The organism is Dactylosporangium sp. NPDC000521 (genome assembly GCF_042898305.1).
In the GTDB taxonomy this organism is placed as follows: Bacteria; Actinomycetota; Actinomycetes; order Mycobacteriales; family Micromonosporaceae; genus Dactylosporangium.
Window position 1 is genome coordinate 399,959 of the sequence record NZ_JBIAYW010000006.1, and the last position, 115,343, is coordinate 515,301.

Annotated in this window: 70 protein-coding genes and 1 pseudogene (2 of these 71 running past the window's edge); 35 read left to right on the top strand and 36 right to left on the bottom strand. The window is 72.5% G+C overall.

Going from position 1 to position 115,343, the window contains the following annotated elements; all coding sequences use genetic code 11:
- The 3 genes in view from ACFY3L_RS22230 to ACFY3L_RS22240 are tightly spaced (at most 11 nt apart) and all read left to right on the top strand, a layout consistent with a single transcriptional unit that may run on beyond the window.
- Positions 1-1,572, top strand: the 3' portion of a protein-coding gene (locus ACFY3L_RS22230; protein WP_389326953.1) for an amino acid adenylation domain-containing protein. The gene continues 4,518 nt to the left of window position 1, outside the view; 1,572 of the gene's 6,090 nt are visible here — the last part of the coding sequence; its start codon lies off the left edge, out of view; its stop codon occupies positions 1,570-1,572.
- Positions 1,569-7,151, top strand: coding sequence for an amino acid adenylation domain-containing protein (locus ACFY3L_RS22235; protein ID WP_389326956.1), 5,583 nt, complete (start codon positions 1,569-1,571; stop codon positions 7,149-7,151). Before ACFY3L_RS22230 ends, ACFY3L_RS22235 begins: the two co-directional genes overlap by 4 nt.
- 11 nt (positions 7,152-7,162) lie before the next feature.
- Entirely contained in the window at positions 7,163-7,576 is a 414-nt protein-coding gene (locus tag ACFY3L_RS22240) for an MbtH family protein (RefSeq protein WP_389326959.1), read from the top strand.
- A gap of 26 nt (positions 7,577-7,602) precedes the next feature.
- Here ACFY3L_RS22240 and ACFY3L_RS22245 read toward each other — a convergent pair whose 3' ends face one another.
- The 8 genes and pseudogenes from ACFY3L_RS22245 to ACFY3L_RS22280 form a co-directional block, all read right to left on the bottom strand.
- Positions 7,603-9,519 (bottom strand): DUF4118 domain-containing protein, encoded by a 1,917-nt coding sequence (locus ACFY3L_RS22245; protein ID WP_389326962.1) that lies wholly within the window; start codon positions 9,517-9,519, stop codon positions 7,603-7,605.
- A gap of 193 nt (positions 9,520-9,712) precedes the next feature.
- Complete coding sequence (locus ACFY3L_RS22250; protein WP_389326965.1) at positions 9,713-11,311, bottom strand: sensor histidine kinase; 1,599 nt, start codon at positions 11,309-11,311, stop codon at positions 9,713-9,715.
- A gap of 232 nt (positions 11,312-11,543) precedes the next feature.
- Positions 11,544-13,310 carry a glycoside hydrolase family 15 protein gene (locus tag ACFY3L_RS22255; protein ID WP_389326968.1) on the bottom strand — a complete coding sequence of 589 codons (1,767 nt, stop codon included), beginning with the start codon at positions 13,308-13,310 and terminating at the stop codon, positions 11,544-11,546.
- 102 nt (positions 13,311-13,412) lie between these two features.
- Positions 13,413-15,116 carry a cytochrome c oxidase subunit I gene (ctaD, locus tag ACFY3L_RS22260; protein WP_389326971.1) on the bottom strand — a complete coding sequence of 568 codons (1,704 nt, stop codon included), beginning with the start codon at positions 15,114-15,116 and terminating at the stop codon, positions 13,413-13,415.
- 13 nt (positions 15,117-15,129) lie between these two features.
- Positions 15,130-16,608 (bottom strand): annotated as a pseudogene (locus ACFY3L_RS22265) (cytochrome bc complex cytochrome b subunit); the annotation flags it as partial.
- A complete protein-coding gene (locus ACFY3L_RS22270; protein WP_389326974.1) occupies positions 16,605-17,027 on the bottom strand; it encodes a cytochrome c oxidase subunit 4 in 423 nt (140 codons plus the stop codon). The gene ACFY3L_RS22270 and the pseudogene ACFY3L_RS22265, both read right to left, overlap by 4 nt.
- On the bottom strand, positions 17,017-17,607 hold the full coding sequence (locus ACFY3L_RS22275; RefSeq protein ID WP_389326977.1) for a vitamin K epoxide reductase family protein: 591 nt from the start codon (positions 17,605-17,607) through the stop codon (positions 17,017-17,019). The genes ACFY3L_RS22270 and ACFY3L_RS22275 overlap by 11 nt, the downstream gene beginning before the upstream one ends.
- A gap of 180 nt (positions 17,608-17,787) precedes the next feature.
- Positions 17,788-18,423 carry an NADPH-dependent F420 reductase gene (locus ACFY3L_RS22280; protein WP_389326980.1) on the bottom strand — a complete coding sequence of 212 codons (636 nt, stop codon included), beginning with the start codon at positions 18,421-18,423 and terminating at the stop codon, positions 17,788-17,790.
- 162 nt (positions 18,424-18,585) lie between these two features.
- Here ACFY3L_RS22280 and ACFY3L_RS22285 point away from each other — a divergent pair, with 162 nt between their 5' ends.
- From ACFY3L_RS22285 to ACFY3L_RS22330, 10 genes are all read left to right on the top strand, one after another.
- The gene (locus ACFY3L_RS22285) at positions 18,586-21,033 is read left to right on the top strand and encodes a UvrD-helicase domain-containing protein (protein ID WP_389326983.1); all 2,448 of its coding nucleotides are present in this window, start codon (positions 18,586-18,588) and stop codon (positions 21,031-21,033) included.
- Between the two features lie 225 nt (positions 21,034-21,258).
- Complete coding sequence (locus ACFY3L_RS22290) at positions 21,259-26,118, top strand: NAD-glutamate dehydrogenase (RefSeq protein WP_389326986.1); 4,860 nt, start codon at positions 21,259-21,261, stop codon at positions 26,116-26,118.
- A gap of 176 nt (positions 26,119-26,294) precedes the next feature.
- Positions 26,295-26,981, top strand: coding sequence for a vancomycin high temperature exclusion protein (locus ACFY3L_RS22295; protein ID WP_389326989.1), 687 nt, complete (start codon positions 26,295-26,297; stop codon positions 26,979-26,981).
- Positions 26,982-27,624: 643 nt separating this feature from the next.
- Positions 27,625-28,404, top strand: coding sequence for a WecB/TagA/CpsF family glycosyltransferase (locus ACFY3L_RS22300; RefSeq protein WP_389326992.1), 780 nt, complete (start codon positions 27,625-27,627; stop codon positions 28,402-28,404).
- A 41-nt stretch (positions 28,405-28,445) separates the two neighbouring features.
- Positions 28,446-30,332, top strand: a complete 1,887-nt coding sequence (gene asnB / locus ACFY3L_RS22305) for an asparagine synthase (glutamine-hydrolyzing) (protein ID WP_389326995.1) — start codon at positions 28,446-28,448, stop codon at positions 30,330-30,332.
- A gap of 40 nt (positions 30,333-30,372) precedes the next feature.
- Positions 30,373-31,401, top strand: coding sequence for a sugar transferase (locus ACFY3L_RS22310; protein ID WP_389326998.1), 1,029 nt, complete (start codon positions 30,373-30,375; stop codon positions 31,399-31,401).
- A complete protein-coding gene (locus tag ACFY3L_RS22315; RefSeq protein ID WP_389327001.1) occupies positions 31,376-32,755 on the top strand; it encodes a hypothetical protein in 1,380 nt (459 codons plus the stop codon). Before ACFY3L_RS22310 ends, ACFY3L_RS22315 begins: the two co-directional genes overlap by 26 nt.
- Before the next feature lie 132 nt (positions 32,756-32,887).
- Positions 32,888-33,850, top strand: coding sequence for a zinc metalloprotease (locus tag ACFY3L_RS22320; protein WP_389327004.1), 963 nt, complete (start codon positions 32,888-32,890; stop codon positions 33,848-33,850).
- Positions 33,851-34,151: 301 nt separating this feature from the next.
- On the top strand, positions 34,152-35,753 hold the full coding sequence (locus ACFY3L_RS22325) for a family 20 glycosylhydrolase (RefSeq protein WP_389327007.1): 1,602 nt from the start codon (positions 34,152-34,154) through the stop codon (positions 35,751-35,753).
- A 75-nt stretch (positions 35,754-35,828) separates the two neighbouring features.
- Positions 35,829-38,474: a hypothetical protein gene (locus tag ACFY3L_RS22330; protein WP_389327010.1), complete on the top strand. Its 2,646-nt coding sequence runs from the start codon at positions 35,829-35,831 to the stop codon at positions 38,472-38,474.
- Positions 38,475-38,527: 53 nt separating this feature from the next.
- Here the strand turns inward: ACFY3L_RS22330 and ACFY3L_RS22335 are convergent, their stop codons facing one another.
- Positions 38,528-39,727 (bottom strand): ROK family protein, encoded by a 1,200-nt coding sequence (locus tag ACFY3L_RS22335; RefSeq protein WP_389327013.1) that lies wholly within the window; start codon positions 39,725-39,727, stop codon positions 38,528-38,530.
- Positions 39,728-39,847: 120 nt separating this feature from the next.
- On the opposite strand from ACFY3L_RS22335, the gene ACFY3L_RS22340 reads away from it, so the two are divergent.
- The 9 genes from ACFY3L_RS22340 (at position 39,848) to ACFY3L_RS22380 (ending at position 51,854) form a co-directional block, all read left to right on the top strand.
- Positions 39,848-40,924 carry a sugar ABC transporter substrate-binding protein gene (locus tag ACFY3L_RS22340; protein ID WP_389327016.1) on the top strand — a complete coding sequence of 359 codons (1,077 nt, stop codon included), beginning with the start codon at positions 39,848-39,850 and terminating at the stop codon, positions 40,922-40,924.
- Positions 40,924-41,643 carry an ATP-binding cassette domain-containing protein gene (locus ACFY3L_RS22345; RefSeq protein WP_389327018.1) on the top strand — a complete coding sequence of 240 codons (720 nt, stop codon included), beginning with the start codon at positions 40,924-40,926 and terminating at the stop codon, positions 41,641-41,643. Before ACFY3L_RS22340 ends, ACFY3L_RS22345 begins: the two co-directional genes overlap by 1 nt.
- Complete coding sequence (locus ACFY3L_RS22350) at positions 41,640-42,812, top strand: sugar ABC transporter permease (RefSeq protein ID WP_389327021.1); 1,173 nt, start codon at positions 41,640-41,642, stop codon at positions 42,810-42,812. Before ACFY3L_RS22345 ends, ACFY3L_RS22350 begins: the two co-directional genes overlap by 4 nt.
- Complete coding sequence (locus tag ACFY3L_RS22355; RefSeq protein WP_389327024.1) at positions 42,809-43,690, top strand: ROK family protein; 882 nt, start codon at positions 42,809-42,811, stop codon at positions 43,688-43,690. Before ACFY3L_RS22350 ends, ACFY3L_RS22355 begins: the two co-directional genes overlap by 4 nt.
- Before the next feature lie 224 nt (positions 43,691-43,914).
- Positions 43,915-45,543: an endo-1,4-beta-xylanase gene (locus ACFY3L_RS22360; RefSeq protein WP_389327027.1), complete on the top strand. Its 1,629-nt coding sequence runs from the start codon at positions 43,915-43,917 to the stop codon at positions 45,541-45,543.
- A 180-nt stretch (positions 45,544-45,723) separates the two neighbouring features.
- Positions 45,724-47,757 (top strand): acyltransferase family protein, encoded by a 2,034-nt coding sequence (locus ACFY3L_RS22365; protein WP_389327030.1) that lies wholly within the window; start codon positions 45,724-45,726, stop codon positions 47,755-47,757.
- Between the two features lie 104 nt (positions 47,758-47,861).
- On the top strand, positions 47,862-49,466 hold the full coding sequence (locus tag ACFY3L_RS22370; protein WP_389327032.1) for a glycosyltransferase family 39 protein: 1,605 nt from the start codon (positions 47,862-47,864) through the stop codon (positions 49,464-49,466).
- 2 nt (positions 49,467-49,468) lie between these two features.
- Positions 49,469-50,788: a glycosyltransferase family 2 protein gene (locus ACFY3L_RS22375; protein WP_389327035.1), complete on the top strand. Its 1,320-nt coding sequence runs from the start codon at positions 49,469-49,471 to the stop codon at positions 50,786-50,788.
- Positions 50,781-51,854 carry a glycoside hydrolase family 26 protein gene (locus ACFY3L_RS22380; RefSeq protein ID WP_389327038.1) on the top strand — a complete coding sequence of 358 codons (1,074 nt, stop codon included), beginning with the start codon at positions 50,781-50,783 and terminating at the stop codon, positions 51,852-51,854. The genes ACFY3L_RS22375 and ACFY3L_RS22380 overlap by 8 nt, the downstream gene beginning before the upstream one ends.
- 8 nt (positions 51,855-51,862) lie before the next feature.
- On the opposite strand, the gene ACFY3L_RS22385 is transcribed toward ACFY3L_RS22380, so the two are convergent.
- A complete protein-coding gene (locus ACFY3L_RS22385; RefSeq protein ID WP_389327040.1) occupies positions 51,863-52,858 on the bottom strand; it encodes a glycosyl hydrolase in 996 nt (331 codons plus the stop codon).
- Between the two features lie 156 nt (positions 52,859-53,014).
- Between ACFY3L_RS22385 and ACFY3L_RS22390 the strand changes: the two genes are divergently transcribed.
- The 4 genes from ACFY3L_RS22390 (at position 53,015) to eccB (ending at position 58,250) form a co-directional block, all read left to right on the top strand.
- Positions 53,015-54,268: a type VII secretion protein EccE gene (locus ACFY3L_RS22390; RefSeq protein WP_389327043.1), complete on the top strand. Its 1,254-nt coding sequence runs from the start codon at positions 53,015-53,017 to the stop codon at positions 54,266-54,268.
- Positions 54,265-55,278, top strand: coding sequence for a hypothetical protein (locus ACFY3L_RS22395; RefSeq protein WP_389327046.1), 1,014 nt, complete (start codon positions 54,265-54,267; stop codon positions 55,276-55,278). Before ACFY3L_RS22390 ends, ACFY3L_RS22395 begins: the two co-directional genes overlap by 4 nt.
- Before the next feature lie 82 nt (positions 55,279-55,360).
- Positions 55,361-56,764, top strand: a complete 1,404-nt coding sequence (gene eccD / locus ACFY3L_RS22400) for a type VII secretion integral membrane protein EccD (RefSeq protein WP_389327049.1) — start codon at positions 55,361-55,363, stop codon at positions 56,762-56,764.
- Between the two features lies 1 nt (position 56,765).
- Complete coding sequence (gene eccB / locus ACFY3L_RS22405) at positions 56,766-58,250, top strand: type VII secretion protein EccB (protein ID WP_389327052.1); 1,485 nt, start codon at positions 56,766-56,768, stop codon at positions 58,248-58,250.
- 250 nt (positions 58,251-58,500) lie between these two features.
- Here the strand turns inward: eccB and ACFY3L_RS22410 are convergent, their stop codons facing one another.
- The 4 genes from ACFY3L_RS22410 to ACFY3L_RS22425 are packed head-to-tail and all read right to left on the bottom strand — an operon-like array spanning position 58,501 to position 65,668.
- A complete protein-coding gene (locus tag ACFY3L_RS22410; protein ID WP_389327055.1) occupies positions 58,501-59,742 on the bottom strand; it encodes a S8 family serine peptidase in 1,242 nt (413 codons plus the stop codon).
- Positions 59,739-63,701 carry a type VII secretion protein EccCa gene (eccCa, locus tag ACFY3L_RS22415; protein ID WP_389327058.1) on the bottom strand — a complete coding sequence of 1,321 codons (3,963 nt, stop codon included), beginning with the start codon at positions 63,699-63,701 and terminating at the stop codon, positions 59,739-59,741. The genes ACFY3L_RS22410 and eccCa overlap by 4 nt, the downstream gene beginning before the upstream one ends.
- A gap of 36 nt (positions 63,702-63,737) precedes the next feature.
- A complete protein-coding gene (locus ACFY3L_RS22420) occupies positions 63,738-64,667 on the bottom strand; it encodes an SseB family protein (RefSeq protein WP_389327060.1) in 930 nt (309 codons plus the stop codon).
- Positions 64,664-65,668, bottom strand: a complete 1,005-nt coding sequence (locus ACFY3L_RS22425; RefSeq protein ID WP_389327063.1) for an SMI1/KNR4 family protein — start codon at positions 65,666-65,668, stop codon at positions 64,664-64,666. The genes ACFY3L_RS22420 and ACFY3L_RS22425 overlap by 4 nt, the downstream gene beginning before the upstream one ends.
- Before the next feature lie 78 nt (positions 65,669-65,746).
- On the opposite strand from ACFY3L_RS22425, the gene ACFY3L_RS22430 reads away from it, so the two are divergent.
- A complete protein-coding gene (locus tag ACFY3L_RS22430; protein ID WP_389327066.1) occupies positions 65,747-66,202 on the top strand; it encodes a hypothetical protein in 456 nt (151 codons plus the stop codon).
- A gap of 4 nt (positions 66,203-66,206) precedes the next feature.
- Here the strand turns inward: ACFY3L_RS22430 and ACFY3L_RS22435 are convergent, their stop codons facing one another.
- Complete coding sequence (locus tag ACFY3L_RS22435; RefSeq protein ID WP_389327069.1) at positions 66,207-66,500, bottom strand: hypothetical protein; 294 nt, start codon at positions 66,498-66,500, stop codon at positions 66,207-66,209.
- A 14-nt stretch (positions 66,501-66,514) separates the two neighbouring features.
- Positions 66,515-67,162 (bottom strand): hypothetical protein, encoded by a 648-nt coding sequence (locus ACFY3L_RS22440; protein ID WP_389327072.1) that lies wholly within the window; start codon positions 67,160-67,162, stop codon positions 66,515-66,517.
- Positions 67,163-67,240: 78 nt separating this feature from the next.
- Between ACFY3L_RS22440 and ACFY3L_RS22445 the strand changes: the two genes are divergently transcribed.
- Positions 67,241-67,804 (top strand): hypothetical protein, encoded by a 564-nt coding sequence (locus ACFY3L_RS22445; protein WP_389327075.1) that lies wholly within the window; start codon positions 67,241-67,243, stop codon positions 67,802-67,804.
- Between the two features lie 16 nt (positions 67,805-67,820).
- Here ACFY3L_RS22445 and ACFY3L_RS22450 read toward each other — a convergent pair whose 3' ends face one another.
- The 9 genes from ACFY3L_RS22450 to ACFY3L_RS22490 form a co-directional block, all read right to left on the bottom strand.
- Positions 67,821-68,348, bottom strand: a complete 528-nt coding sequence (locus ACFY3L_RS22450) for a hypothetical protein (protein ID WP_389327077.1) — start codon at positions 68,346-68,348, stop codon at positions 67,821-67,823.
- 36 nt (positions 68,349-68,384) lie between these two features.
- A complete protein-coding gene (locus ACFY3L_RS22455; protein WP_389327080.1) occupies positions 68,385-69,035 on the bottom strand; it encodes a hypothetical protein in 651 nt (216 codons plus the stop codon).
- A complete protein-coding gene (locus tag ACFY3L_RS22460) occupies positions 69,032-70,090 on the bottom strand; it encodes a hypothetical protein (protein ID WP_389327083.1) in 1,059 nt (352 codons plus the stop codon). The genes ACFY3L_RS22455 and ACFY3L_RS22460 overlap by 4 nt, the downstream gene beginning before the upstream one ends.
- 6 nt (positions 70,091-70,096) lie before the next feature.
- Positions 70,097-70,843 (bottom strand): hypothetical protein, encoded by a 747-nt coding sequence (locus ACFY3L_RS22465; RefSeq protein ID WP_389327086.1) that lies wholly within the window; start codon positions 70,841-70,843, stop codon positions 70,097-70,099.
- A 26-nt stretch (positions 70,844-70,869) separates the two neighbouring features.
- Positions 70,870-90,921, bottom strand: a complete 20,052-nt coding sequence (locus tag ACFY3L_RS22470) for a glycosyltransferase (protein ID WP_389327089.1) — start codon at positions 90,919-90,921, stop codon at positions 70,870-70,872.
- Between the two features lie 31 nt (positions 90,922-90,952).
- Positions 90,953-91,339, bottom strand: coding sequence for a hypothetical protein (locus ACFY3L_RS22475; RefSeq protein WP_389327092.1), 387 nt, complete (start codon positions 91,337-91,339; stop codon positions 90,953-90,955).
- A complete protein-coding gene (locus tag ACFY3L_RS22480) occupies positions 91,332-91,730 on the bottom strand; it encodes a YbaB/EbfC family nucleoid-associated protein (protein ID WP_389327095.1) in 399 nt (132 codons plus the stop codon). Before ACFY3L_RS22480 ends, ACFY3L_RS22475 begins: the two co-directional genes overlap by 8 nt.
- 133 nt (positions 91,731-91,863) lie before the next feature.
- The gene (locus ACFY3L_RS22485; protein ID WP_389327098.1) at positions 91,864-92,172 is read right to left on the bottom strand and encodes a WXG100 family type VII secretion target; all 309 of its coding nucleotides are present in this window, start codon (positions 92,170-92,172) and stop codon (positions 91,864-91,866) included.
- A gap of 38 nt (positions 92,173-92,210) precedes the next feature.
- Positions 92,211-92,570: a WXG100 family type VII secretion target gene (locus tag ACFY3L_RS22490; protein ID WP_350548554.1), complete on the bottom strand. Its 360-nt coding sequence runs from the start codon at positions 92,568-92,570 to the stop codon at positions 92,211-92,213.
- 233 nt (positions 92,571-92,803) lie between these two features.
- On the opposite strand from ACFY3L_RS22490, the gene ACFY3L_RS22495 reads away from it, so the two are divergent.
- Both ACFY3L_RS22495 and ACFY3L_RS22500 read left to right on the top strand, forming a co-directional pair.
- Complete coding sequence (locus ACFY3L_RS22495; protein ID WP_389327102.1) at positions 92,804-93,874, top strand: hypothetical protein; 1,071 nt, start codon at positions 92,804-92,806, stop codon at positions 93,872-93,874.
- 6 nt (positions 93,875-93,880) lie between these two features.
- On the top strand, positions 93,881-95,782 hold the full coding sequence (locus ACFY3L_RS22500) for a hypothetical protein (RefSeq protein WP_389327105.1): 1,902 nt from the start codon (positions 93,881-93,883) through the stop codon (positions 95,780-95,782).
- A gap of 43 nt (positions 95,783-95,825) precedes the next feature.
- Here ACFY3L_RS22500 and ACFY3L_RS22505 read toward each other — a convergent pair whose 3' ends face one another.
- Positions 95,826-97,502: a right-handed parallel beta-helix repeat-containing protein gene (locus ACFY3L_RS22505; protein WP_389327108.1), complete on the bottom strand. Its 1,677-nt coding sequence runs from the start codon at positions 97,500-97,502 to the stop codon at positions 95,826-95,828.
- 326 nt (positions 97,503-97,828) lie between these two features.
- Here ACFY3L_RS22505 and ACFY3L_RS22510 point away from each other — a divergent pair, with 326 nt between their 5' ends.
- Positions 97,829-98,971, top strand: coding sequence for a DUF5925 domain-containing protein (locus ACFY3L_RS22510; RefSeq protein WP_389327111.1), 1,143 nt, complete (start codon positions 97,829-97,831; stop codon positions 98,969-98,971).
- A gap of 216 nt (positions 98,972-99,187) precedes the next feature.
- Here ACFY3L_RS22510 and ACFY3L_RS22515 read toward each other — a convergent pair whose 3' ends face one another.
- Genes ACFY3L_RS22515 through ACFY3L_RS22540 form a run of 6 tightly spaced genes read right to left on the bottom strand, consistent with a single transcriptional unit; the run spans position 99,188 to position 105,176 of the window.
- Positions 99,188-99,937 (bottom strand): sugar isomerase domain-containing protein, encoded by a 750-nt coding sequence (locus ACFY3L_RS22515; RefSeq protein ID WP_389327113.1) that lies wholly within the window; start codon positions 99,935-99,937, stop codon positions 99,188-99,190.
- Positions 99,930-101,171 carry a hypothetical protein gene (locus ACFY3L_RS22520; protein WP_389327114.1) on the bottom strand — a complete coding sequence of 414 codons (1,242 nt, stop codon included), beginning with the start codon at positions 101,169-101,171 and terminating at the stop codon, positions 99,930-99,932. The genes ACFY3L_RS22515 and ACFY3L_RS22520 overlap by 8 nt, the downstream gene beginning before the upstream one ends.
- Positions 101,168-102,103, bottom strand: coding sequence for an N-acetylglucosamine kinase (locus ACFY3L_RS22525; protein WP_389327117.1), 936 nt, complete (start codon positions 102,101-102,103; stop codon positions 101,168-101,170). Before ACFY3L_RS22525 ends, ACFY3L_RS22520 begins: the two co-directional genes overlap by 4 nt.
- Positions 102,100-102,996 (bottom strand): carbohydrate ABC transporter permease, encoded by an 897-nt coding sequence (locus ACFY3L_RS22530; RefSeq protein WP_389327120.1) that lies wholly within the window; start codon positions 102,994-102,996, stop codon positions 102,100-102,102. The genes ACFY3L_RS22525 and ACFY3L_RS22530 overlap by 4 nt, the downstream gene beginning before the upstream one ends.
- Positions 102,997-103,947, bottom strand: a complete 951-nt coding sequence (locus tag ACFY3L_RS22535) for a carbohydrate ABC transporter permease (protein WP_389327123.1) — start codon at positions 103,945-103,947, stop codon at positions 102,997-102,999.
- Positions 103,926-105,176, bottom strand: a complete 1,251-nt coding sequence (locus tag ACFY3L_RS22540) for an ABC transporter substrate-binding protein (RefSeq protein WP_389327126.1) — start codon at positions 105,174-105,176, stop codon at positions 103,926-103,928. Before ACFY3L_RS22540 ends, ACFY3L_RS22535 begins: the two co-directional genes overlap by 22 nt.
- A gap of 175 nt (positions 105,177-105,351) precedes the next feature.
- Between ACFY3L_RS22540 and ACFY3L_RS22545 the strand changes: the two genes are divergently transcribed.
- Positions 105,352-106,125, top strand: coding sequence for a GntR family transcriptional regulator (locus ACFY3L_RS22545; protein ID WP_389327129.1), 774 nt, complete (start codon positions 105,352-105,354; stop codon positions 106,123-106,125).
- Positions 106,126-106,144: 19 nt separating this feature from the next.
- On the opposite strand, the gene ACFY3L_RS22550 is transcribed toward ACFY3L_RS22545, so the two are convergent.
- Positions 106,145-109,468, bottom strand: a complete 3,324-nt coding sequence (locus tag ACFY3L_RS22550) for a beta-N-acetylglucosaminidase domain-containing protein (protein WP_389327132.1) — start codon at positions 109,466-109,468, stop codon at positions 106,145-106,147.
- 724 nt (positions 109,469-110,192) lie between these two features.
- Between ACFY3L_RS22550 and ACFY3L_RS22555 the strand changes: the two genes are divergently transcribed.
- Positions 110,193-110,567: a hypothetical protein gene (locus ACFY3L_RS22555; RefSeq protein ID WP_389327135.1), complete on the top strand. Its 375-nt coding sequence runs from the start codon at positions 110,193-110,195 to the stop codon at positions 110,565-110,567.
- Positions 110,568-110,917: 350 nt separating this feature from the next.
- Here ACFY3L_RS22555 and ACFY3L_RS22560 read toward each other — a convergent pair whose 3' ends face one another.
- Both ACFY3L_RS22560 and ACFY3L_RS22565 read right to left on the bottom strand, forming a co-directional pair.
- Positions 110,918-111,466, bottom strand: a complete 549-nt coding sequence (locus tag ACFY3L_RS22560; protein ID WP_389327138.1) for an RNA polymerase sigma factor — start codon at positions 111,464-111,466, stop codon at positions 110,918-110,920.
- Between the two features lie 62 nt (positions 111,467-111,528).
- Complete coding sequence (locus ACFY3L_RS22565) at positions 111,529-111,714, bottom strand: hypothetical protein (protein ID WP_389327141.1); 186 nt, start codon at positions 111,712-111,714, stop codon at positions 111,529-111,531.
- 148 nt (positions 111,715-111,862) lie between these two features.
- On the opposite strand from ACFY3L_RS22565, the gene ACFY3L_RS22570 reads away from it, so the two are divergent.
- Together ACFY3L_RS22570 and ACFY3L_RS22575 are read left to right on the top strand one after the other, a co-directional pair.
- Positions 111,863-112,564 carry a Crp/Fnr family transcriptional regulator gene (locus ACFY3L_RS22570; protein ID WP_389327143.1) on the top strand — a complete coding sequence of 234 codons (702 nt, stop codon included), beginning with the start codon at positions 111,863-111,865 and terminating at the stop codon, positions 112,562-112,564.
- 231 nt (positions 112,565-112,795) lie between these two features.
- Positions 112,796-113,593: a hypothetical protein gene (locus ACFY3L_RS22575; protein ID WP_389327146.1), complete on the top strand. Its 798-nt coding sequence runs from the start codon at positions 112,796-112,798 to the stop codon at positions 113,591-113,593.
- A 3-nt stretch (positions 113,594-113,596) separates the two neighbouring features.
- Here the strand turns inward: ACFY3L_RS22575 and ACFY3L_RS22580 are convergent, their stop codons facing one another.
- On the bottom strand, positions 113,597-115,343 hold the 3' portion of the coding sequence (locus ACFY3L_RS22580; protein WP_389327149.1) for a PQQ-binding-like beta-propeller repeat protein. The gene runs 503 nt beyond the window's last position; only the last 1,747 of its 2,250 coding nucleotides appear in the window; its start codon lies beyond the right edge, outside the window — the gene reads right to left on this strand; the stop codon is at positions 113,597-113,599.

Below are 115,343 nucleotides of genomic sequence, written 5' to 3' on the forward strand. Positions count from 1 at the left end.
ACGATCGTCGCGCTGCTGGCGATCTGGCGGGCCGGTGGCGCGTACCTGCCGATCGACCCGGGGCAGCCGGCCGGGCGGATCGCGGCGCTCGTCGCCGGCAGCGGAGCCCGGCTGGCCGTCGGGGACGCGCCCTGGCCCGACGGTCTCCGGGTGCTCGCGCCGCCTTCCGGGACGCTGCCGGCGGTCGACCGCGCGACCCCGGACGGTGCCGCGTACGTGCTGTACACCTCCGGCTCCACCGGCACCCCGAAGGCCGTCGTCGTCGACCATGAGGCGCTCGCCGCCAGGGTCGGCTGGATGCGCCGCGACTACCGGCTCGGCCCCGGCGACACGGTCGTCCAGTTCGCGCCGCTCGCGTTCGACGCGCACGCGGAGGAGATCTGGCCCGCGCTCGGCGCCGGGGCCACGGTGCGGCTGCTGCCGGACGGCCCGCTCAGCCTGCCCGACGTGCTCGCCGGCCCGGGCGGAGCCGACGTCACCGTGCTCGACCTGCCCACCGCGTACTGGCACGACCTGGTCGCCCAGATCGACGCGATCGCCTGGCCGCCCCGGCTGCGGCTGGTGATCCTCGGCGGCGAGGCGGTGCACGCGGCGGCCGTGGCCCGCTGGCGCACCCGGTTCGGCGACACCGTGCGGCTGGTGAACACGTACGGCCCCACCGAGGCCACGATCATCGCGACCGCGACCGACCTCGGCCCGGACGACACGACCGGCCCGCCGGCGATCGGCGTGCCGCTGCCCGGCGTGCGCGCCGCGGTCGTCGACGCCGGCCTGCGCCCGGTGCCCCCAGGCGCGTACGGCGAGCTGCTGCTCGGCGGCGCCGGCCTCGCCCACGGCTACCTCGGCCGGGACGACCTCACCCGGGAGCGGTTCGTCACATGGCCTCCATCAGGGCGCGGCGCGCGCTACTACCGGACCGGCGACCGCGTGCGGCTGCGGGCCGACGGCCGGCTCGACTTCGCCGGCCGGCTCGACGACCAGCTGAAGGTCCGCGGGTTCCGGATCGAACCGGCCGAGGTGGAGCACCACCTCCTGGAAAGCCCGGGCGTGACCGGTGCGGTGGTCGTCGCGCACGACGGCGCCCTGGTCGCGTACGTGGCCGGTGGCGCACCGGCCGGCGCACTGCGGGCCCGGCTCGCGGCCCGGCTCCCCGGCCACCTGGTGCCGGACCGCTGGGTCGCGGTCGACGCGCTCCCCCGAACCGCCACGGGGAAGATCGACCGGCGGGCCCTGCCACCACCCCCGGAGGGTGCCGACGGCCCGCCGGCACCGTCCGAGCCGCCGCGCACCGACGCCGAGCAGCTGATCGCCGACGTCTGGACCGAGGTCCTCGGCCTCGACCGCGCCGGCGTGGACGACGACTTCTTCACCCTTGGCGGGCACTCGCTGCTCGCCGTCCGCGTGGCCGCCCGGCTGCGCGCCATGACCGGCCTCGACCTGCCCATCCGCCTGCTCTTCACGCACCGCCGGCTGGCCGACCTGGCCGCCGCGGTCGAGCAGCGGCTGCTCGCCGAACTGGCCGAGCTCAGCGACGACGAGGTGGCCGGCCTGCTGGAAGCGGAGACCCGATGACCGTCGACGAAGCCCGCCAGGCGCTGCTGGCCCAACGCCTGCGCCGGCGCACCGCGAACCGGACCGTCCCCACCCGGCCGCCCGGCACGGTGCCGCCGCTGTCGTACGCGCAGGAACGGCTCTGGTTCATGGAGCAGTACGCGCCCGGCAACCCCGCCTACCTCGTGCCGGTGGCACGACGGGTCCGGCGCCCGATCGACGCCGACCGGCTGGCCGCGGCGCTGCGTCGCGTCGTCGCCCGCCACGAGGCGCTGCGGACCCGGTTCCCGGCCCGGGACGACGGGGTGCCGACGCTGGTCGTCGACCCGGACCCGGCCGTCGACCTGGCCGTCGTCGACGCCGCCGACGAGGCCGCCGCCCGGGCCGCGGTCGAGGCGGTGCACGCCCGCGGGTTCGACCTCGCCGCCGAGCAGCCGCTGCGGGCCGCGCTGATCCGGCTCGCACCGGACGACGCGATCCTGGCCATGGCCGTGCACCACATCGCGATCGACGGCTGGTCCGTGCCGCTGCTGCTGCGCGAGCTGATGACCGCGTACGACGGTGGCGACCTGCCTGATCTGCCCGTCCAGTACGGCGACTACGCGGCCTGGCAGCGCGATCGGCCGGCGCCCGACGTCGCCCGCTGGGCGCGGCGCCTGGACGGCGTCGAGCCGCTCGCGCTGCCCACCGACCGGCCGCGCCCGGCCGAGCTGACCTACGCCGGCGGCAGCGTCGAGTTCGAGCTCGACGCCGGTCTCGCGGCCGGCGTCCGGGCCCTCGCGGACCGTCACGGCGCCTCGCTGTACATGACGATGCTGGCCGCGTACGCCTGCCTGCTCGGCCGGCACGCGCACCAGACCCACCTCACGATCGGCTCCCCGGTCGCCGGCCGCAGCGCCCCGGAGCTGGAGCACCTCATCGGCTGCTTCGTCAACACGCTGGCCATGCCCGTCGACCTGAGCGGCGACCCGACGTTCAGCGAGCTGCTGCTGCGGGTGCGGGAGACCGCGCTCACCGGGTTCGCCGACGCCGAGACGCCCTTCGAGCGTGTCGTCGCCGACCTCAACCTGCCCCGCGACGTGTCCCGGTCCCCGCTGTTCCAGGCGCTGCTCGCGGTGCAGAACTACGGCGCGGGCGGCGGCGACGGCCTCGACGGGTACGAGATCAGGTCGTGGGCGACCCGGTTCGACCTCGAGCTGTACATCAGCGACACCGCCGACGGTGGCCTGTGGGGCCAGTTCATCCACAACACGGCGCTGTTCGACGCGGCGACCGTGCGGCGCCTCGTCAGCCACCTGACCGCGCTCCTGCGTGGCGCCGTCGCCGACCCGCTGACGCCGGTCGCCGCGCTCGACCTCCGCGACGACGACGAACGCGCGGCGCAGGCCGCCTGGAACGCGACCGCCGCCCCGTTCGACGCCGGCGCCACCCTGCCCGCCCTGTTCGCCGCGCGGGTCGCCGCCGCACCGGCCGCGCCGGCCGTGACGTTCGAGGGCACCACGTGGAGCTACGCCGAGCTGGACCGGTACGCCGGCCGGGTGGCCGCCGCGCTCGGGCCGGTCGCCGCCGGACCGGGCACGCGGATCGGCGTGTGCGCGCCGCGCTCGCTCCAGCTGCCCGGCGCGCTGCTCGGCGTGCTGCGCACCGGGGCCGCGTACGTGCCGCTCGACCCCGACTATCCGGCGGAGCGGCTGGCCTTCATGGCGTCCGACGCGGACCTGCGTGCCGTGCTCGTCCTCGACCCGCCGGACGGGCTCGACGCCTCGTTCGCCGGCTGCCCGGTGATCCGGCTCGACCGCCTCGGCGCGACGGCTCCCCAGCCGGTCACCGCGGATCTCCGGGTCCACTCCATGCCCGCCACCGCGGATCTCCCGGCCCACTCCGCCACCTCGGACATGTCGGCTCGCTCCGCCACCGCAGGGCTCTCGGGCGGCTCCGCCACCGCCGACCTCTCGGATCACTCCGCCACCCCGGATATGTCGGGTCGCTCCGCTCACCGACATATCCGAAATTTCAACATTTCATCGCCAGCGACCGCCGGCGACGCCGCCTACGTCATCTACACCTCCGGCTCGACCGGCCGCCCCAAGGGCGTGCCGAACGCCCATCGCGGCGTGGTCAACCGGCTCACCTGGATGCAGGAACGCTTCCACCTGACGGCCGGCGACGTGGTCCTGCAGAAGACCCCGGCCGGCTTCGACGTGTCCGTCTGGGAGTTCTTCTGGCCGCTCGTCATCGGCGCCCGCCTGGTCCTCGCCACGCCGGGCGGGCACCGCGACGCGGCATACCTGCGGGCCCTCATCGACCGCGAAGGCGTCACCGTCCTGCACTTCGTGCCGTCGATGCTCGCCGCCTTCCTCGCTGAGGAGACGATCCCCGCAGGCGCGACGCTGCGCGCCGTCGTCTGCTCCGGCGAGGAGCTGCCGGCCGACCTCGCCCGCCGCTGCCTGGCCGCCCTGCCCGGCGCCGAGCTGCACAACCTGTACGGCCCGACCGAGGCCGCCATCGACGTCAGCGCCTGGGCCGTCACCGCCGCCGCGCTCGGGGACGCCCACCGGGTGCCGATCGGGGCCCCGGTCGCCAACACCACGCTGCACGTCCTCGACGACCGGCTCCGGCCGCAGCCCGTCGGTGTGCCCGGCGAGCTGCACATCGGCGGTGTACAGGTCGCGCTCGGCTATCTGCGGCGGCCGCGGCTGACCGCCGACCGCTTCGTGCCCGACCCCTTCGGTGCGCCCGGCGCCCGGCTGTACCGCACCGGCGACCTGGCCCGCTGGCGGCCGGACGGCACCCTTGAGTTCCTCGGCCGCATCGACGGTCAGGTCAAGCTGCGCGGCCAGCGCATCGAGCTCGGCGAGATCGAGGCGGTGCTGCGCGAGCAGGCGGGCGTCCGGGACGCCGCCGTCGTCGTCCGCGAGGACCGGCCCGGCGACCAGCGGCTCGTCGCGTACGTCGTCGGTGCCGCGCCCGACCGCGCCGCGCTGAAGCGGCTGCTGCCCGACGCCATGGTCCCGGCCGCGTTCGTCGAGCTCGACGTGCTGCCGCTGTCGGCGAACGGCAAGCTCGACCGGCGCGCCCTCCCGGCCCCGGTCCGCGCGGCGAGCGGCGGGGGCGCGCTGGTCACCCCGACCGAGAAGGTCGTCGCCGACGTCTGGACGGCCGTGCTCAACGTACCGGCGGTCGGCGCCGACGACGACTTCTTCGACCTCGGCGGCCACTCGCTGCTGGCGACGCAGGTGGTGGCCCGGCTCCGCAGGACCGGGGCCGCGGTCGGTGTCATCGACCTGTTCCAGAACCCGACCGTGCGGGAGCTCGCCGCCCTGATCGACCGGCCGGACGACGGCCCGCGGGCGGTGATCCGCCGGCTCACGCCGAACCGCCCGAGGGCCGACATCTCGCTGGTGTGCGTCCCGTTCGGCGGCGGCAGCGCCGTGGTGTACCAGCCGCTCGCGGACGCGCTGCCGGAGCGGTACGCGGTGTACTCGGTCGCCATCCCCGGTCACGACGTCGGCGTCATCGAGGACCGGCTCGACTTCGGCGCGCTCATCGACCGCTGCGTCGACGAGATCGTCGCGACGGTCGCCGGACCGGTCAGCCTGTACGGCCACTGCGCCGTCGGGTCCGCCCTCGCCATCGCCCTCGCGCGGCGGCTGGAGGCGGCCGGCCGCGACGTGCGCACCGTCTACATCGGCGCGATGTTCCCGTTCGCCGAGCCGCGCGGCCGCCTGGCCCGGACGCTGTCCAAGGTCGCGCGGATGGAGTCGCTGCGCGGCGACCGGATCTACCACAACTGGCTGACCTCGATCGGCGCCGACCTCGGCGGCCTCGACCCGGCGGAGGCCCGCCACATCGTGCGCAACCTGCGCCGCGACTCCGTCGACGCCGAGCGGTACTACACCGAGATGTACGCGACCGGTGCCGAGCGGTTGCGCGCATCGTTCGTCACCGTCGTCGGCACCCGCGACCCGGCCACCGAGTTCTACGAGGAACGGTTCCGCGAGTGGCACTTCCTGTCCGACGACAGCGCCGTCGTGGTGCTGCGGGAGGCCGGCCACTTCTTCCTGAAGTACCGGGCCGCCGAGATCGCCGAGATCATCGACACGCCCATGTTCGAACCGTCGGCGCCGGCCGACGAGCCCGGTCGCACCTGGTTCCGGCACGCGGTGTCACACGACAGCGGGTCGCGCGACCGCGCCGCGCCGGACGGGCAGGCCGCCGCCGGACCGCAGCCGAGCCTCGGCCGGTTCGCGGCCGTCTCCGCCGGCCAGCTGGCGTCGATGTTCGGGTCCGCGCTCACCGAGTTCGCGATCCCGGTCTGGATCTACCTGACCACCGGGTCGGTCGCGCAGTTCGCGTTGTTCGCGGTGCTCGGCCTCGTCCCGGGTCTGATCACGTTGCCGATCGCCGGGGCGCTCGTCGACCGGCACGACCGGCGCCGCATCGTGCTCGCCGGCGACCTCGCCGCCGGCGGGGTCCAGGCCGTGCTGGCCGCGCTGCTCTGGGCCGGGCAGCTCAGCGTCGCCGCCCTCTATCCGGCCACGGTCGCGTTGTCGGTCGCGCTGTCGTTCCAGCGCATCGCGTACACCTCCGCGATCCCGCAACTGGTGCCGAAGCGGCTGCTCGGTCACGCGGCCGGCATCGGCCAGCTCGGGGCCGGCCTGGCCCAGCTGCTCGCCCCGCTGCTGGGCGCCGGCCTGCTCGCCACGATCGGACTGCGCGGCATCCTCACGCTCGACGTCGCGACCTACCTCGTCGCGGTCGTCGTCGTCCTGGCGGTGCGGTTCCCCGCCACCATGCCGTGGCGCCGCCACGAGACGCTGCGCGCGGAGATCGCCGGCGGCTTCCGGTACGTCTGGGGCAACCGGAACTTCCGTCGCATGCTGCTCTGGTTCGCCGTCCTGAACGTGCCGCTGTCCGCGCTCTTCCTGATGCTCTCGCCGCTGGTCCTGTCGTTCGGCACGCTGCGCCAGGTCGGCCAGGTGTCCTTCGTCTCCGCGCTCGGCGTGTTCCTGGGTGGCCTGGTGATGGCCGCCTGGGGCGGCCCGCAGCACCGGCGGATGTTCGGCGTTCTCGTCGCGACGCTCGGCCTGGCCGTGTGCGCGCTCGTCACCGGCCTCCGCGAGAACCTCGTCCTGATCGGCGCCGGCGCCCTCGGCCTCGCGCTGGCCCTAACGCTGCTCAACGGCGTGTACACCACGATCATCCAGGTCAAGGTCCCGCAGCGGCTGCACGGGCGGGTGTTCTCCCTGAACACGCTGATCGCGTGGTCGACGATGCCGATCGGCTTCGGGATCGTCGCACCGTTCGGCGCCGAACTGTTCGGCCCGCTGCTGCGCGCCGGCGGCCCCCTCGCGAGCAGCCTCGGCCCCGTGTTCGGCACCGGGCCGCAGCGCGGCCTCGGCCTCATGTTCGCCGTGTTCGCGATCGCCGTCGCCGCCGTCGCCGCGGTCGGGCTGCGGGTGCTGCGCCGCTTCGACGACGAGGTGCCCGACGCCCTCGCCGACGACCTGGTCGGCCTGGCCGTGCTGGACACGCCGGCCACCGACATCCAACAGGCCCTGGACGCGGCGGCGCACGCCGCCACCCACCGCCCATCGTGAGGGGAACCGTTATGGACCACCGCGTCGTGATGAACGCCGACGAGCAGTACTCGGTCTGGCCCGTGGCCGACGACCTGCCGGCCGGCTGGGTCGCCGAGGGCCACCGCGGCAGCCGGGAGGAGTGCCTCGACCACGTCGAGCGGGTCTGGACCGACCAGACCCCGGCCCGCACCCGGATCCGTGCCTGGCTGGCCGGCGCCGTCTCGCGGGCCTGCGACGACCGGCTCACCCCGCACGACGTCGCCACGGCCGGCTGCTCGCTGGTCGCCATGGGCGTGTCGTCGCTGGCGATCATCCGCCTGGTCGACGCCATCGAGACGGAGTACGGCGTGGCCGCCGACTTCAACCAGCACGCCCTGGAGGACCTGGACGCCCTGACCGACTTCATCGCAACCGTTCGCCTCCGCCACCGCGAGGCCCGCTGAGCGTCACGCCATCGGCCTGCCGGTCCTCAGCCGGCGGCGACCATCGGGAACGACTCCGCGGCGGCGGACGCCTCGGGCTCGGCGAGCGGGATCTCCGCGGTCAGGGTCGTTCCCTGCGCTGGCGCGCTGACGACGCCGAACCGGCCGCCCAGCGCCTCAACGCGGTCGCGCAGGCCGACGAGCCCCGTGCCCTGGCCCGGGTCGGCGCCGCCGACACCGTCGTCGCGGACGGACAGCCAGATGTGCCGCTCGTCCGCGTCCACCGTGACATAGGCGACCGGCGCCCGTGCGTGCTTGGCGACGTTGGTCAGCGCCTCCGAGACCACGTAGTACACGGCCACCTCCACCCGCTCCGGAAGCCGGCCCGCCACCTGCAGCCGCAGCTCGACCGGCACGACGCTGCGGCGGGCCAGCGTGCGCAGCATCGGACAGATCCCGCCCTGGGTCAGCAGGGCCGGGTGGATGCCGCGGGCGAGGTCGGTCATGGTCTCGTGGATCTCGGTGAGGCTCGTGACGGTGTCGGACAGCAGGCGCCGCGCCGTCGGCAGGTCGTCCACGGTCGCGTCCTCCGCCATGCGCAGCCGCAGGGCGAGCGCGACGATGCGCTGCTGCGGCCCGTCGTGCAGGTCGCGTTCGATGCGGCGCCGCGCGTCGTCCGCCGCACCGACCAGCCTGCCGCGGGACGCGACGAGCCGGGCGCGGTTCTCGGTGTTCGCGATGGCGGTGGCGACGAGCTCGGTGAAGGCGAGCAGGCGGTTCTCCGCGTCGGCCGGCACCGGCTCCGGCTGGAAGGACAGGACGAGCGTGACCCCCCAGAGCTCACCGTCGACCATGATCGGCACGCCGAGGCCGCGGCGCACGCCGCGGGCTCGCAGCTCCTCGGCGATCGACCCGGCGGCGGTCTCGTAGTCGATCTGTGCGGTGCGGTGGCTGCGAAGGATCGTGCCCACGATGCTGTCGCCCTCGATGGGCAGGTTCGGACGGCCGGGCATCAGCAGCCGCCCGTCCTTTTCCCGCTCCGAGACCGCCGTGACGGTACGGTCCGGCTCGTACCGGAGCAATGCGGTGTGAAACCCCTGGAACAGGCGGTGCAGTTCGGCCGTCACGGCCGCGAACACCGTGCTGGGCGGCCCGCCCGCGGCGACCATCGTGGCCACCCGCCGCAGCGCCGCCTGCTCCTCCAGCAGTGCCTCGGTAGCCTGCTGGCTGGCCCGTAGGGTGTCGATGAGCGCCTGACGCTCCAGGGCGGTGGCGACGATCCCCCTCAGTGCGGAGCCGAGCCGGTCGCGGAGGCGCTCCAGCGTCACCGGTGGGGTGTCGTCCGGCACGACGAGCCGCACAGGACGGCGAGCGGCGCCACCCAGCCCGAGCACGGTCGCGCCGGCGACCTTCTCCAGGCGCGGTGCGTCGCCGAGCTCGATCGACGCGCTGGGGAGGCCGAGCCGGGCCGCGAGGCGCTGCGAACCGGCCTGCAGCGCCGACGGCAGCTCGTCCGTGCCGAGGACGCTGCGAGCGACCTCGGCGGCGATGTCCGCCTCCTCCTCCCGCTGCTGCGCCTCCACCGCGCGCGCCCGGGCGAGATCGGCCAGGCCGCCGCTGGCCAGCGCCACGAGCCCGAAGACCACGGCCCGCTGGAGATCCTGCGCCGCGGTCAGGTGCAGGCCGCCCGGAGGCACGTGGACGAAGTTGTACACCAGCGTGCTGGCCAACGCTGTCCCGACGCCGAGCCAGATGCCCCACACGGTGGTCAGCGCCAGCACGCCGAGGATGTAGATGACGGCGGTCGGCGGCTGCTGCGGGTGGGCGAAGTGCAGCAGCCCGATCACGGCCGTCTCGGCGGCGATGACCATCGCGGCGACGAGGATGCCGGCGAGGAGCGGCGGCGGCGTCGGCGGCAGCAACCACGCCGTGAGCCGGCGCCGAACACTGGTGGTCACCGTCATGCGGTCTCCCGGTCAGCGAGGTCGTGAGTCCGGGACTGGGCCGTGTCCGCACCGGTCCGACATGCACACGTCCGACCGTTCGCCTTCCCGACAACCATCAACACCACCCGCCGGGGGTGACATCTCACCCGCCGCACGCGGGGCGACCGCTCCCGCACGCGCGCCGCATGGTTCCGCCGGAATCCGGGCCTGGTCACGGCTCACCGAGAGGGAACGCGGCCTGCAGGCGGGTGCCCCGGCCGGCCGGGCTCTCGACGGTCAGCGTGCCGCCCAACGCCTCGACCCGATCGGTCAGCCCGATGAGACCGGTGCCGAGCTTCAGGTCCGCGCCGCCGAGACCGTCGTCGTTCACCGTCACGTGCAGGTAGCCACCCTGCACGCACACGGCGACGTGGACGACCGTCGCCTGGGCGTACTTGACGGCGTTCGTCAGCGCCTCCGCCACCACGTAGTACGCCCCGACCTCGATCGGCTCCGGCTGCCGGCCGTCCACCTGCAGGTCGAGCTCCACCGGGACGGCGCAGCGGCGGGCCAGCCCGCGGAGCGCGGGTCGCAGGCCGCCCTGCACGAGGATCGCCGGGTGGACGCCGCGGGAGAGCTCCCGCACGTCGTTGACGGCGTCGTTCAGCCCGTCCACGACGGTGGACAGGTCCTGACGCAGCCCCGCCAACTCCGGTGGGACCGTCGCCTCGACCCGGCGCACCTCCAGCCCCAGCGAGATGAGCCGCTGCTGAACACCGTCGTGCAGGTCGCGCTCGAGCCGCCGGCGGGTCTGGTCGGCGGCGAGCACGAGCCGCGTCCGCGACGCGACGAGGTTGGCGCTCTCCACGAGCACCACCCCCTGCCGGACGATCAGCACCACGATGACCATGGTTTCGGCGACGATCTCGACGCTGTCCATCACGACGCCCTTGACGAGCTGCACGATCAGCAGCACGCCCGTGGCGGCGACCGGCAGGTAGGGCAGCATCAGGTGGCCCAGGCGGGCGCGCGGGCGCCCCGGCCAGTGCGGTGACTCCTGGACGGGCGTCAGCGCGGCGACCGCGATGAGCGCGTGCCCGGCGACGAACCCGGAGTTGGCCAGGGGCGACATGCTGTCCGCGCCCCTGGCCACCGCATACGCGAAGGCGCTGTCCGAGAACGACAGCGCGAACAGCCCGGCGGCGAGGATGACCAGCTGCACCCGGTTCGGCGCGGCCACCGTCTTGGTGAGGAGCAGGATGATCATGATGGTCAGCAGCAGATCGGTGACCGGGTAGGCGATCGCGACCGAGTACGCGAGCGTGGTGGCCCCGCCCGCCCGCACCACCGCCCCGAGCGTGGTGGCCCAGGTGAGCACGAACAGCGCACCCACGACGATGAGCCCGTCGAGCGTCAGCACCAGGTTTCCCCGAGGGCGGCGCGCGGCGCCCTGCGCGGGCCTGTCGGCGGCCAGGGTGCTGACCGCCAGCAGCGCGAACACCGGCAGCATGAGGTACCCGGCGTCCGCGAGCGACGGGCTCGGCAGCACGATGTCGTTGAACAGCCGGTACCAGGACCAGAGGGACTGCCCGATCATCCAGCAGCACGTCGCGGCGCCCATCCACACCCGCCACCACCGCTGACTGCCGTGGTGCCGGCGCGCGGTGATCCAGCAGGCAAGGGTCGCTGCGAGCGCGGCGGAGAACTGCCCCGCGTCGTCGACGAACCGCGTCCACCGCGGCGGCAGCAGGCCCGAACTCCCCAGACCGACGACGGCGGCCACCGACACGGCGGCGACGACGAGCGGGGTCGACCAGGGTCTGCGCAGCAAAGGTTTGATCCTGACCAGAGGCGATCAGACCGACATTCGACTCACGCTACAGCCCGGCGTGGCCGTCCGCCCCGCCCCGGCCCGGCCGGCACGTCGCGGCCCGTCCCGTGCACCCTGCCGCCACCCCGGATTTCACCCGTGCCCCTCAGGCCCGCCACCACGATGGGCCCGGGCCATGGCTCGGGGTCCACGCAGGCGAGCGGGCGGCCAAGGTGCCGGCAGCTGGCCGGATTCAGCCGGCCGGATCGGGCAGGGTCGCGGCGGTTTCGAGGAACAGGGCGTGCACGAACGCCTGAGGCAGGTTGCCGCGCAGCTGCCGCTGCTGGACGTCGTACTCCTCCGCGTAGAGGCCCGGCGGGCCGCAGGCGGCGCGGTTGCGTTCGAGCCAGCGGACGGCGGCGACCGGGTTGCCGGCCTGGTGCTCGGCCAGGGCCATGCCGTAGCCGCACAACAGGAAGGCGCCCTCCATGCTGCCGAGCGGCTGCTTGTCAGCCCGGAACCGGTACACGTAGCCGTCCTCGGTGAGGTCGGCCTTCACGGCGGCGAGTGTGGCGGCGGTACGGGGGTCGCCGGGTGGCACGGCGCCGCGGATCCCGGGGAACAACAGGGCGGCGTCGACGCGGGGGTCGTCCGGTGCGCGCTGCCACCGGCCGGTCGGGTGCAGGCAGGTGGCCTCGGTGTCAGCCAGGATGGACCCGGCCAGGTCACGCCAGCGCGCGGCCGTGGATCCGGTTTCCGCGTCGGCCGCGCGCAGGAGCCCGGCGACGCAGGTGAGCCTCGAGTGGGTCCAGAGCCGTGGACGCAGCTCCCAGATGCCGGCGTCGGGTTCGCGCCATCGCCGGGCGATGGCGTCGACGGCCAGGTGCAGGGCCCGGCGGCCGTCGGCGCCGAGCCGGTCCCGGCCGGCCGCCACGGCCAGCAGCAGCAGCGCCTCGCCGAACGCGTCGAGCTGGAACTGCCCGTTGACCCAGTTGCCGGTGCGCACCGGCGCCCCGGGATAGCCGGGCAGGAAGCCGACGGCCTGCTCGTCCGGCACCGGCCGGCCCGACCCCGCCACGTAGGCGGGAGCCATCTGCGGCCCGTCGGCCAGCAGATGCTGCGAGACGAAGCACACGGCCGCGTCGAGCAGCCCGTCGACGCCCGCGACGGCGGCGGCGTGCCCGGCGAAGGACTGGTCGCGGATCCAGGCGTACCGGTAGTCGTAGCCGCGGCCGGCTTCGGCCCGCTCCGGCAGCGAGGTCGTGGCGGCGGCGACCATGCCGCCCTCCGCGGTGGTCAACCCGTGCAGGACCGCACGGGCGTGCCGGGCGTCACGGCCGGCGAAGCCGTCCCCGGTGGCGGGCACGGCCGCCTGCCACGCCGCCGCCGTGGCGGACCACACCACGTCCGGGTCGGGCGCCGGCCCGGTGAACGGCCGGGTCGACAGCTGCAGCATGAGGTCGTGGCGGCCGCCGGGCGGCAGGCGCAGCTCGCCGTGCAGGACGCCGGAGGCGTCGGGCTGCGCCCGCGGGGCGCCGTACCAGCGCACGTACAGGTCGCCGGCGCGCCCGGTCCACCCGCGCTCGTCGCGGATGAGGTCGCGCAACGGCTGCCGGCCGAACCCGGCGCACACGTCGAGCAGCAGCCGCACCACCGCGGTGCCGTGGATCGCCTCCACGCGCCGCAGCAGGGTCAGGGTGTGCGGCTCGCTGGGCAGGGCGAGGGCTTCGCGGCTGTGGATGATCGCGTCGGTGGTGATCCAGCGGCTGGTCCAGACCAGGGTGCCCGGCTCGTAGAACCCGCCCCACACGAACCGGTCGCCGGCCGGGGTGACCGTGTAGACGCCCGCGCCGCCGAGGAGGTCGGTGAAGACGGCCTCCGACTCCCAAGCCGGAGCGCACAGCCAGGCCACGTCGCCGCGCGGGCCGATGAGCGCGCCACGGCGGCCGTCGGCCAGCAGCGCGTACTGCCGCAGCACCTGCGGTGTGAGGCCGCCGGGCGGTGGATGCGGCCGGCTCACGCGGCCCGGAACCGTTCCGCGCGGCGCGACGTCACATCCTGACCCGGCGCGCCCGCGGCCACCGAGACCGGCGCCGTGCGCTCGCTCGTCACGGCGGCCACGTCACGCCTCCTTGCCCGACGGGTCCGGGCTGCCGTGTTCCCGGCCGGCGATCTCGCCGTGCCTGGCGTCGAACACCGGCCGGACGGAGCGGATGCGCGGCAGGCTCGTGAAGTTGTGCCGCGGCGGCGGGCAGGTGGTGGCCCACTCGAGTGAGTTCGTGAAGCCCCACGGGTCGTCGCCCTCGACGGTGCGGCCGTACCGGTAGGAGGACCACACGTTGTACACCAGCGGCAGCATCGCGAGCCCCAGGATGAGCGCGCCGATGCTGGAGATGGTGTTGTAGACGGTGAAGCCGTCGGTGGCCAGGTAGTCGGCGTAGCGGCGGGGCATGCCCTGCGTGCCGAGCCAGTGCTGCACCAGGAACGTGGTGTGGAACCCGACGAACGTCAGCCAGAAGTGCAACTTGCCGAGGCGCTCGCCGAGCATCCGGCCGGTGATCTTGGGAAACCAGAAGTAGACGCCGGCGAACGCGGCGAAGACGATCGTGCCGAACAGCACGTAGTGCATGTGGGCGACGACGAAGTAGGTGTCGGAGACGTGGAAGTCCATCGGCGGCGAGGCGAGCAGCACTCCGGACAGGCCACCGAAGAGGAACGTCACCAGGAAGCCCAGCGACCACAGCATCGGCGTCTGGAACGTCAGCTGGCCGTGCCACATGGTGCCGATCCAGTTGAAGAACTTCACGCCGGTGGGCACGGCGATGAGGTACGACACGAACGAGAAGAACGGCAGCAGCACCTGCCCGGTGACGAACATGTGGTGCGCCCACACGCTCATGGACAGCACGGCGATGGCGATGGTGGCGCCGACGAGACCCTTGTAGCCGAAGACCGGCCGGCGGGCGAAGACCGGCAGGATCTCGGTGACGATGCCGAAGAACGGCAGGGCGACGATGTACACCTCGGGATGGCCGAAGAACCAGAACAGGTGCTGCCACAGCAGCGCCCCGCCGCCCGCGGGGTCGTAGACGTGCGCACCGAACTTGCGGTCCGCCTCGAGCGCGAGCAGGGCCGCGGTGAGCACGGGGAACGCCATGAGCACCATCAGCGCGGTGATGAAGATGTTCCACGTCAGGATCGGCATCCGGAACATCGTCATGCCGGGCGCTCGCAGCGTGATCACGGTCGTGATCATGTTGACCGCGCCGACGACGGTGCCGACGCCGGCCACCACCAGGCCCATCGCCCACAGGTCGCCGCCCACGCCGGGTGAGTGCGTGTGGCTGTTGAGCGGCGCGTAGGCGAACCAGCCGAAGTCCGCGGCCCCGCCCGGGGTGGCGAACCCGGCGACGGTGACGATGCCGCCGGTCAGGTACAGCCAGTACGCGAGGGCGTTGAGCCGCGGGAACGCGACGTCGGCGGCGCCGATCTGCAACGGGACCAGGTAGTTGCCGAACCCGAACAGCAGCGGGGTGGCGAACAGCAGCAGCATGATCGTGCCGTGCATGGTGAACAGCTGGTTGTACTGCTCCGGGGACAGCAGCTGCAGGCCGGGCCGGGCGAGCTCGGCCCGCATCAGCAGCGCCAGCACACCGCCGAGCACGAAGAAGCCGAACGACGTCACGAGGTACATGACCCCGATCTGCTTCGCGTCCGTGGTCGCCAGGAACCGCACGACCCGCGAGCCGGGCACGGCGCGACGCACCGGCCCGGGCAGCCTCGGGGCGTGCACCGGGTCGATCGGCAGGACCGAACGGTCACTCATCGACGCTCTTCTCCAGCGCCCGCTGGGCCGCGCCGACGCGTTGCATGCGCTTCGGCACCACCCAGCCGGCGTACGGCAGCGGCAGCTGGTCAGCGTCGGCGAGCGGCTGCTCGATCTCGCGGTACTCGCCGGCAGGGGTACGGATGACCACACCGGTCTCCAGTCCGTGGGCGAGCCGCTCGCGGTCCTGCTGCTGGAATCCCAGGCAGAGCCGGCGGGTGACCGCGAAGGCGAGCGCCGGCAGCAGCAGCGCGCCGATGCGCCCGCCCCAGACCAGCGCGTTGAGACTGATCTGGAACTTGTAGGCGATGAGGTCATTGGCGGCCGACACGGTCAGCACCAGGTAGAAGGTGCCGGCCATGGCGGCGACCGCGGTGCGGGTCGGCGCGTCACGGGGGCGCTGCGCCAGGTTCCGGTACCCCTGGCCCCGGTGCCGCCAGGCGCTGCCGAGCGGGTAGCCGATGGCGAGCATGGTCAGCACCCCGGGCAGCACGACACCGGGCCAGAAGACCGGCGACAGGGTGTAGCCGAAGGCACGGAACTCCCACGGCGGCATGAGCCGCAGCGCGCCGTCGAGGAACATGACGTACCAGTCGGGCTGGCTCGCCGAGGACACCACGGCGGCCTCGTACGGGCCGAACAGCCACACCGGGTTGATCTGCGTCAGCCCGCCGAGCGCGGCGATCATGGCGAAGACCATGAGCGCCAGCCCGGTGGAGCGCCCGGCGAACCCGGGCACCATCCGCTCGCCGACGACGTTCGCGTTGGTGTGCCCCGTCCGCGGCCACTGGGTGTGCTTCTGCTTGACGATCAGACCCAGGTGCACGCTGATGAGCGCGACGAGCGCCCCGGGGACCAGCAGGACGTGGACGATGTACAGCCGGCCGATGATCACCTCGCCGGGGAACTCGCCGCCGAACAGCGAGGTGGACACCCAGGTGCCGACGACCGGAAGCGACGCCACGATGGAGGCCGCGATGCGCAGGCCCGTGCCCGACAGGCCGTCGTCGGGCAGCGAGTAGCCGGCGAAGCCCTCGACGAAGCCGAGCCAGAACATGATGATGCCGATGATCCAGTTCGCCTCGCGCGGCTTGCGGAAGGCGCCGGTGACGAAGATCCGGGTCATGTGCACGACGATCGCCGCCATGAACAGGTTCGCCGACCAGTGGTGCATCTGCCGCAGCAGCAGCCCGCCGCGGATGTCGAAGGTGATGCGCAGCGTCGATTCGTAGGCGGCCGACATGGGCATCCCGCGCAGCGGCACGTAGGAGCCGTCATAGCTGATCACCCGCATCGACGGGTCGAAGAACAGCGCCAGCATGATGCCGGTCAGCACCAGCATCACGAACGAGTACAGCGCCAGCTCGCCGAGCATGAACGACCAGTGGTCCGGGAAGACCTTGTTCACCACCCGGCGCAGGGGCGTGGCCGCCTGGAACCGCTCGTCCACCGCCCGGGCCCCGCGCACGGCGCGGGGCGGCCGGCGCTTCACCGCGACTCCGGGGCGCCGGCATAGAACTCGAACACCAGGCCGGTCGTGGCCAGCAGCGCGCCGATCGTGGCGGCGGCGGCCAGCCACCACTGGCTCAGCGCGAGACCGACCGCCGCGGTGGCCACCGCGACAGCGATGCCGAAGGGCCAGAACCCGGACGGGGCGAAGAAGCCGACCGCGCCGGCACCGTCGGCGATCTCGGCCTCGGGCCGGTCCTCCGGGCGCGGCGGAATGCGCCGGGCGACCAGCCAGAAGTAGCTGCCGCAGATCAGGCTCAGCACGCCGGACAGGCCCAGCGCGAGGCCGCCGGCCATCTCCGGGTGGTCGGCGGAGCCGCTGCCGGTCCACCACAGGTAGACGACCGCCGCGGTCAGCAGGAACCCGGCGATCACGCTGAACACCTTCGCCTCAGTGCGCATCCATGTCTCCTCCGCGCAGCGCCGCTGCCCAGGACCGCCCGTACCGGCGGGCGCGGCGCAGCTGCCGCCACACCGCGGCCACCTCCTCGGCGACGAACAGGGGGACGACCAGCGAGATGGCCGCCGAGACCAGGCACAGCGTGCAGAACGCGCCGATCACGAAGGCCTGCAACGCCACCAGGAACAGCGCGGCCACCGCCATGCCGCCAGCGACCAGCCCGAGCAGCACCACCAGCCACGGCCGCCGCCACCACCGGGTCGTGCCGCCCGACAGCTCGAGCACGAACTCGACCAGGTACGCCGCGGCGCCGAGCGCGGCGTCATGCACCGGCAGCGCCCGGGAGAAGCCGGACTCCAGCACGCGGACGCTGCCGTCGCCGAACCACGGCTCCCACACGGCCGGCACCAGGCCGTACTGGAAGAACGCCAGGCGCAGCGAGATCAGCAGCCCGGCGCAGGCCAGCACGGCCACGGCGACGCGTCGCGGCCACGCCGACGGCCCGGCGAGCGCGCGCCGCCACCACCACGGCGGCGTCCACGCACGGCGGGAGAGCAGGCCGGCGTTCGTGCCGGAAGTCATGCGCCACTCTTCTCTCACGGCCCGGCGGCCGTCGTCCCCGGTCCGTCCCGTCACCCGGGTCCGTCACCCGGGCATCCCACGACCGTCCCGTCAGGTGCTGCCAGGCCCCCCGCTACCCATGCGGACCCCGGATAACCAGCACCCGCCGGCTCAATCGGCTTTTCGTGCCGGCCGGCGGGCTCAGGTGCCCTCGATGCCGATGCGGGCGCGCAGTACATCGGCCCCCAGGTCTTCGGCGTAGGCCTCCGTGCCGGGCTGGTACTTGCGGCCACCCTCCGCGAGCGAGCCGGCGTCGACCGGTTCGAAGCCGATCTGCTCGACGAGGTCGAGGACACGCCACTTGGCGGCCGGATCGTCGCCGGCGACCGGAATGCCGTACCGGAAGTACGCCCCGGCCGACCGGCCGTAGTCGCGCAGGTGGTCCCAGCGCATCGCGTTGAACGCCTTGACCACGTGCGCGCCGGCGAGGTGCCGCTGCATCAGCTCGCTGCTGGTGACATCGCCGCGCTCCAGCTCTTCGTCGTGCCCGTCGCGTTCAGGGTCGTAGTTGGTCGCGTCGATCACCGTCCGGCCGGCCAGAGCGTCCGCGGGCAGCTCCTGGTAATGCCCGAACGGCACCGCGACGATCACGACGTCGCCGTAGCGGGCCGCTTCCTCGGCGGTGACGGCGTGTGCGTGATGGCCGAGCTGCAACTCGAGGTCACGCAGGGTCTCCGGACTCCGGGAGTTCGCGATGGCGACGTCGTCGCCGGCCGCGGTGCACAGGTGAGCCAGCGTGGAACCGACCTTGCCGGCGCCGATCACACCGATCTTCATACCTGCCGCCTACCCACTGGCGGCCCGTTCACGCGACAGACCGTCACCGAGCGTGGCCCCTCCCGCGGGCCCGGAGGCTCATCGAGTTGACGGGCGACGATGGGCTCGGCAGCATCTCTGTGGATCGCGGTAGGAACGTGGGCCGACCCGTGAAAGGACCACATGGCCGTCAAGCCGACCGAAGAGCAACTGGCCGCACGGGACCTGTTCGCGGGTGGCAACGAGTTGGCCCTGGTCGCGGGAGCCGGGACGGGCAAGACGTCCACGCTGGTACTGATGGCCAACGCCACCCGCAGGCGTGGCCTGTACGTGGCGTTCAACCGGTCGATCGCCGACGACGCCCGGGCACGCTTCGGCGCGAATGTCGACTGCCGGACGGCGCATTCACTGGCGCACAAAGCCGTCGGGCGGGCCTACCAGACGCGGCTGAACGCCTCCGCACGCATTCCCGCGAAGGAGACCGCGCGGCTGCTGGGCATCAACCGGGACCTGTGGGTCAGTTCCCGTCCTGTTACCCGCGGCCACCAGGCGCGTCTGGTGATGGGCATGATCCGCCGGTTCTGCTACAGCACCGACCGGCAGGTGATGGCACGGCACCTCGAACCCGTCAACGGCCTGGACCTGCGGGCGCAGGACCACGTTGCCGGCGCGCTGCTGCCGTTCGCACGGAAGGCGTGGGACGACATCTGCGCACGCGACGGCGTACTGCGGTTCGAGCACGACCACTACATGAAGATGTGGGCGTTGACCGAGCCCACCCTCGACGCGGACTTCGTCCTGCTCGACGAGGCGCAGGACACCAACCCGGTGCTGGAGGAGGTGTTCCTGGCCCAGGGCGCGCAGCGGGTGTGCGTCGGTGACCCGGCGCAGCAGATCTACGGCTGGCGCAGCGCCCGGGACGTGATGACCGGTTTCCCGGCACAGCACCTGCACCTGACGCAGTCGTTCCGGTTCGGGCCGCCCATCGCCCGGGTGGCGAACCGCTGGCTCAGGCACGCCGAGTCGGACCTGCAACTGACCGGATGTGCGGAGGGCGCGTCCCACGTCGGCCCGGCGCCGGACGTCGATGCCGTGCTGTGCCGGGGCAACGCCGATGCGATGCAGGAGGTCCTCGCGTTCCTGGACCAGGGCGTCCCGGTGGCGCTGACCGGTGGTGGTGACGCCCTGCGAAAGGTCGCGCGCGCGGCGCAGGACCTGAAGTCCGGCCGGCGCACCAGTCACCCGGAGTTGTTCCTGTTCACCTCGTGGGGTGATGTGCAGGAGTACGCCGAGCACGACACCGCCGGCCAGGATCTCAAAGCGATCGTGACACTGGTCGACACGTACGGCCCGGACCTCATCATCAACGCCGTGGACCGCCTCACGGACGAGCGGTCCGCGAAGGTGACCGTGTCCACGGTGCACAAGGCCAAGGGCCGGGAATGGCCACGGGTCCGCGTCGGCGACGGCTTCATGGCGCCACCCGTCGACGACCAGGGGATGCAGCGCCCGCTCCGCCCCAGCGAGGCCCGCCTGATCTACGTCGCGGTCACCCGCGCCCGGCACCACCTCGACCCGGCGGGGCTCACCTGGATCGACGACTACGAGCAGGGCATGGCGGACACGGCCAAGGAGGGCACCGCGGCGGGAAATTCGATGATCAACCTCAATCTGACCCTTCAGCTGCGGTACCCGCAGTCGCCGGTCTCGCGGTTCATGACGGAGCACCTGCCGAACAGCGCCGGCCCGGTGCGCGACTACCTTCAGCAGATCGCCGGCTTTCCCCACCCGGTCCAGCCCATCGACGTGAAACACCCCGACTGGTCGGCGCTCGGCCACGCCATCGACCTCCGGCTCAGGCTCGCCCTCGGCAGTCCGCTCGGCGAACCGGTCCGCAGCGGCATCGACGCCCTCGGCGGCCCCATCCCACTCAAGGGAGCGCCGCCGACGCCGATCCGGGCCGCCCTCCGGTCGGCCGGTCAGGATCTGCTGTCCGCAGTCGACGCCCATCTGGCCCGAGCCACCGAGCTCGACGAAGACACCCTGTGCCGGCTGTGCTTCGTCGCCGCCTACTACGAAGACATCTACCGCACCGGCGAGATCCGGCGGTACAGCATGCTCGCCAACGCCACTGCGGTCACCACCCTCGCCACGCTCACCGCCGCCGTACCCGAGTACGCGGTCGACGACATCAGCAGTCAGATGAAGCTCGCCGAAGCGCCGTTCGCGGCGTTCCGCGCGCTGCCGGTCGAGGACCGCATCTGCGGCCCGACGTTCCACGGCAGCCAGGACATCGGCGGCGCCGACGCCGACTTCATCCTCGGCGGCATCCTGCTGGACTGCAAGGCCGCCATCCAACCCCGCCGGCTGGGCCGTGACGAGATCTACCAGCTCGCCGGCTACCTGCTGCTGGACTACGCCGACCAGTACCGCATCGACCGCATCGGCCTGTACCTGTCCCGGCAGGGCGCACTCATCGTCTGGAGCGTGCCGGACTTCCTGCGCCTGCTCGGCACCACGAAGACCGTCGCGGAGCTGCGCGGAATGTTGCGGGAACACCTCACACGGCTCGCCGCACCACTGCCCGGCCACTCCGCGGCGGCGATCGCCCGCGAGCTGCTCGGCCACTGACCACGGACATTCCTGGGCAGCGCGTTCGAGGCCGGAAACACGTGGTGATCCTGGCCGGTCCGAGCAGGCCGAGGGACACTACAAGAAGTGGCCACCTCGTCCTCCTCCGAACGCGGGTAGCCGCCCCACGAGCCACTCCACCACCGCCGAGACGGATCGCACGTCGAACGCGAAGCTCAGGTTGTCCGTGGACGACTCACAGCGCCGTGGGTGAGGGGAGAACCGATGAACCGGCCTACGGCCAGCCGGGTGAGCGCCGGCACTGCCAGACCCGCGGTCGAGGACGACGAGCTGAAGCAGTACGTGCCCGATGCGGAGCACCTGGTCGCGGAGGCCGTCGCGCTGGCGGCAGCCCAGGGCGCCGACCCCGAGCTGGTCGCGCGCTACTGGCGCCTCGTGCCCGACGAGGAGCTCGCCGGTCGCCAGGTGGCCTGGATGGTCGAGGCCACGCGGTCGCACCTGGAGTTGGCCCAGCAGCGGGTGCCCGGCGAGCTGAAACTGCGTCTGGGCACGAGTGTCGCCGACGGCACGTCGCTGGAGATCGTCACCGACGACATGCCGTTCCTCGTCGACTCGGTCACCAGCGCGCTGTCGTCCCGCAACATCGACGTGAACCTGCTGGTGCACCCGCTCGTCGTCGTGCGGCGGGCGCCGCTGGGCGCGCTGGAGCAGGTCCGGGTCGGCCTCGAGCCCGGGGACGCCGCGCCTCGCGACATCGTCGAGAGCTGGATCCGCATCGAGATCGACCGCATCCGCGACGATCACGAGCTCGAGAAGCTGCGTAACGACCTGGCCCGGGTGCTCGATGACGTGCGTGAGGCGGTCGAGGACTGGCCGAAGATGCGCAGGCAGGCGCTCGCGCTGGCCGACGAGCTCGGCGACGCGCGGCTGCCGGTGCCGGACAAGGACGTCACCGACTCCGTCGAGCTGCTGCGCTGGCTGGTGGACGACCACTTCACGTTCCTCGGCTACCGGGAGTACCGGTTGGCCAGGGGCGACGACGGTGAGGAGCTGGTGCAGGCGGTGCTCGGCTCGGGCCTGGGCATCCTGCGCGCCGACCAGACGCACCCGCGGGTGCTGAGCTCGATGACCGCCGAGGCCTACGCCAAGGCGCTGGAGAAGCGCCTGCTGATCATCACCAAGGCCAGCTCGCGTGCCACCGTGCACCGCTCGGCCTACCTGGACTACATCGGGTTCAAGCTGTTCGACGCCGACGGCGAGGTGGTCGGGGAGAAGCGGTTCCTCGGACTGTTCTCGTCGGCGGCCTATCGGGCCAGCGTGCGGGACCTGCCGGTGGTCAAGCGCAAGGTCGCCGAGGTGGTGGAGCGCTCGGGCCTCTCGCCGCGCTCCCACTCCGGCAAGGACCTGATGGAGACGCTGGAGACCTACCCGCGCGACGAGCTCTTCCAGATCACCACCGACGAGCTCTTCCGGACCGTCATGGGCGTGCTGCGCCTCGCCGGCCGCCAGCAGCTGCGGCTGTTCCTGCGCCGCGACGCCTACGGCCGCTTCATCTCCTGCCTGGTCTACCTGCCCCGCGACCGGTTCACCACCGCCAACCGGCTGCGCATCCAGCAGATCCTGCTCGCCGAGCTCAACGGCATCGGCGTCGACTACACCACCCGGGTCGGCGAGTCGAAGTTCGCCCGGATCCACTTCATCGTGCGCACCGAGCCCGGCAACCCGCCCGGCGACATCAACGTCCACCGTCTCACCGAGCGGCTCTCCGACACCACCCGGCTGTGGGACGACAGCTTCCGGCTGGCGCTGGAGCACAAGCTCCAGGACGAGCACCAGGGCAAGCTGCTCTACCAGCGATATGGCGGCGCGCTGTCGGACACGTACAAGAACGAGCACACGCCGTACGAGGCGGTGCAGGACGTCGCCAAGCTGGAGCTGCTCGACGAGCCGGGACAGCTCGTCATGCACGTCTACCGGCGCCACCAGGCCGAGAGCGACATCCGGTTCAAGGTTCTCCGCTACGGCAAGCCCATGATCCTCTCCGCCGTGCTGCCGGTGCTGCACTCGCTCGGCGTGCGGGTCACCGACGAGCGGCCCTACGAGATCGTCCGCTCCGACGGCACCATCTACATCTACGACTTCGGGCTGCGGCTGCCGCCCGACGCGCGGGCGCTCACCGAGGTGCGCCCCCACCTGGAGAACGCGTTCTCCGCCGCCTGGCGCGGTGAGGCCGAGGTCGACGGCTTCAACGCCCTGGCGCTGAAGGCCGGTCTCACCTGGCGCGAGGTCGTCGTCCTGCGGGCCTACGCGAAGTACCTGCGCCAAGCCGGCACGGTGTTCTCGCAGGACTACATGGAGACCACGCTCCTGCAGTACCCGGCGATCGCCTCGAAGCTCGTCGACCTCTTCACGGCCCGCTTCGACCTGCGGCTGCAGTTGTCCGGGACGGCGCGGTCGGAGTGGTCGAAGGAGATGGTCGCGGCGGTCAACGAAGACCTCGACACGGTGACCAGCCTCGACCAGGACCGCATCCTGCGCTCCTTCCTGCACGTCATCCAGGCCACCATGCGCACCTCGTTCTTCCAGCGCGGCGAGCAGGGGCGCCCCAAGTCGTACACGGCGTTCAAGCTCGACCCGCAGTCGATCCCCGACCTGCCGGCGCCGCGGCCGAAGTTCGAGATCTTCGTCTACTCACCGCGGTTCGAGGGTGTGCACCTGCGCTTCGGTGCGGTGGCGCGGGGCGGGCTGCGCTGGTCCGAGCGGCGTGAGGACTTCCGCACCGAGATCCTCGGCCTGGTCAAGGCGCAGGTGGTCAAGAACGCGGTCATCGTGCCGACCGGCGCCAAGGGCGGGTTCGTCCTCAAGGAGAAGCCGGGCGACCGCGACGAGGCCGTCGAGTGCTACCAGCTGTTCATCTCCGCCCTGCTCGACGTCACCGACAACCTCGACGGCGGCAAGGTCGTCGCCCCGGCCGACGTGGTCCGCCACGACCCCGACGACCCGTATCTCGTGGTCGCCGCGGACAAGGGCACCGCCACGTTCTCCGACACCGCCAACGAGATCTCGCTGCGGTACGGGTTCTGGCTCGGCGACGCGTTCGCGTCCGGCGGCTCGGCCGGCTACGACCACAAGAAGATGGGCATCACCGCCCGGGGCGCCTGGGAGTCGGTCAAGCGGCACTTCCGCGAACTCGGCGTCGACATCCAGACCACCGAGTTCACGGTGGTCGGGGTCGGTGACATGTCCGGCGACGTGTTCGGCAACGGGATGCTGCTCTCGCGGCACATCCGGCTCGTGGCCGGGTTCGACCACCGGCACATCTTCGTCGACCCGGACCCCGACGCCGCGACGTCGTTCGAGGAGCGGGCCCGGCTCTTCGCGCTGCCCCGGTCCTCCTGGGACGACTACGACAGGTCGCTGATCTCCGCCGGCGGCGGCGTCTACCCGCGGACGGCGAAGTCGATCCCGATCTCCCCGGAGGCGAAGGATGCGCTCGGCATCCCGGCGGCGGTCACCGCGCTGACGCCCAACGAGCTGATGCACGCGATCCTGTCGGCCCCGGTCGACCTGTTCTGGAACGGCGGCATCGGCACCTACGTCAAGGCCACCGCCGAGTCGCACGCCGACGTCGGCGACAAGGCCAACGACTCCATCCGGGTCAACGGCCGGGAGCTGCGCGCCAAGGTCGTCGGCGAGGGCGGCAACCTGGGCCTCACCCAGCGCGGCCGGGTCGAGTTCGCGCTCGGCGGCGGCCGCGTCGCGACCGACTTCATCGACAACTCCGCCGGTGTCGACTGCTCCGACCACGAGGTCAACATCAAGATCCTGCTCGACCGCGCGGTCGTCGACGGCGCGCTCGACCCGAAGGACCGCAACGCGCTGCTCGCCGAGATGACCGGCGAGGTCTGCGAGCTGGTCCTGAAGGACAACTACGACCAGGCCACCGCGCTGGGTGACGCCCGCGCGCAGTCCCGGCCGCTGCTGCCGGTCCACAAGCGGCTCATCGCCGACCTGGAGCGCCGTGGCCACCTCGACCGCACCCTGGAGGAGCTGCCGACCGACGAGGAGCTCGACGCGCGGGCCGAGGCCGGGCTCGGGTTGACCTCGCCGGAGTTCGCCGTCCTGCTGTCGTACGTGAAGATCGTCCTCGAGCACGAGATCCTCGACTCCAACCTCCCCGACGAGGACTGGACCACCGAGGTGCTCGTCGACTACTTCCCGACCCCGCTGCGGAAGCGCTTCGTGGAGGCGATGGCCGAGCACCCGCTCCGCCGCGAGATCGTCACCACGCAGGTGGTCAATGAGGCCGTCAACCACGGCGGCCCGGCGTTCTTCCACCGTGCCGCCGAGGAGACCGGGGCAGGCGCCGCCGACATCCTCCGGGCGTCCGTGGTGATCCGGGATGTGTACGGGCTGGGCGAGCTCCGCAGTGCCGTCGAGTCCCTCGACAACCAGGTCCCGACGGAGGCGCAGACGGCGGTCAACCTGACGACCCGCCGGCTGCTCGACCGGGCGGTCCGCTGGCTGGTCTCCAACCGGCGCCTGCCGATCGACGTCCCCGGCGAGATCGCGCGCCTACGCCCCGGCATCTCGCGCCTGCTGCCACAGCTGGAGACGCTGCTCCGCGGCCAGGAGCGCGAGGCGCTGCACACCAACGCGGCCGCACTGCGCGGGCTGGGCCTGCCGGCGGAGATCGCCGACATGACCGCCCGGATCACGTACGGCTTCGGCCTCCTCGACATCGTCGAGGTCGCCTCGCAGACCAGCCAGGACGTCAACGAGGTCGCCACGGTCTACTACGTGCTGTCGGAACGGTTCCGGGTCGACGACCTGCTGTCGAAGATCTCCAACCTGCCGAGCGAGGACCGCTGGCAGACGCTCGCCCGCGTGGCGCTGCGCTACGACCTGTACGCCGCGCTGGCCGCCCTGACGGCGGAGGTCCTCAACGCGACGGCACCCGACGACGCCGAGGCCCGCGTCGACAAGTGGGAGCAGAGCAACGCCACATTGATCGCCCGCACCCGCAACGCCATCGGCGAGTTCGGCGGGTCCCCGGGCGACCTGGCCGCCATCTCGGTGCTGCTCCGCCAGATCAGGACGCTGGTCCGCACCTCCGCCGCCTGACGCTCAGGCCGGCCGCGTGGCCCCCCGGTCAGGTCCCTGAGTCACGGTGGTCGCGCGATCCGAACTCTCGCGCCTTCCGGAATCTGCTGGCTTCGCGGCGATGTTGACGAGGGAGCAAGGGGGCCAGGCCCGCCGGAGGCACGATGTCCTGGCGCCCGGCGAATAGTGTGTCTCGCGTGACGGACGCGCAGGAGAAGACGAAACCGGTGCGCCGGTGGCGCCGGCGGGTGGTGCTCGGCGCGGCCGCCGCGCTGCTGCTCACCAGCGCGCCGTGGCTGTGGACACAGATCGCCGCGGGCGGCCACGTGCACGACGAGGCGGATGCGCCGGCTGCGGACGTCGTCATCGTGCTCGGCGGCGAGGTGGCGGCGGACCGGCGTACGCCCGCGCCGCGCCTGGCCGGCCGGCTGGAGACCGCCGCCGCGCTGGTGGACAGTGGCCGCGCCCGGGTGATCCTGGTATCCGGCGACGGCGGCGGCGAGTCCGGCGACGAGCCCGCTGTGATGACCGCGTACCTGACCGGCCTCGGCATCGATCCGCGCCGCATTGTCGCCGACCCGCACGGCCTGGACACCTACGACACGTGCGTGCGGGCGCGGGACGTCTACGGCGTCGCCCGGGCCCTGGTGGTCACCCAGGCCTACCACCTGTCCCGGGCGGTGACACTGTGCCGGCAGGTGGGCATCGACACCGACGGCGTGACCGCTCGCTGCGGCGGCTGTGCCGCCGGCCTGCTGGCTCGCAAGGCGGTGCGGGACTACTTCGCCAGCGGCAAGGCAGCCTGGGACGCGGTGCGCGGACGACCGCCGGCGGTCACCTCGCCGCCGAGCCCGCAGGTCCGAGACGCCCTGCAAGCCGGTTGATCGATCAGCCTTCGTCCAGGCGGCAGCCCGGTCGCACTGGGGACTCGACACCCGGCATGCGGCACGCGCCCTGCAAGGAGTCTGCGATCTGGCCTGGCCGGACCGAACCGCGTCCACAGTGGATGATCGAATCACGCCCTCCAACCGGAACCCGGCCAACCAGGTCGCCGAATCCCGCACGACCACGGCCATGCCGGCGTCAGCCTCCGGTTCCGCTCCGCCTCCGCCCCGACCTGTCTCTCTCTGCCTGAAAGAGACCCTCCCCGCATAGGCCTCCACCCGGCACGAACCACAAACGGTGGCGTCGATCGACGACCAGCCGTTGCCGTCGTACAGCGGCTCGGCAAGGGTCAGCGCAAGCATAAGGGCCCTCACCGGGCCGGACGGCGTGTCCGCAGGTGATAACGCAGGTGGCGGGCCGAGGGACGCAACGGCATGACGTCGTGGTCACGCGACCGCCCACCGCAAGTCACCTCCGCTCTGCCGCCGTCCGGCGTTTGCCGGCAACCGCGTGGGTACAGGCGCTCAGCATCCCGCAGTCGAGGCCGGCGTTCGTTGCCTCGACCCAGCCGGCGTGGTCGGCGCGTGCCGGCGGGGCGAGAGGAAAGGAAGAGCGTTGGTCGACGCGGGAAAACGCAGCGTCATGGGGGTGTTGGTCGACGTCATCGACTACGACGCGGCGGTCGCGAAGGTGTTCGCGGCCGCCCAGCAGCAGCGCCCGTTCATCCTGACCGCGCTGGCCGTGCACGGCGTGATGATCGGGGTGTCCGATCGGCGGCACAACGCCCGGCTGAACGCCTTCGACGTGGTCGTCCCGGACGGCCAACCGGTGCGATGGGCGCTGAACCTGCTGCACCAGGCCGAGCTGCGCGAGTGGGTGAGCGGGCCGGAACTGACCCTCCGGGTGCTGTGGCGCGCGGCCACCGAGGAGCTGCCGGTCTACCTGTACGGGTCCACGCAGCGGACCGTCGCGAAGTTGGCCGGGGCGTTGACCCGGACAGTCCCGACGCTGCGGATCGCCGGCGCCGAACCGTCGCGGTTCCGTGACGCCGAGCCGGGCGAGTACGCGCGCATCGCCGAACGTATCAACGCATCGGGAGCCCGCCTGGTCCTGGTCGGTCTCGGCTGTCCGCGGCAGGAGTCGTTCGTCCACGCGATGCGGCCGCTGCTCGCCATGCCGCTGCTGGCGGTCGGGGCCGCCTTCGACTATCACGCCGGGCTGCTGAGCTACGCACCACGCTGGATGCAACGCAACGGCCTGGCCTGGATGTGGCGGCTGGTCCTCGAGCCGCGCCGGCTGTGGCGGCGTTACCTGGTCCTCGGCCCCCGGTACCTCGTGCGGCTGTCGGCGCAGAAGGTGGGGCTGTGGGAGCCGCCCGTGCCCGTGCCCTCGCACCGGCCGGCCGAACCCGCACCGGTCTGACCGCGCTCGCCTGTTCATCGATCGACCGAGGCGGAGGACTCATGTGCGGAATCACCGGAATCGTAGTGGCCGGCGGCGGGCCTGCCGTGGACGAGGATCGGCTGCGCGCCATGTGTGGCAGCCTCGCCCACCGGGGCCCGGACGAGGATGGCTTCTTCATCACCGCCACCGCCGGCCTGGCGGTGCGGCGGCTGGCGGTCATCGACGTGCTGCACGGCCGGCAGCCGGTGCGGTCCGAGGACGGCACAGTGCACGCGGTGCTCAACGGCGCGATCTACAACCATCAAAGGCTGCGGCAGTACCTCGCCGCGCGCGGCCACACCTTCCGCTCCGGCAACGACGCCGAGGTGATCCCGCACCTGTACGAGGAGTTCGGCACCGACTTCGCGCGGCACCTGGAAGGCATGTTCGCCATCGCCCTGTACGACAGCGCCCGCCACCGGCTGGTCCTGTGCCGCGACCGGGTCGGGGTGAAGCCGCTGCACTACGCCGAGCGCCCCGACGGCCTCGTGTTCGGCTCGGAGATCAAGGCGGTGCTGTGCGCGATCCCCGATCGGACACCGGACCTGCAGGCGTTCAGCGCGTACCTGTCGCTGATGTACGTGCCCGCACCGCGGACGATGTACCGGGAGATCCGCAAGCTCGAACCGGGCACGACGCTGATCTGGCAGGACAACCGCTGCACGCCGCAGCGCTACTGGGCGCTCGCCGACGTGCCGCAGCGGTCCCACCTCACCGCCGCCCGCGCGAGTGCGATCCTGCGTGACCTCACGGTCGAGTGCGTCCGCCAGCAACTGGCGGCCGACGTGCCGGTGGGCTTCTTCCTCAGCGGCGGCATGGACTCCGGCACGGTCGTCGCGGCCGCCCGGCGCGCACTGCCTGACGCCACGCTGAAGACCTACTCGGTGGGCTTCGCCGACCGGTCGTACGACGAACGCACCGGGGCCGCCCTCGTCGCGGACAGGTTCGGCACCGACCACACCGAGCTCGTGGTCGAACCGACGGCGGCGGACGTCATGGATGGCATCCTGCCGGCCTTCGACGAGCCGTTCGCCGACCCGTCGATGGTGCCCACCTACTACCTGTGCCGCCTCGCCCGCCGGGACGTGACGGTGGCGTTGAGCGGCGACGGCGGGGACGAGCTCTTCGCCGGTTACCTCACGTACCAGGCCGACAAGTACGCCCGCTACTACCGCCACCTGCCGCGCGCGGTGACGGCCGGGATCGTGCCGGGCCTGCTGCGCTTCCTTCCGCGCTCCAGCGCCAGGGCGAGCTTCGACTTCAAGGCCCGTCGCTTCGCCGACAACGCCCTCGAGGAGCCCGGCCGCAGTCACTACCTGTGGCGGGTCGTGTTCCGGGAGGCGCACAAGGCGCGGCTGCTGCAGCCGGACGTGCTCGCCGAGCTGTGCGACACGTACGACACGCACGAGGCGCACTACGAAGCCGGCGCCGGCTTCGACCGGCTGACCCGGTTCCAGTACACCGACACCCACGTCTACCTGCCCGACGACGTGCTGACGAAGGTCGACCGGGTGAGCATGGCGCACTCCCTGGAGGTACGGGTTCCGCTGCTGGCCACGTCGATGCTCGAGTTCGCCTTCTCGTTGCCGGGCTCGATGAAGTTCCCGGGCCGGCAACCGAAACGGCTGCTGCGGCAGGCGATGGCCGGCCTGCTGCCGCCACGGACGCTCGCCATGGGCAAGAAGGGCTTCAACGCCCCGCTGCCGCATTGGCTGCGCGGCGAGTTCCGGCCGCTGGTGCGCGAGTACCTGAGCCAGGACATCCTGCGGCGGCAGGGCTATCTGCGCTTCGACGCGGTGAACGAGATCGTCGAGCGCCACCTCAGTGGCGTGGCCGAACACGCCCGCGAGATCTGGATCCTGCTGCTGTTCACCATGTGGGCCGAGCGGGAGAAGGCATACCGATGACGACGGCGCCTGCCCGCCTGCTCTGGAGGTCCGACATCCCGTGAGAATCTGGTGGCTGCTCTTCCCGCTGCTGCTGGCCCTGCTGCCCGCCGTCGTCCTCACCTCCTCCGTCCCCCGGCGGGTCCGGGCCTGGGCCTGCCGGGTCGCCTTCATCGTCACCGCGGCGCTGATCGCCGCGCCGTGGATCTGGCTGCGCCTCGACCACGAGGTGCCGGCACGGGTCGCCATGATCCTGATCACCGGATCGCTCGCCGGCGGGATCGTGCTCAGCGGCGCCACCGCCGGGATCGTCGAGGACAACGCGCCGCCGTCGCCCGCCGTCCAGCAGGCGGTCCTGGGGTACCACAAGGGCTGCACCATGCGCCCGGTACCGCGGGGCAAGCGGGTCCTGGACGTGACCGGTGCTCTCGTCGGCCTGGCGTTCACGTTGCCGCTGTGGCCGATCATCGGACTGCTCATCTGGTTCGAGGAGCCCGGGCCGATCTTCTTCACCAAGAACTCCGTGGGCCGCGGCGGCCGCACGTTCCGCCAGTTCAAGTTCCGCAGCATGCGGTACGGCGCCGAGCGGCTCACGGGACCGGTCGTGTCGCCCGCCGGTGACCCGCGCACGCTCAAGGTCGGTCGCCGGCTCCGTCGCTGGCACCTCGACGAGCTCCCCGAGCTGATCAACGTGCTCAGCGGCTCGATGAGCCTGGTCGGGCCGCGGCCGCTGCGCACTGTGCTCGTCCGCAAGCACCTCGAGTCGGTGCCCGGCTACACCGAACGGCACACGGTGCGGCCCGGCATCGCCTGCATCGCCCAGATCGAGAGGTTCCACATGCCGCCGCAGGAGCGGCTGGCGAAGGACCTCGCCTACATCGAGCACCAGAGCGTGCGGCTCGACCTGCAACTGCTCGTCCGCGCCGTGCTGACCACGGTCCGCGGCGAGCGTCACTACGACGAGCCGGTGCTCGCTGCGCCCGCTCCCGCCGCGGTGCTGGCGAGCCGGGCCGACGGACAGCTGCCGGGCCGGACCGACGGACAGCTGCCGAGGCTGGTTGACCATGCCGGCCAGACCCAGGACGCCTGAGCGGACGCGCATCCCGCGCGCCCGAGGCCGGCTCGCCGGTGCCGGGCTGCTCGACCAGAGCGTCATCGCCGCCGCCAACTCGGCGAACACCCTCCTGGGTGGGATCCTGCTGCCCAAAGGGCAGTTCGGCGCGCTCGCCCTGGCGCTGGCGGTGGGCTACTTCGCGACGTGCCTCAATCGGGCGATCGTCGGTGACGTGCTGCTCGCGCTGGCATCGCGCCACGACGGCGAGCCCCGCGTGCGCCTGGCCCGCAACGGCCTGGCCACGGCGCTGTGCTCCGGCCTGATCACCACCGTCGTCTTCGTGGTCCTGTGGGCTCTCTACCCCGGCCACGGCGAGATCGACCTGCGCCAGCTCATCTGGCTCGCGCCGTTCATGGTCCCGATCATGCTGCACGACACCGCCCGCTTCGACTATCTGGCCGACCGCCGCCCGGACAAAGCCCTCGGCATCGACCTGGTCTGGGCCGGCACCCAGGCCGTCGTGGTCGTCATCATGATCCTCACCCACACCTCCAGCGCCGGCGGGCTGCTCACCGGCTGGGGCCTCGGTGCCACCGCCGGCATCACCGTCTACCTCATCCGCGAACACCGGCTGCCCTGGCAGGGCAGCCCGCTGGCCTGGCTGGCCGACACCAGGCAGCTGTCCGGCTGGTTCACCATCACCGCCATCGTGGCCCAGGTCCAGGTCCTGGCGATCAGCTTCATCGTCGCCGGCCGCCTGTCCAAGATCGACCTGGCCAACCTGCGCTTCGTGCAAACCGTCCAGCTCCAACCCGTGCAGAACCTGATCACCGCCATCCAGAACCTGCTGGTCCCCCACATCTCCCGCAGTGCCGCCAACGCCGCCGAACCCGGCCCCGAAGGCGCCCGAGCCGCCCTCGCCCTGCGCCGCCAGACCCGCCGACTGGCGATCGCCTTCGCCATCGTCGGCGCGCTCATGGTGCTCACCTGCTGGCCCGTCGTCTCCTACGTACTGGTCCACACCCGGAAGTTCGCCGAAGCCGCCCCACTGGTCCTGCCCATCGCCCTGCAATGCGCGCTCTACCTGTTCCAGGTCCCCTTCACCGCCGCCATGCGCGGCATGCACCGCGCCCGGATGCTCTTCGTGCAGTACGTCTTTTTCGTCGTCGTCTCCCTCAGCGGCCTCACCTTCGGCGCCGACCACGGCGGCCTGCCCGGCGCCGCCTGGGGCCTGCTCACCGGCTCAACCGCCAGCCTGATCTGCATGGTCACCCTGTACGCCTACGCCCTGAGACGGGTCCAGGAAGTGCCCGAGCGCCCGGCGGAGCGGGTCTCGATCACCCACCTGCCGGAGCTGGAACGGCAGCGGGCCGCCGCCGCCGAGCTCTGAGCCGTAGCCGGCCGTCGACCCTACAACGACCCCTGGTTGCCGTACTCAAGTCTTCTCGTCACCACCGCAGCGTGTTCTCATGCCGGGAGGCGGCGATCCCGCCTGCTTACCTCGGTCTGTGGAAGGTGAACGATGCGCAGAAGATCAACGGTACGGCTGGCGGTCATGACCGCTGCCGTGGCGAGTTTCATGGTGACGGGTGGCGGGTCCAGCGTGGCCGGCACGGCCGGTGCGGCCGGCACCGTGCATGCCTCTGCGGGAGCCGCGGCGTGCGACCCGGGTGCCAGCGGGGCGCGGATGAGCATGGGCGCCACCGCTCAGGAGCCGGAGCTGTACTCGAAGAACGAAGCGAACGCCTACGGTGTGATCAAGGATTCGCCGCGTCTGGCCAACGGCAGCGTCACCGTCCCCACGGTCTTTCACATGATCTCCGACCACCCGTTCAGCGCGGCCGAGAAGGACCGGTGGAACACGCTGATCGCGGCACAGATGGCGGTGCTCAACGACTCGTACGCGGGTCGCACGGCCGCGGACGCGTCCGACACGCCGTTCCGGTTCTCGCTCACCAGCACGACCTGGACGGTGAACAGCGACTGGTACACCGTCGTGCCGGGCAAGAACGAGCGGGACATGAAGCGGGCGCTGTACACCGGCGACGCCCGCACCCTCAACGTGTACGCGGGCAACATCGGCGGCGGGCTGCTCGGCTGGGCGTACTTCCCCAAGGGGTACAACAACGGCCGCGACTACATCGACGGCGTGGTCATGCTCGACGAGTCGATGCCCGGCGGGACGGCCGGCAAGTACGCCGAGGGCGACACCCTGACGCACGAGGTCGGGCACTGGCTGATGCTGGAGCACACCTTCGCGCACGGGTGCGCCGCGTCCGGCGACTACGTGGCCGACACCCCGCGCGAGGCCATCCCTCAGTTCAACTGCCCGGTCGGCGCGGACACGTGCAGCGCTCCCGGGCTGGACCCGATCCACAACTTCATGGACTACTCGCAGGACTCGTGCATGAACATGTTCACCGCCGGGCAGGCGGAGCGGATGAGTGACGCCTGGGTGGCATTCCGCGCCGGTGGCGGGAAGTAGCCAGGAATCGAAGCCGACGGCCCGCAGCGCACGACCCGGTGCGCTGCGGGCCGTGTCATGTCCGCAGCGCACCGGATCGCCGCCGACGTCAGGCGCTCCCGCCGGTCGCGGAAGCATGGAGCGCTGCGCCGGGGAACGGCGCTGAGCATCCCGGTTCCGCTGCCGCCGCCGCGACAGGCATGACCCGGGCGCCATTTGTAAAGCACCTTGCCCTTTGCTCGGGCCCATGCCATCCTGGCTGGACTGGGGATCGTCAAATGCAAATGCCTAGTAGGCCGGTGCGTTCTGCGAGAGGACCGTCATGGCCACCCCCTCCCTGCCACGACGACTCGGCGGGGCCCTCACCGGCCTCGGCGTTGTCGCCGCCCTCCTGTCCGCCACCACCGCTCCCGCCGCCGCCGCGACCGCTGTCGCGTTCAGCTCGGTCGTCCCGGTCCCGGTCACGGCCACCGCCACGCCCGGGGTCAGCCACGGCATCACCGCGTCCACCACCATCTACGCCGCGCCCGGTTCCGCACCGGCGGCGGCCATCGCCAACCAGCTCGCCGCCCGGCTGCGGGTCTCGACCGGGCTGCCGCTGCCGGTCGTCACCACCGTCGCCGGCCCGGCCGACGGGATCGCCCTGCTGCTCACCGGTGCGCCGCCCAGCGTCGGCGCCGAGGGCTACCAGCTCGACGTCACCGCGAGCGCGATCACCATCCGGGCGAACCAGCCCGCCGGGCTGTTCCGCGGCGTGCAGACGCTGCGGCAGCTGCTGCCCGTGACCGCGGACGCGGCGACACTCCAGTCCGGACCATGGCCGGTGCCGGGCGGGCAGATCATCGACCACCCGCGGTTCGCGCACCGCGGTGCGATGCTCGACGTGGCGCGGCACTTCTTCACCGTGGCCCAGGTCCAGCGGTACCTCGACCAGCTCGCGTTGTACAAGATCAACGTGCTGCACCTGCACCTGTCCGACGACCAGGGCTGGCGCATCGCCGTCAACTCCTGGCCGAATCTGGCGACCTACGGCGGCGGCACGCAGGTCGGCGGCGGGCCGGGCGGCTACTACACCCAGGCGGACTACACGGCGATCGTGAACTACGCGGCCGACCGGTACATCACGGTCATTCCCGAGATCGACATGCCCGGGCACACCAATGCCGCGCTCGCCTCGTACGCGCAGCTCAACTGCGACGGCGTGGCGCCGGCCCGGTACACGGGCACGCAGGTCGGGTTCAGTTCGCTGTGCGTGCCGCTGGAGCTGACGTACACGTTCATCGACCAGGTGATCGGGGAGATCGCCGCGCTGACCCCGGGACCGTACGTGCACATCGGCGGCGACGAGGCCAGCTCCACCACCGCGGCCGACTACTCGTCCTTCATCAACCGGGTACAGCAGATCGTCGCAGCGCACGGCAAGACCGTCGTCGGATGGCACGACGTGGCCAACGCGACCCTGCCGCCCTCGACGGTCGCCCAGTTCTGGGGCACCACCACCAGCAACGCGCCGCTGGCCGCGGCGGTGGCGAACGGTACCAAGGTGGTCATGTCCCCGGCCAACAAGACCTACCTGGACATGAAGTACCGCAACAACACGAGGCTCGGTCAGAAGTGGGCCGGTCTCATCGACGTGAACACGGCGTACGAATGGAACCCGGGCGCCTACCTCACCGGTGCCGGCGAGACCGCCGTGCTCGGCGTCGAGGCACCGCTGTGGTCGGAAACGCTCGTGACCACGGCCGACATCGAGTACATGGCCTTCCCGCGGCTGCCCGCGATCGCCGAGCTGGGCTGGTCGCCATGGAGCACGCACAACCTCACCGCGTTCAAGCAGCGCCTCGGTGCGCAGGGACCACGCTGGAACGTCATGGGCATCAACTACTACCACTCGACCCAGGTCACCTGGCCGAGCGGCTCGTAACCGCCGGCGGAGCCGCAGCGCCACCGGGCTTGCGGCTCCGCATACCGTCGGAGGTGCAAATTGTCACGAAATCGGATGATGTATCGGCGGGCGCTGGCCACGCTCCTGCTCACCGTGACCTCGGTCCTGACCATCGGTGCGCTCGGCCCCGGCGGCGCCTCGGCCGCCACCGTGGGCTCCACCGAGCTGACCTCGGGCTGGGCCCTGCGCTCCGCCACCGGCCTGGCCGACACCGGCGCCACGATCTCCCAGGTCGGCTACCCGGCCGCCGGCTGGAGCCCGGTCACCCTGCCCTCGACCGTGCTGGCCGGGCTGGTGGCGAACAACGTCTACACCGACATCTACGCCGGCACGAACCTGCAGTCCGTGCCGGACCTGACCGGCCAGGACTGGTGGTACCGCGGCCAGTTCACCGCCGCGGCCGCGAGCCCCGGGCAGGTCTACTGGCTGCGGCTGCAGGGCCTGAGCTACCGCGCCCAGGTCTGGCTCAACGGCACGCAGCTCGACGCGAACGCCGTCGGCACGTTCGTCTCGCACGAGTACAACGTCACCGGCGCCATCGTGCCCGGCGCGTTGAACGCCATCGCGATCCGGGTGACCCCGCCGCAGCACGCCTGCGCCGACCTGTCGGTGTGCACCGTCGACTGGAACCCTGAGGCGCCCGACATGAACGCCGGCATCTGGGGCCGCACGTCCGTCGACACGACGGGCCCGGTCGCCGTCCGTGACCCGTACGTCAGAACCGTCCTGCCACTGCCCGCCACCAATGCGGCCGACCTCACCGTCTACGCCGACGCGATCAACGCGACGGCGGCGCCGGTCACCACGACCGTCACCGCCACCATCAGCAAGCCGGGCCAGCCGACGATCACGGCCGGCCAGACCGTGACACTGGCGGCGGGGGAACGCCGCGAGCTCGTCTTCGATCCCGCCGGTTACCCGCAGCTGCACGTCGTCAACCCCGTGCTGTGGTGGCCGTACCAGTTCGGCAGCCCCGAGCTGTACCAGGTCACGACGGTGGCAAGCGTTTCCGGGGCGGCGTCCGACAGCAAGACGATCAGGTTCGGCGTCCGGCAGTTCACCGACTACCGCACGACGGTGCAGGGCACCTCCTTCGTCGGGTACAAGGTCAACGGCCAGCCGATCCTGTTCCGCGGCGGCGGGTACGTCTGGGACCTGCTGCAACGGTGGGACACCAGGACGAACAAGGCGCACGTCGACTACGTGAAGGGCATGGGCCTCAACACGATCCGCCTCGAAGGGACGCTCGGCAACCAGGAGCTCTACGACCTCGCCGACGCGGCCGGCATCATGATCATGCCGGGGTTCGTCTGCTGCAGCGCCTGGGAGAACGACAGCGGTTGGACGGCGGAGCAGACCACCGTCGCCCAGGCATCGCTCAACACCCAGATGCGGGCCCTGCGCGCGCACGCCAGCACGTTCATGTGGAACTACGGCAGCGACCAGCCGCCGACGGCGGCGCATCTGACCGCGTACAAGAACATCGCCGCCGGCCTGCACTGGCAGAACCCGACCGTGGACAACGTCGCGACCTGGTCCAACGCGAACGCGGGCATGAAGATGGACGGTCCCTACAAGTGGGAGCCGCCGGTGCTGTGGTGGGACCTCACCCGCCAGGGCTCGGCGTTCGGGACCACCGGTGAGGAGGGCACCGAGGCGCCGCCGCCGCTGGAGAGCCTCTCGCGGTTCCTCACCCCGGCACAGACCTGGCCGGTCGGCAACGCGGCCTGGAACTACCACGTGGGCCGGGGCGGCAGCGTCTTCGACAACACCGACGTCTACACCACCGCCCTCAACCGGCGGTACGGCACCACGACCAGCGCCGCGGACTACTCGAAGAAGTCCGAGGTGATGAACTACGAGAACACCCGCTCGTTCTTCGAGGCGTGGAGCGCCCGGCAGCACACCCAGTCGTTCGGCAGCATCTGGTGGATGCAGAACAACGCCTGGCCGGCGCTGCACTGGAACCTGTACGACTACTACTTCAAGCCGGGCGGATCGTTCTACGGCACCAGGAAGGCCACCGAGCCGGTCCACATCGCCTACGACTACTTCAGCCGCAACGCATACGTCGTGAACTCCACCCTCACCGGCCGGACCGGGCTGACCGCCACCGCCACGGTGTACAACGTCCCGGACCTGACCCAGAAGTACACCACCAGCATCGCGGTCAGCGCGCCCGCGAACGCCTCCGCGCCGATCTTGACGCTGCCGGCGATCACCGGACTGACGTCGACCTACTTCGTCCGCCTCCAGCTGAAGGACTCCAGCGGCACGACCGTCAGCAACAACCTCTACTGGTACTCCACCACGGCCGACGCGCTGGGCAACAAGAAGAACTGGTACTCCACCAGCGTCAAGACCTACGCCAACCTCACCGGGCTGAACAGCCTCGCCGCCAACACCGGCGTCACCACGGGCGTGTCCCGATCGGTCGCCGGCGGGCAGGAGACGGTCACGATCACGTTGACCAACACGAGCCCGGCCAACATCGCGTTCTTCGTACGCCCAGAGGTGACCGCCGGCAACGGCGGCAACGAGGTCGTGCCGGTCTCCTACACCGACAACTACGTCTCGCTCTTCCCCGGCGAGTCGACCCGGGTCACGGCGGTCTACGCCACCGCTGACCTGGGCGGGTCGCCCGCCTACCTGCGGGTACGCGGCTACAACGTCCCGACCGTCTCGGTGCCGGTGCCTTGATCCGGAGCGCGGGGGCGGTGGGTCAGCGGCCCGCCGCCCCGGCGTCGCCGGTGTCAGCGGGCGGGTGCCGTCCGTTCGAGGACCAGGTCGCGGGCCTCGGTCAGGCCGACGGCGAGCGCGCCGAGCAGGACGGCGTCCGTGCCGAGTGTGGAGACCTCGATGCGGGGCGGATGCAGCGCGACGAGGTTGCGGAGCCGCTCGGCGACCGGGGCGGTGAGCAGGTCGCCGGGCTGGCTGCCGACGCCGCCGCCGAGGACGACGAGCTCCGGATCGAGCACCGCCGTGATCCCGGCGAGCGCGTGGCTGACATGGTCCACCACTCTGGACACGACCAGCCGCGCGGTCTCGTCGCCGGCGCGGGCGGCGTCGAAGACGTCCTTCGCGTTCGCCGCGTCGTGCAGGCCCAGCCGCTGCGCCAGCGCGACCACACCGTCGGCGGAGGCCACCGACTCGAACATGCCGCGGCGTCGCGCGGCGGGCGCGTCCAGCAGGGGGTCGCCTTCACCGACCGGCAGGTAGCCGATCTCGCCGGCCGCGCCGCGGAACCCCCGGTACAGCTTGCCGTCGATCATGATGCCCATGCCGGTGCCGGTGCCGATGGAGACGTAGACGAAATGCCGGACGCCGCGGCCGAGACCGTAGCTCGCCTCACCGACGGCCGCCAGGTCGACGTCGTTCTCCACCACATACGTCGAGCCGGCGATGCCCGCCAGCCGCTCGACGCTCCCGCGCCGGTCCCAGCCGGGCAGGTTCGGTGCCAGGTGCAGGGCGCCGGTCGCCTTGTCGTGGATGCCCGGGGTGCCGAAGACGGCGAGCGTGATGTCGTTGCGCGTGATGCCGGCCGTGGCGACCATCTCCTCGGCGAGGCGGGTGAGCTGCGCGACGAGGTCGCGGGCCCGGGTCCCCCGCGACGACTCGTCCTTGCGCGCGACGATCGTGCCGACCAGATTGGCCAGGCCGACGCGGACGTAGGAGCGGCCGACGTCGACCGCGAACACCCAGCCCGCTTCGGGGCGCACCTCGTACAGCACCGCGGAGCGTCCGGCCACCCCCGCGCGCATCCCGACCTGGCGCAGCAGCCCGGCGCGTTCGAGGTTGGTGAGCGCCACGGCCACCGTGGGTTTCGACAGCCCGGTGTGCTGGGCCAGCTCGGGGCGCGACACCCTGCCCAGCCGGAAGGTCTCGGCGAAGACGGCGCGCTCGTTCATCACCCGCAGCACGCTGGTCGTGCTCGCGGTGCCGGTGGTCTGCACCTGACCAGCGTGCCACACCAATTAAGAAAGGTCATTTATCAAATTTGTAAAGGACCTTGTCAAGGTTCGCCGGGTGGCTCAGCATGCTTGCAGAACCCTTCTCAGGAAAGGTGTCCCTCCGTGAGAGCCAGATGGTTCGTCGCAGTCGTGGTCGTCGCGGCCACCGCTGTCAGCGGGTGTGGCGGCAACGCCAAAGACAAGCCGGCCGGCAACGACGCGCCGACGATCGCGTTGTTCCTGCCGGAGTCCAAGACGACCCGATACGAGGCGTTCGACCGGCCACTGTTCGAGGCCAAGGTGAAGGCGCTGTGCGCCGACTGCAAGCTGCTCTACGCCAACGCCGACCAGGACGCCGCCAAGCAACAGCAGCAGGTGGAGGCCGCCCTGGCCCAGGGCGCCGACGTGCTGGTGCTCGACGCCGTCGACGCCGGCGCGGTCGCGTCGCTGGTGAACCAGGCCAAGCAGAAGAAGGTGCCGGTCATCGCGTACGACCGGTTGATCTCCGAGATCAGCTACGAGTACTACGTCTCCTTCAACAACGTCCGGGTCGGCGAGATGCAGGGCCAGGCCCTGCTCGACGCGCTGACCAAGGCCGGGACGGCCGACAAGGGCAAGATCGTCATGCTCAACGGCGCCCCGACCGACCCCAGCTCGGCCGACTACAAGACCGGTGCGCACAAGGTCCTCGACGGCAAGGTCCAGATCGGCCGCGAGTTCGACACGCCCGACTGGAGCCCGGACAAGGCCCAGCAGGAGATGGAGCAGGCCATCACCGCGCTCGGCCGGGACACCATCGTCGGGGTCCTGTCCGCCAACGACGGCATGGCCGGCGGTGCGATCGCGGCGATGAAGCGCGCCGGCTACCCGACCCTGCCGCCGATCACCGGCCAGGACGCGGAACTCGCGGCGGTGCAACGGATCCTGACCGGAGAGCAGTACATGACCATCTACCTCGACATCCGTCAGGAGGCGGAGAAGTCCGCGGAACTGGCCGTCGCACTCGCCAAGGGCGAGAAGCCGGCCGCGCCGGCGAAGGTCGCCAACGGCACCGCGGACATCCCCGCGTTCCTGCTCGACCCGATCGCGGTCACCGCCGACCGGATCAAGGACACCATCGTCAAGGACGGCTTCTACAAGGCGTCCGACATCTGCACCGGACCGGTCGTCCCGGCGTGCGCCAAGGCGGGAATCCAGTAGTGCTCGCCGCCTCGAACATCAGCAAACGCTACGGTGCGGTCCAGGCTCTCGACGGGGTGAGCCTGGACCTGCCGGACGGCGAGGTGGTCGCCCTGGTGGGCGACAACGGCGCCGGCAAGTCGACCCTCGTCAAGGTCCTCTCCGGCGTCGTCACCGCGGACGACGGGGCGATCGAGCAGGACGGCCGCCCGGTCCGGATCGGGACCCCGCACGAGGCGCAGCAGCTCGGCGTGTCGACCGTCCACCAGGACCTCGCGCTCTGCGAGAACCTCGACGTCGTCGGCAACCTGTTCCTCGGCGCCGAACGCCGTCGCTGGACGGTGCTCGACCACATCCGGATGGAGCGCTCGGCACGGGACCTGCTGTCCTCGCTGGACGTCCGGATCCGTGACATCCGGGTGCCCGTCGCGATGCTCTCCGGCGGCCAGCGGCAGTCCGTCGCCATCGCCCGGGCGCTCATCGGCGAGCCGCGGGTCGTGATCCTCGACGAGCCGACCGCCGCGCTCGGCGTCGAACAGACCGCGCAGGTGCTCGACCTGATCCGCCGCCTGCGCGACCGGGGGCTGGCGGTGCTCGTCATCTCCCACAACCTGGCCGACGTCCGAGCCGTGAGCGACCGGATCGTGGTGCTCCGGCTGGGCCGCAACGCCGGCGAGTTCAGCACCGCGGCGTCCACCCCGGAGGCCGTCGTCGCCGCCATCACCGGAGGCGCCGCATGACCACGACACTCGTCAAGCCGCTGCGACCGTTGCGCGCGGCGACGCGTACCGACCTCGGCGCATGGCCGGTCGTCGGCGGCCTGATCCTGATCGCGGTCGTGTTCGGGTCCCTCAACGAGCACTTCCTGTCGGCGGAGAACCTCACCAACCTGGCCCTGCAGATGGCGGCCACCGGCACCATCTCACTCGGCATCATCATGGTGATCCTGCTCGGCGAGATCGACCTGTCGGCCGGCTCGGTCAGCGGCCTGTGCGCGGTCGTCATGACGATCCTGTCCGTGCGCCACGGCTGGAACCCGCTGGTCGCGGTCGCCGCGGCGCTCGGCTGCGCCGTGCTGGTCGGCCTGCTGCACGGCTGGATGTTCACCAAGCTGCGGATGCCCTCGTTCGTCGTCACGCTCGCCGGGCTGATCGGCTGGCAGGGCCTGATGCTGTACCTGCTGGGCCGCGGCGGGACGATCAACCTGCCGTTCGACGGGTTTCTCGCGCGGTTGAGCGACACCTGGCTGCCGCCGTGGGCCGGCTGGCTGGTGGCCGCGCTCGTCGTCGCCGGCTGGAGCGCCGGCGCACTGGTCAACCGGCGGCTGCGCCGCGAGGCGGACCTGCCGGTCACCTCCGGCCTGTGGCTGACCCTGCGGCTGGCCGGCCTGGCCGCCGTCCTCTCGGTGGTGGTGCTGGTGCTGACGGCCGACCGCGGGGTGCCGCTGCTGCTCGTCATCTTCGGCACCCTGGTCGTGTGCCTGGACCTGATGCTGCGGCACACCGTCTTCGGCCGTCACATGTACGCGGTCGGCGGCAACGCCGAGGCGGCGCGCCGGGCCGGAATCAACATCACCCGGATCCGTGTCCTCGCGTTCGTCGCCGGGTCCACCCTGGCCGCGTTCGGCGGGATTCTCGCGGCCAGCCGGCTCGCCGCGGTCAACCAGAGCTCCGGCGGCAGCGACACCCTGCTCATGGCGATCGCCGCGGCGGTCATCGGCGGCACGTCGCTGTTCGGCGGCCGGGGCCGGGCCTACGCCGCGCTGCTGGGGATCCTGGTGATCCAGTCGATCACCAACGGCATGCTGCTGCTCAGCGTCGACTCCTCGGTGCGGTTCATGGTCACCGCCGCGGTACTCGCCGTAGCCGTGGCCATCGACTCGCTCGCCCGGCGGGGGCAGCCCAGGTGACGCGGCAGGTACTGGCGATCGACTTCGGTGGCACCAAGGTCGCGCTGGGAACGGCGGCCGTCGACGCGCCCGACGGCCGCCCGTACACCGTGATGCGCCTGCCCACCCGGGGCGCCGCGGGGGCGCTGCAGGTCGTCGAGCGCACCCTGACCGCCGCGCGGGAACTGCTCAGCACCCCGGCAGCGGTGGGGGTCTCGACCTTCGGCGTGGTCCGCGACGACGTGATCCGCCTGGCCCCGAACGTGCCCGGATGGGACGGCATGGCACTGCCCCAGCTCCTGCGTACCGAGTTCGGCGACACCCCCGTCGCGATCGACAACGACGTCAACGCCGGTGCCGCCGCCGAGCTGCGCTGGGGAGCCCTCCGCGGCGTCGACGTCGGCCTCTACGTCAACCTGGGCACCGGTCTGGCCGCCGCGCTGGTGGCCGGCGGCCGGGTCCTGCCCGGTGCCCACGGCGCCGCGGGCGAGATCGGCTACCTGCGCGACTCCGCCTCCGCCCCGGCCTTCGCCGACGGCCACGCCCCGCTGGAGGAGGCGGTCTCCGGCAGCGCCCTGGCCCGCCGTGGCTCAGCCCTGCTCGGCCGGGAGGTGACCGCCGCCGACCTGTTCGACCTGCACGCCGAACCCGGCGTCGGCGAACTGCTGGACGAGGCACTGGACACCCTGTCCCGGACGATCGCCAACCTCTGCATCACCCTCGACCCGCAACGCGTCGTCATCGGCGGCGGCCTGATGGGTGCCGCCCCGCACATCCTCCCGCGGGTGGCGACTGCCCTCACCCGCTCGGTGCCCTTCCCGCCACAGCTCACGACCGCCACCTTCGTCGACGACGCCCCGCTCGTCGGTGCCCTGGCCCTGGCCCTGGCCCTGGCGTGATCCGATCGGGTTGGGTCCCAAGTGGTCCCGAGCCGCACCCGGTCCGGATCACGATGGCTGATCTTCACCAAGGCCGCGAGAAGGCCGTTGAACTGGGCTCGCACCCCTGGTCAACGGCCTTCGAACGCTGCCGGGACGGCGGTCAAGAGGTACGCGGGCAGGGGCGGGCACCACCGTGCGGCTACGATCGAGCGACCGTCGACGCTGGAAGGGACCGCCGGCCAATGCAGACTCCCCCGTGGCCGCCGGTGCGGACACGGTCGCTCGTCGTCGCGGCTGGGGCGCTCGTCGCGGTGCCGGTCGTCGTCGTCCTGCTGGCACTCACCGCGTTCTCCAGCTCACCGAGCGGTCGCGGGCTGCTGCTGACCGCGCCGCAGACCGGGGCCGTCCCGGCGAACGCGCTCGTCCACACGGGATTCGAGGACGGCACCCAGGGCTGGAAGGCGCAGGGCGGCGGGCAGGTCCGCCAGTCGACCACAGCGGCACACGGCGGGCGGCACAGCCTGCTCGTCACCGGCAAGGACGGCAAACGGCCCGGCGCGTCGCTGGACCTCGCCGGGAAGCTGCGCCCCGGCACCGTCTACGGGGTGTCGGTGTGGCTGCGGCTGCCCGCGCACGACCCGGGGGCCAGGCTGCGGCTCGGGATGTCGTGGGGCTGGGCGTCCGCGGTCCAGGACACCGTCCTCACGTCGGCCGACGTGACCGCGGGCGACTGGGTGCGGCTCGAGGCCCGGTACACCCCGGTGGCCGCGGTCGACGTCCTCACCGCGGACATCAGCCCGGTCAGCGGCGACGGCGAGTTCCACGTCGACGACTTCACGGTGGTGCCGCTGCCGGACCGCCCGCAGGTCACGGTGCCGTCGCTGAAGGAGGTGTTCGGTGAGAGTTTCGAGATCGGGGCGGCTGTCGGGCAGCAGCAGCTCGCCGGCATGGAGGCCGACCTGCTGAAGCGGCAGTTCGGGTCGGTGACCCCGACGAACGCGCTCAAGTGGACGGCGACGGAGCCGCAGCCGCAGGCGTACCGGTTCGCCGCGGCCGACGCGATCGTGGACTTCGCGACCGCCAACGGGATGAAGGTCCGCGGGCACACCCTCGTGTGGCACAACCAGACCCCGGACTGGGTGTTCCTCGACCCGGCGGGTAAGCCGATGACCCCCACGGCGGAGAACAAGGCCCTGCTGCTGCAGCGGATGGAGAGCCACATCGCGGCGGTCGTCGGGCAGTACCGCGGCAGGATCCAGACCTGGGACGTCGTCAACGAGGTGATCGCCGACGACGGCACGATGCGCGCGAGCCGCTGGTTTCAGCTCGCCGGCCTCGACTACATCAAGCGGGCGTTCCAGGCCGCGCGACTCGCCGACCCGGCCGCGAAGCTGTGCGTCAACGACTTCAACCTGAGCCAGCCGACCCGCCGCGACGCGATGTACCAGCTCGTCTCCACCCTGAAGGCCGAGGGCGTCCCGATCGACTGCATCGGCAACCAGACCCACGTCAACATCGCCGCCCCGGCGGCGGCGCAGGTGTCGGCGGCGATCGAGAAGTTCGCCAAGCTCGGCGTCGAACAGCAGGTCACCGAGCTCGACGTGAGCGTCTACACCGACAACACGTCCGTCTACACGACCGTCCAGCCGGCGCTGCTGGCCCGGCAGGCGGTGCAGTACCAGGCGCTGTTCGGGGTGTACCTCAAGCACCGCGACAAGATCGGCTCGGTGACGTTCTGGGGGCTCGCCGACAACGACTCGTGGCTGCACACGTACCCGATCCCGCGGACGGACGCGCCGCTGCTGTTCGACACCGGCCTGGCGCCGAAGCCCGCGTTCTGGGCGGTCGCCGGTAGTCGCCAGGCGAACTGACGCACCCGGTTGGTGTAGCCTCGCGGCCAGCCGCCTTCAGGGTCGCCATCACGGGGAGTAGCAGTGTCGCCCAGCACGGTTTACGTATCGCGGAGGAAACCGGCAAAACCGGGACTGATCATCACCGGCCTCTCCGACTCCGCCGAACCGGAGCACCGGTTCCGGCCGGACATCGAGGGCATGCGTGCCGTCGCCGTCGTCCTCGTCGTGCTCTACCACGCGGGCGTCGGGGTGTTCGGCGGCGGATACACCGGCGTCGACGTCTTCTTCGTGATCTCCGGCTTCCTCATCACCACGCAGCTGTTCGGTGAGCTGGAGCGGCACCAGACCATCTCCATCAGCCGCTTCTACGCCCGGCGCGCGGTCCGGCTGCTGCCCGCCTCCACCCTGGTCCTCGTCGCCACCCTCGCCGCCGCCTGGGTCTGGCTGCCGCCGACCCGCTTCCCGTCGATCGCGCTCGACGGGCTGACCAGCACCTTCTATGCGATCAACTGGCGGCTTGCCGCCGGGGGCGTCGACTACCTCAATGCGGGCGCACCGCCGTCGCCGCTGCAGCACTTCTGGTCCCTCGCCGTCGAGGAGCAGTTCTACCTGGTGTGGCCGGTGCTGCTGCTCGCCGCGTCGCTGGCGTGGCGGTGGCGGCGGCCGACGCTCAGCCGCGCCTCGGTCGTGGTGACCCTGCTGGTCCTGGGCGGCCTGTCGTTCGCCGCGGGCCTCGAACAGACCCGCACCGCCGCCCCGTGGGCGTACTTCGGCGCACACACCCGGGCGTGGGAGCTCGGCCTCGGCGCGCTCATCGCGGTCGGCACCCCGGTCCTCGCCCGGCTGCCGCGTGCCCTCGCCGCCGTGCTGACCTGGGCCGGGCTCGCCGCCGTCTGCGCCGCCGCGGTCCTGTTCACCGAGGCCACCCCGTTCCCGGGTCACGCCGCTCTGCTGCCGGTCCTCGGCACCGGGCTGATGATCGCCGGCGGGTGCGCCAGGCCGGCCGGCGGGATCGGCGCGGTGCTGCGGTTCGGCCCGTTCCAGCTGCTGGGCAAGCTGTCCTACAGCTGGTATTTGTGGCACTGGCCGGTGCTCATCATCGCCCCGGTCGCGCTCGGCATGACCGCCGCCCTGCCGCTCAACCTGGCCCTTGCCGCGGCGTCGCTGGCCCTGGCCGCGGGTTCCTACTGGCTGGTGGAGAACCAGGTCCGCAATCGGCAGGTGCTGCGGGCGAAGCCGGTCCGCGGCATCGCGCTCGGGCTGGCCCTGTCGTGCCTCGCCGCCGGGCTGGCCTTCGCCGGCGGCAGGTTCGCCCCGGGCGTCACGTCGAGCGGGTCCGCCACCGACACCGCCGCGACCGTCGCCGCCGCGAAGGACCCGGCCGCCGCCCTCGCCGGGCTCGTCACGGCCGGGGTGCCGGCGAAGACCATCCCGTCCAACCTCACCCCCGGCCTGTCCGCGGTCGGCAAGGACGTCCCTGAGATCTACGGCGACGGCTGCCACCTCAACTACACCGCGGTCAAGAACCCCGCGTGCGTGTTCGGTGACCCCTCGTCGAAGACCGTGGTGGCACTGTTCGGCGACTCGCACGCCGCCCAGTGGTTCCCGTCGATGCGGCGCCTTGCCGAGGAGCGCCACTGGCGGCTCGTCGTGCACACGAAGAGCGCCTGCCCTGCCGCGTCGGTGCTGGTGTACCAGCAGGCGCTGCAGCGTGGCTACACCGAGTGCACCGACTGGCGGGACAAGACCCTCGCCGCGATCAAGGCGCTGCGCCCGGCGCTGGTCGTCATGACGAACAACGGCACCGACACCGGCGGCCTGGTCGACTCACCGAAGGATCCGGCCGCCGTCGACCGGGCGTGGGCCGACGCGTGGGTCGCCTCGCTGCGGAAGGTCCAGCAGCCCGGCACGAAGATCGTGATGCTGAGCGACACCCCGTACCCGAAGTCGAACGTGCCGGACTGTGTCTCCTCGAACCCGAAGGACATCACAGCCTGTACGCGTCCGGCGGACACGGCGTTGGTCCTGCCGCAGCGACGCAAGCTTGTCGCGGAGGTCGCCGCCGCGAACGGGGCAACTGTGATCGACCCCACTGCGTGGTTCTGCACCGCGGCGACATGCCCCGTCATCGTCGGCAATGTACTGGTTTACCGCGACGACAGCCACATGACGACCCCGTATGCGGCGCTGCTCGCACCGGTGCTGGGGGCAGCATTGCCGAAGATGCCGTGATGGAATCTGCCGCGGAACACGATCGACGCACCGGTTCGCTAGGATCGCCACCTTCGGCGCCGATCAACCGGCAAGACCTGACCCCCGAGATCATTGTGAGTTCCGTGACCGACAACGATCAGACGTTCGTCATGCCGAGGCAGCGCTCCACGCCGGGCGGCACCGTGGACGACCGCGACTTCGACGACAGCACCGTCGTCGTGCCCGAGCGGGTCCTGATCGAAACGGCGAACCAGGCTCGGCAGAACCAGTGGGACGCCGACCGGCCTGCCGCCCGGGGCGTGTCGCCGCTGGAGGGTTCGCCGCATGGCCGGGAGAAGGCCCTCGGCACGCTCGCCTGGGTCGCGGCCGCGGTCGTCACCGGCGCCGTCGCACTGATCCGGCTCAACTGGGCCAGCATGCGGGCCGGCGAACTGTCCGCCTGGGGGTTCACCCGGGCGCCCAAGGCGGCCGTGTTCGACCTGCTCGACGAGGTCGGCGCCGCCGACGCACCCTACTTCGTGCTGCTGAAGGGCTGGGCGAGCGTCTTCGGCCGGACCGACTTCGCGCTGCGGATGCCCTCCGCGATCGCGATGGCCGCCGCGGCCGCGCTGGTCGCGATCCTCGGCAACCGGCTCGGCGGCCCCCGGGTCGGGGTGCTGTCCGGACTGCTCGTCGCGGTGCTGCCGGTCACCAGCCGCTACGCACAGGAGGCGGGCCCGCAGGCGTTGACCCTGTTCGGGGCGGCCCTCGCCACGCTCGCCCTGGTCATGTACCTCGACCGGCCGAAGGCATGGCAGCTGGCCGGCTATGCCCTCGCCGTCGCCCTGACCGGGGTCAGCCATGCGACCGGGCTGCTGCTGGTCCTGGTCCACGGGTTCGTCGTCGTGGCGATGAAGCGTGAGGTTCTCCTCGGCTGGCTGCTCGCGACGCTGGCCGGGGCCGCTCCGGCGGTCGTGCTGATGGTGCTGTTCGGCGCGCCGCTGCGCGACGGTGACCCCGGTGCGTGGCCGTCGGTCACCGGCCTCGCCCGCGACGCGTTCGGCTCGGTGCTCGCCGGCGGCGTCGTGCTCGGCCTCGGCCTGCTCGCGCTGTCGGGACGCAAGCCCGGCGTCCTGTACTCCGCCTGGGCCCTGATTCCGCTCGCGCTGCTGTTCCCGCTCGTGCGCCTCACCACCTACGGCGCCGACCAGATCACGATCGTCGCCGTCGCCGGCTGGGCCGGCCTTGCCGCCTTCACCCTCAGCCGCGGCCTGATCGTGCGCGGGCTGACGGCGGTCGTCGTCGTCGCGCTGGCCGGCCTGCCGGAGCAGATCGCGATCCGTCAGCAGGACGGCCACGGACAGGCCTCCCACGAGCTCGCCAACGTCCTGTTCACCCAGGGCAAGCCGGGCGATGCGATCGTCTACGGCCCGGTCGCCGGCGACGGGCAGGCCGGGCGTGACATCGTCGAGCGCTACTTGTCACAGGCCCACCGCCCGAAGGACGTCCTGATGAAGACGGTCGCTCGCGACAACGGGACGCTGCGGACCACCGAGTGCCCCGACGTCGACGCCTGCCTCGGCGCGGCGCCCCGGGTGTGGCTGGTGCGGGTCGGCACCCTCGACTCGCCGCTGACAGGTCTGGAGGCGGGCAAGGACGGTGCGCTGCGCGTGCGGTACACCCTCACCCAGAGCTGGAACCTGACCGGCGTGACGCTCGCCCTGTTCACCCTCAAGCCGGCCGCGTAACCATGCTCGCCTTCCTGCTGCAGATCAACGCGTTCGTCAAGAGCGGCGCGGTCTACCCGTTCGCCGTGTTCATGCTGTGGGTGTGGCTGCTGTGGCTGCTGCGGGTCACGCTCGCCGGGCAGTACCGCCCCGTGCAGGCCGCTTACACCGTGAGCACCTCGGTCGTCATCCCGGTCGTCGACGAGCCGGAGGACCTGTTCCGCGAGGTGCTCAGCCGGATCCGCGAGCAGCGGCCGACGGAGATCATCGTGGTGATCAACGGGCCGCGCAACGAGACCCTCGAGAAGGTCTGCAGCGACGTCGGGGTGCGCTGGGTGTGGACGGAGACGCCGGGCAAGCGCAACGCGGTCGCCGTCGGCGTCGGGATGTCCGGCGGCGACGTCGTCGTCCTCGTCGACTCCGACACCGTCTGGACCAACGACACCCTGCGTGAGCTGGTGAAGCCGTTCCGCGACCCGCGGGTCGGCGGGGTCACGACCCGGCAGCGGATCCTCGACCCCGGCCGCACCGTGCTGACCCGCTGGGCCGACTGGCTGGAGAACGTGCGCAACGAGTACTCGATGCCGGCGATGAGCGTCCTGGGCACCGTCGGGTGCCTGCCGGGGCGCACGATCGCGTTCCGCCGCTCGATCCTCGTCGACTGCATGGAGAAGTTCCTGACCGAGCGGTTCCTCGGGGTGTTCCTCGAGGTCAGCGACGACCGGACACTGACCAACTACACGCTGCAGGCCGGTTACCGCACCGTCTACCAGTCGACGTCGCTGGTCTTCACGGACGCGCCGACGAAGCTGGCGAAGCTGACCAAGCAGCAGTACCGGTGGGCGCGGGGGTCGCAGTACAACACCCTGCGCATGCTGCCGTGGATGCTGCGCAACGCGCCCGTGCTCGCGGTGCTCTACCTGTCGGACATCCTCGTGCCGTTCGTGCTGGTCGGGTGCTTCGTCAGCTGGGGCATCGCCATCGCGACCGGGTTGAAGTCGGAGTTGTACGGGGCGCTGATGCTGCCGGACGAGTCATGGCAGCGGGTCGCGATCATCCTCGGGCTGACGGTCGTGATGACGCTCGCCTCCCTGGCGCTGCGGTTCGGCCGGCACTTCGCCTACAGCCCCAGCGACGTCACCGCCCTGCCGGTGTTCATGCTCATCAACACGTTCATCCTGATGCCGGTACGCGTCCTCGGGTTCTTCCGGATGGCGCACAACGCGGGCTGGGGGACGCGGGCCGGAGGGTTCGCCGGGGAACGGCGGCGCAACCCGATGCTGGTGCTGCCCTACATCGCGGGAGCGATCATATTGTGCGGGTCGGTGCTGCTCGGTGCCTAGACACACGCGGAAGACGCCGCGGTCGTTCCGGATCTGGATGGCCGCCAACACGATCGTCGTGGTCGGGCTGGCCGGGTGGATCCTCAGCCCGGCGACGAAGGACCCGGACTCCACCCAGTCCCGCGGCAACGCGGCCGTCGCGGAGGAGAACCGGCGGCAGGCGCAGAAGCCGGCACCGACCCGCGAGCAGATCCTGGCGATCCCCGGGCTGCGGTTCGGCATCAGCGCACCGCAGGCGCCGTGGTCGTCGGCCGAGATCGACGCGGCAGCGAAGGCCGCCGGGGCCGACCCGACCGTCGTGCAGTTCTTCGTCAAGTGGACCCAGGAGTTCCGCGCCGACTCGATCCCGCAGACCTACAAGCAGGGTGCGCTGCCGGTCATCTCGTGGGAGCCGTGGGCGGGGGTGAAGCGGGGGCCGAACCAGACCGACTACGCCCTGTCGAAGATCATCTCCGGCAGGTTCGACGACTACATCAGGCGGTTCGCCACCGCCGTGCGCGACCAGAAGTGGCCTGTCGCGATCCGGTTCGCGCACGAGATGAACGGCAACTGGTATCCGTGGTCGGAGAAGCAGTCCGGCAACAAGCCGGGCGAGTACGCCGAGATGTGGCGGCACGTCCACGGCATCTTCGCCGAGGTCGGCGCCACCAACGTGATCTGGATCTGGAGCCCCAACATCATCCGGCCGGTGCCGAGCGTGAAGCTCGACCCGTTGTATCCGGGCGACGCGTACGTCGACTGGATCGGCATGGTTGGCTACGCGGTCGAGGAGAGCACGGCCGCGGCGGTGTTCGAGCCGACGATCACCGCGGTGCGCAAGTTCAGCCAGAAGCCGCTCATCATCACCGAGACAGCCGTCGAGAAGGGCCCTCACCAACTGAAGTGGATCGCGGACTTCTTCGCCTGGATGGGCAACCGGCAGGACATTGTCGGCTTCATCTGGTTCAACTTCAGCAAGGACGAGGGCGGCACGTCGGACTGGCGCTTCAGCGTCCACCCACCGATCGCCGAGGCCGTCCGCAAGGGCCTGGCCGGGGTCAAGCTGGCCGCTCCCCCGCCGCACTGACCACCCGCCTACCGCTTCGCGGTGATGTCCTCGACGAGCGCCTTGATGATCGGCTTGGCCTCCGCGTCGGTCGTCACCTGCCAGCTCAGGTCACCGACGGTGCTGCCGAGGCCGGCCTGCCCGCGCGACGGCAGCTGCGACAGGATCACCGCGCGGATCCAGTCGACGTCGGGGGTGCCGAGCCAGGTGCGCAGGTCGGTGAAGAACTTGACCCGCTCCTCCGCGGCGGCGTTGACCTCGGCGAGGATGACGTCCTTGGCGAACGTGGTGTGCAGCATCTGCAGCCGCGGCACGAACGCCTTCACCGGGTAGGCCTTCTTGTTCCCCATGCTGATCATCGTCGTGCCGACGTGGTCGACGTGGTCCGGGCCGGGCCAGTACTTCTGCACGTTGGCAAGCCACGCCTGGTCCTGCTCCGGGCCCTGGTACAGGTTGGGCGACGGGGCGAACACGAACTTCGCGTTGTCGGCGCCGGCGGAACGGAACACCTCGACGATGTGCTTCCACGCCGCGACATAGGCGGCCGGGTCGTGGCTCCACGGATACCAGTCGCCGTTCATCTCATGCGCATACCGGATGTACACCGTCAGTCCGGACTTCTTAACCGAGGTGGCAAAGGTCCGGATGTACGCGTCGAGCTGCCCGCCGGCGATCGCGGCGTTGCTGAACTTCGGCTGGACCGCCGCGGCCTCCTCGGGCCGGGCGGCGTCGACGCTCGCCCACGGCTCCCAGGTCACCGAGTAGGACTTCATCTTCTGGTCACGGGCTGCCTGGAAGTGCGTGTCGAGGCCCCGGTTGCGCTCCCAGGCCTCGAACTCCATCACCATCGTCGGCTTCGCCCCGACGGCCTTCGCCCAGTCGGCGGCCTTCCACGGGTCGGATGCGACGCCGAAATCCCGCGGCGGGCGCCCGTTGCCCGCCGTCGCGTCCTCCGACGAACAGCCCGCCACCGAGACGACGCCCGCGGCAAGACTGGTGAGCAGCAGCTGACGCCGAGTGAGCACGATCGGTTTCCTTCCCCGTGGGTACGCCACCGGCCGCCGGGCCGGGGCGGCGCCAGTCTAGCGAGCACCGGACCGCGAGGGCGACGTCCATATGATTGGATCGACCGGAGTTCCCGCGGCGGCGCATCGGTTCACAGCGGCAGGAGGTAGCGGCAGGTGACGACCGACTCCCAAGGGCCGGTCCGGGCTTCGGCCCGTGTCGGTGTCGGACCCGCGTCCGACCCGTCCCCGGCGACCCTTGCCCCGCGGCGGCGCCCCAGCCACCTCGGGCCGGTCCACGTGCTGCAGGTCGTCGCCGTCGAGGCGGCGATACTCGGCCTGCTCGCCGTGCTCGACCAGGGTGTCCTGGTCATCGTGCCGGTCACGCTCGCCGGGCTGCTCATCGCCGTCGTCGCCCTCGGCCGGCAGAAGAGCCGCTGGTGGCTGGAGCGCCGGGTCCTCGCGTGGCACTTCAACCGCCGCACGAAGCGGCGCCCCGCCGGGCCGGTCACCGACCCGCGGCTCGCCCCGCTGCGCACGCTCGCGCCGCGGCTGACCGTCCAGGACGTGCCGGTGTCCGACGACTCCGTGATCGGGGTGGCCCGCGACGACGCCGGCTGGTTCGCGGTGGCGGAGGTCACCCCGACGGCCGCGATGGCCGACGGGCCGTCCGGGCACCTGCCGCTGGAGTCGCTCGTCACCACGCTCACCGACACCGGCCAGCCCGGCGCCGCCCTGCAGGTGGTCACGCACACCCTCGGCTCCCCCAGCCACGACCTGCAGCAGGCGCTGCCGGCCGCGTACTCCTACCGGGAGCTGGTCCAGCGCTTCGGTGCCGCCCCGATCCCGGCCGACCGGGTCACCTGGGTCGCCGTCCGCCTCGACGCGCGGGCCCTCGCCGAAGCCGGCGCGGAGAGTGCCGAGAACGCCGTCGACGTCGTCGCGGCGATGCTCCGCAAGGTCGCGCGGACCCTGCGCGGGGCCGGGGTCAACGTGCGGATCCTCGACCGTGGCGGGGTCCTGACGGCCCTGGAGCGCTCCTGCGACCTGCAGCACACCGGCGACACGGCGCCGCCCCAGCCGCGGGAGACGTGGGACGCGTGGCACTCCGCGGGCCTTGCCCACCGGTCCTACTGGGTGCAGGACTGGCCCTCGATCAACCAGGACGGGGCCGTCGGCGCCCTCGGTGACCGGCTTGCCGCCGTGCCCGGCTCGTTCACCAGCGTGGCGTTCGTCATCGTCCCCGGCGCCGCCACCGACGCCCAGGTCGACGTGAGGTGTCTGGTACGTGTCGCGGCACCCGCCGAGACGATCGCCGCCGTCTGCCGGGTCCTCGAAGGCGCCACCCACGGCGCGCACCTGCTCCCGCTCGACGGCGAGCAGGGTCCTGCCACCTATGCGACCGCACCGACGGGCGGAGGGCCCCGATGACCCGCCCCATCGAACCGGTTCAGCAGCGCGGTGTCCTCGGCGCGCCCGCACCGGCCCCCGGACCTGTCCAAGGGCAGCCGGCAGGGCCGGCGGGCGGGCAGGCGCCCCACGTGCGGGTCGCCGGGCCGCAGGCGGCACCCGGCACACAGGCCCAGCCCGACACCGGGCGCGCCGCCGAAGCCCAGGCAGCCGCCGAGGCGGAGGCCGACGCGTCGGCGCAGACCCTGCGGGTCGCCGGGCTCGTCGCCGCCGCCCCGGTGCCACCGTCCGGCCCGCCCGGCGGCACCGTCTACGGCAACCGTGACGACGAACGCGACGCCGCTCCCGGCGGCCGGCAGCCGGGGCTGCGCATCGGCTGGCACACCGCGTCCCTGACCGCGCTCAACACGATGGGCGTCAGGTCGGCCGGCACCGGGCTCGTCCTCGGCGCAGACCACGACCAGCAGCCGGTCCCGATCCGGCTGTTCCGGCCCGAACCCACCCGCGTCACGCTCGTCGGCGGGGTGTGGGCGGCGCAGATGCTCGCGTTCCGGGCCCTGGCGCTCGGCTCGCAGATCGTCGTGATGACGGTCGACCCGGCCGCGTGGCACGGCTTCGGCGATCGGGCCGTCGGCCGCGCCGACCGGGTCGCGGTCCTGCACGGCGAACAGCCGGCCACCATCACCGCGACCCCCCGCCGGCCCGTCCTCGTCGTGCACGACCTCGGCACCACCGGCCCGTCGAGCCCACCGGCGGCCGGGCCGTGGCAGACGCAGCTGACCGTCCTGCGGCGCCTCGAGGAGCCCGGCGCGCCCGCGGTGCGGTCGTGCGATCTCGTGGTCCTGCAACGGTTGCACACCACCGAGGCCGCGGTCGCCGGGACGGCGTTGCAGCTGGACCCGCAGACCGTGCAGCGGCTGCAGCTGCTGGAGAACGAGATGCTCGCGCTCATCGGCGGCGGCGCCAACCGGTACCTGTGGCTGCACCCCACGTCGACGGAGCGTCAGACCATGGGCAACGCATGGCGATGAGGACGTTGCGCTTCCGGGCGTTCTGTTACGTTGTTCGCCGTCGTAGCCGTCTATGCAGCCATGACGCAGTGAGGAGATCGCCGTGACGCCCCGGATCGGCATCGGGCTGGCCCGAGTGACCGTCGCCACCCCGAAACGGCGCATCGACGTCGCACTGCCCGACAGCGCCATCGTCGCGGAGCTCCTGCCGCACCTGCTGCGCCACGCGGGTGAGGACTTGGGCGACACCGACCACAACTCCGGCTGGGTGCTGCGCCGGGCCACCGGCGCGCTCGTCGAGCCGGCCCGCAACCTGACCGTCCAGGGGGTCCGCGACGGCGAGATCCTGCACCTCGTGCCGGGGCGCGCCGACTGGCCGGAGCTCGCCTACGACGACGTCGTCGAGGTCATCGCCAACGGCGCGCGGCGCACCGGCAGGTCGTGGAGCGGCCCCGCCACCCGCCGCGGCGGGATCACGTTCGGCGTCGTCACGTTCACCCTCGGCGTCCTCGCGATCGCCCTGTCCGGCCCGCCGTGGACGATCCCGGCGGCCGTCGCGGGCGGGATCGCGCTCGTGCTGGCCATCGCCGGGCTTGTCGTCGCACGCGCCCTCGGCGACGCGCCCGCCGGCGGTGCCGTCGCCGGTGCCGCCCTGCCCTACGCGTTCGCCGCCGGCGCCCTCGCCGTCGTGCCCGACGGCATCGGCGTCACCGGGCTCGGCGCGACCAGCGTGCTGCTCGGGTCGGCGGCGCTGCTGGCGGTCAGCGTCCTCGGGTACGTCGGCACGGCCGCCGTGCGGTGGCTGTTCATGGCCGGGCTCGAGGTCGGCATCGTCGGGATCATCGCGGGGCTGCTCGTGCTGGCCGGGATGCCGGCGGCCGGGTCCGCCGCGTTCGCCCTGACCCTCGTCATCGGCCTGCTGCCCGGCTATCCGCTGATCGCGAGCTGGCTCGGCAAGCTGCCCGTGCCGACCCTGCCGGACAAGCCGGAGGACATCCTCGTCGACCAGCCGGTGCCGAAGCGGGCCGGGGTGTTCGCCGCTGTCGCCCGCGCCACCGAGCTGCTCACCGGCATGCTGCTGGCGTCCGCCGTCGTCGGTGCCGTGACCATCGTCATGCTCGGCGTCGACGGCCGCACCACGAGCATCCTGCTCGCCGCCAGCGCGTCCGCGGCACTGCTGCTGCGGGCCAGGCTCTTCCCGGCCGCCAGGCAGCGGGTCCCGCTGCTCGCCGGCGGTGCGTTCGGCGTCGCGGTGCTGCTGCTCGGCCTCGTCCTGCGCACCGACCCCGGTGGCGGGCGCCTGCTGGTCCTCCCGGCGCTGCTGCTCGTCGGGGGTGCGATCGTCGCCGCCGGGCTGATCTACAGCAGACGGACGCCGACGCCGTACATCGGCCGCATCGCCGACATCACCGACGTCGTCGCGATCGTCGCGCTGATCCCCCTCGCCTGCGGCGTGATCGGCGTCTACGGCTCGATCCAGGCGCTGTTCGCCTCGTTCGGCAGCTGACATGGCGACCCGCCGGGACCAGCTGCAGTCCTACCAGTTCATGACCCAGCGGGTCCTGTCCGCGTTCGTCATGTGCGAGACCGACCCGGCCCAGTCGCCGCTGCGGCGCGGCATCGGCGCCGTCTTCGCCGGCATCATGGTCGCCGTCCTCGTCGGTGCCGGCTTCGGCGTCTACGGCATCCTCACGAAGGTCGGCGGCACCGCCTGGAAGGCCGACGGATCGATCGTCATCGAGCGCGAGACCGGCGCGACATTCGTCTTCATAGACGGCCGGCTCCACCCGACGCTCAACTTCACCTCCGCACTGCTGGCCTCCGGGCGGGGCGCGTCGCAGCTGTTCCGCGTGTCGCAGAAGTCCCTGGGATCCGTGCCGCGCGGCATCACCATCGGCATCACCGGCGCACCCGACTCGCTCCCCCCGGCCGGCAGGGCCGTCGGGCTGCCGTGGACCGTCTGCTCCACGGCGGGCACGTCGAGCTCCGGCGGGCAGACGGCGACGGTCAGCCTCATGGCGGGTGAGGCGGCGGCCGGTGCACGTGCCAGCGGAGACGGCCAGGGCGTGCTCATCAGGGACGTCACGGCCGGCCTGACCTACCTCGTCGTCAACGGTCACCGGCACCAGCTGTGGGAGTCGCGGACGGTCATCCCGGCCCTGTTCGGTGCCGTCGTCACCCCCGCCCCGGTCGGCACCGCCTGGATCAACGCCCTTCCCGCGGGTGTGCCGATCAGCCCCATCACCATCAACAACCGCGGCACCGACAGCAAGAGCGTCACCGGCCGCAAGGTCGGCGACCTGCTGGTCGTGCAGACGGGCTCCGGCCCGCAGCACTACCTCGTCTTCGACGACGGCATCGCCCCGATCACCCAACTGCAGAAGAACATCATCGACGCCCAGTTCCCCGGCAAAGACCCGGCACAGGTCTCCGTCGGCGACATCAACAAGGCCAAGCGCAGCTCCCGCCTGACCACCCCCGAGGGCAACGACGCCGCGGCCCCGTCCGAGCCGCCGAAGCTGGACCTGCAGCCCGGCTCCCCCGGCGACCTCGTCTGCGCCACCACGACCGACCCGCGCAACGCCCCGCAGATCACCGTCGGCGGCACCATCCCCTCCATCGACGCCGGGGTCCCCACGATCGGCCGCTCGACCGCCGGCACCGCCCTCGCCGACCGCGTCTCCGTCCCGGCGGGGCGGGTCGCCATCGTCCGCGTGCTGCCGTCCGCGACTGCCACCTCGGGTGCCTACGCGATCATCACCGACATGGGCGTCCGCTTCTCCGTGCCGTCGGCGGAGGTCCTGCGGATGCTCGGCTACTCGCCGGACAAGGCGACCGACGTGCCGAGCTCGCTGGTGACCCGCATTCCGGCCGGTCCGGTCCTCGACCCGGCGGCAGTGCTCCAGCCGCAGGTGGCCGGCGCTCCGGCCGCACAGTCCTCACCGTCCCCGTCCCCGTCCGGCTCCCCGTCCCCGAAGCCGTCCGCCAGCTGACCCCTGCTCGTTCGCCGCTTGATCGGCGTCCCGGGAGACGGGTGGGCGCTGGACGACGGTGCCACCGGCAACGACAAGGTCGACGCGCCCGGTCGTCCGTCCGACGGGTGGTGGTGTCAGTCGCTCGACCCTGCCGTCACCAACCAGCGCGGCGACGTCGATGCCGACCCGGAAAAGCTGACCATGCGGCTCGAGCAGCTGCGGTTCTGCCGGCGCCCCGACCTGCTGATCGTCATCAGTCAGGAGACCGTCAGTCGAAGAGCATCGCCGGCGGCCCGGGCTCCTCCGGCTCGTCGCGGACCCGGGCCGGAGCCGGATGCTCCGCCCGCCAGCGCCGGCGGCGGCCCTGCGGCAACGCGACGGCAAGGGCGGCGATCACGACCGCGAGCCCGAGCGCGCCGGCCGTGCCGATCAGGGCCCAGCGGCGACTCCCGGCCCAGATGGAGGCGCGGGCAGGCGCCGGGCCGTCGACCGGGCCGATGACCGCCGGCGGCTGCTCGACGACCTGGTCGGTGAGGGCACCTGCCGGATTGACGATCCCGTGGCCGTAGAACTGGCTGCCGGGGCCGCCTGCGGCGGGGACGGCGGTGCCGGTGAGCCTGCGGGTCACCTCCGCGACGGTCGCCCGCGGGATGAAGGCGCGCACGAGAGCGACGACGGCGCTGACGAATCCCGATGCCACGCCCGTACCGTTGACGACCGTGAGACCGGAGGCCCGCTGCAGCGTGAGGATGTTGCCGCCGGGTGCGACGAGGTCGACATACTCGCCGAACTGCGAGCTGTCCACCCGGATGCCACGCTCGTCGACGGCGCCCACGCCGATGACACCGTCGTAGGCGGCCGGGTAGGGGGTCGGGTTCTGCTGGTTGGCGCCGCCGAGGTCACCGACGGCCGCGACGACCACGATCTGCTTGTCGAGGGCCTTCTGCACGGCGGCGCGGACGGCCGGGTCGTCGGTGTAGGTGGGCACGGCCACGTCGATGACGTCGGCGCCGGCGTCGACGGCCGCGTTGATGCCCTTGGCGAGCTGGGCCGCCTGGGCGCCGCCGGTCTGCCGGTCGGCGACGACGCGGACCGGCAGGATGCGGGCGAGCGGTGCGACACCGGTGAAGCCGATGCCGTTGGTCACCTTGCCGACGATGACCCCGGCGACCTGTGTGCCGGTGCCGACGCAGTCGGTGTTGGCGGGTCCGGTGCCGACCACCGCGTCGAGCCCGGCGTCGACCCGGCCGCTGAGCTGCGGGTGGGCGGCGTCGACCCCGGATTCGAGGACAGCGACGGTGACGCCGCCGCCGCGGGTGAGGGCCCAGACACCGCTCGCGCCGAGGTTCTGCTGCGCCCACGGCACGGTGGTGATGTCCTGCCCGGGATCGGTGCACTCGGCCGCCGCCGCGGGGGCCGCGAACGGTACGACCACGGCCACGACGCCGACCAGTGCGACGGCGAGGATCCGGTGCAGCCACATGAGGGACGCGCTCCACATCGTCGTCATTGCGGGGGCGGTGTCCACGGCATCTGGATGAGCCGGCCGCTCTCGCGCCGCGTGAACAGATAGCCCCGCCCGGGCGGCAGGAACTGCGGCCGCATGTTGCCGAAGAGCGGACCCTCCTCCCGGGAGCCGGACATCATGATGCCCGGTGAGGCGAGCTCGCGGATGCGGGTGATGATCGGGTCGAACATCGCGCGCCCGGCGCCACCGATCCGGCGGGTCAGGATGAGGTGCAGGCCGATGTCACGGGCCTGGGGCAGGAACTCGAGCAGCGGCGCCAGGGGGTTGGCCGCGGCGCCGGCGACGAGGTCGTAGTCGTCGACCAGCATGTACAGCTCGGGCCCCTTCCACCAGCTGCGGTTGCGGAGCTGGTCGGGGGTGACCTCCGGCCCGGGGAGCCGTTCGCGCATGACGGTGACGACCTGCTTGACGAGGTCGAGGGTGACCTGCTGGGAGGTGCCGTAGCCGAGGAGGTGCTCGGGGCTGACCGCACCGAGGAGGCTGCGGCGCAGGTCGACGAGCATGATGCGCGCCTCGGACGGCTGGTATGCCTGGGTGATGCTGCGGGCGAGGCCGCGCAGGAAGGCGCTCTTGCCGCACTCGAGGTCGCCGAAGAGCAGCAGGTGCGGGTCGGCGTCGAAGTCGAGGGAGACGGGCAGCAGGTCGTTCTCCGCGATGCCGATCGGGATGCGGCCGCGCACCGGGGCCGGCAGCGACTCGAACGGCAGCTGGTCGGGCAGCAGCCGCACCTTCGGGGCGGGTGCCGAGGTCCAGTAGGCCTGCATGTGCTTGACGAACGCGGAGACCGCGTCGGACAGGTCGTCGACCTGCTGCTGGCCGTCGATCCGGGGCAGGCCGGTGAGGAAGTGGAAGCCGTCGGCGGTGAGGCCGTGGCCGGGTGCCTGCTCGGGGACGTTGACGGCGGCGCGGCGGTTGATCGCCGAGTCGCTGGGGTCGCCGAGGCGCAGCTCGACCTTCGTCGTGAACATGTCGCGGGTCGCGGTGCGGATGTCCATCCAGCGGTTGGTCGAGGCGAGGATGTGGATGCCGTAGCCGAGGCCGCGGTTGGCGATCTCCGACACCATCGGCTCGAGGTCCTCGAACTCGCCGCGGAGGGTCGCCCAGCCGTCGACGACGAGGAACACGTCGCCGAACGGGTCCTCCGCCGCGGGGCCGCCGGTGCGCTGGCTGCGGCGATAGGCGGCGATGCCGTCCATGCCGAGCTTGGCGAACAGCCCGTCGCGGGCCTGCAGCAGCCCGTAGACCTCCGCGACGGTCCGGCGCACGGTGTTGACGTCGCGCCGGTTGGCGATCCCGCCGACGTGCGGCAGGCCGGCGAGGGCGCTGAGGCCGCCGCCGCCGAAGTCGAGGCCGTAGAACTGGACCTCGCGCGGGGTGTGCAGCAGGGCGAGGCTGCTCACGAGGGTCCGCAGGAACGTGGTCTTGCCGGTGACCGGGGCGCCGACGACCATGACGTTGCCGCCGGCGCCGGACAGGTCGAGCCACATCGGGTCGCGCAGCTGCTCGTAGGGCTTGTCGATGATGCCGACGACGCCGTGCAGGCGGCCGTGCAGCGACGCGTCGGCGACGGTCAGGCCGCGCTCGGGCGACTGGACGAGCTGCGGCAGCAGCTGGTCGAGGGTCGGCGGCTCGTCCAGCGGCGGCAGCCACACCTGGTGCGCGGCCGTGCCCTGGCCCTCCATCCGCCGCACGAGGACGTCGAGCAGGGTCTCCCCGACGTGGGTCTCCTCCGGCTCTGGTGCCTCGTCGGCCTGCTCGGTCTCACGCGGCGGCGCGACGTAGGCGGTGGTGAAGTCGCGGACGGCGTCGACGGCCCTCCCGCCGACCGTCGGCAGGGCTCCGTCGCGCCGGTAGGCCCCCGACACGTACGCCGCCTTGAACCGGATCAGCCCCTCCGTGCCGGCCTTCAGGTAGCCGTGGCCGGGTGAGCGCGGCAGCTCGTAGGCGTCGGGGACACCGAGGACGGTGCGGCTCTCCATCGAGGAGAACGTCCGCAGGCCGAGCCGGTAGGACAGGTGCGTCTCCAGGCCGCGCAGGCGGCCCTCCTCGAGGCGCTGCGAGGCGAGGAGCAGGTGCACGCCGAGGGACCGGCCGACCCGCCCGATCTGCACGAACATGTCGATGAAGTCGGGCCTGGCGGTCAGCAGCTCGCTGAACTCGTCGACGATGATGAGCAGGCTCGGCAGCGGCCCGAGCGGGACCCCGGCGGCACGTGCCCGCTCGTAGTCGCGCTGCGACGCGTAGTTGCCGGCCTTGCGCAGCAGCTCCTGGCGGCGTACGAGCTCGCCCTGGATCGCGCCGAGCATGCGGTCGACGAGTGACAGCTCGTCGGCGAGGTTGGTGATGACGGCGCTGGTGTGCGGCAGGCGGTCCAGCGCGGTGAACGTCGCGCCGCCCTTGAAGTCGACGAGGACGAAGTTGAGGATCTCCGGGTTGTGCTTGACGGCCAGGGCGAGCACGAGGGTGCGCAGCAGCTCGCTCTTGCCGGAGCCGGTGGCGCCGACGAGCAGGCCGTGCGGGCCCATGCCGTCCTGCGCGGACTCCTTGATGTCCAGCTCGACCGGGCGGTTGTCGGCGCCCATGCCGATCGGCACGCGCAGCCGGTCGCGGTTGGGCCGGCTGGCCCACGCCTGTGCGAGGTCGAACTCGGCCGGGTCGCCGAGCTCGAGCAGCTCGGCGAGGCCGAGGTCGACGGTGACGGAGGTCGACTCGGCGAAGGAGGCCGCCGACAGCCGCAGCGGTGCGAGCTCCCGCGCGAGCACCTCGGCCTCCGCGGGGTGCAGCCGGTCGGCCTTGCCGATCTGGATGGTGCCGTCCATGGTGGTGCCGGAAACGGCGCCGTCCGCCGCGATGTCCAGCACGACGGTCGTGTCGTCGAGCAGCCGCGGCGGCGGGTTGGACAGGTCGATGATGGTGACGCCGGCGACACCGCCCTCGGTCATGAGGTGGTCGGACCCGGCGGTGGAGCCGCCGTCGATGACGACGACGGTGTGCGGACCGGCGAAGTGCTGCGCGACGGCGGGGTCGAAGCGGGGCCGGTTGGCCAGGACGTCGTCGAGCATGGCCTCCAGGCCGGTGACGCCGGACGTGAAGAGCCGCACCGCACCGACCGCGTCGACCTTGGTGGGGTGGGCGGCGTGCGGCAGCCACTTCACCCACGACCACTGCGGTGCCTGCGCGTCGGCGACGGCGACACCGATCAGCAGGTCGTCGGGCGAGTGGAACGTCACCATCTGGGCCAGCAGCGCGCGGACGAGGTCACGGACGGTCTGCTCGTCGGTGCCGCGGATGTAGACGTGGGAGAAGTCCCGCAGCGCGATCGCGACCGGCAGGTCGGGCACGACGGTGTAGGTCGCGACGAACTTGCGCAGCGCCATCGCGCACAGCGGCTCGAGCTCGTCGACGGGGCGGGTCTGCGGCGGGATGAGCGGGGTGGCGACCTCCTGCGCGCCGAGGCCGATCCTGGCGACGCTGAAGTCGGCGTCGCCGCGGCGGCGTTCCCACAGCCGGGCGCCGGTGACCAGCGACCACAGCACCGACGGGTCGGGGTGGCGGTAGTAGATGGCCTCGCGCTGCTTCTTGATCGTGTCGCGCAGCTGGGCGCGCAGCTGGCTGAGGCGCCGCATGTACTGCCGGCGGGCCTCGATCATCTCCTTCTTGCCCGGCCCGTTGGTCTGCGTGGCCATCATGGCGATCATGCCGAGGATCGAGATGCCGTACATACCGCCGGCGACGTAGACGAGCGGGCCCGAGCGGCCGCTGGCGCCCATCATGAGACCCATCGCCACGGCGCCGGCCGCCATCGGCAGGATCATCAGCATCCGGGTCCACGACTTGCCGGCCGCGTTCGGCACCTCCGGCGGCGGGTCGAGCAGCACGTCCCCGGTCGGCAGCGGCGGCGCGGCACGCCGCGGCGGACGCTTGATGATGACGGACGTCACGTGCTTGCCTCCCCAGTCTGACCAGCGCGACCAATCCTATAGACCACCGTGCGCCCGCACCTCACCGCTCTCGTGCGTGGTGGTGGTCGCGCCCGCGGCGGGGTCCTCAGGCTCCCACAGCAGCAGTGCCTGCACGTCCTGCGCCGGCAGCTCGATCCCGAAGTCGGTGCGCGGGTTGACGGCGAGGGCGGTGCCCTCCGGCCACACACCGAGCAGCAGCACGAACGGCATCGTCACGCTGTGCTCCCGGCCGGTCGCGGAATCGGTGCGGGCCACCGGGAACGCCGCGAAGAACGCCTCCTCCGACGTGAAGACCTCCAGGACCGGCTCCTGCTCCGTCCCGGCGGGCCGCCACCAGTCCTGCAGGTCGAGCAGCTGCTCGGGGTCCTCGACGGCGTGCGCGGTCGGCACGACGACGGTCGAGTCGAGCAGGGTGTCGATGTACGTGCCGGGATCGTTGCGCTCGGCCGCGTCACGCAGGACCGTGTCGGTGTCGAAGACCTGGGTGGCCTGCTCGTCCTCGGCGAACCCGGCGACGATGACCTGGGCGGCGGTCGGCAGCTCGACGTCGCCCTTCGCCGCCGCCCCGACCGCCTCCACGGGCAGATACGCGTCGATCGGATATCCCGGGTTGACCGCCAGCCGCCACTCCGGCTGCGGCCACCGCTCGAGCAGCTCCTGGTAGGTGGTGACCGTGTAGGCGTCGGCGACCCCGGCGACCGAGGCGGTCAGTCCTTCCAGCGACGTGTACACCACCAGGACGGTCTGACCGAACAGCTCCGCGGTGATGAACGTCTGCTCCCCGGTCTCCTCCTGACCGACCTGCGGCAGGTAGAGCTCGGCGGAGGCGATGATGCCGAAGAACGCCTGCTGGTCACCGTCGGCGAGGGCCTTGGCGAGGGCGCGCTCGGTCTCGTTCGCCGGCTCCCACTGCGGAGGCTGCTGGTCAAGGGCGGGGTCGGTCATCGGGTCGCTCCTCCGCTCGCCGGTTGCGGGCCGGTGGGGCGTTTCGCGGCCGGCAGCGCCGCGCCCATCCGGTCCGGGTGCAGCTGTGTCACGTCGGCCGCCGCGGCCGCCGCCCGCAGCGGCTCCGGCGGCTCGCACAGCATCTGCCAGAAAACCTTGAAGTCGTCGGCGCAGTGGTGCAGCAGCCGCTCGCACACGTCTTCGGCGGTGTCGTCGTCCTTGGCCCGCGGGTCGTCGTCGTCGAACCACCACACGGAGCCGGTCGCCTCGCCACGCACCTTCACCGCGATCAGCCCGCCCTGGACGTAGCCGGCCGCGACGTAGTCGGCGGTGAACCGGTCACCGAACCAGGCGTTGGCGTAGAGCAGGTCCTGCAGCGCGTCAGGCCGGGCCACGCCGAACATCGGCTGGTCGGCGACGAACCCGAGACCGACGTGCACGACCGCGACGTGCGGGCCGCCGCCGTTGCTGTCGCGCAGATACTGGCGGTAGTCCGCCGGCAACGCACGGCCGAGGTGCTCCTCCACCTTCGTGAGCGCGTCGTCGGCGACGGTGGCCTCGACCCGGCTCGGCACCGGCCACCGGCCCGGCTCGCCGAGCTGGCGGCGGGTCCGGTCGGTGCGGGCGGTGCTCACGCCGCCGAGGTGCCGGTGCGCGCCGTGCAGCTCGATCGGCACCAGCGCGGCCCGCCGCGGCGCGCCGGGTGTGACGACCGGCAGGTGCGCCCACGTCCAGCCGGCCGGTCCGCCGCCGGCCGGGGCGTCCTCATAGAGCGGGTCGGTGCCGGCGGCCACGCGGTTGGCGGCGAGCACGTCCACGACACGGTTGGCATGGGCGCCGAGGTCGTCACGGACCGGTGGCAGCTGCACGACGGCCCGCGCATACGGCACCCAGTCGGGAAATCCGTGCGCGTCCACGACGATCCCCGCCCGGTAGCGCACCCGCAGCATGGGTGAGCCCGGGTGCAGCACCTGGAACGCATGCCGGCCACCGGCGATCATCGACCGCTCCTTCCCCGTCAGGAGGCATCGAGGCTAAGCTACCGCCGTCGGCCGTCGGCTACCACGGGGAGTTCACGCATGCTACGGGTCGCACCGCCGGTCGCCGCGCTGCTGGTGGCGGCGGGCGCACTGAGCGGCTGCAACACACCGGCGGAGAGCCCGCCGCCGGCGGCGAAGGTGACCCACACGGTGACCTACGAGCTGTTCCACTCCGGCGGTCCCGGATTGAAGATCGTCGGCGCCTACACCGACGAGCGGGGCGCGTCGGTGTCGTTCGACACCCCACAGTCGACCTGGACGAAGCAGGTCGACGTGGTGTATCCGGACGTCACGACCGTGGTCCTCGGCGGCAACGCCGCCCCGGACGGCGACACCCCGATCGGCGCGCAGATCCCGCAGCTGCAGTGCATCTTGTCGGTCGACGGCTCGATCGTCGCCCAGCAGCACTCGCTGAGCCCGCGGTGCGAGGCGAAGCTCACCGGCACCGTCACGACACCGAAGCCCGGCTCGCCCGCGCCGTCGGCATCCCGCTGACCCGTCAGCCTCGCCGCAGCCGCGCCAGGGCGGCCCTGGCCTGATCGGCCGTCGCCGTGGTGACCGGCGGGCACATGAACCCGTAGCGCAGGATGTGCCCGGCGAACGGCGGCTCGGGCAGCAGGTGCTCGCGCTCCAGCCGCTCGGCCAGGGCCGGTGCCCAGATCCACTGGCCGTCGGTGCGGTAGCCGCCGCCGACGGGCGCGCCGGCGCGCAGATACCGCAGATACCGCTGGCGGCGGCCCGGATCGTCCAGGCGCTCACCGCCGGCCTCCCCGGCGAGGACGAACTCCCCCACGGCGTCTCCGTTCGTCACCACGGCGGCGCCAGCGGCACGGCGTCGGCCACCGCCTCGCAGTCCCACGCCGCGGGCGCGCCGTGGGGAGCCTTCGGGATCCGGACGGTCCACCGGCTCACGTCGAGCACCGGCCTGCCGCCGACGACCTCGGTGGTCTGCCGGGACGCGAAGAACGTCAGCTGCGTCGCGTCATCCGTGTCCCGTACCTGCGGCGCCTCCACCTGCGGCAGGTCCGCCTCCGGCGGATGCTCGCCGCGCCACGCGGCCGGATCGGTCACGACCTGTTTGAACCAGCCGCCCGGCCACTGGCACGAGGCGAGCACCTCCGCATACGCCACCGGGTCGAGGTCGCCGGTGACGACGAGCGCACCGAGCGCCGCGACGGTGCCCGGGTCACGCAGGTGCAGGGCCTCGCCGTCGGTGCGCAGCAGGAAGACGTCCTGCGGCGCCGGGCCCTCGACCTCCTGGTCCTCGCGGATCGCCACGACGAGCGCTTCGACCCACGGTGCCGCGCCGACGCGCAGCAGATCGGGCACGACCCGGACGTTGAACAGCCGGTCGCTGGTCTCGACGGCGAGTGCGGGATGCGGCGCGTAGTCCTTGCTCCACACGACGGTCTCGTCGTCGAAGAACACGAACCGCCGCAGGAGATCCAGCAACACCGCACCACTGACCATCGTCCGCCTCGCGTCCGCCCGTCGACTGCCGTGGGCAAGCGTAGCGTGAGTAAGGTCGTCGGCATGGTCCTGCGACTGGCACGCACGAACGTCGAGGCACACCTGTTCATCGAGTTGCACCCGTGTGAGACGTGCGGCGAGACCCGCTTCACCCCGCCGAGCTCCGTCGTGGTCGTCGGTGACGACCTCGCCAGCCGATATGCGGGGCCGTGCCCGCGCTGCGGCACCGAGCGGGAGTTCACGTTCCGCCTGCCGGAGCAGGTGACGCTCCCCGACGAGGAGGAGCCGGCCTTCGGCGTCGACGGCGGCGCGTCGGAGATCATCGACGCGGGTGAGTGGCTGTGGGTGGCCGACCTCATCATCCGCAACACGCCCGCCGAGCCGGACGAGGGGATGACCGCCGAGCAGCGCCGGCAGGCGTTGATCGACCTGCGGATCGCGGCCGCCGCCGTCGGCGAGGCGATCAAGTTCGTCCCGCCGGGCGCCGACGCCGTCCCCGTCCACGCGCTGTGGACCGAGCGCGGGCGGTCGGTGTACGACGCCGAGCCGGGCAGGTTCCGCAAGATCCGGCTCGAAGCGGTCCAGCGGACATACCGGGAGCTCTCCGACGGCTTCGCCGCCCGCTGACCGCGCGATCGGGCTGTCAGGCCGTCAGGGCCAGCAGCGCCTGCCGGCACGCCTCGATGCGCTCCTGCAGGCGTTCGCGGGTGAAGGCGGCCGGATCCGCGGCGTACCTGGCCCGTCCCACCTCCGACGTGAACGCCGAAGCCGGCACCGCGGACGCGTCCGGCGGCACGAACTTCAGCACCTCCTCCACGGCGGCGAGCGCGTCGGAGGCGGCGCTGCGCGCGTCGTCGCGGCGGGGCCCGGACGCGTCCGCGGGGACGGCCGCGTGCCGGGCCGCCCGTTCGCTCATCGCAAGGAACTCGCCCGGGTCGATGATCCGGGACGGTTCCGGTCCCCCGTAGGCCGGCGGCGGCACCGCATCCGGCGCGATCACGAACTCGAACCGGCGGGACGCGCCGCACGACGGGCAGGGCCCTTCGTAGGCCGACCGCGGACCCGGCCCGCGGTCGTGCCGCGACCACGGGAAGTCCCACTCGCCGCACCCCTCACACGGGTGCAGGGCCATGTACAGATGGCACTCGGTCACCGACCGCGCGACCAGCAACGCAACCTCCCTCTGGACCGGCCTCTGGACCGGCCTCTAGACCGGCACGGACTCGGCGACGGTCCGCACCTGCCAGGTGGCCGGGGCGTCGGGCGGTACCGACACCGACCACACCGACACGTCCAGCGTGAACCGCCCGGACAGGTCCGGCACCTGCCGGGCCGCGGCGAACGTCAGCGTCATCGTGCCGCCGGCCAGTCGCACCGACAGCGGTTCGACGTCCGGCAGCGGCGCACCGGCCGGATATCCGCGGCGCCACGCGACCGGGTCGCCGACGACCTCCTTCGCCCAGCTGCCCGGCCACTGCCCGTACACGAGCAGCTCCGCGTACGCCGCCGGCGGCAGGTCACCGGAGAGCACCCGCTCCCCCAGCGCGGCGACCGCACCGGCGTCGGCGAGGCGGACCGCGGTGCCGTCGTGCCGCATGAGCAGGTACTCCCGCGGCGCCGCGCCGTCGAAGTCCTCGTCCTCGCGGGTGACGGCGACGACCGCCGCGACGAAGGACGCCCGCTCGGCCTGCAGCAGCCCGCGCACGACCCGCACCGACAGCCCCCGCTCCGCCGTCGACAGGTCCACGACCGGCGTGTCGGTGCCGTCGCCGACGGCCTTCATCCACTCGATCGTCTCGTCGTCGCGCAGCACGTACCGCCTGGCGAACTCGACGAGCCGGTCAGCACCGATCGTCACCGGTCGTCCTCCGTCCAGTCACGGATCGCGGCGTCCAGCAGGCGCCGCTGCACGAACTGCCCCAGCGGTTCGGTGTCGAACCGCACGGTGCCGACCTGCCGCCCCGGCCGCAGCCGCACCGCCAGCTCGTCGAGCAGGTCCGCGGTGACGGTCGCCACCACGTCCGGCAGCACCACCCAGGCCCGCTGCGGCGACCACCGCGGCACCGGGTCGTCCGGGCCCGGCCGCCACGGCCCGCGCAGGTCCCGCACGTGGTCCCGGACGCCGGCGGCGTGCTCGGCGAGGCCGACGGGGCGCGGGACGTCACCGTCGAAGCGGACGGACGACACCAGGTGCTCGGCCGGGCGCAGCCCTTCGGCGCGTTCCCGCCAGTCCGGGCCGGCACTGCGGTAGAGGCCGCCGAGCAGCTGCGCGGCCGCGTCCGCCGCGTCGAACCGGACGCTGAAGTCGGTGCCGCCGGCCAGCTCCCGCGGGCTCGGTGTGGCCGCCGCGGCGAGGCGCGCGGCCGCTTCGAGGCGGTCGGCGGCGGCCGGCATCGGCAGGCCGGTCGCGAGCGGCCGCGGCCCGCGCAGCGACGGGCGCGGCCGGGGCGGGTGCGGGGCGCCGGTGACCGCGGTGCGCAACGCGGCGGCGAACTGTGCCGCGACAGCGCTCAGCTCACCTCCGGCAGCACCGACCGTCACGGCCGGCCGGCCCGGGGCGAGGCGGCCGGTGAGCTCACGCAGCAGCCCTCCGGCGAGCGTGTGCCACAGCCCGGGCATCGCCACGACCGTGCCCGGGGCGGGTGGCGGCGCCGCGGTGATCCGCTGCTCCCACGCCCGGACCGCGTCCGCGATCCCGACCGGGCGGCCGTCCTCGTCCACTGCGGACGCCAGCTGCCATGCCGGGTCGGCGGTGCCCGGCAGCGTCGTGCGCGGCAGTGCGGTCAGCAGCATCTCAAGCTCCGACCAGCGCCTGCGGCGCTCCTGCGGCCAGTGCGCACGGCCAGCTGCCGGGGCGTGCTCGGTCAGCATCCGCGCCGCCGCGGAGTACACCCGTTCGTAGCGCTCCTGCACGTCAGATCACCCTGCCGGGCCGTCAGGGCTGCCGGGGCTGCCGGGACCGCCGGGCCGCAGCAGCGCCGCGAGTGCGCGGGCGTTGCGCGGGGACAGGGCGGCGTCGTCGAGGTCGGGCAGGAACCAGCCGGCGAACTCCGGGCCGTCGGTGGGGAAGAAGTGCGCGGCGGCGAGCGGCACGAGATCCCGGTGCAGCTCGGCGAGGTCGACCAGGTCGAGCCGGACCGCGTCGGTGACGACCCGGCGCAGCTCCACCTGGTCCGTGTGACCGCGGACGAGGTCCAGGACCGTGCGGTGCGCGACGGTGACCGGAAGCGTGCCATGGACGGTCACCTCGTCCGGGCGCAGCGTCTCGACCAGCACCCGGGTCGCGCGCGGCGCGGGCAGCGGCTCCGGTGCGATGAAGCTGACCCGGCCGAGGCTCGGCGCACCGAGCCGCCACGCCCGGGCCGCGGCCTCGTGCGACAGCACCGCGTCGGCGGTCACATCGCCGCCGGCGCCGGGGCGTTCCCAGGCGAAGACGGCCGGGCGCAGTGCCAGCCAGGCCGCGTAGGGATGCGCGTCGATCGGCGGGGTCGGGCTGCCGCGGACCTCGAACACGTCCCAGTCGACCCGGCTCAGCAGCATCCGGCGGGACAGCTCGGCGCGCGTGGCGGGGTCGACGCCGGCACGTTCCAGCTGCGCGGCCGTCACCAGCCCGCCCTGCCGGCCCGCCACCGCCGTGACCGTCTCGAACGCCCGCTCGACCGTCATGCCCCGCCCGTCTCCGTCCACGTCCATCATGCCGCCGGTCCCGGCCCGCGCTCGTCGCCACGCCGCCCGCCATCCGTGCCGCGGCCCGGATCCCCCGGATCCCCAGGGCGACCGGGGCCGCCGACCCCACCGGCTGCGCCGTCGTCACCGGCACCATGCCCGGGACCACCGGCCCTGGGACCACCGGCCCCCGGCTCACCGGCAGCGGTCCCGGCACCCGTCCCCGGCCCGGCCGACGCCGCCCCGGCCACGCCTCCCGATGCCGGCCCGGTCACCACACCGGGAACAGTGCCGGACGGGTGCGGCCGGACCGCGCCGCCCGGGCCCTGCACCGTGTCGCGCGAAGCGCCCGGTGTCGCCTCCACGATCGCCTGTGCCAGCCCGGTGGCCGCGTCCTGCCAGGTGTACCCGGCCAGGACGGTCTGCAGCCGGCCCGCCTCGACGCGCCGCTGGACGTAGTCGCGACGCAGCTCGGCGACCGCGTCGGCCCACACCGCGGCCCGCGCCGGCGGGTTGCCCGCGAGCCCGGCGTCCGGCACGACCGACGCCGGGCCGGCGGTACCCGGGATCCGGCCGGAGTCGGCCAGGAACTGCCCGAACCCGCTCTCGGCGGTGACGAGCACCGGCAGGCCGTGCGCTGCCGCTTCGGCGCCGGACAGCCCGTACCCCTCCACCTTCGACGGCATGACGGCCGCGTGTGCCCACCGCAGGTCCTGCAGCAGCTCACCGCGATCGGTGGTGTAGGGCAGCAGCTCCACGACGCCCGGGCGGCCGACGGCGGCGTCCGCCTCGGCCTGCAGGACCGCCAGCTCGTCGGGCTGGACACCGCGGACCCGCACCTGCACGGCGATCCCCCGGCGGTCGAGCTCGGCGACGGTGGCGATCATGTCGGTGTAGCCCTTGACCGGGTCCGATGCCCGGCCGGTGAAGAGCAGGTGCATCCGCTCGCCCGGCGGCGGCCCGCTCACGTCGCCGAGCAGCTCGATACCGGGGATGAGCTCGTGGAAGCTCGGCGGCCGGATCGCGCCCTCGGCGAGGTTGCGGGCCTCGGCGGTCAGCAGCGGGCCGACACCGACGACGAGGTCGCTGTTGCGCACGACGACGGCCTCGCGGCGGGCGTACTCGGCGCCGAGCTCGGCCCGGCCCTGGATCTGCGCGTACCGCTCGATCGGCATGTGCAGCACGTCGACGAGCGCGGCCGACGGGTACCACCGGTTGCGGATCTGCATGGCGGCGGTGCTCGAGAAGCGGGAGTGCCCGACGACCACGTCGTAGGCGTCGCTGTTCGCCGGTGGCAGGCCCTCGACGGCGTCGGGCTGTTCGCGGCGGCTCAGCTCGAACAGCTGCTCACGCGGGGTCATGCCCTCCTTCGGCGGGACGGAGCGGATCACCGCGGCGCCGTGCGGTTCGGTCTCGCCGACAGTGAGCAGGGTGACCTCGGCGCCGGGGTGCGCGGCGAGCGCCCTGGTGATCTCGCCGCTGGCGACCGGCAGACCGCCGAGCCCGGCACCGCGGCCGCTGGCGTGTGCGACGACGAGGACCCGCAGCCGGCCCGCGGCGGCCACCTCACCGGCGGGCACCGGGTCGGCACCGGCCCACACCTGCCGCGCCGGATCCCAGACGCCGGTCGCCTCGCGGGTGCGGTTGAGCAGCGGGTCGAGGAACGCCCGCGCGACCGGCAGGGCCTCGGCGACGGTCCGCAGCGGCAGGCCCGGCGTGCCGGACGCGTACTCCGCGTAGCCGGCGTGCCAGTCCGGGTTCGGGATGTAGAACTTGGCCGGCACCCGCAGCGGCTCGCCCTGCTCGATCCGCCACGTGAACTCCTCGAGCAGCATCCGCTGCACGGCGGCCGCGTCCCACGGGCGGTTCACGATCAGCATCATCGTGTCGACGAGGTCCTGCACCCGGTACGGCAGGTCACCCGTCTGGCACGACCACGTCCCCTGCGTGCGGGGCAGGCAGTCGCCGCACTTGGTCTGCTCGGTCTTGACGCCCTGGGTGAACATGCCGGACACCTTGTGGGCGAGCGTGTCGGTGAGCGAGATGAGCCGCAGCTGCGGGCTCTCCCCCGGCACGCCGGTGCGCATGATGTGCTCGGGGAAGTCGACGAGCTCCGGCTGAGCCCACATCGGCCGGCTGCGCGGCGGGGCCAGGTCGACGCTGACCTCGGCGACGAGCCGCCCGTTGAGGTAGGCGTCGTGCTTGAGCCGGGCACCCTTGCCGTGCTGCAGCGGCGCCTCGTACGTCTGCGTGAAGGTCAGGTGGTCGCCGAGGCCGCGCTGCAGGGCCTCGGTGTACTGGCGCACCATCTCGGTGCGGGACGCGCCGGTGTGACCGACGAGGTCGATGTCGCTGGTGACCCGGGCATCCGGCCAGCGGGCCAGCAGCGTCTGCCCGCCCTTGATCATCCAGTGCTCGGGGTGGGCGGTGAACACCCGGGCCATCACCCGCTGCAGGACGAACTGCCGCAGCTCCTGTGCGGCCGTCGTGCCGCGCCGTTCGGCGACCTCGGCGACCCGGTCGCTGAGCTCGTGCCAGAACAGGTCGGCCGGGGTGATGCGGTCCGGGCCGAACACGGCACTGATCAGCTCCGGGCCGTTGGGCTCGGGGTGCAGGTACCGCGCCGCGAGCCCGGCGTCGAGGTCGGAGCCGTCGGTCAGCCAGCGGGCCCGCGGCGCCAGCTCCGCATGCTCCGCGGAGGTGAGCCGCTCCAGGCCGAGCAGGAACTCGCGCTGCCGCTCGTGGGCGGGTCGCTCGCGGTCGATGGTGACCTTGGCGAGGGCGGCGTCACGGTCGGCGGCGGTGGCGTTGCCGGCGAGGCTCTCAAGGGCCGCCCGGCGCTGGGCCTCGCGGCTCGGCTGCATCGCGTGCTCGGTCTCGTGCACGACGCTCGCCGCCGCCTCCACGAACGGCGTGCCCGGCCGCAGGAACACCGCACCGGCCCGTTCGCTGTAGCCGGCGTAGCGGTGCACGCCCGGCGCGACCTGCTCCAGCATCGCGGCCGCGACCCGCCTGCCCCGTTCGCCGAGCACCGCGGCGGCGTGCTCGCCGTCCATCGGCACCGCCCGGGACAGCTCCTCGGCGTAGCGGGCGGCGAAGCGCGGGCCGAGGACCTTCTCCGCGAGCACGACCGCGACCGCCTGGTCGAGCACGTGGAACCGGTGCGTGGCCGGGTCGACGCCGAACACCCGCCGGGCGAGCCCGGCCGGGTCGAGCGGGTCGGCGAGCTCGTCGCCGAAGGCGCGGATCCGGTCGCTGAGGTCCCGCAGGGCTTCCTTGAGCGGCGTGAGGTCGCCGCTGTGCCGGGCGGCGGCGGCCAGGTCCTCGACGTTGCCGGCGGCGGCGCGGATGACCTGCAGGTCACCCAGGCGCGGGTCGCTGCGCGGCAGGCCGGCCGCGACGGCGTCGGCCGAGGTGCGCACGTCGCCGGGGATCTGCGCGGCGGTCGGCCGCGACGGATCGGCGGGGCGCGGCGCCCAGCCGCCGAGTTCCGAGTCGATCCCGCGCAGCTCGGCGGCGGGGTCGGTGAGCGCGGCCCGGATCGCGTCGCTGAACGTGCGGTGCCCGTCCGGGTGGCGGGACCACTGCTGGAACTCCTCCCGCAGGTCCAGGCCGTGCCGGTGGGCCTGCTCGACGAGCGCCGGGTCGACGCTCGCCCGGGCGGTCGCGAAGCCGGTGTCGGGGAAGTCGGTCTGCAGCGTGCCGTCGGGGGCGGCCCGGTAGCGGCGGACGGTCCCGTCGGCCTCGGTGACGTCCAGCAGCACGTCCGCGCGGCGGACCTGGGCCAGCTGCAGCGCCGCGGTGATCGGGTCGGCGGCGTCGGGGTGCCGCGACGCGGTCGTGGAGAGCTTGATGAGGGCCGTCTCGGTGCTGCCGCGCGGGTCGAACCGCCACTGCGGGCCCGTCCCGGCGCCGGCTTCCTGCCCGGCGCGGATGGCGTCCAGCTCGTGCTGGAAGAGGGTGAGCACCGCACGGCCGGAGGCGGCGTCCGGCATCTGCACGGACACCTCGATCGTCTCCCGCCCGCCGGGCTCGACGGTCTTGGCGACGAACGTCAGGTGGTAGTCGACGCGGGTGGTGACGGTCCGGGCGGAGCTCTCCTGGAAGTCGCTGGTCTCCAGGCGGGCACCGGACGGCGCGGACGTCTGCTCGGCGGCCGCGGCGCCGCCGGTGAAGCGTTCGCTCAGCCCGCCGAGGCTCGTCTGGTCCTCGGCGAGGGTCCGGCCGGTCAGGGCGAGCCGGGCCCGTTCGTCGCCGATGCCCACGGTGCGCTGCGACCGGTTGACCCGGCGGATCTCGGCGACCTCGATCTCGGAGGTGACCCGCAGCTGGGACTGCTCGGCCCGGACCCACACCTGGACCATCCGGTTCTCCCGGGCCGGGTCGCTGAGCGTGATCGACGGGTGCCCGCCGGGGCCGGCGACGCGTTCCAGGGCCGGGGTGCGCGCCAGCGCGGACAGCTGCCTGCGCAGGTCGGCGTCGCGGGCGGCGAGCCCGGCGCGGCCCAGCAGGTCCTTGCCGGCGAGCCGGTCGCTGATCACCTCGTGCAGGCGGCCGATGTCGGCGGTCTCGACGACGGAGCGGTCCGGCATCGGCAGCTGCCGCGGGTCGGCCGGGCCGTCCACGACCGCCGACGAGCGGGGCACCAGCTGGTCCTTGGTGGCCAGCTGCACCAGCGAGCCGCTGACGACGCCGTGGGAGCTGTTCGGCGCGCCGTGCCGGGTGACCAGGTCGGCCATCCGCCGCGGCAGCTGCTTCAGCGGGTGCGGCACCGACCGGGACACCTCGATGTGGATCTCGATCGGCCGGCGCATCCGCACGACCCCGTCGGCGATCATGAGGCCCTGCACGACGGTGCGCTGCCCGCCGACGGTGCCGGACCTGGTGTAGCCGCGGTTGGTGCCGCCACTGACCTCCGGTGTGTCCAGGGCGGTGCCGTGCCCGCTGCCGCCGGTGCCGTACCCGTACCCGCTCACCCGTGTCTGCTCGTGCTGGGCGTACGCGTAGTCCTGCAGGATCGGCAGCACGTCCGGCCTGGTGCCGATGGGCGTGCCGGCGCCGAGCGTGACGGTGATCCGGACGGTGACGTGCTCGACCCACAGCCGGCCGGACGGCACCGGGAACGAGGCCGTGAACCCCTCCGGGGACAGCATGCTGTCGAGCTGCCCCGTCCAGCGCTTGCCGGCGAGGCTGCCGGACAGCCCCTGCCACAGGCCGGGCAGCCGCTCGGCAGCGCCCGGCACGACCTGCTCGACCCGGGCCAGGACTTCCTGGAACAGCTCGACCGGGCGGCCGTCGCGGGCCGACAGGCGGATCGCGGGCTCCAGGACGCTGTGGCCGAGGGCCTGAGCGAGGTGGTCGGCGAGGCGCAGCGCACCCTCCGCCGGCGGCACCGCCGGCAGCCCCTGCTCCTGGCGGATGATCGCGCCGATGCGGGCCGCCGGGTCCGTGACCGTCCTCGGCACCGACGCGTCCGGGAACTGCTCGCCAAGCTTCCAGGCGATGCCGGTCGCCAGGTCCGGCGGCGTGCCGTACCGGTCGAGGAGCCCGGCGACGACCTTGCGGTCCAGCGTCAGGTGCCCCGTGCTGTAGCGGTGCAGTGCGTCGGCGATCATGTCGGCGGGGACGGGGTGCTCACCGGCCGCGTGGAGCTCCAGCGCGACGCGTTCCGGGATGGCGTAGACGACGTCGCGGGCCGGGAGGCTCTCGTGCGCGGTCCGGGTGCCGCCGAGGACCTTCGGGCGGTGCTCGACGCCGGTGATCTCCAGGTCGACGGGCATGCGGTAGATGTACTGCTTCTCGTTGCCGCTGGTGTGGATCCGCAGCCGCTCACGACCGTAGATGCGGGTCGAGGTGTGCGACTCGGCGTCGAACCAGCTGCGCGAGCCGCGCAGGCCGCCGGCGGCGTCGCCGACGGGAACGCCTGCCACGTCGGTGTCGGCGCCGAGGTCGAGCCCGCCGCGCAGCGAGCCGCCCGCGTCGCCGCCGACCTGCCGGCCGAACGTGACCGCGTCGGCGCCCATCGTGAAGTTGATGTCGCCGACGACGAGGTCGGTCTCGCCGACGAACTGTGACGCGCCGGCCCGGCCCCGGATGGTCAAGCCGGCCCGCAGCGGGGTCACGCCGCGCGGGTCGACGGCGAGGTCGGTGCGGTGGCCGGTGAGCAGCCACTCCGGATTCGCCACCAGGCTGCGCACGTTGGCGAACGACGTCAGGTGGGCGTGTGCGGCCGACTCCGGCCGGGCGCCGTCGGGCAGCACCCGGGTGACGGCGTCCCACACCCCGGCGGCGTCGAGGTGCAACACGGTCGCCCAGCTCAGCGCCGCCGGCGATGTCGGGGGTCCGGTCCGTGGCGCGGGCGGCAGGACCGGCGCACCGGCGCGGGGCAGCAGGTCGGCGGGGAACAGCACCCGCGCCGAGCCGTTCCGCGACGCGACGAAGCTCTCCCCGCCGTGGGCGTCGACCCGCACGACCTCGAGGACGTGCGGCACGGTGAAGATCGCGGTCCGGCCGCCCTCGACGAGGGTCACCTGGTTGACGGTGTCGCCGGTGCGCCAGCCGGCGCTGCCGGTCACGGTGCGGGCCCCGCCGAGTCCGGCCCCGCCCGGGACGACGACACCGTCGCCGGGGGTGAGGTCGGCGACGCCGTCCCCGCGCACTGCGAGGGTCGAGGTCCGCCCGCCGGTGCGCGCGAACGTCGACGAGCCGATGTCGAGGTTGACGACCGTCTCCGCGGTGGTGTGCCCGACCAGCTCGGCGTGGTCCCAGTCCTGTTTGATCCGCAGCCGCAGCGTGACGTGGTCCGGTGCGAGACCGGGCCGCTGCCGGACCAGGTTGACCAGGATGCCGTCCTGCGCCGCCTGGTCGTAGGCGGCCTCCAGCCGGGCGGCGGAGATCTCGGTCAGGGCCCGCAGGTTCGCCTGCTCCGCGGCCCGGCGCAGCGGCTCGCCGGACAGCCGCGGGTTGCCCTCGGCGTCAGGTCCCGGCAGCAGGTTGTCCTGTGCGAGCTTCGCGGCGACATCGAGGCGCAGCGCGTCGGCCCCGGTCAGGCGCTGCACGAGGGCGGGCCCGGCGCCGTCGATGCCGCGTGCGCCGATCCAGTCCGGGAGACGCTCCGCCCTGTTCGGCGGCGCGCCGGTCACCGGGTCGTCGCGCAGGACGACGCTGCCGTCGGGCCGGTGCTCGACAGCGGCCTTGTCGACGGGCAGGCCGTAGCGGTACGCCTCCGGCTCCGGCATCCGGAACAGCCCGGTGCTCTCCACCGAGCGGGTCAGCAGGTCGGGCCGCGACGGTTTCCAACCGGACGGCTCGACCGTGACGTCGTGCACGACGCTCAGCCGGTAGCCCTGGGTGTGCCCGGAGTAGCGCTGCACGCTCGGGTGGATGGCGGTGCCGCCGGCGCTGATCCCGTCGCGCGCGCTCGACCCGGGCGACACGGTGCCCTGCAGCCCGGCGGTGCCGAACGGCAGCTCGCCGGCGTCGGTGCGCGGCCCGGCGGTGATGTCCGCCTGCCGGGAGCCGCCGATGGTCACCGACCCCGAGGCGCCGGAGAACGCGATGCGCAGCCGCTCCTGGTGGTACCTGTCGCTCGCGGTGCCGACGAGCTCGGCCGAGCCGGGCACGACCCGGGTGTGCACGGTGACGGTGGCGACGACCCGGCCGCCGTCGGTGATCGGCCGCTGCACCCCGGCCGGGTCGTTGATCGCGTCGGCGAGCAGTCCCGGCAGCTCCTCGACGACGAAGGTGCGGACCTGCTGGCGGATCGCCCCGCCGACGTGGCGGTACTGCTCCGGCAGCATGCCGACGACGGTGTCGTTGAGCCGTTCCAGGCCGGTGAGCCCGGTGACGACGTGCTCCGGGAACCGTTCCGCCCGCGGCCGCCCGGCCGGCAGCGTGTCCGTCGCCGGCTGTGGCAGCGCCGGTTCGGTGTAGGGGTGCGGCACCCACAGCCGCAGCCCAGTGACCGGCCCGGTGACCGGCCCGGTGGCGCGGTCACCGACGGGGACCGGGTCGGTCCAGACCGCGCCGGGGCGGCCGGGCCGGACCTGGACGGTCCAGTGGCCGTCGACGTCGAACAGCGCCGACTCGCCACGGTTGTCCGCGACGGCGCCGGTGAGGCTGAAGTCGTTGCCGGACCCCTGCACGGAGAACTGCCGGCGCAGCTCGCCGCCGAAGTTCAGGGTGGCGTGCCGGGCGATCTCCTTGACCACGCCGAGCGCGCCGGGGGTGCCGTCGGCGATGGCCGCGTCGAGGGCCACGGCGACCGGGAACGCCACCGCAGGGCCGGCGTTGCGGTTGAGGACCGCGCCGAGGGTCCGCCCGGCGGTCGCCTGCGGCATGTGCCCGGTGATCACCTCCGACGAGCGGGTCGGCGGGCGGGGCACCTCGACCGCGTCGCCCGGGTGGAACCGGACGCGGACCTCGGCGGCGCCCATGCCGACCGGGAACACGGCCCCGTCCTCGCCGACGGCCTGCCGCCACACCGACTGCAGGATCCGGTCGGCCTCGTCGGGTCGCAGGGCGACGTCGACGCCGGCGGCGTCGAGCAGCGCGTTGACGGTGTCGGTCACCGCGTCCAGGTGCGGCATCCGGCCGCCGGGCACGCCCGCCGTCAGGACCTCGTGCGGCGGCTGGGTCGCCGCCACCGCCTGCCGGTAGGTCTCGAACGCGGCCGTGGCGTCGTCGGCGTACTCGCGCAGCCGCGCCGGATCGCTGCCGCCGAGCTCCAGCCGGACGAGCTCGAACGCGTCGCGGGCGGCGGTCGCGGCGTCGCGGGCCGCCCAGAACCGTTCGGCCGCGGAGTAGTGCCGGGCGGCCTCGTCGGCTGCCTGCCGGGCCTCGACGCCGGCCCGTTCGGCGCGGGCGTCGGAGCTGCGGTCGGTCCGGTCCTGCTCCGCGTCGCGGTCGGCCGCCTTCGCCGTGGCGGTCTCCTCGGCCTTCAGCGCGGCCTCGATCCGGGCGGTGACCCGCTCGTCGAGGGCCTTCGCGGCCCGGTCCAGTGTGCCGGTGAGCTCCGTGACGGCTTTTGCGGTGGGTGTACTTGCGGCGACCCGCACCTGCTCGGCGACCTGCCCTGTGCGCAGCGGCGCGTACGGGTCGGCTCCGTCACCGGTCCGGTCGGCGGCACGGGCCGCCCGCACCGCGTCGCGGGCGTGACCGGCCAGCTCCTGCGCGGCGGGCGGCAGCACGTCGCGGCGCCACGCGTCGGCGGGGTTGTCCGCGACGACCCGCTCCGCGACGGCACGAACCTGCTCGGCGACGGTGTCCGGCAGGCGGCTCAGGGCTGTCAGGGCGCCTTCGGCGCGGGTGCGCCCGCCCCGGCCGTAGACGTCGGTCTCCGCGCCCAGGATCGCCGCGGCCTCGGCCCGCAGCAGCGCGGCGCCGGCGCCGTCGGTGAGCCTGGAGCGCAGCCAGTCGCGCAGTGCCGCGACGTCCTCGGCCGGCAGCTGCCGGACCTGACCGTCGTGACCTGTCAGGTGCAGCGATCCGGCGGCCGGGCCCGGCGCGACGACGGCGGCGAGCGCGGCCGGGTCGGGGCCGACGAGCAGCGGCCACGTCTCGGCGAGGATCGCCTCGGCGAGCAGGCCGTGCAGCGGCCCGGCGACGCCGTCGGGCAGCGGCTCGCCGCGCAGCGCGTCGAGCCGCGTGGCGTCCAATGTGGACAGCCGGTCGAGCAGGGCGGTGCGCCACACCTCCCGCAGCCCGGCCGGGGCCGCGTCGTGGCCGCGGGTGAGGACCCGGGCGGCGGCGAGGTCGGCGTCACCGGCCCAGAGCACGCCGAGCCGGTCGCCGAGGACACTGACGACGTGCGCGGCAAGGTCCGCCGCGGCACGCACGCGCAGCGGTTCACCGGCCGCCCCGGCGGCCCGGTCGGTGAGTGCCGCGAAAGGCTCGTGCACCGGCAGCGTCACCGTCTCGCCACCGGCGGTGCGGACCTCGATCACGGCGTCGCCGCCGGGGTGCGGACGGGCGTGGTCGACGAGACCCGCCGCCGTCAGCTCGGGCAGCGCCCCGTTGACGGCGGCCCGCACCTCCTCGTGCCGCTGGTGCGCCGCCTCGGCGCGCCACGGCGCACCCGGGTCGGCCACCTCGCGGGCCGCCGCGGCCAGGTCCGCGGGGAGCCGGTCGACGACACGGGCGGCGGACTCGGGGCCGAGGCGGTCCAGCAACTGCCCGATCCGTGTGCCGGCAGAGGCGTCGGCGGCGCGGCCGCGCAGCTCCGCGGTGAGCTCGGCGAGGACGGCCCGTTCCGGACCGGTCAGCGGGGTCCGGCCGAGGAGCCGGTCCTTCAGCGTCGGCCCCGGCTCCGGCGGCGGCGGCGCTCCACGTTCCACAGTGGATGGTGGGGGTTGCAGGGCGGCGACGTGCTCCCAGCCGGGTTCGCGCAGGTTCAGGTACAGCTGCTGCTGCGCCGGGGTGAGCCTCCCGGCGGGCACCTCGGCGTCGATCATCCGCCACAGCGCCGGGGCGTTCGGCCCGTCGAGCCCGAGGTGCCGCAGGTGCGCCCGCAGGTCGGCGATCAGCGCCGCCCGCTCCGCCGGGCTCTGCTCCGCGACGATCCGCCCGACGCGCTCCTGCACGTCGCCGACGCCGCCGCGGTCGTGGTCGGAGAGCCGGTCGCCGGCGGGTGCGCCCGGGCGGTCGGTCAGCACGTCGGGTCGCGGGTCCGGGCCGGCCGGTCCCCACCATCCGCGGCGGTTCAGCCGGGCGTCGACCTCCCACGTCTCGTGGGTGAACGTGCCGAGCAGGTCGGGGCTGTCGGCGTGCCGGTCCGACAGCACGACGGTCGCGTCCGGCGCACGCACAGGGGTGACCCGGGCGCCCTCGGCGACCTCCGTGCGGGCCCGCAGGTCGCCGACGTCACCGGCGGTGACCCGCATCCGCAGCGGCTCGCCCGTCCAGCGGTGCACCTCGACGTCGGCGGCGACGACGGTGCCGTCCGGGCCGGTGTGCACCTGGACCGGGCGGACCTCCCGGATGACGGCGTCGCTCAGCCGGTGCGGCTCGGTCGGCTGGACGCGTTCCCAGAACGACCCGGCGACCCGCGCGGGGTCCGGCTCGGGAAGGCGGCCGGCCTCCGAGCGCGTGCCGTGCACGACGGTCGCGGTCACCGGCCGCTGCGGCGGGCGGTCGCCGGGGTTGTCGGCCCAGTCGATCCGGTCGTGGCCGAGCAGCGGTGTGGCCAGCGCCGCCGGGTCGTGCTGCCCGACGACCCGGGCGCGGACGGTGAACACGTCGACGCCGGTCTGCTCGATGCCGAGGATCCGCAGCCGGGTCCCGGCGGCCAGCAGCACGCCGGCGTCGGCCGGCCCGTCGGTCAGCTCACCGATCCCGGTCAGCCGGGTCTGTGCCGGTGCCTCGATCGCCAGCCGGATCCGCTCGAACCGCTGCGGTGTGTGCGCCGACGCGGGCAGGAACCCCTTGTGCGTGACGGTCGCACCGACCATCCCGGCGAGCCCGGTGACGCCGGGCAGGCCGAGGGCGGCCGGCGACACGGCCGCGTGCAGCAGCAGGTCCGCGCCGGCCGGGCGCATCGCCGCCTGGATCCGCAGTGCGTCGGCCCGCTCGTCGCGGCCGCCGAGGCGGCCGTCGTGACCGACGTAGGTGTCGACGTTGTGCCCGGTCGCGGTGGGGTACCGCGCCAGCGCCGCCCGGATCGGCTCGGGCAGGCCGGCGGCGGGCCGCGGTGCCTGCTCCAGCGGGCCGAACCTGGCGCTGTCGGCCGGTTCGCGCCACGGCACCCGCGTCGTCACGTCCAGCGCGGTGCGGGCCTCGTGGTGAGCGCGCCCCTGCGGGGTCTCCAGCCACGCGTCGACCTGCGAGCTGTAGTGCCCGCGGCCGGGTGCGCCCGCCGTGGCGTCGAGGCCGTCGACGACCCGGGCGGCCTCGGGGACGGTCAGCCCGGACACCCCCGACGGGGACGACCTGCCGATCCGGGTGCTCTCCTCGCGCAGCATGTCGTAGAGCTGCTCCGGCGACCGGGCAGCGGCCAGCAGCGCCGGGCCCTCCGCCCGCAGCCGCGCCACGACCCGCGGGTCGGCGGCGGCCGGGTACCGCGCGAGGACCTCGGCCCGCATCGCCTTCAGCGGGGTGCCGTCGGCGCCGGCGGCGGCTGCGGCGCGGTCGATCTGGCCCTCGCCGACGGCCCGCACGGCGGTGACGGCAGCCGTGGCCCGCTCCGGCGGCATCCGGCCGTCGAGCAGCTCACCGACCAGCTGCCGAAGCTCCGGCAGAAGCGGCTCGGCCCGGGCCGGCGCCGCCGATCCGCCGGTGTCGCGGGTGGGCAGCGGCGGCCCGGCCGTCTCGGCCATCCCGAGCTCGATCCGGTCGCGCAGCAGGTCCGCGCCGAGCCAGGCGAGCTGGTCGTCGCCGGTGAACACCTGCCGGTCGGAGGCGAACGACAGCGCGTCCTCACCGGCCGGGCGTTTCGACGACAGCAGGTTGTGCACGTTGGACACGTCGACGTCGAACGTGACGCCGCGGGTCGTCGTCACCCGCAGCACCGCACCGGGAACGCCGAGCGCGTCCTGCCGGGCGGCGGGGCTCGTGGTGACACGGTCGACCCGCGCGACGCCGGGGATCTCACCGGGCCTGGCGATCTCGCCGACGGCCGCCGTGAACGCCTGCTCACCGCGCAGCCGGCTGTAGCGGCTGCTGTCGCTGGCACCGGACTCGACGTCGAACATGCTGACGTCGGCACCGCCCTCGCGGGCCTTCTCCGCCAGCATCCAGGCGTGGTCGACGGTCGGGACGTAGTGCCCGCTGCGGCCGCTCACCGACACCTGGCGGCCGTTGACGGCGACGAACTCACCGGCCGACAGGGTGTCGCCACCGGCGAGGAACGACGCGTGCTTCGCGTTGAACCGGCCCATCTGCGACTCGTGCAGCGCGTAGGTCCGCAGCGTGCCGGGCTCGACGACGAAGTGGTACAGCCCGTCCAGCGGGACCCCTTCGGCGTCGTACCACAGCCCGTCACGCAGGTGGATCTCCATCGACGCGCGGGTCTCCGCGTCGAAGTACTGCACGCGGTCGCGGGCGTCCTGGAGGCGGATCTCCTCCTCCAGCCGCATCGTCGGCAGCGAGTCGTGCGTGCGCGGGCCGGTGACCTCGACCCGCGGCACCGGCACCGGGTTACCGGCCGCGTCGGTGAACACCGCGGTGTCGACAGGCTCGCGGACGTGCTCGAGCCGCCGGGCCAGTTGCAGCTCGATGCCGTCGGGCGCGCGCAGCTCGATCCGCGGCGGCCGGCCGTCGGTCCAGTAGGCGGGGTCGGCGGCGGCCCGCAGCAGCCCCCGGACGTGGCCGGTGAGCGCGTCGACGGCGTGCGAGTCGAACCGGCCGGCGCGCGCCACGACCTCCGGCGGCGGGGTGCTGACCCAGGTCCGGCCGCCGTCGGCCGCCTCGAGGAGAGCCCCGGTCAGCTCCGGGGAGCTGACCGGGGAGCTGACCGGGGAGCTCGGAAGGTCGGGCAGGCTCGCCAGCTCCGGGCCGGGCCGCGGGCCGGGCACGAACGCGGGCGGCTCCAGATGCTGGGTGCCGTAGGTGCGCCGGACCCCTTCGACGGTCTCGAGGATGCCGGGCAGGGCGTCCTCGGCGAGGTTGTACTGCACGTGTGCGCCGGACTGCCCGGGCCGCTTGAACATCTGCCGGTCCAGCTCGAGGATCTCCCGGGCGATGACGCCGCGCTGCCCCGGCGGGGCCTGCTCGAGGGCCTCGGACAGCACCTTCAGCTGGGCGAGCAGCTGCCTGTCGTCACCGTTGAGCTTGAACGCCCGGCCCTCCGGCCGCAGCGCGCCGGCCTGCTCGCTGCCCTGGCCCAGGAGCCGGTTGACGAACCCGCTGACCTTGCTGCGGGTGCCGGCGACGTCGACGGCGTGCGCCTCGAGGGCGCGTGCGGTGAACCTGTCGAGCCGGGCCGCGTCGTGCAGCACCGACTCCGGCACGACGACCTCGACGGAAGGCTTCCCCGCCACGGTCGCGGCCGTGCGCACCGGCGTCGACGGCTCGGCCGCCGGCAGCTCACCGGCGCGCGGCACGGGTCCGGCGGCGGTCCGGAAGACGATCGGCCGGCCCTTCTCCGGCTGGACCACGACGTGGTCGGCACCGGCCGACACGCTCCACCGGGCGTCCGCGGGCAGGCCCCGCCGCACCGAGTCGGCGATCGCCGGGACCTGCTCCGGGCCGCGGTCGCCGCCGGCGAGCCGGTCGACCGGCGCGGCACGGTCGAGCCCGTCCGCCACGGACGTGTCGAGCCACTCGGTGAGCGCCGTGCGCAGCTGCTCCGGGTGCAGCCGGCCGGCGAGCGACTGGGCGACCCCGGACAGGTCGGCGACGACCGGTGCCCGGCCGGGGACCGTGACCCGCACCTGGCCGTCCGGCAGGGCCTCGACCCGCGAGCCGGGGACCGCCGCGTCGACGCGGGCGGCGTAGAGGTCCACCACGTCCTCGACGGCCTGCCGGGCCGCGCCGTCGAGCCGCACCGGCTCCACCCGCGGCTGCGCCACCTTGAACGACAGGTCGATCCCGGCCCGGCCCAGCACGTCGGTGACCTGGTGCAGGTACTCGGGGGCGATCCGCTCGCCGGCGAGGAACTGGACCACGCCGTCGACGACGGCGATCCTGCCGTAGCCGGCGAGCGGCATCCCCAGGCTGCCGGGGGAACGGTCCGGCCCGACCACCAGGAACGTGCCGTCGGTGCCCATGCCCCACAACGCGACGCCGTCCGGGGCGAGCGCACGGGTGTCGAGGCGGCGCCCGTCACCGTCGAACAGCGCCGACCGGCCCGGCACCACAGGGTCCGGCCCCGCCGTCACCCTGGCGCGGGCCTGTTCGGCGGCGCTGAGTGGTACATCACGATATCCCGATGCGACGTCCGGCCAGGCGTGCAACGGCCGGGACCCGCCGTCAGTCGCACGCCTGGTCGGGCCGCGTTCGAGCTCCGCGCCGTCACCGAACGCGTCGCGGGCCAGCTGCTTGCCGTTGGGCAGGGCACGGACGTACTCGTTGATGATGTGCTGCTGGACCCGGCTGTCGGACTCCAGCAGCCACTGGTAGTCGCGCGGCACCGCGGCGTCGTGCCCGTCGCGGGCCAGCTGCGCCGCCGTCCGGCTGCCGGCCATCCCCTCCAGGAACTGGCGCTGCTGCTGGAACGCCGCGTATTCGCGCTCGAACAGCCGCTGGGCGATCGCGACGTCCTGCGCGTACGGGTCCGGGTTCTCCTCGCGGAAGCGCCGCACCTCCTGCGCCCAGCTGGGCTGCCGCGCGTGCGTCGTCTCGTGCACCGCCGTCGACGCGACCTCCATCAGGGACCTGTCCGGCCGGATGAGCAGCCGCTCGAGCCTGCCGTCGTAGAGGCCCTTGACGTTGCCCTGGACGTGGTGCTCGATGTTGCGGTACTCCCGCGCGGACAGCAGCTCCCTCGCGTGCACCTCGTGCAGCGGCACCGCCCGGTCGAGCTGCCCGATGACGGCGTCGGCGACGTCGCGGGGCATGACCCGCTCGACGGCCGCGCCGATGATCGCCCGGTCCATCGGGTGGAACCGGTGGGTGACCGGGTCGATCGCCGTCTGCCGGTTGACCATCTCCACCGCGTCGAGCGGGTCGACGCCGTGCAGGTCGCGCCACGCCTCGTCGACCTCGGGACGGCGCTGGTGCTGGTCGTGCTCGACGATCGTGTGCCGGTCGCCGTACTCGCGGACCTGCCGGCTCAGCTCCCGCACCCCGTCACGGACCGGGGCCAGGTCGCCGGTCGCCCGCGCCTCCCGCAGCAGCGCGTCGAGCCGGTCCGCCTGGGCCCGGACCGAGTCCAGCGCCTCGAGCCGCTCGGTGAGCCGCGGCGACGGCTCGAACGTCCGCTCCAGCCGCCCCTTGGCCTGGTCGACGAGCTCCCGGACGTTGTCGGTGAGCTGCTCGCCGGTGCGGTACCGCGTTCCGAAGTGCTCGCTGACCCGCGGCGGCCGGTCGGCGCGCTCGAGCTCGACGGCGGCCTCCGCCTCCTCCCGCAGCCGCTGCAGGGCGGCGTCGATCTCCGCCTTCGACTTCGGGGTGCCGCCGTCGGTCAGGTGGTCCTGGATCTGCCGGGCCAGCTCCGGCGGGGTCGACCTGTCGGTGAGCCGGGCACCCACCCACTCCGGGGTGATCTCCCGCGGCGGCGGCGACCCGGCCGGGGTGGTGTCCCGGACCCGCACCTGCTCGGCACCGACGACGGGCAGCGGCTCGGACGGCTTCACCGGCACCGGGTCGACGGTCCGCGCCGGCGTCTCCACCGGGTGGTCCGGCACCCTGACGGGGCCGTCCGGCGTGGCCTTCGACGGCGGTATCAGGTCGTGCACCGAGTCGTGCAGCGCCCGCCACGCCGCCGGCAGCTGGTGCAGCCCGGACGCGGGCACCGCGACCACCGCCGGTCCGGTCTGCACCCAGCGTTCGCCCGCCCAGACCATCTCGGGCCGCACGATCGCCGGGTGCCCGCCCGCCAGGATCGAGTTGACCTGCGGGGTGAACCACACCGAGTGCCCGTCCGGGAAGTGCGCCACCAGCCCGTGCTTCTCGAGCGTGATGCGCACCGGCGAGTCCGGCTGTGCGTTGCCGAGGATGTCGTCGATGTACCGGTTGAACGCGTCGCGCGTCCCCTCGGGCGTCGAGAGCCCGTCGCGCGGCGGCGCCCCTTCGACCTCGACCGGCATGATCCGCGGCGGGACCCGCGTGCCCGGCGCCGGCGGGCGGCCCGTGATCGGGTCCGGCCCCTGATCGGGCAGGCCGTCCGGCAGTCCGGGTGCACCCCGGCCCGGCGGCACGGAGGTGTCCGTGGCGTCGCGCAGCTGCTCCGGCAGTGCACCACCGGTGCGGGGCTGCGGGACGCGGACCGTCTCCACGGGCACGGCCGTGCCGTCCGGCGGGCTCTTCAGCCACGAGTCGACGACGTTGAGCGCCTGCCGCAGGCCGATCGCGACCTCCGCCGGGCGGGTCGCCGGATTGCCGGCCCCGACCCGTTCGTCGACGACGACCCGCACCGAACCGGCGGGGCGGCCCGGTCCCCCGCCGTCGAACCGCAGCTCGGGGAACTCCACCCGGAACCGTGCGCCGCCGGGGTTGCGGCCGATCTCGATGCGTACCTCGGCGAGGCCACCGTCGCGGAACCACACACCGTGCAGCCCTTCGCCGAGCGCCGCCACCCGGACGGCCTGCCACGGCGTGGCGAGGTTCGGCCCGCGGCCGGCGGCACCGGCCGGCGCGGGCACCCGTTCGACGGCCCGGTCGATGGCACCGCGCAGCCCGGCGGCGTCACCTGCCGCGTCGGCGCCGAACGACCGGCCGAGCGTCAGGTTGCGCGGCTCGGCCCGGGTGACCTGCCCTGCCGCGGCCGGTTCGGGATAGCCGTCGCGCAGCCGCTGGAACTCCACCGGGATCTCGGCGGGGCCACGACCGGCGGCGGGCGGTCCGGTGCTGACCGGGTCGGCCGCCGGATCCCGCGCGGGGTCGACGGCCGTGTTGTGTGCCGGGTCGGTCCTGGGTCCGGTGGTGCGGTCCGTGCCGGCGGGGCCACGGTCGACCGGTCCCGCGTCACCGGGGCGGTCGAGCAGCGGCGGCAGGTCACCGCCGTCGGCGGGGCGGCCGTCCCTGCCCGCCGGGGTGCCGTCCTCGGGCCTGGTGACTTCACCGGCCCTTCCGTTCTCCCCCGGCCTTGTTGTCTCGCCGGGCCTCGTGGTTTCGCCTGGCCGTGCGGACTCACCGGGTTTGATCGTCTCGGCAGGAATGCCGTTGTCGCCCGGCCTGATGGATTCACCCGGTCTGATGCTCTCGCCGGGGTGGATCGTTTCGCCGGGCCTGACGCCTTCGCCGGGCCTGACGCCTTCGCCGGGTCTGACGATCTCGCCCGGTCTGACGGTCTCGCCGGATCTGACGGTCTCGCCGGGACGCAGGGTCTCGCCGGGGCGGGCCGTGCCGCCGTCCACCGGGGTTTCCGGGCCGCGGACGAGTGTGCCGCCGTCGGCGGTCCGCAACGCCTCCGGGCCGCGCACCACCCCGCCGCGGCCGGCCGGGACCTCGGGGCCACGCGGCGGGCCGCCGTCGACGAGGGCCTCCGGGCCGCGGACGACCCCGCCGCCGTCGAGCACGGTCTGCGGGCCGCGCACCACCGGGCCACCGTCGACCGGTGCCTCCGGGCCGCGCAGGACACCCCCGTCGACCTGCGGGCCGCGGATGGCCGGCCCGGCAGGCTGGCGCGGGCCGCCGGGAGGGCCACCACCGTCCGGGCCGCCCGGGGGTGGCGGTGACCCGGCACCGAACGACGACCCGGGCGCGATCTGCGGCTGGTCCGGCACGACGACCGGGTCGAGGATGTGCCGGTGGACCTGGACCTTGCCCTGGGGGTCGACGAAGCCGTACTCGCGCAGCTGCCCGCCCTCGGGGATGGTGCCGCCCTCGGTGCGGAAGAACGCGGCACCGCGGCCCGGCGCGTGCCACTGCTCGACGCCGTTGAGGTTGGCGATCCTCGCGGGGACGTTGACGCCCTGCGGGGTGTCGAACCTGGTGATGAAGCCGGGCCCGCGCTCCGCCGGCATGATGTGCACCGACTGACCGATCTTGATCGGCATGTGGGCCGGATTCGCGGTGAAGTGGCTGGCGGCGCCGAAGAGACCACCGACGAACGCGCCGTGCAGGACGCCTTCCTTGATGCTCTCACCGGTCGCGGCGTTGAAGAGGCCGCCTGCCACACCACCGCCGATGGCGTGGCCGAGCGGGCTGCCCCACATGCCCGCGCCGAACAGGGCACCCTGCGCCGCGTACACCTTGACCTGATCCAGGTCGAGCAGACCCGGGTCGAGGTTGCGCTTGTCGATGATGTGCAGCTGACCGATGAGGTTGCCGCCGCCCATGAACAGCCCGCCCATGGCGATGCGGGTGCCGAGATACTTCGCCAGCTCGGTGCGGAACGACACCTTGACCGTCTGGGCCGCCGCCTGCTGCATGAGGACGCTGCGGGCGGCCTGCTGACCTGCCGCGTCGACGCCGAGCCGGCCGAGCGCCCCTTCCATCGCGCGGCCGCCGACCCTCGCGCCGAACTGCCGGGCCAGCTGCTGTTCCAGGGCCCTGGCGTAGGCGGCGCGGGTGGCCCGGCCGGCGGCCATCGTCGCGGCGCGGGAGCCGACCGACCGGCCGATCCCGCCGGCGACGCTGCGGCCGATGGTGTTGCGGATGAGCCCGTTGGTGAGTGTCGAGCGCAGCCACTGGTTGGCCATGCGGTCCGCGACGTGCCGGGCGATGACGTTCTTGGGCAGCAGCCCCCGCATGATGCCGGCGCCGAGGTTGCGGGCGAAGTTGGGCAGTGTGGTGCGCGCGAACGTCGTCCCCGCGGTGCGCAGCGCCGGCAGCGTCGAGCGGGCGAGGACCGGCAGGGCGCCGCGGCCCAGCGCCGGCAGGGCGGCGCGGGTCAGCGCGGGGGTGGTCGTGCGCACCAGCGTCGGCGCGACACGTGCCAGGAACGGGGTCAGGCTCCTCAGCGCCACCCGGAGCGTCATCTGGCCGATCGCCGTGATGGTCTTCGTGGTGGCGACAGCGATGAGCCTGCCGGTGGTGAGGAACGCCGGGACCACGCCGCTGAGCGAGGCGCCGCCGGAGAAGAACGCGGCGATGATGAGCTGCACGAGCAGGGCGCCGAGCATGATGAGGTTCAGCGCGACCATGAACTCCTGCAGCTCGATCTGGAAGCCGAAGCCGTCCAGACTCTGCGACAGGGAGCTGAGCCCCTCCATGGTGGCGCCGACGGCCCGCAGGTAGTTGATCCACTGTTCGGTCCACTCGACCGCGCCCTGGCTGGCCCAGTTCTCCATCAGCGCGTCGGCGACGTGGGAGACCTCTTCGTAGAGGTCGGCGAGCTCGTTGGCGGCGTCGGCGTAGTGCTTCGCCAGCGTGTAGATGTTTTCCTTGTCGGCTTCGGGGACCCTGCCGATGATGAGGTCGCGGGCCATGTTGCCGGAGCCCGGGATGTGCTCCTCGAGCTCGACGAACCATCCGATGATGGTGTCGATGACGTTGTCCACCGTCACCCCCGCCGGGTCGCCGGCAGGCGCGCCGGGCACACGTGTGTCGTCAAGCCGGTGCCCAGGTCACTCAGGTGCGGGCGGCGTTGCCGATGTCGGTGGCGCTGTCGTCGTCGGTCGCCGTGTAGGCCCACATGGCGTCCAGCGCGTGCTGGCCGAGATTGGTCATGCCCTCGCCGAGCTTGCGGGCGTTGGTCTTCACGGCCTGGTTGGCCGTCGTCTGCTCGTCACCGACGCCGGACGGGACCAACTGGTGATAACCGCCTCCGCCGCCCTCGCCGTGCAGGAAGCTGTCGGCGAAGTCGTCGCCGCCGAAGGTCGCCGTCTGGTCCAGCGGGTCGATCCGGGCGATCGCGTTCGACATGGTGCTGGTGAGCCGGCCGCCCAGATCCTTGATCTTCTGTGCCGCGTTGAGCAGGTCGGCGGCGGTGCTGCCGAGAATGACGTAGTCACCCATCGTCGTCCCCCTGTCGCCGGATGTCGGCATCGTGGCTCTGGATCAGCTTGTTGATGTCCATGCCGCCGGCCCGGGCCGCGCGCATGTCCGACGGCAGTGCCTCGTCGTAGATCTCCTGTGCCTTGCGCCCCGACTCCTCGATGGCCTTGCGGACGGTGGCCACGATCGTCGCGGCCAGCTCCTTGGAGTTCGGCTTGCGGTAGACCCGGGGGTCGATCTCGAGCTCGATGAGGTGCCCGCGCGGGCCGACCACGGCCTTGACCGTGCGGTCGTCCGACCACGCGGTGCCGGTGACCTCGAGGGCCTTGCGCTGGATGTCGGGCAGCTCCTTGGTGACCCGTTTGAGGTCGGCGAGCATCCCTTCGATCGCGCCCCAGTTGGGACGATCCACGGCACCTCCCCGTCAAGCCGCGATCACTGTGCCTCGGGTGTCCAAGTGTGCACCCGCCGAGGCTCCGGCGCAGCCCCGCCCCGGAACCCCGGCGGTCTTCGTCACATCGTCCGTGACCGGTCCGGCGGACCGTTCAGATGCCCGCGGCGATCTGCTTGTCGACCGCCTGCATCCGCTCGGCCGACGCGCCCAGCTTCACACCGACCTGCGACAGGGCGGCCTTGACGTCGCTGATGCCCGAGTTCCACTCGGTGCGGGCGGCGTCGACCGCCTGGCCGGCGGCACCGTGCCAGTCGTTGGCGAAGAGCTGGGTGAACTGCGTGTAGAGGTCCTCGAGGGACCCCTCCACCGCACCCGTGTAGGTGCCGATGGCGGTCGCCACGTCCGCGATCTGGCCGAAGTTGTAGGTGATGGCGCCGTCAGCGCCGTATCCCGCTCCCATGGATGTTCCTGCCTCTCGAAGGTCTCGTCGCGGAAGGGTCAGCCACGCAGGGCGGCGATGACCGTGGAGTCGCCGGTGGCGGCGGCCGCGGCCCGGATGTCGTTCGCCGCGTCGTCGTCGTTGACGCCGAACGTCGAGGAGGCGTTGCTGATCTTCCCGGCGAGGTCGTCGAGGGCGTTCAGCATCTTCGTCAGGCCCTGGTTGAGCTGGGCCGAGGAGCCCTGCAGCGCGTTGTTCGCGGCACCGGACATGCCGGCCCCGCTGAGGCCGTTGATCCGGTCCAGCAGCTGCGCCATGCCGGTCGCGATGCTCTCGCGGGTCTCCATGCACTTGTTGGCCATCGTGTTGAGCTGGTCCTGGGTCGCGTGGACCGTGCCCACACCTGGTGTGTCCGTCAAGTTCGTCTCACCCCGTTTTCTGCTGTGGCTCCCCGGGAGGGAAGCTCGCTGAGCGATGGATCGATACAACCCACCATAATGCGGCGTACCAGACGGTAGCGCCCCAGTTCAAGGTCGGTCCAGTCGGGCAGGGTTATCGATTGTGGCGCTGTCCGGTTACGCTCGATCTGGACGAGGATGCCGGCAGCGCCTCGGGCGATGGACCAGAGGCACGGATCGACGGGGGAGAGATCTTGGCTGAGCCGCGCGACGACGCGCCCTACAACCCGTACCAGTCTCAGACCACCGCCAACACGAATCCGGCGTGGCTCGAGGCCGGACACAAGAACATCGACGCCGACATCGACGGCATGGCGGACTTCGCCAGCAACATGAAGATCATCATGGAGAACCTCCGCGGCAAGGTCCCGGAGCTCAACCTGCTCGGCACCATGCCGATCAACGCGTGGGCGCCCGGCTCGCTGCCCGAGGGCGCCTACACCGCGCATCTGATGCTGGCCAACTACAACGAGCTGCAGCAGTACCTGTCGTTCCTGGCGCAGGGGCTGATGAACACCGGCTCGGCCGCGCAGACCATCGCCAACGCCTATGCCGGCACCGACGGCTGGTCCGCCGCCGACCTCAACGCGGTCAAGTTCGCCTACGGCGACAGCGAGGCCAAGCGGCCGGCCGGCTATCCGGAGGAATGGCTCAAGCAGGTCAAGACCTGGCAGGACGCCTACAGCGAGAACATGAGCTCCGGCAACGGTGCCGCGTCGGGCGTGGTGGTCCGCTGGACCGACCAGGGCACCTTCACCGACGCGCAGGGGCAGCACAAGGTCGCCGTCAGCACCGACGGCGTGCGCCGCGAGATCATCACCCGGGTCGACCCGTACACCGGCGACACGGTGACCACGACGATCGTGACCTATCCGCCGAACCCGAACGGGAAGACGGCCGAGGAGCGCGCGGGCTACAAGCTCACGAGCCGGGCGGAGTCCACGACATCTGCCACGTCGGGCAACACGGTGCAGAAGCAGACCACCTACTACGGCAACGACGGCCAGGTGACCGGTTCGCAGACCCAGACGACGACCTACACCGACGGCGAGGTCTCGAGCACGTCCACGCAGAACAAGGACAAGGACGGCAACAACACGACCGGCAACAGCGTGGTCACCAACGCCGACGACAGCCAGACCATCACCACGACGCAGACCGGCAAGGACCCCAAGGTCCTGCAGATCGGCGAGCAGACCGACGGTGTGGTCGGCGCCGGCGAGCAGCCTGCCCAGGACAAGATCAACCAGCTCAGGCCGCAGTGATGTCCCGTGGCTGAAGACTGGCGGTACATGCGCGCGGAGATGCCGCACGCCGGCCCCTCCGGATCCGGCATGTGGTACAACGTGCCCGATCGATTCGACGTCGAGTTCACCGACCCGCCCAACAACGGCGAGAACGGCCCGTGGATCGAGGACATCCGCCGGCAGATCATGAACCAGCACCCGGAGGACATCTCCGCGCTGGCCGACCAGTGGTACCGGGCGTGGCAGCTGCTCTTCGGTATCCAGCAGCAGGTCCTGCAGACCAGCAACGACCTGTACGAGAAGGACTGGAAGGACGGCGACGCCCGCGACAAGTTCATGACCGAGGGGCCGGGCAAGATGCTGGCCTACCTGCAGTCATGGATGGACTCGGTGCTCGACAACGTCGCCGCGCTGCGCGCACAGGTCACCATCGTCCGTGCCGCCCGCACGGAGATGGAGGGGATGTGGAGCCGGTACAAGACGGCCATCGACAAGGCGTCGGAGACCGATGGCACGTTCGGCAACTGGTTCTGGCACTACAACCTGATCCCCGGCGGCGACCAGACCGACTACGACAACGCCAACAAGCGTGACGCGATCGAGCAGATCAACGAGAAGAAGAAGGAGTTCGCCCGCGAGGCGCAGGGGCTCGCGCACCGCACCGCGCAGCAGATCTTCCAGACCTACTCGACGATCGGCAACGGCCACGGCGCGCCGTTCTACCCGATGAACGCGCTGCTGACCCCGATCGGCCAGCCGAACCCGATCAACCCCGGCGGGCCGCCCGGCGGCATGCCCGGCGGTCCGCCGCCGGGGCTCAACCAGAACCTGCTCAACCTGCAGCAGAACCCGCCGGTCATCCCGAATCCGGTCTCGACCAACCCGCTGCAGCCGGTGCCCAACGTCACCAACCCGCCGAACGTGCTGCCGCCGGGCAAGCTGCCCAACCCGACGGCCGTGCCGCCGGTGCTCCCGCCCGGTGTCCGCCCACCCGGGCAGCCCCTGGCGAAGCCGACGACCCTCAACCCGAACGTCACGTCGCCGTTCGCCAAGCTCGCCCCGAAGGGCCTCAACCCCGGCCTCATCCAGGCGAAGGGCATGGCCGCCCCGACCGGCGACATGACGCCCGGCGCGCTGCGCTCCCCGGGTTCGACCCCGCCGGCACCGCCGATGTCCAACCGTGCCCAGCGGCAGAACCCGCGCGCCAACCCGGCCGGCACGGGCAAGCAGCAGGAGAAGCTCGGTGGCGTCCCGCGGCAGGGCGGGGTCGAGGAACCGTTCGCGCGGCAGCAGTCCGGCACCGTCCCGCCGGTCCTCAACAACAAGCAGCGCGGTGCGAGCGGCAAGCCCGGCAGCCAGTCGGAGCTGCACCCGCAGTCCCGGCAGGCGGCAGGCACCACGCCGCCGCTGCGCCCTGCCGGGGCCGCCCCGCCGGTGCTCAAGGCCCCGTCGCAGAGCCCGACGCTGCCGCCGGGGCAGCCCGGGTCGCGTACCACCCGCAAAACCGCGACAGGCAACAGCCAACCCGGTCAGCCGGTCCCGAACTCCGACTGGGTCGGGGTGGAGGCCGCCCGCTCCGACGTGGCCGCGCCGATTCTCGACGCTCCGGAGCTGCCGCCGACGGGTGCCGCGGTGTCGAAGCTCGAGGAGGTCAAGCTCCGCGGGCGGGCCGCTGCGACCGGCGCGCGCTCGGGCGGGCAGTCGCGGATCAAGGCCGGCCCGACGGTGTCGCCGGAGCTGACGGCGCGCAAGGCCCGCCGCGACGGGTCCGGCACGGGGTCCGAGGCCGACGAGTCCGCCGACCGGATCGTGACCGACGACATCGCGTTCAGCGTCGAGACGCCCGGTGGCGGCGTGGTCGCGAAACAGCAGGACACGAGGGCCTACCGCCCGGAGGCGCCGACCGTCCTGGGTGGCGGCGCCTGATCCGTTGCCTGCTCCGCGTGGAGGGTTTCGTCTGCTGGTCGCCTCATCGCGCGGCGGCCAGCAGGTCCTCCAGGACGAGCATCCGGAGGTCCTCGCGACTCGGGACCCGGCCGAGGCCGCGCAGCCGCCCGGACTGCGCCTTGCGCATCCCTTCGAGCAGCTTGCGGGCCTCACGCGCGTTGCCGAAGTTCTGCCCGCGGTCCATCTGGTCGAACCACTCGTACAACGCGTCCTCGAGCCCGGGGGCGAAGACGTAGTCGTCGTTGCGGGCGATCCGCCCCGCGATCAGCACGAGCTCCTGCGGCGAGTAGTTCTCGAACTCGAGCGTCTTGGCGAACCGCGACGCCAGACCCGAGTTGGCGTCCAGGAAGTCGGCCATCTCGGCGGTGTAGCCGGCGACGATGACGGCGACCTGGTCGCGCTGGTCCTCCATCAGCTTCACCAGCGTGTCGATCGCTTCCTGCCCGAAGTCGGCGCTGGCGCCACCGGAGCGGGCCAGCGTGTAGGCCTCGTCGATGAACAGGACCCCGCCGAGCGCCTCCTCGAAGACGGTCGTGGCCTTTTCCGCGGTGTGGCCGATGTACTGCCCGACGAGGTCACGCCGTGAAACTTCCTTGAACTTGCCGATGGGCAGGACCCCGAGGGCCTTCAGCAGCTGCCCGTAGAGCCGGGCGACGGTCGTCTTGCCGGTGCCGGGCGCCCCGGTGAAGATGAGGTGGTGGCTGACCGCGCCGACGGCGAGGCCGGCACTGCGGCGCCACTCGTTGACCTGAATCTCGTCGATCAGCGACCGGACCTCGCCCTTGACCCCGGCCAGGCCGATCATCGAGTCGAGCTCGGCGAGGAGCTTGTCGACCTTGTCAGTGTCCTGCTTCGTCGCACCCTCGATCGCCTGCACGCCGACCCGCGGCCGGTGCCGCTCGTCGGCCTCGCGGATCGTCGGGCTGGCGCCCTCGTCGACGTGGATGCCCGGCGTGGCCGTCGACTCGACGCGGCAGCTCTCCACGAGCCCGCCGCAGCCACGGCCGAACATGATGCCGACACCGTGCGTGTCGTGGATCCACGTCTCCGTGATCGTCGGTGCGCTCTGGTGCGCGACGGAGACGCCGGCGTCGCCGGTGGCCGAGATGTCGCAGCGCTCGATCGTCGGCTTCGCGGCGTGGTACACGTAGATGCCGCGGAATCCACAGCCCTCGATCGTGCTGTTGCGGATGACGGGGCTCGCCCCGAGGCGCACGATCACCCCGTCGTCGGCGATGTTGCGCACCTCGCACTTGTCGACGATGCCGTCGGAGTCTTCGATGACCATCCCGTACTGCCCCTGCGTCACCTTCACGTCGGTCGCCTCGACGTGCGCGCCGTCGGTGACGCTGAGCCCTGCCGCGAACACGGCACCGACCTCGCACGCCTCGATCGCGAGCCGGCCACCGGTGACACTGACCGCCGGGTAGTCGTCGGCGGTGAGGACCAGGCCGCGCAGCGTGACCTCGGCCGACTCGCACGCCACGGCTGAGCTGCCGAGCCCTGTCGCGTCGAGCGTGACCGAGCCGGCCTTCCCCGCCGCGACGATGCTCACCTTGCGCCGCCGCAGCCGGACCACCTCGGCATAGGTGCCCGCCTCGACCGAGATCACCGCACCGTCGGTCGCGATCTCCAGAGCGTCCTGAATCGTCGGATATGCCCCGGCCCGCTCCCGGGACACGATCAAAGTCTGCGCCATAACCCCACCGTCGACGGCAAACGATTGACGCGAGCGTACCTCGCGGCACATGGTGCCGCGGACGATGCCATTGACGAGGTCGCCTCACCATCTAGAACTTCCTAGGCTGCTAGGTTATAGGGCCGTAGACGAGTCAGGGGATCGACCGTGGCCGGTGGCGAGTTCGATGCGATCGGGCCTACCGGCGCGGTCCGCTTCCTGAACATGAAAGACAGTCACGGGCGCGACGGAGTCGCCATCCAGGTGCTCGACGGCGGCGCCGCCGCGTCCGGCCGGGGCCTGGAAAATCGGTGTACCGCAACAACTTCAGCGGCGATCATTGATCCGTGCGTACTCCACGGCAGTTCCCGCTGCAGCTCGGCGCCCCCGGCACCGCGCCGGAGGCGTTGCTGCCCATCGTCGTCACGGTCGACGACGCCGACTCCCCGCGCGACGTCATCGACGCTCTCGCGCTGACCTCGTTCGTCACCGGCACCCAGCCGCATGCGGCCACCAAGGACCTCAACAACGTCCGCGACGATGCGACCCTCCTCCCGCCGGGGGTGCTGGTGCTGCGCACGACCATCAACGAGACCGAGCGCGCCAGCCTGGCCGCCGGCGACGGCTGGACCCTGCGCGCGGTGCACTGGCCGCGCAACAAGACCGCCACGGTGTCGGTCACCGCGACCAGCGCGGAGCTCGGCGACGAGATCATTGCGGCGGCGATCGACGGGATGACCGAAGAGCCGCCACCACTGGAGAAGGCCGTCTCGATGGGCTTCTGGTACGCCTCGGCGAACGGCCCGCAACGCAACCCGCGGCCCATCACCGCCGGTCCGTGGTCCGACATCAGAAGCAACTATGCCCGCAGCGCCGCGACACAGTTCGACCGGCTGGTCGGGGTCGACCGCACCTCGGTGCGCGGCCGGCTCCTGCTGCTGCACGGGCCGCCGGGCACGGGCAAGACCACAGTGCTGCGCGCGCTGGCCCACGAGTGGCAGGACTGGTGCCAGTTCGACTGCGTGCTCGACCCGGAGTCGCTGTTCAGCAGCCCGGCCTACCTGATGGAGGTCGCGCTCAACCGGGCCGGCGACTGTTCGTGCCCGGACAAGAAGCACGAGAAGTGGCGGCTGCTCCTGCTCGAAGACTGCGACGAGCTGATCCGCGGCGAGGCCAAGCAGCACACCGGGCAGGCGCTGTCCCGGCTGCTCAACCTGACCGACGGTCTGCTCGGCCAGGGTCGTAAGGTCTTGGTGGCGATCACCACCAACGAGGATCTCGCCCGGCTGCACCCAGCTGTCGTCCGGCCGGGCCGCTGCCTGGCCCGGATCGAGGTGCCTGCGTTGCCGTTCGGCGAAGCCGCGGGCTGGCTGGGCACGTCGGCCGGCATCTCAGCCGACGGCGCGACCCTCGCCGAGTTGTACGCACTGCGTGACGGCTTCGACACGACGGTCGAGCACGAGCCGGTCCTCAGCGGCCAGTACCTGTAACGCGTGGTCGTCCGACGCCGTGCTCGCCGGCGCTGGTGTCAAGGTTTTCTGCTCAGCGGCATCCAAACACCCCGCATGAACTCGAGCCTTTCAGGGACCAGCCGGTCTGTCGGGGATGCTGGTGCCTCTTGGGGTGCCGCACATAACCGGAGGACGAAGAGCCGACGGGAGATGGTCACCTCCTCTCCCGTCGCCTGGAAGCCTTCGTCAGGGCGATCAGGGTTCGATCGGGCGGACCTGATCGCGGTAGCGCTCGTACAGGGCGCGGTTGTGCGCGTCGCCCTGAGCGAGATTCGCGGACACGTGGACCGGCAGCTCGACGCCGCGGTCCAGCAGCTTGCGGCAGACCAGTTCGGTGAGCAACTGCGCGATGAGGACTCCGGTGAGGGACGAGACCGCCCCGATCCGTACTCCAGGGATGATCTCCAGTGCCGCGTCGCCGGCCGGTGCGTGGTTGTCGATCACCACATCTGCCAGGTCGGCGAGGTGCGGTCCCTGGGTCGACCGTGCACCGGCCGAGCGGGTGTGGGCGAGCGAGGTGACCGCGACGATCGGATGCGCGCGCTCGCGGGCCAGCACCGCCATCTCGGTGATGGCGGCGTTGAGGCCGGAGTTCGAGACGATCAGGAAGGCGTCGTGCTCGGACGGTGCGGCGAGGTGGTAGATCCGGGCTGCGAGGCCGGACTCGCGCTCATAGGTCGGGTCGAGGATCGGCCCCGGGTCGGCGCCACCGAACATCACGAGATCCTTGACCGCCAGCATGCTGACGGCGGCGAGCCCACCGGCGCGCCCCGCGAGTTCGAGGGTGACGATCCGCGAGTGGCCGGTCCCGAACGCCTGCAGGACGCCACCGGCAGCGATGGCGTCGGCGACCAACCCGGCCGCGGCCTCGATGGCGTCGAGCTCCTCGGCCAGGACCTGTTCGAATGCGTTCCGGGCGATGGTGGCGTAGGCAGGCTCAGGCATTGGTCCTCCTGGAATGTTCACGGTCGCGGGCGGCTTCGACGGCAGCTTCAACGGCAGCCGCTACGACGATCTCGCCGCTGCCCGAGGTCACCGGACTGACATGGGTTTCGTAGCAGGGTTGCGTGTCGCGGGCGGGCAGGTAGCCGAGGTAGCCGTTCGCATAGCCGAGGACCACGATGTCCCCCGCCCGGTCGGGCGCTGCCGAACGGATCGCTTCGCCCAGCTCCAGGAACAGCTCGCCGGGAACGGCCACGACCATGACCCCGTCGAGGTCCACCGCCTCCACCTCGATGACGTACGGTTCGGTGCGCCGGCGGGCGGCCTGTTCCTCCGCGATCCGCCGCCCCTGTTGCAGAACCCAGCGGATGCGTTCGTCCTCGACCCCCGGCGGCGTCTGTCGCAGGGCGACGTCCAGTTCCGCAGGCTGCTTGGGGGCGAGTGTGACGGTTCGCGAGGTCGGTGGCCGTACCGGCGTCGGGGTGTCCCCGCCGACGTGCGGCAGCACCGGCTCGACCCGGCCGGCCAGCCAGGCGCCGAGCCGATTCACCTCATCAAGGCCCCGCCCCTGGCGGGTGTGCCGGGTACTGATGTCGCCGGCGGCGCCGGTGGCGACGACCACCCACCTGCCCGGTGCAGACAGCGCCCGGCGGATGCCGCCGTTCAGGTCCGCGCTCACATGGGTGTTGTCGGCGGGAAGGATGGTCGGGTGGACCGGAGAGATCACGACCAGCCCCACCACGTCGGTACCCGCGGTGACCGCGATGGTGTCGACGGGGATGTCCAGTGGGCCCGAGTCGGCGACGTTCCGGCGACCCGCCAGCTTGGGAACCAGGGTGCGGGCGGAGCCGAGACGGGCGGCGCGTTCGGACGCCAGGGCGGACCGCGCGGCCGCGAGCGATGCGGCTTCAAGCCGGTCGGCGACGTGCCGTGGGGTGGTCTCGCCGCCAGGGCTGCAGCCCGCCTCGGGGCTCGCGTGGGTGTGGGTGGCGGCGACCCAGCAGGACTGCACGCCGATGTCCCGCACGGCGGTCCGGATCCGCTCGACGACGTCGACATTGACGCAGATCAGATCCGCGACCACCAGCGCGAACCGGTGGCCGTCGTCGGCGAACGTGACGACATGGACCTCCAGCGGGTCGAGCACATTCTGGACACCGTCGGATCGGTCGGCATAGCCTCCCATGGGTTCCCCGGACACGACCTCGAGCCGCGCCGCCCCGTGTCCGACCCTCATGCGTCGCCACCGGTTCCCTGGCTCGCGAGCAGGCGTGCGTAGGGGTCGGCACCGCTCAGCAGCGCCGGACCACCATCGAGCGGCTCCGCTCTGGGGCTGACCAGGGGCAGCCCCCTGGCCTCGAGTTCAGCCGCCAGCGCCTGGTGGAGAGCGTTTCCCGGGGTCAGCAGCCGTCCGCTGAAGGACACCTGCTGGGCCGCCCCGCTGAGATCGAGCCGGACGGCTGCCGCCTGCGCCGCGTCGGCGAGATCGGTCGCCGCGTGGGCGCAGATCAGGCCGGCCACCGAGTCGGCCTGGGCGGCCGCGTCGAGCACGTCGCGGGCGAAGGCCGCGGTGCGGGGGATCATGGCGGGGTCCCGGTAGTAGCGCTGGAGTGACGCCAGGTCGATGCCGCCGAGTGCCGTGACGAGGCGGTCGGCCAGTACGGTTGCCGGTCCGACCTGGTCATGCGACGCGGTCGCGGCGCGCATTCCGGCCAGCCCGATGGCGTACGCGCTGCCGCGGTCACCGAGGAGCGGACCCCATCCGTCGAGTCGTACGTGGTCGCCGTCGGAGTCCACCGCGAGCACGGTCGTCCCGGTACCGACGCACAGCAGCACGCCGGGACCGCCGAGAGCGCCGGCGTGCGCGAGGACACTGTCCTCCACGACGACGGCCGGGCCGCCGAACTGCCGCTCGAGGGCGAGGGCGAGACGCCGGCGCTCGGCGCGCTCCCCCGGTACCCCGGTCAGGCCGGCGACCACGCCGGCCACCTGTGTGGGTAGGGAGATCGTCGCCGCGGCGCCACGAACGGCGGCCAGTATCCGGTCGACGCCGTCCTCGTCCGGACGGTAGGAGAAGCCCGGGCCGATGCCGATCGCGCGGCCCGCCGGGGTACGCAGCAGCAGCCGAAGTTCCGACTTGCCGCCGTCGATGGTGATCGTCGTTGTCATCGCGACATCCCTGCGGTCAGCCCTGCGACAATCTGCTTGGTCGCGAGCGCGAACACCACGGCCAGCGGTACCAGGGCGATCACGAGTCCGGCGAACAGGGTGCCACGGTCGGTGGCGAACTCGCCGAAGAACCGGGTCAGCCCGACCGGCACGGTGTACTTGTCCACAGTGCGCAGCAGCACCAACGGGTAGAAGAAGTCGTTCCAGGTCGGCGCGAACTGGAAGACCGTGGCGACCGCGAGCGCCGGCCGCATCAGGGGCAGGACGATCGACACGAACAGCCGGCCCTCGTGCGCGCCGTCGATCCGCGCGGCCTCCTCCAGTTCACCGGGGAATCCCCGCATGAAGCCCATGATCACGAAGACCGAGAACGGGACTCCGCTCGCCGCGTAGAGCAGCACCAACCCGATCCGGCTGTCGATCAGACCCATCGACTGGAACATGTAGAACACCGGCAGCAGGCCGAGTTTCGCCGGAATCATCAACCCGGACAGGAAGAACGCCGCCAGCAGGGCCCGGCCCCGGAACTTCCACCTGGACAGGGCGTAGGCCGCCATCGCCGACACGGTGACGCACAGCGCCACCGAGGCGCAGGTGACGGTCAGGGAGTTGACGAAGTACGTCGAGATCGACGCGGTCTGCCAGGCGCGGGCGTAGTTGGTCAGGTCGAACGAGCTGGGCAGGCCGATCGGTGCCCGGAGGATCTCCGCGTTGGGTCGCAGCGATCCGATCAGCACCAGCAGCAGCGGGCCGAAGGCGATCGCGGCGTAGGACCACAGGAGCACCTGGCTGCCGGCGGTGTGCAGCGACGAGCGCCGGCGGGTGCCGCGCGCGGGTGGGTGGTCGTCCCTGGCCTGCCGTGCCGCGCGGGGGGCGGTGCGAAGGACGCTCATCTAGTGGACCTCCCGGCGGCGCAGCGCCCGCTCCAGTGCGAGGGAGACGCCGAAGATGAGCACGAAGATCAGCATGGCCAACGCCGAGGACTCTCCAATCGCGTTACTGCCGCCCCGGAACGCGGTCCGGTAGTAGAGCAGGCCCAGGACGTCCATGGCGCCGCCGGGTCCGCCGTCGGAACCGCCGAGCGCGTAGACGAGGTCGAAGATGTTGAAGCATCCGATGAAGGTCAGCACGGTGATCACGCCGACCGCCGGCATCAGGAGCGGGAAGCGGATGCTCCAGAACGTCCGGGCCGATGACGCGCCGTCCATCGCGGCCGCCTCCTCCAGCTCCTGGGGGATGCCGGCCAGGGCGGCGCCGAAGATGAGCATCGGTCCGCCGATCCACTGCCAGGCGTTGACCAGGATCAGTACGGGCAGGGCGAGGTCCGGCTCGCCGAGCCAGGGGCGCGCCCAGGCGTCCAGGCCGATCGACCTCAGCGCGAAGTTGACCGGGCCGAAGGTGGGGCTCAGCAGCAACGACCAGATGTACCCGACGATCAGCGGGCTGATCAGGTACGGAAGCGAGAAGAGCGTCTGGAACAGCCGCTTGCCCCAGGGGTTGCGGTGCAGGAGCACCGCCAGGCCGAGCCCGACGGTGTTCTGGATCGCCATGGTTCCGACGAAGAAGAGCACGTTGTGCCCGAGCGCGGCGGGAATCTCGTCACTCAGCGGGTAGCGAGTGAGGATCTCCCGGTAGTTGCCGACTCCGACGAACGCCCCCTGCCGGGTGCCGTCCCACCGGAACAGCCCGTAGTAGAAGGCGGTGACGATCGGTACGACGAGAAAGAGGCCGTAGAGCGCGAACGCCGGCAGGCAGAAGGTCGTGATCCACCCGGCCGAGACCCGCCCTGCCCGGCGGCGTGGCCGCCGGGCAGGAGGGACCGTCAGTTCTTGGGTCGGAACCACTGATCGACCCCTCGTTGGATGTGCGCGGCCGCGTCGGCGGCGCTGCTTCGGCCGAGGACGTAGTTGGAGAACGCTTCGGAGGCGAGGTCCCAGGCGGTGGGTGTGCCGCCGGAGAAGTACGCGTAGGTGACGTACGGGCTCGGGTTCGCCTGGTACGCCTTGAGGGCCTGGGCCAGGAGTTCGTCCTGCGGCTCGACGCCGGGCACCGGGGAGATCTGACCGAGCTCGGTGGACAGTGCCTTGCCGAATTCGGGGGTCGCCATCCACCGCACGAGGTCCAGCGCCGCGTCCCGGTGGGGCGACTTCGCCGAGACGCCGAACGAGCCGTCGACGTAGCCGGGCACGAGGGTCTTGTCGACCGCCGCGCCGGGCGCCGGCGGCACGTTGAAGATGCCCAGTTGGAGCTTGGGGTCGGCCTTCGCGAATCCGGCGAGCTCCCACACGCCACCGGGGAACGCGGCGGCCCGCCCGGAGGTGAAGAGCGCCTGCGCGTCGGTGTAGCTCACCCCGGACGCCTGCGCCGGCCAGTACTTCTGGGTGCTCTTCCAGGTCTCGAGGGAGTTCACCCAGGGCGCGTCGGTGAACTTGGCCGAGCCGCTGAGCATCCTGGTGAGGTAGTCGGGGCCGCCGTACGTGGCGGCGCCGAAGATCTCCTGCTCGATCGGCAGCATCCACTTGTCGGTGACGGTGTTCGCCAGCGGGGTCACGCCGGCCTTACTGAGTTTGTCGAAGCCCGCGATCATGTCCGCCCAGGTGGTGGGGGCGGCGATGCCGTTGTCGGCGAAGATCTTCTTGTTGTAGATGACGTGCAGCGTCTGGATCGCGAACGGAACGCCGTAGACGCGCCCGTCCTTCTCGCCCCTCGCGCCGTCGAGGACCGGCTTCGGAAATCCGCCGAGCTTGTCGACCTGGTCGTCGAGCGGCACCAGGCTGCCTGCGCCGACCAGCGGCTGGAGCAGTCCGTAGGAGCGCAGCTGCGCCACGTCGGGGCCGTTGGAGTCGGTGAGGCCGGTCTTGAGGATCGTGTCGTACTCGGTGTTCTTGTAGGGCAGGTACTCCACGGTCACGCCCGGATGGGCCTTCTCGTAGATCTGGAAGATCTTCTTGTACGCCGCGACATCCTCCTGCCGCCAGCCCCAGACCTTCAGGTTGACGGCCTCGCCGCCACCCTCGCCGCCTGGCGCGCACGCAGCAAGGGCGAAGGCGAGCAGTGCTGCCGCCCCTAACACACCGCGTCTTCCGGGCATCACATCTCCGATCGTCATGGCCCACCTGCTGGACGTGGCAGACCAACCGAGACTAATACTGGTATAGACCAACGGTCAACGGTTGCGTCGGCCTCCCCCGCCGACCGGGCGGTTGCCCGTACGATGGCTTCACTCACTGAGGAAGGGGAGCTGGTCCGTGCCAAGACCGCGACACGAGCCGAGCGACGGGGCCCTTGAGCCGCTGCCGGCGGAGCACCACGCCGGCAAGGGCGAGCACATCAGGGACGTCCTCACCGCCATGGTCCTGAACTCGCGGGACGGCGCGCTGCTCCCCTCCGAGCGGGTCCTCGCCGAACGGTTCGGCGTCGCCCGGATGACCGTCCGGGGCTCCATCGACGCGCTGGAGTCGAGGGGAATGGTCCGGCGGGTCCCCGGGCGTGGGACCTTCGTGCAGCACCCCACGCTGACCCACTCGGAGATCTTCCGCTCGTTCAGCGAGGACATGCGGATGCGCGGCATGACGCCGGGCGCCAAGTCGTACCGCGTCCGCACCCGCCCGGCCACCCGCCTGGTCGCCGCGAACCTCGACATCGCCCCCGGCGACCCGGCCCACTACATCGAGCGGATCCGCACGGCGGACGGCATCCCGATGGCGCTGGAGCGCACGAACCTCGCCGCGGCACGCTTCCCCAGCCTGCTGAAGGTGATGGAGCGCGACGACTCGCTGTACGAGGTCCTGAGCCGCGTCTTCGGGGTGCGACTCGAATCGGCGCGGCAGACCGTCACCATCGCCCGGCTCACCGACACCGAGGCGCAGCGGCTCGAAGTCGGCGAGGGCAGCCCGGCGTTCCTGATCGAGCGCATCTCCGTCGACAACATGGGGAAGGTCGTGGAATACGGCCGATCGCTCTACCGCGGCGACCGCTACGCCATCCAGATGCACGTCAGCCCCCCGACGCAGGGCGGCTGACGCGCATCCGGAGGACGGGTCAGCGAAGACCGGTGAGGTAGTGCGCCTCGACTTCGGCCGCGGTCAGGGCACGGTCGTAGATCGCCGCCTCGTCGAGGTCACCGTGCAGCCGCTGGCCCGCGTCGTCGCCGCGGCCGCCGAGCTTGACGCTCGCCGTGCCGCTGCCGGGTGACACCGACGTCGCGGCGCTGTTGTCCGCCACGCCGTCGAGGTACACGGTCAGCCGTGACCCGTCGAAGACGGCGGCGACGTGGTGCCACGTGTTCGCCGTCAGCTTGGTACGACCCGTCACCAGGCCGTATCCCTTTCCGGCGGCACCCAGCGACCACGCCTGCAGGACGCCGTCGGTCACCCGCAGCGCGTACCCGTTGATCGCCGGCCCGGTGTAACTCTCGATGACCGCCTGCCCCGGCGACGGGGCGAGCGTGTCGAGCTTCACCCACGCCTCCAGGGTGAAAGCGCCCTGGAGATTGGTCCGCGGGCTCCGCGGCGCCTCGATGTAGCCGGCGGAAAGGTCCGCCGCCCCGTCACCGGCGATCGCGCCCACGGCGCCCGGCTTGGCGCCGGCCAGGTAGGACCCGTTCCGCCCGCCGGCGGAGCTGTCCGCCGCGGTGCTGGAACCGGCCGCGTCGCCGAGCCGCCAGTAGCCGGCCGGGTCGGCCCCGGCCACGAGGTTCGGGTAGTTCTGCTCCCCGACCAGGATCGGCAGCGACACGGTCACCGGTGGCTGGCCGTCCTCGGCGAAGGACACCGTGACCTGATGGCGGCCCGTCCCGGCACCGGTCGGGACGGTCACGTCGACCGGCACGCTCGCGACGATCGTGCGGCCATCCGGCTTGGCACGGAACACCTGTGTCGCCGGGCCGACGGTCCAGCCGGCCGGGGCGGCCGCGGTCACCCGGCCACTGATCTGGTGATCCGCGAACACCTCGAAGGTGACCTGGAACCGCTTCGTCTTCCCCGGCGCGATGAGCGCCCCGGGCGGATCGACCGAGACGGTACCGCTGAACACGTCGGAGTAGTGCGGGACGATCTCGTAGACGTGCGGGGGCGCGCTGCCCGGCGCCCACCGGATCCGCACCGCGCTGGCCGGCAGGTTCGCCGCCGGCACCTTGGTGAAGCCGCCGGCGAGCGGCCCGAGATCCACCCAGCCGCCGCCGACCAGGGCCTGGATCACACCGCTGGCGGGAGCGGTGGCCTCCTGCACCACGGTCACCGCCGACAGCCGGCGCGGCTTGGTGATCGGAACCGTGATCGCATCGCCGTCCTGCGGCTTGGCGGCCGCGACATAGGCCGTGTCGTCCCGCCGGTCGGTCAGGTTGCCCAGCGAGGACCCCTGGGCGGCAGCCGGTAGGCCCGTGGGCGCCCCGACGTCGCCGTACCAGCGGTCACCGATGTAGCCGTCACTCTGGGCGGCCGCGAAACTGAGGAGATCGTCGACCGGACCGGGGCTGATCTGGTGCCACGTCCGGTCGAGGATGCCGCGGGCGCGCGCCTGCTCCCGCCGGGCCCGCCAGGCGGCTTCGCCGTCCCCCCGGTCCTGCGCCCGGAGGAGTTCCACGGCCGCCCGACCCGCCTGACCGGTCACGCCGACGCGGTCCAGCCAGGGCTCGATCTGCTTGAGCAGCGCGGGGTTGTCCAGCCGCGCCCGGAGTGCGGCGGGAAGTTCCGCCAGGCGGCGCATCTCGGCGTCGAGCTGCTGGAGCTGGGCGTTCACCGGCCGGCCGGCGGAGTAGTCGGCGATGAGCCGGCTGATGAGCGCGGCGAGCTCCGGCCGCGCGGTGTTGTCCAGGATGCTGGCCCGGTTGTTCTCCGCGAACAGCCGTAGCTGCTGGTACGCGTCGCCGCCGACGATCTGGAGCGTGCGCGTCCATGACCGCTCCGCGTCGTAGCCCGCGGGGTTCCAGGCGTAGTCGGCCTGCGTGCCGAGGGGGATGTGCGAAGCCTCCTGGTGCTGGACGAGTTCGTTGAACGAGATGCCGACGACGTCGCCGGCCATGCCGGCGTCGCGGTGCACCAGCGGGCCCAGCAGCAACCGGTTGGAGCTGTAGTCGTTGACCGGGTAGTTGTCCCAGAGCATGATCCGGTGCCGCGGCCAGGCGTCCTTCGCCGCCCGCAGGTCGTCCCTGGTGATGCTCGCCGAGACCACCTCCGGCCCGGTCCAGTAGAGGTCGACGTCGGTGCTCAGCAACTCGTCGAACCGGTTCTTGTACGGGGTACGGGTCATGCCCCAGTACTCGGTCGGCACGGCGACCAGGCGGCTGACGCCGGGACGCTTCTCGATGAACTCGCGCTGGACCAGGTTGGTGACTTCGGCCTGCGCGATGGCGAGCGGCGACGGATCGCCCTGGTAAGCGTCCCGGTCCTCCTGGCACGCGAAGTTGCCGGACACGTCGTCCCAGGCGATGACGTAGCTGCGGACGCCGATCTCCCACAACTGTGCCAGGCGTGCCAGCAGCTTGGCCCGGTCGGCTTCGCGCACGTGGCAGATCCCCCGGTTGGGCGCCATGGGCGCCTCCGGCGAGATCCGGTACACGAAGTCGACATGGCGCGCCTTCGCCAGGTCCACGATCTCCCGCAGCCGGCCCAGTTCCGCCTCGTCGTACAGGGAGTCCCAGTTCGAGCCGGTACGCAGGTCGTCAGCCGGTCCGTAGAAGAACTGGTTCATCTTGTGCCGGGCCAGGAACTCGATCTGCGAGCGCCGGTCCTCCTGCGACCACACCGGTCCGTAGAACGACTCCATGCCGCCGCGAACCCGGTATCCTGGCCAGTCCCGCACGGCCACACCGTCGAGGGCCACCCGGGGGCCTTTCGCCACGAGCAACTGACGCAGCGACTGAACGGCGTAGAAGGTGCCGGCTCCGTCCACGCCGGCGAGGACGATCCGCGGCCGCCCGTGCCGATCGCGCCCGGCCGCCAGCACGTACCCTTCCCCGGGCAGCCCCGTCGGCCCCTCGACTCCGAGTGCACCCAGTACCGTAGTGCTCGCCGACGTCTCGCCCGGTCCACCGAGGACGATCAACAGGCGCGACGTAGCAGTGTCCACGGTTCGCACGACCTTGGCCGTGACACCGTGCGCCCCAAGCAGCTTCACGAGCGATTCCTCGGCCGCCGAATCCACGGCCGCGCCCGCGACGACATCGACGTCGCCGGGCAGTACGACGGTTCCCGGACGAGGCTCCACATGCTGCGGCACCGGAAGAATGCGCGCCACACCCAACGGATCATTGGCCTGGGCCTCGCCCCGAGCAGGAGGAGGGTTCACCAGACCAACGGCAAGCGCGATCAATCCGGCGAATAATCCGGCGCGGCGACAGCCACGAGACGTACGCGACAACAGCATCGAACCTCCACTCTTTCAATTTGCGTCAGCGCATGTACCGATATGCACGCCGGCGTGGCGGACACCGTGCGGGAGGCCGCAAACGCTGGCCCACCCGAGGTCCGACTGTCGGGATCGGTGTTCACGCCGCCGTGAGCAGTCTTCCGGCGACTGGCCGAGCCGGGCCGGCGCAGCCGGACTCGTCGCGTGGTCGCAGGCATCACCCAGGTAGACCCACAGTCGACGTGACAGTCGCGACGCCGAACGACACCTGAGCTCTGCGCCGCCTCCTCGGATCCTCCAACCGAGATCAGTTGAGCCGAACTGGTCTATGCCGGTAATTAGAATCCACGCCACGCCTGGCCACGTCAACCCCGCCGCCCAGAACCGCGGCTGCAGGCGGCCGGCCATCAACCGTCGTGCAGGTCCGGGTGGAGGCGCTGCGGGCCGGCGTGAACCGGCCGCCGCGCCTGCTGGTGCGTCTTCTCGACGCCGAGCTTGAGGCCGGAAGGACCGGATCGTCCTCCGCTCGGCCCAAGGTCTTGTGGGGACGTCGACGCGCTCCGGGTACGCGGCGGCTGAGGCATCGCAGCCGGCTGTGGACTCGGCCGAGCACCGTGCTGCGATCCGGTGGTGAACGCCGTGGTGGAACGCGACAGGATCCTTCTCGTGTTGCCGCGCCTGGCTCATGTGACTGTCATGAACGCATTCGCCGCACTGCGGCATCAGAGCACCGTCCTGCGGCGTGTCCTATGTGGAGCGCTGGTCTCCTGATGCTCTGTGGAAGATCGCAGCCCCGTCGATCCTGCCCGCGCCGCAACGGCCGCAGGGTGGCGGGCGGCGGCGGGTGGACGACCGGGCGGTGCTGGCCGCGATCTGCTACATGGCCCACCGATGGTCCACCGGCAACCGCAAGACCGGCATCGAGCCGGGCGACCGCGTCTTCTTCCTCCGCCAAGGCGTCGAACCACGCGGCATCGTCGGCAGCGGCACCGCCGCCAGCCGGATCTTCCCGGACGAGCAATGGGACGACGATCGCGCCGGCGACGACGGAGGGCGGCGGTTGGGCACCGCAGGCCAATGGATGGGCCGTGCCGCCGGGCACCGCGACGAAGCTTGAAACACTGTGGGCCCAGCACCTCGGCCAGCCGGCACCGCTCCCCCACCGCGGTGCGTCACGGCAGCGCCGGCAGATGGACCCAGCCCGCCGCCGCAAGGTCGAGGACGCCGCCCAGGACCGGCTGATGGCGCACTACCGCGACCTCGGCTGGGACGTCAACGACGTCCGGCACGGCAACCCCTACGGCGCCACAGCCACCAAAGACGGCCGGTCGTCGGAGGCCCCAGCGACGTGCTCAAGCACGTTCTCCCAGGTCACCACAAGCACAGGTACTCCCGCTCTACCACAACCAGACTGCATCACGACGTCATACACGGGTGGACACCCTCACCGAAGCTGAGACCCGGAGATCAGTCCGGCCGGGCGGACAGCAGGGTCCGCAGCGTTCTACGGCCGCGCGAGAGGCGGCTGCGGACGGTGGCCTCGGGAATCCCGCACAGGGCGGCAATCTCGTTGTACGGCCAGCCCAGGCCGTCCGAGAGGATCACCACGGTGCGGTAGTGCTCGGGAACCTGCCGGAGCGCCGCCCGCAGCTCCTCTCGGTCGATCACCTCCGACTCCGGTGACGGCGACGGCATCTCGCACGCCGGATCCGCCACCGGCACTGGGCGCCGCAGGCTGCGGCGGTGGTTGTCGATCGAGGTGTTCACCACGATGCGGTAGAGCCACGTGCGCACCGATGACCGTCCGTCGAAACTCGCGCAGTGCCGCCACGCCTTGATGAGGACCTCCTGCAGCAGGTCCTGCGCATCGTGCGGGTCCCGGCTGAACCTGCGGCAGTAGGACCGCAGCTCCAGGTTGTAGCGTCTGGTCAGCGTCCGGAACGCCTGCTCGTCGCCCTCGGCGCACCGGCGCAGCAGTTCCGGATCGGTCTCGTCGTCGACCGTTGTCGCCATCATGTCTGTTCCGCCTGACCTTGAAGGTGGCATCAGAGTCAGGCAGCGCCGACGGCGGGACATCGTCAGACGACGACGTCCGGGGCAGATTTGACGTCCGGGGCGGATTTTCGGGGCGCGGCGCGCGACCGGAGCGCCTCCGCCAGGCGGGCCAGGGTGGCGTGGTCGAGGTTCGCGACGTCGCCGAGGAAGTCGAGGAGCCACGCGTCCGCGGGCCGGACCACGCGCTGGGCGGGAGGTGGTTGCCGCATGTCGAGTCTGACGTGCGGTCCCGGCGGCGCGTGCCCGACCGGCACAACAGGTGTGACCCGGCGGCCCGGTCAACTCGTCCGTTGCGCCGGTGCTGAGGGCTGCCCGCGTGGCTACAGTCACGGGAACCTCGATCTGGACGGTGGATCCGTGACGCAGCCACAGCTCTCCTGGGCGCAGGGAACCTTCCTCGCGGCGCTGCAACGCGCTGACCGCGACGAGTTGCTGACCCTCGGATCGCCGCGGACGTTCACCGTCGGCTCCGCCTTCGTGCGCGAGGGTGAGCGCGGCACCGACCTGTACGTGCTCCTGCAGGGCTGCGTGAAGGTTCTTGGCAACACCGTTGACGGGCACACCACGCTGCTGGCGATCCGGGTGCCCGGAGACCTCGTCGGGGAGCTGGCGGGCGTGCGCAACGACGTCCGTTCTGCGACTGTCCTGGCGGCCACCCGTTGCGTCGTGCGCTGCGTCGACCGGCCGACGTTCGACGCGTTCCTGCAGCGCCGTCCGGCCGCCGCCCGGGAGTTCATGGCCAGCATCACCGGCAAGCTGCAACAGGCCACCCGGCTGCGCATCGACCTCACGGGCGGCTCCGCCGCGGTCCGCCTGGCGCGCATCCTGCTGCCGCTCTACGAGGCGCACGCCCTGCCCGGCCGCGAGGGCGCGATCGGCATGCCGCTGAGCCAGCGCGAGCTGGCGGCGCTGGCTGGGGTGGCTCCCGCCAGCATCTACCGGTCCCTGGCCGGGCTGCGCGCCACTGGCGTCGTCGACACCGGCTATCGCCAGATCATCGTCCGCGACCCGGTCAGGCTGGCCCGGCTGGCCCGCGGCGAAAACCCGGAGGGGCGCTGACGGGCCGGGCACAAATCACCGGGGCGGGTGCGTCCAACTCGGCGCTGGCAATAGACGTACCGATGCTGAGGAGCTGGGAACCATGGACATCGCCATCAAGGGTGGAATCGTCGGTCTCGCCGTCGCGGTGGTCTTCTTCGTGGTGCAGAAGCTGCGGGGGAAGTGACGCCTGTCCGCTGCTATCATCCCGCCAGCAGGCCACTGCTGGCGGGACGACGGGAGACACCAGCGATGCCGATGCCGCTGCCCGAGAATCGACTGTGTTTCGTCGTCGACATCGTGTCCTACAGCACCCGGCCGTCGGCGCGGCAGGTCGAGGCGCAGCGCCGCGTCGCGGCCGCGATCGTCGCCTCCCTGGCCCGGGCACGGATCGCGCCCGGGCACTGCGAGCGCCAGGACCGCGGTGACGGCCAGTTGCTGCTGCTGCCGGCCGGCGCCGATCCGGTGCGGACCGTTCCGGCGCTGATCCAAGGGTTGCTGGCCGGTCTCGCGGAAGCGAACCGGGTGGCGGCGCTCACTGACCGACTCAGGCTGCGGGCGGCGCTGTCCCACGGCGTGGTGCAGATCGCGGCGACCGGCTACGTCGGCGTCTGCGTCGTCGAGGCCTGCCGGATCGTTGACGCGAGGCCGCTGAAGCAGGCCCTGGCGGAGCGCCCCGACCGGGACCTCGTCGTCGCGCTCTCGGCCGAGCTGTACCGCGACGCGGTGCTGTCACCCTACGGCGACCTCGCGCCGGAGCTGTTCCGCGAGGTAGACGTCGCGGAGAAGGAGCTGTCGACGTCGGCGTGGATCTGCCTGCCCGACCGGCGTGGCCCAGGCAGCGTCCCGGCCGGCGATCTCGCCATGGGCCTGCCCGGACCGGGTGTCGACGGGTGGCTCCACGGCGCCGCACGACCCTGGCTCGCGGGCGCCGCCGGATGGGCCATCGGCGAGGAGTGGGGCGACGACCGGGACAGCGTCGCCGGCGACCGCGCGCCCGCACCGCACTGGCAGGACCACCACCCGCACCACGACGCCTGGGGTGCGTAACCGTCAGTCGGCGACGGCCACGTGCTCGCCGGTCTTCGCGTCGATCGCCATGAGGTGCCCGTCCCGTCCGGCGAAGAACAGGCGGCCGTCGGCGTACGCCGGCCGGGAGTGGTGCGTGCCGTAGCGCAGGTCGATGCTCCACTTCTCCCGGCCGTTGTTCGCGTCGATCGCGCACAGCTTCCCGGGGGACGCCAACGACGACCCGACATCGATCAGCGTGCTCAGGAAGCCCAGGAACCCGCCCGGCGCTTCGGTGTTGTCGCCGACGCCCATCCACGTGCCGGTGCTCACGAACACGAGGCCGTCGGCGACCAGCGGGGTGGCGTTGACCTGGTCGCCGGTGCCGCACGACCAGCGCACCCGCCCGCTGCCGGGCTCCAGCGCAATGACGCTGCCGTCGCGGCTGCCCACGTAGACGAGCCCGTTGGCGCACACCGGAGCCGCCACCAGCGGCGCGCCGATCTGCGCCCGCCAGATCTCGCGGCCCTTCATCCCGAACATGCCCTGGTGCGCCACGACGCCGCGCACGATCCCGTCGGCACCGCCGACGTAGACGACGCCGGCGCGGGCCGTGGGCGCGGAGAGCTCGCCCCCGCCGCCCTCCCAGCGCCACCGGATGTTCCCGCTGGCCGCCTCGATGGCCTCCAGCATCCCGCCGTTGGTGCTGCTCGTCGCGTAGGCGAGCCCGTCGCAGACGCAGACGGCGGCGGTGGACAGCTCGGTGTGCCACAGGCCGCGCCCCTGCCCGATGCTGATCGCGCTGACGCCGGTGCTGAACGGCACGAACGCGCTCGCCCCCGCGATCTCGATCGTGGCCGTCGGATTCGCGTGCTCACCGGCTTCCTCGGCGAGGCGGTGCTGCCACACCTGGGCGCCGGTGGTCGCGTCCAGCGCCACGACCCGGCCGTCGAGGCGCAGGAGAACCCGCCCGGACGCTATCGCGGCCGGCCGCTCGGAGTAGACCTGGCTGGTCCAGCGCACCGCACCGTCGGCAAGGCCGATCGCGGCCGTGCCCGGCCCGTGCGAGACGATGGCGACACCGTCGCCGATCACCGGCGTCACGTCGGCGAGGCCGGCCTTGATATCCAGCGGGACCGTCCAGAGGCGCTTGGGTGCCTGGCGCTGCCGGTCGTCCTGGGCGACGGCGACGGGTCGCGGCTGTGGTTGCGGCGGGGCGGCCACCGGTGCGATCCGGATGAGCGCGCCGATCGCCACGACCGCCTTCGGGTCGCCCTGCACGGTGGGCAGCCGGCCGCCGAGCGCGGCCGCCACCTGCTCGGACACGCACGGCATCCGGCTGGCGCCGCCGGTGAGGTAGACGGCGGTGAGATCGGCGAGGCGGGTGCCGGCGCGGGCGACGGTCTGCTGCAACTCCCGCACCGTGCGCTGCAGCAGCGGTGCGATAGCCTGCTCCAGCTCCCGCCGGGTGAGGTGGACCTCGTCGGGAAGCCCCGGGACGTAGACGTACGCGGTGGGCTTCTCCGACAGGGTGTGCTTCGCGGAGACGACGTCGCCCCGCAGGGCGGAACGATCCCGCTGCGCGCTCGGCCCCGCGGCGGTGGTGATGCTCAGCCATGCGGGCCCGTCGACGGCCTCGGCGTGTGCGCCGACCACCTCCATGAGGGCCTCGTCGACGTCCTCGCCGCCCAGGTTCGCGTCGCCTCCCGGCGGGCCGACGAGCTCGAAACCGGTGGGCGTGCGGCGCAGCACCGCCGTGTCGAACGTTCCGCCGCCCAGGTCGTACACGCCG

What these genes read in the sequence shown, in the direction of transcription:
- ACFY3L_RS22235 (WP_389326956.1), top strand. Translation starts at nt 1,569, where the DNA reads ATGACCGTCGACGAAGCCCGCCAGGCGCTGCTGGCCCAACGCCTGCGC.
- ACFY3L_RS22240 (WP_389326959.1), top strand. Translation starts at nt 7,163, where the DNA reads ATGGACCACCGCGTCGTGATGAACGCCGACGAGCAGTACTCGGTCTGG.
- ACFY3L_RS22245 (WP_389326962.1), bottom strand. Translation starts at nt 9,519, where the DNA reads ATGACGGTGACCACCAGTGTTCGGCGCCGGCTCACGGCGTGGTTGCTG.
- ctaD (WP_389326971.1), bottom strand. Translation starts at nt 15,116, where the DNA reads ATGAGTGACCGTTCGGTCCTGCCGATCGACCCGGTGCACGCCCCGAGG.
- ACFY3L_RS22270 (WP_389326974.1), bottom strand. Translation starts at nt 17,027, where the DNA reads ATGCGCACTGAGGCGAAGGTGTTCAGCGTGATCGCCGGGTTCCTGCTG.
- ACFY3L_RS22275 (WP_389326977.1), bottom strand. Translation starts at nt 17,607, where the DNA reads ATGACTTCCGGCACGAACGCCGGCCTGCTCTCCCGCCGTGCGTGGACG.
- ACFY3L_RS22280 (WP_389326980.1), bottom strand. Translation starts at nt 18,423, where the DNA reads ATGAAGATCGGTGTGATCGGCGCCGGCAAGGTCGGTTCCACGCTGGCT.
- ACFY3L_RS22285 (WP_389326983.1), top strand. Translation starts at nt 18,586, where the DNA reads ATGGCCGTCAAGCCGACCGAAGAGCAACTGGCCGCACGGGACCTGTTC.
- ACFY3L_RS22290 (WP_389326986.1), top strand. Translation starts at nt 21,259, where the DNA reads ATGAACCGGCCTACGGCCAGCCGGGTGAGCGCCGGCACTGCCAGACCC.
- ACFY3L_RS22300 (WP_389326992.1), top strand. Translation starts at nt 27,625, where the DNA reads ATGGGGGTGTTGGTCGACGTCATCGACTACGACGCGGCGGTCGCGAAG.
- asnB (WP_389326995.1), top strand. Translation starts at nt 28,446, where the DNA reads ATGTGCGGAATCACCGGAATCGTAGTGGCCGGCGGCGGGCCTGCCGTG.
- ACFY3L_RS22315 (WP_389327001.1), top strand. Translation starts at nt 31,376, where the DNA reads ATGCCGGCCAGACCCAGGACGCCTGAGCGGACGCGCATCCCGCGCGCC.
- ACFY3L_RS22320 (WP_389327004.1), top strand. Translation starts at nt 32,888, where the DNA reads ATGCGCAGAAGATCAACGGTACGGCTGGCGGTCATGACCGCTGCCGTG.
- ACFY3L_RS22325 (WP_389327007.1), top strand. Translation starts at nt 34,152, where the DNA reads ATGGCCACCCCCTCCCTGCCACGACGACTCGGCGGGGCCCTCACCGGC.
- ACFY3L_RS22330 (WP_389327010.1), top strand. Translation starts at nt 35,829, where the DNA reads ATGATGTATCGGCGGGCGCTGGCCACGCTCCTGCTCACCGTGACCTCG.
- ACFY3L_RS22350 (WP_389327021.1), top strand. Translation starts at nt 41,640, where the DNA reads ATGACCACGACACTCGTCAAGCCGCTGCGACCGTTGCGCGCGGCGACG.
- ACFY3L_RS22360 (WP_389327027.1), top strand. Translation starts at nt 43,915, where the DNA reads ATGCAGACTCCCCCGTGGCCGCCGGTGCGGACACGGTCGCTCGTCGTC.
- ACFY3L_RS22365 (WP_389327030.1), top strand. Translation starts at nt 45,724, where the DNA reads ATGCGTGCCGTCGCCGTCGTCCTCGTCGTGCTCTACCACGCGGGCGTC.
- ACFY3L_RS22375 (WP_389327035.1), top strand. Translation starts at nt 49,469, where the DNA reads ATGCTCGCCTTCCTGCTGCAGATCAACGCGTTCGTCAAGAGCGGCGCG.
- ACFY3L_RS22395 (WP_389327046.1), top strand. Translation starts at nt 54,265, where the DNA reads ATGACCCGCCCCATCGAACCGGTTCAGCAGCGCGGTGTCCTCGGCGCG.
- eccB (WP_389327052.1), top strand. Translation starts at nt 56,766, where the DNA reads ATGGCGACCCGCCGGGACCAGCTGCAGTCCTACCAGTTCATGACCCAG.
- ACFY3L_RS22410 (WP_389327055.1), bottom strand. Translation starts at nt 59,742, where the DNA reads ATGACGACGATGTGGAGCGCGTCCCTCATGTGGCTGCACCGGATCCTC.
- ACFY3L_RS22420 (WP_389327060.1), bottom strand. Translation starts at nt 64,667, where the DNA reads ATGACCGACCCCGCCCTTGACCAGCAGCCTCCGCAGTGGGAGCCGGCG.
- ACFY3L_RS22425 (WP_389327063.1), bottom strand. Translation starts at nt 65,668, where the DNA reads ATGATCGCCGGTGGCCGGCATGCGTTCCAGGTGCTGCACCCGGGCTCA.
- ACFY3L_RS22430 (WP_389327066.1), top strand. Translation starts at nt 65,747, where the DNA reads ATGCTACGGGTCGCACCGCCGGTCGCCGCGCTGCTGGTGGCGGCGGGC.
- ACFY3L_RS22445 (WP_389327075.1), top strand. Translation starts at nt 67,241, where the DNA reads ATGGTCCTGCGACTGGCACGCACGAACGTCGAGGCACACCTGTTCATC.
- ACFY3L_RS22465 (WP_389327086.1), bottom strand. Translation starts at nt 70,843, where the DNA reads ATGACGGTCGAGCGGGCGTTCGAGACGGTCACGGCGGTGGCGGGCCGG.
- ACFY3L_RS22475 (WP_389327092.1), bottom strand. Translation starts at nt 91,339, where the DNA reads ATGGGTGACTACGTCATTCTCGGCAGCACCGCCGCCGACCTGCTCAAC.
- ACFY3L_RS22485 (WP_389327098.1), bottom strand. Translation starts at nt 92,172, where the DNA reads ATGGGAGCGGGATACGGCGCTGACGGCGCCATCACCTACAACTTCGGC.
- ACFY3L_RS22505 (WP_389327108.1), bottom strand. Translation starts at nt 97,502, where the DNA reads ATGGCGCAGACTTTGATCGTGTCCCGGGAGCGGGCCGGGGCATATCCG.
- ACFY3L_RS22515 (WP_389327113.1), bottom strand. Translation starts at nt 99,937, where the DNA reads ATGCCTGAGCCTGCCTACGCCACCATCGCCCGGAACGCATTCGAACAG.
- ACFY3L_RS22520 (WP_389327114.1), bottom strand. Translation starts at nt 101,171, where the DNA reads ATGAGGGTCGGACACGGGGCGGCGCGGCTCGAGGTCGTGTCCGGGGAA.
- ACFY3L_RS22525 (WP_389327117.1), bottom strand. Translation starts at nt 102,103, where the DNA reads ATGACAACGACGATCACCATCGACGGCGGCAAGTCGGAACTTCGGCTG.
- ACFY3L_RS22530 (WP_389327120.1), bottom strand. Translation starts at nt 102,996, where the DNA reads ATGAGCGTCCTTCGCACCGCCCCCCGCGCGGCACGGCAGGCCAGGGAC.
- ACFY3L_RS22550 (WP_389327132.1), bottom strand. Translation starts at nt 109,468, where the DNA reads ATGCTGTTGTCGCGTACGTCTCGTGGCTGTCGCCGCGCCGGATTATTC.
- ACFY3L_RS22560 (WP_389327138.1), bottom strand. Translation starts at nt 111,466, where the DNA reads ATGATGGCGACAACGGTCGACGACGAGACCGATCCGGAACTGCTGCGC.
- ACFY3L_RS22565 (WP_389327141.1), bottom strand. Translation starts at nt 111,714, where the DNA reads ATGCGGCAACCACCTCCCGCCCAGCGCGTGGTCCGGCCCGCGGACGCG.
- ACFY3L_RS22575 (WP_389327146.1), top strand. Translation starts at nt 112,796, where the DNA reads ATGCCGATGCCGCTGCCCGAGAATCGACTGTGTTTCGTCGTCGACATC.